The organism is Pseudomonas sp. GW456-L12, assembly GCF_059424045.1.
Genome location: NZ_JBWKZA010000005.1, coordinates 109,794 through 225,136, shown reverse-complemented (window position 1 = coordinate 225,136; position 115,343 = coordinate 109,794). Strand labels below are relative to the sequence as shown.

Annotated in this window: 102 protein-coding genes and 1 pseudogene (1 of these 103 only partly in view); 43 read left to right on the top strand and 60 right to left on the bottom strand. The window is 59.7% G+C overall.

The features are described from left to right. Both hflC and hflK read right to left on the bottom strand, forming a co-directional pair. On the bottom strand, positions 1–393 hold the beginning of the coding sequence (gene hflC / locus AC07Y9_RS08925) for a protease modulator HflC (protein WP_007927627.1). The gene continues 651 nt to the left of window position 1, outside the view; 393 of the gene's 1,044 nt are visible here — the first part of the coding sequence; it begins with the start codon at positions 391–393; its stop codon lies off the left edge, out of view. Next, complete coding sequence (hflK, locus tag AC07Y9_RS08920) at positions 390–2,357, bottom strand: protease modulator HflK (RefSeq protein WP_102690438.1); 1,968 nt, start codon at positions 2,355–2,357, stop codon at positions 390–392. Before hflK ends, hflC begins: the two co-directional genes overlap by 4 nt. 240 nt (positions 2,358–2,597) lie before the next feature. On the opposite strand from hflK, the gene AC07Y9_RS08915 reads away from it, so the two are divergent. The 7 genes from AC07Y9_RS08915 to lpdA all read left to right on the top strand — a co-directional run bounded on the left by AC07Y9_RS08915 (position 2,598) and on the right by lpdA (position 10,027). After that, a complete protein-coding gene (locus tag AC07Y9_RS08915) occupies positions 2,598–3,251 on the top strand; it encodes a CDP-alcohol phosphatidyltransferase family protein (protein ID WP_102678693.1) in 654 nt (217 codons plus the stop codon). A 10-nt stretch (positions 3,252–3,261) separates the two neighbouring features. After that, a complete protein-coding gene (locus tag AC07Y9_RS08910; protein WP_102678694.1) occupies positions 3,262–5,019 on the top strand; it encodes a bifunctional alpha/beta hydrolase/class I SAM-dependent methyltransferase in 1,758 nt (585 codons plus the stop codon). Further along, the gene (locus AC07Y9_RS08905) at positions 5,019–6,362 is read left to right on the top strand and encodes a phosphatase PAP2/dual specificity phosphatase family protein (RefSeq protein WP_102678779.1); all 1,344 of its coding nucleotides are present in this window, start codon (positions 5,019–5,021) and stop codon (positions 6,360–6,362) included. Before AC07Y9_RS08910 ends, AC07Y9_RS08905 begins: the two co-directional genes overlap by 1 nt. Next, a complete protein-coding gene (locus tag AC07Y9_RS08900; protein ID WP_102678695.1) occupies positions 6,352–6,807 on the top strand; it encodes a hypothetical protein in 456 nt (151 codons plus the stop codon). The genes AC07Y9_RS08905 and AC07Y9_RS08900 overlap by 11 nt, the downstream gene beginning before the upstream one ends. Positions 6,808–6,816: 9 nt before the next feature. Beyond that, a complete protein-coding gene (locus AC07Y9_RS08895) occupies positions 6,817–7,440 on the top strand; it encodes a lysophospholipid acyltransferase family protein (RefSeq protein WP_102678696.1) in 624 nt (207 codons plus the stop codon). A 1-nt stretch (position 7,441) separates the two neighbouring features. Then, positions 7,442–8,374: a phosphatidate cytidylyltransferase gene (locus tag AC07Y9_RS08890; protein ID WP_007927638.1), complete on the top strand. Its 933-nt coding sequence runs from the start codon at positions 7,442–7,444 to the stop codon at positions 8,372–8,374. Between the two features lie 252 nt (positions 8,375–8,626). Next, positions 8,627–10,027, top strand: a complete 1,401-nt coding sequence (lpdA, locus tag AC07Y9_RS08885; RefSeq protein ID WP_102678697.1) for a dihydrolipoyl dehydrogenase — start codon at positions 8,627–8,629, stop codon at positions 10,025–10,027. Positions 10,028–10,168: 141 nt separating this feature from the next. Here the strand turns inward: lpdA and AC07Y9_RS08880 are convergent, their stop codons facing one another. Beyond that, positions 10,169–10,642: an Lrp/AsnC family transcriptional regulator gene (locus AC07Y9_RS08880; RefSeq protein WP_009051665.1), complete on the bottom strand. Its 474-nt coding sequence runs from the start codon at positions 10,640–10,642 to the stop codon at positions 10,169–10,171. A gap of 146 nt (positions 10,643–10,788) precedes the next feature. On the opposite strand from AC07Y9_RS08880, the gene AC07Y9_RS08875 reads away from it, so the two are divergent. Continuing rightward, complete coding sequence (locus AC07Y9_RS08875) at positions 10,789–11,415, top strand: LysE family translocator (RefSeq protein WP_102678698.1); 627 nt, start codon at positions 10,789–10,791, stop codon at positions 11,413–11,415. A 290-nt stretch (positions 11,416–11,705) separates the two neighbouring features. On the opposite strand, the gene AC07Y9_RS08870 is transcribed toward AC07Y9_RS08875, so the two are convergent. From AC07Y9_RS08870 to AC07Y9_RS08850, 5 genes are read right to left on the bottom strand one after another with little or no spacing between them, the layout of a single operon-like run. Next, entirely contained in the window at positions 11,706–12,530 is an 825-nt protein-coding gene (locus AC07Y9_RS08870) for a class I SAM-dependent methyltransferase (protein WP_102678699.1), read from the bottom strand. Beyond that, positions 12,524–13,681 carry an acyltransferase family protein gene (locus tag AC07Y9_RS08865; protein ID WP_102678700.1) on the bottom strand — a complete coding sequence of 386 codons (1,158 nt, stop codon included), beginning with the start codon at positions 13,679–13,681 and terminating at the stop codon, positions 12,524–12,526. The genes AC07Y9_RS08870 and AC07Y9_RS08865 overlap by 7 nt, the downstream gene beginning before the upstream one ends. After that, positions 13,678–14,565 (bottom strand): class I SAM-dependent methyltransferase, encoded by an 888-nt coding sequence (locus tag AC07Y9_RS08860; protein ID WP_102678701.1) that lies wholly within the window; start codon positions 14,563–14,565, stop codon positions 13,678–13,680. The genes AC07Y9_RS08865 and AC07Y9_RS08860 overlap by 4 nt, the downstream gene beginning before the upstream one ends. Next, the gene (locus AC07Y9_RS08855) at positions 14,565–15,869 is read right to left on the bottom strand and encodes a glycosyltransferase (protein WP_102678702.1); all 1,305 of its coding nucleotides are present in this window, start codon (positions 15,867–15,869) and stop codon (positions 14,565–14,567) included. The genes AC07Y9_RS08860 and AC07Y9_RS08855 overlap by 1 nt, the downstream gene beginning before the upstream one ends. Beyond that, positions 15,869–17,476, bottom strand: a complete 1,608-nt coding sequence (locus tag AC07Y9_RS08850; protein WP_102678703.1) for a glycosyltransferase — start codon at positions 17,474–17,476, stop codon at positions 15,869–15,871. The genes AC07Y9_RS08855 and AC07Y9_RS08850 overlap by 1 nt, the downstream gene beginning before the upstream one ends. A 432-nt stretch (positions 17,477–17,908) precedes the next feature. Between AC07Y9_RS08850 and AC07Y9_RS08845 the strand changes: the two genes are divergently transcribed. From AC07Y9_RS08845 to AC07Y9_RS08810, 8 genes are read left to right on the top strand one after another with little or no spacing between them, the layout of a single operon-like run. Further along, positions 17,909–18,820, top strand: coding sequence for a GDP-mannose 4,6-dehydratase (locus AC07Y9_RS08845; RefSeq protein WP_102678704.1), 912 nt, complete (start codon positions 17,909–17,911; stop codon positions 18,818–18,820). Beyond that, positions 18,817–19,788: a GDP-mannose 4,6-dehydratase gene (gmd, locus tag AC07Y9_RS08840; protein ID WP_007924592.1), complete on the top strand. Its 972-nt coding sequence runs from the start codon at positions 18,817–18,819 to the stop codon at positions 19,786–19,788. The genes AC07Y9_RS08845 and gmd overlap by 4 nt, the downstream gene beginning before the upstream one ends. Positions 19,789–19,791: 3 nt before the next feature. Next, positions 19,792–21,234 (top strand): mannose-1-phosphate guanylyltransferase/mannose-6-phosphate isomerase, encoded by a 1,443-nt coding sequence (locus AC07Y9_RS08835; RefSeq protein ID WP_053263185.1) that lies wholly within the window; start codon positions 19,792–19,794, stop codon positions 21,232–21,234. Further along, positions 21,234–22,031 carry an ABC transporter permease gene (locus AC07Y9_RS08830; protein ID WP_102678705.1) on the top strand — a complete coding sequence of 266 codons (798 nt, stop codon included), beginning with the start codon at positions 21,234–21,236 and terminating at the stop codon, positions 22,029–22,031. The genes AC07Y9_RS08835 and AC07Y9_RS08830 overlap by 1 nt, the downstream gene beginning before the upstream one ends. After that, the gene (locus AC07Y9_RS08825; RefSeq protein ID WP_102678706.1) at positions 22,031–23,296 is read left to right on the top strand and encodes an ABC transporter ATP-binding protein; all 1,266 of its coding nucleotides are present in this window, start codon (positions 22,031–22,033) and stop codon (positions 23,294–23,296) included. The genes AC07Y9_RS08830 and AC07Y9_RS08825 overlap by 1 nt, the downstream gene beginning before the upstream one ends. Next, positions 23,293–24,666 carry a glycosyltransferase family 4 protein gene (locus AC07Y9_RS08820; RefSeq protein ID WP_102678707.1) on the top strand — a complete coding sequence of 458 codons (1,374 nt, stop codon included), beginning with the start codon at positions 23,293–23,295 and terminating at the stop codon, positions 24,664–24,666. The genes AC07Y9_RS08825 and AC07Y9_RS08820 overlap by 4 nt, the downstream gene beginning before the upstream one ends. Continuing rightward, the gene (locus tag AC07Y9_RS08815) at positions 24,650–25,780 is read left to right on the top strand and encodes a glycosyltransferase family 4 protein (RefSeq protein ID WP_102678780.1); all 1,131 of its coding nucleotides are present in this window, start codon (positions 24,650–24,652) and stop codon (positions 25,778–25,780) included. Before AC07Y9_RS08820 ends, AC07Y9_RS08815 begins: the two co-directional genes overlap by 17 nt. Further along, positions 25,781–26,911 carry a glycosyltransferase family 4 protein gene (locus AC07Y9_RS08810; RefSeq protein WP_102678708.1) on the top strand — a complete coding sequence of 377 codons (1,131 nt, stop codon included), beginning with the start codon at positions 25,781–25,783 and terminating at the stop codon, positions 26,909–26,911. Positions 26,912–27,001: 90 nt separating this feature from the next. Here the strand turns inward: AC07Y9_RS08810 and AC07Y9_RS08805 are convergent, their stop codons facing one another. From AC07Y9_RS08805 to AC07Y9_RS08735, 15 genes are all read right to left on the bottom strand, one after another. Continuing rightward, positions 27,002–27,889 (bottom strand): pyridoxamine 5'-phosphate oxidase family protein, encoded by an 888-nt coding sequence (locus AC07Y9_RS08805; RefSeq protein ID WP_102678709.1) that lies wholly within the window; start codon positions 27,887–27,889, stop codon positions 27,002–27,004. A 65-nt stretch (positions 27,890–27,954) separates the two neighbouring features. Next, complete coding sequence (locus AC07Y9_RS08800) at positions 27,955–28,578, bottom strand: glutathione S-transferase family protein (protein ID WP_102678710.1); 624 nt, start codon at positions 28,576–28,578, stop codon at positions 27,955–27,957. 130 nt (positions 28,579–28,708) lie between these two features. After that, positions 28,709–29,611, bottom strand: a complete 903-nt coding sequence (locus AC07Y9_RS08795) for a LysR family transcriptional regulator (RefSeq protein WP_102678711.1) — start codon at positions 29,609–29,611, stop codon at positions 28,709–28,711. 58 nt (positions 29,612–29,669) lie between these two features. Beyond that, positions 29,670–30,326, bottom strand: coding sequence for an HAD family hydrolase (locus tag AC07Y9_RS08790; protein WP_102678712.1), 657 nt, complete (start codon positions 30,324–30,326; stop codon positions 29,670–29,672). Beyond that, positions 30,323–31,525, bottom strand: coding sequence for an MFS transporter (locus AC07Y9_RS08785; protein ID WP_102678713.1), 1,203 nt, complete (start codon positions 31,523–31,525; stop codon positions 30,323–30,325). The genes AC07Y9_RS08790 and AC07Y9_RS08785 overlap by 4 nt, the downstream gene beginning before the upstream one ends. After that, complete coding sequence (locus AC07Y9_RS08780; RefSeq protein WP_102678714.1) at positions 31,518–32,423, bottom strand: ABC transporter substrate-binding protein; 906 nt, start codon at positions 32,421–32,423, stop codon at positions 31,518–31,520. The genes AC07Y9_RS08785 and AC07Y9_RS08780 overlap by 8 nt, the downstream gene beginning before the upstream one ends. Beyond that, a complete protein-coding gene (nudK, locus tag AC07Y9_RS08775; RefSeq protein ID WP_102678715.1) occupies positions 32,416–33,027 on the bottom strand; it encodes a GDP-mannose pyrophosphatase NudK in 612 nt (203 codons plus the stop codon). Before nudK ends, AC07Y9_RS08780 begins: the two co-directional genes overlap by 8 nt. A 4-nt stretch (positions 33,028–33,031) precedes the next feature. Beyond that, positions 33,032–33,943, bottom strand: a complete 912-nt coding sequence (mtnP, locus tag AC07Y9_RS08770; RefSeq protein WP_102678716.1) for an S-methyl-5'-thioadenosine phosphorylase — start codon at positions 33,941–33,943, stop codon at positions 33,032–33,034. Next, a complete protein-coding gene (locus AC07Y9_RS08765; protein WP_102678717.1) occupies positions 33,940–35,052 on the bottom strand; it encodes a fatty acid desaturase family protein in 1,113 nt (370 codons plus the stop codon). Before AC07Y9_RS08765 ends, mtnP begins: the two co-directional genes overlap by 4 nt. A gap of 2 nt (positions 35,053–35,054) precedes the next feature. Next, on the bottom strand, positions 35,055–35,753 hold the full coding sequence (locus AC07Y9_RS08760) for an HAD family hydrolase (RefSeq protein WP_102678718.1): 699 nt from the start codon (positions 35,751–35,753) through the stop codon (positions 35,055–35,057). After that, positions 35,750–37,120: an NAD(P)/FAD-dependent oxidoreductase gene (locus tag AC07Y9_RS08755; protein ID WP_092421483.1), complete on the bottom strand. Its 1,371-nt coding sequence runs from the start codon at positions 37,118–37,120 to the stop codon at positions 35,750–35,752. The genes AC07Y9_RS08760 and AC07Y9_RS08755 overlap by 4 nt, the downstream gene beginning before the upstream one ends. Continuing rightward, on the bottom strand, positions 37,101–38,207 hold the full coding sequence (locus AC07Y9_RS08750; RefSeq protein ID WP_102678719.1) for a DegT/DnrJ/EryC1/StrS family aminotransferase: 1,107 nt from the start codon (positions 38,205–38,207) through the stop codon (positions 37,101–37,103). Before AC07Y9_RS08750 ends, AC07Y9_RS08755 begins: the two co-directional genes overlap by 20 nt. After that, the gene (locus AC07Y9_RS08745) at positions 38,204–38,716 is read right to left on the bottom strand and encodes an NUDIX hydrolase (RefSeq protein ID WP_223265658.1); all 513 of its coding nucleotides are present in this window, start codon (positions 38,714–38,716) and stop codon (positions 38,204–38,206) included. The genes AC07Y9_RS08750 and AC07Y9_RS08745 overlap by 4 nt, the downstream gene beginning before the upstream one ends. Beyond that, entirely contained in the window at positions 38,716–39,825 is a 1,110-nt protein-coding gene (locus AC07Y9_RS08740; protein ID WP_087087343.1) for a DegT/DnrJ/EryC1/StrS family aminotransferase, read from the bottom strand. The genes AC07Y9_RS08745 and AC07Y9_RS08740 overlap by 1 nt, the downstream gene beginning before the upstream one ends. Then, a complete protein-coding gene (locus AC07Y9_RS08735; RefSeq protein WP_007924527.1) occupies positions 39,815–40,894 on the bottom strand; it encodes a Gfo/Idh/MocA family protein in 1,080 nt (359 codons plus the stop codon). Before AC07Y9_RS08735 ends, AC07Y9_RS08740 begins: the two co-directional genes overlap by 11 nt. A gap of 623 nt (positions 40,895–41,517) precedes the next feature. Here AC07Y9_RS08735 and AC07Y9_RS08730 point away from each other — a divergent pair. After that, on the top strand, positions 41,518–41,847 hold the full coding sequence (locus AC07Y9_RS08730; protein WP_256580859.1) for a fimbria/pilus outer membrane usher protein: 330 nt from the start codon (positions 41,518–41,520) through the stop codon (positions 41,845–41,847). A 95-nt stretch (positions 41,848–41,942) separates the two neighbouring features. Here AC07Y9_RS08730 and AC07Y9_RS08725 read toward each other — a convergent pair whose 3' ends face one another. After that, positions 41,943–42,377 (bottom strand): DUF1090 domain-containing protein, encoded by a 435-nt coding sequence (locus tag AC07Y9_RS08725; RefSeq protein ID WP_102678721.1) that lies wholly within the window; start codon positions 42,375–42,377, stop codon positions 41,943–41,945. Positions 42,378–43,053: 676 nt separating this feature from the next. Here AC07Y9_RS08725 and AC07Y9_RS08720 point away from each other — a divergent pair. From AC07Y9_RS08720 to AC07Y9_RS08705, 4 genes are all read left to right on the top strand, one after another. Then, complete coding sequence (locus tag AC07Y9_RS08720; protein WP_102678722.1) at positions 43,054–43,644, top strand: fimbrial protein; 591 nt, start codon at positions 43,054–43,056, stop codon at positions 43,642–43,644. Between the two features lie 71 nt (positions 43,645–43,715). Continuing rightward, the gene (locus AC07Y9_RS08715) at positions 43,716–44,435 is read left to right on the top strand and encodes a fimbrial biogenesis chaperone (RefSeq protein WP_102678723.1); all 720 of its coding nucleotides are present in this window, start codon (positions 43,716–43,718) and stop codon (positions 44,433–44,435) included. A gap of 92 nt (positions 44,436–44,527) precedes the next feature. Further along, positions 44,528–47,047: a fimbria/pilus outer membrane usher protein gene (locus tag AC07Y9_RS08710; RefSeq protein ID WP_102678781.1), complete on the top strand. Its 2,520-nt coding sequence runs from the start codon at positions 44,528–44,530 to the stop codon at positions 47,045–47,047. 1 nt (position 47,048) lies between these two features. Beyond that, the gene (locus tag AC07Y9_RS08705) at positions 47,049–48,047 is read left to right on the top strand and encodes a fimbrial protein (RefSeq protein ID WP_102678724.1); all 999 of its coding nucleotides are present in this window, start codon (positions 47,049–47,051) and stop codon (positions 48,045–48,047) included. Between the two features lie 50 nt (positions 48,048–48,097). Here AC07Y9_RS08705 and AC07Y9_RS08700 read toward each other — a convergent pair whose 3' ends face one another. The 4 genes and pseudogenes from AC07Y9_RS08700 to AC07Y9_RS08685 form a co-directional block, all read right to left on the bottom strand. Continuing rightward, the gene (locus tag AC07Y9_RS08700; RefSeq protein ID WP_102678725.1) at positions 48,098–48,940 is read right to left on the bottom strand and encodes an EAL domain-containing protein; all 843 of its coding nucleotides are present in this window, start codon (positions 48,938–48,940) and stop codon (positions 48,098–48,100) included. A gap of 119 nt (positions 48,941–49,059) precedes the next feature. Further along, positions 49,060–52,260 carry an ATP-binding protein gene (locus AC07Y9_RS08695; protein ID WP_173679752.1) on the bottom strand — a complete coding sequence of 1,067 codons (3,201 nt, stop codon included), beginning with the start codon at positions 52,258–52,260 and terminating at the stop codon, positions 49,060–49,062. Between the two features lie 7 nt (positions 52,261–52,267). Continuing rightward, positions 52,268–52,885 carry a response regulator gene (locus AC07Y9_RS08690; protein WP_102678726.1) on the bottom strand — a complete coding sequence of 206 codons (618 nt, stop codon included), beginning with the start codon at positions 52,883–52,885 and terminating at the stop codon, positions 52,268–52,270. Between the two features lie 221 nt (positions 52,886–53,106). Next, positions 53,107–53,333 (bottom strand): annotated as a pseudogene (locus AC07Y9_RS08685) (arginine deiminase family protein); the annotation flags it as partial. Between the two features lie 681 nt (positions 53,334–54,014). Between AC07Y9_RS08685 and AC07Y9_RS08680 the strand changes: the two are divergent. Beyond that, positions 54,015–54,890 carry a TIR domain-containing protein gene (locus AC07Y9_RS08680; protein WP_102678727.1) on the top strand — a complete coding sequence of 292 codons (876 nt, stop codon included), beginning with the start codon at positions 54,015–54,017 and terminating at the stop codon, positions 54,888–54,890. A 619-nt stretch (positions 54,891–55,509) separates the two neighbouring features. Here the strand turns inward: AC07Y9_RS08680 and AC07Y9_RS08675 are convergent. The 3 genes from AC07Y9_RS08675 to AC07Y9_RS08665 all read right to left on the bottom strand — a co-directional run bounded on the left by AC07Y9_RS08675 (position 55,510) and on the right by AC07Y9_RS08665 (position 64,143). Beyond that, the gene (locus AC07Y9_RS08675) at positions 55,510–56,949 is read right to left on the bottom strand and encodes a hypothetical protein (protein ID WP_102678729.1); all 1,440 of its coding nucleotides are present in this window, start codon (positions 56,947–56,949) and stop codon (positions 55,510–55,512) included. Next, a complete protein-coding gene (locus AC07Y9_RS08670; protein WP_102678730.1) occupies positions 56,949–61,982 on the bottom strand; it encodes an AAA domain-containing protein in 5,034 nt (1,677 codons plus the stop codon). Before AC07Y9_RS08670 ends, AC07Y9_RS08675 begins: the two co-directional genes overlap by 1 nt. A 493-nt stretch (positions 61,983–62,475) precedes the next feature. After that, positions 62,476–64,143, bottom strand: coding sequence for a hypothetical protein (locus tag AC07Y9_RS08665; RefSeq protein WP_102678731.1), 1,668 nt, complete (start codon positions 64,141–64,143; stop codon positions 62,476–62,478). Between the two features lie 360 nt (positions 64,144–64,503). Between AC07Y9_RS08665 and AC07Y9_RS08660 the strand changes: the two genes are divergently transcribed. From AC07Y9_RS08660 to AC07Y9_RS08635, 6 genes are all read left to right on the top strand, one after another. After that, positions 64,504–65,061, top strand: coding sequence for a hypothetical protein (locus AC07Y9_RS08660; RefSeq protein WP_102678732.1), 558 nt, complete (start codon positions 64,504–64,506; stop codon positions 65,059–65,061). Between the two features lie 311 nt (positions 65,062–65,372). Then, positions 65,373–65,648 (top strand): hypothetical protein, encoded by a 276-nt coding sequence (locus AC07Y9_RS08655; RefSeq protein WP_038574461.1) that lies wholly within the window; start codon positions 65,373–65,375, stop codon positions 65,646–65,648. After that, on the top strand, positions 65,641–65,991 hold the full coding sequence (locus tag AC07Y9_RS08650; RefSeq protein WP_102678733.1) for a helix-turn-helix domain-containing protein: 351 nt from the start codon (positions 65,641–65,643) through the stop codon (positions 65,989–65,991). The genes AC07Y9_RS08655 and AC07Y9_RS08650 overlap by 8 nt, the downstream gene beginning before the upstream one ends. Positions 65,992–66,000: 9 nt before the next feature. After that, complete coding sequence (locus AC07Y9_RS08645) at positions 66,001–67,017, top strand: ImmA/IrrE family metallo-endopeptidase (RefSeq protein ID WP_102678734.1); 1,017 nt, start codon at positions 66,001–66,003, stop codon at positions 67,015–67,017. Between the two features lie 206 nt (positions 67,018–67,223). After that, entirely contained in the window at positions 67,224–67,631 is a 408-nt protein-coding gene (locus AC07Y9_RS08640) for a C1 family peptidase (RefSeq protein ID WP_158245980.1), read from the top strand. Beyond that, complete coding sequence (locus AC07Y9_RS08635) at positions 67,628–68,467, top strand: thymidylate synthase family protein (RefSeq protein WP_102678736.1); 840 nt, start codon at positions 67,628–67,630, stop codon at positions 68,465–68,467. Before AC07Y9_RS08640 ends, AC07Y9_RS08635 begins: the two co-directional genes overlap by 4 nt. Here AC07Y9_RS08635 and AC07Y9_RS08630 read toward each other — a convergent pair. From AC07Y9_RS08630 to AC07Y9_RS08620, 3 genes are read right to left on the bottom strand one after another with little or no spacing between them, the layout of a single operon-like run. Further along, entirely contained in the window at positions 68,439–69,113 is a 675-nt protein-coding gene (locus AC07Y9_RS08630; protein WP_038574454.1) for a uracil-DNA glycosylase, read from the bottom strand. The genes AC07Y9_RS08635 and AC07Y9_RS08630 overlap by 29 nt on opposite strands. Beyond that, the gene (locus tag AC07Y9_RS08625) at positions 69,114–70,340 is read right to left on the bottom strand and encodes a nucleoside triphosphate pyrophosphohydrolase family protein (RefSeq protein ID WP_256580860.1); all 1,227 of its coding nucleotides are present in this window, start codon (positions 70,338–70,340) and stop codon (positions 69,114–69,116) included. Continuing rightward, entirely contained in the window at positions 70,252–70,644 is a 393-nt protein-coding gene (locus tag AC07Y9_RS08620) for a DUF4031 domain-containing protein (protein ID WP_080748231.1), read from the bottom strand. The genes AC07Y9_RS08625 and AC07Y9_RS08620 overlap by 89 nt, the downstream gene beginning before the upstream one ends. 41 nt (positions 70,645–70,685) lie before the next feature. Between AC07Y9_RS08620 and AC07Y9_RS08615 the strand changes: the two genes are divergently transcribed. After that, complete coding sequence (locus AC07Y9_RS08615; protein WP_158245981.1) at positions 70,686–71,024, top strand: helix-turn-helix domain-containing protein; 339 nt, start codon at positions 70,686–70,688, stop codon at positions 71,022–71,024. A 433-nt stretch (positions 71,025–71,457) separates the two neighbouring features. Here AC07Y9_RS08615 and AC07Y9_RS08610 read toward each other — a convergent pair whose 3' ends face one another. Both AC07Y9_RS08610 and AC07Y9_RS08605 read right to left on the bottom strand, forming a co-directional pair. Beyond that, positions 71,458–71,763, bottom strand: coding sequence for a hypothetical protein (locus tag AC07Y9_RS08610; RefSeq protein ID WP_102678737.1), 306 nt, complete (start codon positions 71,761–71,763; stop codon positions 71,458–71,460). Between the two features lie 72 nt (positions 71,764–71,835). After that, the gene (locus tag AC07Y9_RS08605) at positions 71,836–72,306 is read right to left on the bottom strand and encodes an antitoxin Xre/MbcA/ParS toxin-binding domain-containing protein (RefSeq protein WP_173679753.1); all 471 of its coding nucleotides are present in this window, start codon (positions 72,304–72,306) and stop codon (positions 71,836–71,838) included. Positions 72,307–72,716: 410 nt separating this feature from the next. Here AC07Y9_RS08605 and AC07Y9_RS08600 point away from each other — a divergent pair, with 410 nt between their 5' ends. From AC07Y9_RS08600 to AC07Y9_RS08590, 3 genes are read left to right on the top strand one after another with little or no spacing between them, the layout of a single operon-like run. Continuing rightward, positions 72,717–73,547 carry a TIGR04255 family protein gene (locus AC07Y9_RS08600; RefSeq protein WP_158245982.1) on the top strand — a complete coding sequence of 277 codons (831 nt, stop codon included), beginning with the start codon at positions 72,717–72,719 and terminating at the stop codon, positions 73,545–73,547. Beyond that, on the top strand, positions 73,544–74,173 hold the full coding sequence (locus tag AC07Y9_RS08595; RefSeq protein WP_102678739.1) for a hypothetical protein: 630 nt from the start codon (positions 73,544–73,546) through the stop codon (positions 74,171–74,173). The genes AC07Y9_RS08600 and AC07Y9_RS08595 overlap by 4 nt, the downstream gene beginning before the upstream one ends. A gap of 4 nt (positions 74,174–74,177) precedes the next feature. Further along, positions 74,178–74,654, top strand: coding sequence for a hypothetical protein (locus AC07Y9_RS08590; protein WP_102678740.1), 477 nt, complete (start codon positions 74,178–74,180; stop codon positions 74,652–74,654). 185 nt (positions 74,655–74,839) lie between these two features. Here the strand turns inward: AC07Y9_RS08590 and AC07Y9_RS08585 are convergent, their stop codons facing one another. Beyond that, on the bottom strand, positions 74,840–76,402 hold the full coding sequence (locus AC07Y9_RS08585) for a TnsD family Tn7-like transposition protein (RefSeq protein ID WP_102678741.1): 1,563 nt from the start codon (positions 76,400–76,402) through the stop codon (positions 74,840–74,842). Between the two features lie 717 nt (positions 76,403–77,119). On the opposite strand from AC07Y9_RS08585, the gene AC07Y9_RS08580 reads away from it, so the two are divergent. The 3 genes from AC07Y9_RS08580 to AC07Y9_RS08570 all read left to right on the top strand — a co-directional run bounded on the left by AC07Y9_RS08580 (position 77,120) and on the right by AC07Y9_RS08570 (position 81,377). Next, positions 77,120–78,073: a PDDEXK family nuclease gene (locus AC07Y9_RS08580; protein ID WP_102678742.1), complete on the top strand. Its 954-nt coding sequence runs from the start codon at positions 77,120–77,122 to the stop codon at positions 78,071–78,073. Between the two features lie 155 nt (positions 78,074–78,228). Then, positions 78,229–80,067, top strand: coding sequence for a TnsB C-terminal domain-containing protein (locus tag AC07Y9_RS08575; protein WP_256580861.1), 1,839 nt, complete (start codon positions 78,229–78,231; stop codon positions 80,065–80,067). Beyond that, the gene (locus tag AC07Y9_RS08570; RefSeq protein WP_102678744.1) at positions 80,064–81,377 is read left to right on the top strand and encodes an ATP-binding protein; all 1,314 of its coding nucleotides are present in this window, start codon (positions 80,064–80,066) and stop codon (positions 81,375–81,377) included. The genes AC07Y9_RS08575 and AC07Y9_RS08570 overlap by 4 nt, the downstream gene beginning before the upstream one ends. Here AC07Y9_RS08570 and AC07Y9_RS08565 read toward each other — a convergent pair. The 22 genes from AC07Y9_RS08565 to rpmH form a co-directional block, all read right to left on the bottom strand. After that, a complete protein-coding gene (locus AC07Y9_RS08565; protein ID WP_146021750.1) occupies positions 81,374–82,273 on the bottom strand; it encodes a TniQ family protein in 900 nt (299 codons plus the stop codon). The genes AC07Y9_RS08570 and AC07Y9_RS08565 overlap by 4 nt on opposite strands. Before the next feature lie 148 nt (positions 82,274–82,421). Further along, positions 82,422–84,254 (bottom strand): glutamine--fructose-6-phosphate transaminase (isomerizing), encoded by a 1,833-nt coding sequence (gene glmS / locus AC07Y9_RS08560; protein ID WP_102678745.1) that lies wholly within the window; start codon positions 84,252–84,254, stop codon positions 82,422–82,424. 10 nt (positions 84,255–84,264) lie between these two features. Further along, entirely contained in the window at positions 84,265–85,032 is a 768-nt protein-coding gene (locus AC07Y9_RS08555; protein ID WP_007924514.1) for a DeoR/GlpR family DNA-binding transcription regulator, read from the bottom strand. A gap of 200 nt (positions 85,033–85,232) precedes the next feature. Next, positions 85,233–86,600 (bottom strand): bifunctional UDP-N-acetylglucosamine diphosphorylase/glucosamine-1-phosphate N-acetyltransferase GlmU, encoded by a 1,368-nt coding sequence (glmU, locus tag AC07Y9_RS08550; RefSeq protein WP_037034405.1) that lies wholly within the window; start codon positions 86,598–86,600, stop codon positions 85,233–85,235. A gap of 112 nt (positions 86,601–86,712) precedes the next feature. Next, complete coding sequence (locus AC07Y9_RS08545; RefSeq protein ID WP_009041460.1) at positions 86,713–87,138, bottom strand: F0F1 ATP synthase subunit epsilon; 426 nt, start codon at positions 87,136–87,138, stop codon at positions 86,713–86,715. 45 nt (positions 87,139–87,183) lie between these two features. Next, complete coding sequence (gene atpD / locus AC07Y9_RS08540; protein ID WP_007924510.1) at positions 87,184–88,560, bottom strand: F0F1 ATP synthase subunit beta; 1,377 nt, start codon at positions 88,558–88,560, stop codon at positions 87,184–87,186. A 27-nt stretch (positions 88,561–88,587) separates the two neighbouring features. Then, positions 88,588–89,448, bottom strand: coding sequence for a F0F1 ATP synthase subunit gamma (gene atpG, locus AC07Y9_RS08535; RefSeq protein WP_007924507.1), 861 nt, complete (start codon positions 89,446–89,448; stop codon positions 88,588–88,590). A gap of 50 nt (positions 89,449–89,498) precedes the next feature. After that, a complete protein-coding gene (gene atpA / locus AC07Y9_RS08530; protein WP_007924506.1) occupies positions 89,499–91,043 on the bottom strand; it encodes a F0F1 ATP synthase subunit alpha in 1,545 nt (514 codons plus the stop codon). Between the two features lie 21 nt (positions 91,044–91,064). Next, positions 91,065–91,601 (bottom strand): F0F1 ATP synthase subunit delta, encoded by a 537-nt coding sequence (locus tag AC07Y9_RS08525; protein WP_007924505.1) that lies wholly within the window; start codon positions 91,599–91,601, stop codon positions 91,065–91,067. A gap of 12 nt (positions 91,602–91,613) precedes the next feature. Beyond that, on the bottom strand, positions 91,614–92,084 hold the full coding sequence (locus tag AC07Y9_RS08520; protein WP_007924504.1) for a F0F1 ATP synthase subunit B: 471 nt from the start codon (positions 92,082–92,084) through the stop codon (positions 91,614–91,616). A 57-nt stretch (positions 92,085–92,141) separates the two neighbouring features. Continuing rightward, complete coding sequence (gene atpE / locus AC07Y9_RS08515) at positions 92,142–92,399, bottom strand: F0F1 ATP synthase subunit C (protein WP_002555987.1); 258 nt, start codon at positions 92,397–92,399, stop codon at positions 92,142–92,144. 133 nt (positions 92,400–92,532) lie between these two features. Further along, positions 92,533–93,402: a F0F1 ATP synthase subunit A gene (atpB, locus tag AC07Y9_RS08510; RefSeq protein ID WP_025806879.1), complete on the bottom strand. Its 870-nt coding sequence runs from the start codon at positions 93,400–93,402 to the stop codon at positions 92,533–92,535. Positions 93,403–93,418: 16 nt separating this feature from the next. Continuing rightward, positions 93,419–93,826, bottom strand: a complete 408-nt coding sequence (locus tag AC07Y9_RS08505) for a F0F1 ATP synthase subunit I (protein WP_037004398.1) — start codon at positions 93,824–93,826, stop codon at positions 93,419–93,421. 148 nt (positions 93,827–93,974) lie between these two features. Continuing rightward, on the bottom strand, positions 93,975–94,847 hold the full coding sequence (locus tag AC07Y9_RS08500) for a ParB/RepB/Spo0J family partition protein (RefSeq protein WP_007924496.1): 873 nt from the start codon (positions 94,845–94,847) through the stop codon (positions 93,975–93,977). A 9-nt stretch (positions 94,848–94,856) separates the two neighbouring features. After that, positions 94,857–95,654 carry a ParA family protein gene (locus AC07Y9_RS08495; protein WP_007924494.1) on the bottom strand — a complete coding sequence of 266 codons (798 nt, stop codon included), beginning with the start codon at positions 95,652–95,654 and terminating at the stop codon, positions 94,857–94,859. 18 nt (positions 95,655–95,672) lie between these two features. Beyond that, entirely contained in the window at positions 95,673–96,317 is a 645-nt protein-coding gene (gene rsmG, locus AC07Y9_RS08490) for a 16S rRNA (guanine(527)-N(7))-methyltransferase RsmG (protein ID WP_007924492.1), read from the bottom strand. Next, positions 96,314–98,212: a tRNA uridine-5-carboxymethylaminomethyl(34) synthesis enzyme MnmG gene (mnmG, locus tag AC07Y9_RS08485; RefSeq protein WP_007924490.1), complete on the bottom strand. Its 1,899-nt coding sequence runs from the start codon at positions 98,210–98,212 to the stop codon at positions 96,314–96,316. The genes rsmG and mnmG overlap by 4 nt, the downstream gene beginning before the upstream one ends. Before the next feature lie 594 nt (positions 98,213–98,806). Continuing rightward, complete coding sequence (gene mnmE / locus AC07Y9_RS08480) at positions 98,807–100,177, bottom strand: tRNA uridine-5-carboxymethylaminomethyl(34) synthesis GTPase MnmE (protein ID WP_102678746.1); 1,371 nt, start codon at positions 100,175–100,177, stop codon at positions 98,807–98,809. Positions 100,178–100,268: 91 nt separating this feature from the next. Next, a complete protein-coding gene (yidC, locus tag AC07Y9_RS08475; RefSeq protein WP_007924476.1) occupies positions 100,269–101,951 on the bottom strand; it encodes a membrane protein insertase YidC in 1,683 nt (560 codons plus the stop codon). A gap of 2 nt (positions 101,952–101,953) precedes the next feature. Then, positions 101,954–102,199: a membrane protein insertion efficiency factor YidD gene (gene yidD / locus AC07Y9_RS08470; protein WP_010465488.1), complete on the bottom strand. Its 246-nt coding sequence runs from the start codon at positions 102,197–102,199 to the stop codon at positions 101,954–101,956. Next, on the bottom strand, positions 102,192–102,593 hold the full coding sequence (rnpA, locus tag AC07Y9_RS08465; RefSeq protein WP_009041465.1) for a ribonuclease P protein component: 402 nt from the start codon (positions 102,591–102,593) through the stop codon (positions 102,192–102,194). Before rnpA ends, yidD begins: the two co-directional genes overlap by 8 nt. A 16-nt stretch (positions 102,594–102,609) precedes the next feature. Next, entirely contained in the window at positions 102,610–102,744 is a 135-nt protein-coding gene (rpmH, locus tag AC07Y9_RS08460; protein WP_003213577.1) for a 50S ribosomal protein L34, read from the bottom strand. A gap of 567 nt (positions 102,745–103,311) precedes the next feature. Between rpmH and dnaA the strand changes: the two genes are divergently transcribed. From dnaA to gyrB, 4 genes are read left to right on the top strand one after another with little or no spacing between them, the layout of a single operon-like run. Beyond that, a complete protein-coding gene (gene dnaA / locus AC07Y9_RS08455; RefSeq protein ID WP_102678747.1) occupies positions 103,312–104,832 on the top strand; it encodes a chromosomal replication initiator protein DnaA in 1,521 nt (506 codons plus the stop codon). 38 nt (positions 104,833–104,870) lie between these two features. After that, entirely contained in the window at positions 104,871–105,974 is a 1,104-nt protein-coding gene (gene dnaN, locus AC07Y9_RS08450; protein ID WP_007924473.1) for a DNA polymerase III subunit beta, read from the top strand. Between the two features lie 20 nt (positions 105,975–105,994). Continuing rightward, positions 105,995–107,098: a DNA replication/repair protein RecF gene (recF, locus tag AC07Y9_RS08445; RefSeq protein WP_007924472.1), complete on the top strand. Its 1,104-nt coding sequence runs from the start codon at positions 105,995–105,997 to the stop codon at positions 107,096–107,098. A 4-nt stretch (positions 107,099–107,102) separates the two neighbouring features. Next, on the top strand, positions 107,103–109,520 hold the full coding sequence (gene gyrB, locus AC07Y9_RS08440) for a DNA topoisomerase (ATP-hydrolyzing) subunit B (RefSeq protein ID WP_007924471.1): 2,418 nt from the start codon (positions 107,103–107,105) through the stop codon (positions 109,518–109,520). Between the two features lie 77 nt (positions 109,521–109,597). On the opposite strand, the gene AC07Y9_RS08435 is transcribed toward gyrB, so the two are convergent. Further along, on the bottom strand, positions 109,598–110,314 hold the full coding sequence (locus AC07Y9_RS08435) for a response regulator transcription factor (protein ID WP_009041468.1): 717 nt from the start codon (positions 110,312–110,314) through the stop codon (positions 109,598–109,600). Positions 110,315–110,545: 231 nt separating this feature from the next. On the opposite strand from AC07Y9_RS08435, the gene AC07Y9_RS08430 reads away from it, so the two are divergent. The 4 genes from AC07Y9_RS08430 (at position 110,546) to AC07Y9_RS08415 (ending at position 115,318) form a co-directional block, all read left to right on the top strand. After that, a complete protein-coding gene (locus tag AC07Y9_RS08430) occupies positions 110,546–110,830 on the top strand; it encodes a hypothetical protein (protein WP_087087294.1) in 285 nt (94 codons plus the stop codon). 304 nt (positions 110,831–111,134) lie between these two features. Then, on the top strand, positions 111,135–111,824 hold the full coding sequence (gene aqpZ, locus AC07Y9_RS08425; RefSeq protein ID WP_007921032.1) for an aquaporin Z: 690 nt from the start codon (positions 111,135–111,137) through the stop codon (positions 111,822–111,824). Between the two features lie 179 nt (positions 111,825–112,003). Next, positions 112,004–112,990 carry a FecR family protein gene (locus AC07Y9_RS08420; protein ID WP_053263216.1) on the top strand — a complete coding sequence of 329 codons (987 nt, stop codon included), beginning with the start codon at positions 112,004–112,006 and terminating at the stop codon, positions 112,988–112,990. A 12-nt stretch (positions 112,991–113,002) separates the two neighbouring features. Beyond that, complete coding sequence (locus AC07Y9_RS08415) at positions 113,003–115,318, top strand: CHASE2 domain-containing protein (protein WP_102678785.1); 2,316 nt, start codon at positions 113,003–113,005, stop codon at positions 115,316–115,318. Positions 115,319–115,343: the final 25 nt, after the last annotated feature.

The window sequence follows — 115,343 nt, the reverse complement described above, 5'->3', positions numbered from 1 at the left end:
CCACGCCACATAGGCCTGGACGATGATGCGCAAACCGTCGCGGGTGCCGACATCCTGCAAACCGCTGGAAGTGGTGCGCAGGCGCAGGTCCACCGGGATCGCCGCCTCGAACGGTGCCGGCCAGCGCCAGCCGAGGCCCGGTTCCAGCAGCACCCGTGCCGGGTTGCCGAAACGGGTAATCACCGTGGCTTCGCCGGAGCGCACTTGCACCAGGCTTGCCGCGGCGACGGCGAACAACACCAGCAACAGCGCCCAGGCCATGCGCCGCCAGGGAAAGGGCCCCGCCTCTTCCGGCGCGCCGTGGTGGTGATGATGGTGTCCGTGGTGATGCCCGCCGTGACCGTGATCGTGGCCGGCGTGATCCTGATGATCGTGGGAATGGGACTGGCTCAATGGACGGCTCCTGGCTGAGCGGTGTTACCCGGTACCGAAGGCTCGGTCGGCAAAGTGAATGTACGCAGGTCGAGGGTCGGTGCGTTGGCGCCGCCCAGGCGATGATCGAGCACCAGCAACTTGGCGTTGCGCAGGCCCTGGCTCAGCTGGCTCAAATACTGCTCCAGCACGAATGCCTGGCCGGCGCTGGCATAGGCCTTTTGCTCGGCGCTGAACCGCAGGTCGGCCGCTTGCGCCGTGGCCTGCACTTCATGGGCCGTGGCCTGGGCCTGATCGCGGGCGATGCTGGCCTGCAATTGCGCCTGGTTGGTCTGCTCGCTGGCCGCGCCACGCTCGCGGGAGATCAGCGCCTGGGCACCGATCTGCGCGGCCTGGACGCCGTGATAAGCATTGGCGGCGCCGGCCGGCGGGTGAATGGCCTCGACCACGGTGGCGAGGATCTCCACCCCGCTGTCGAGTTTCTCCAGGTCGGCCTGCACCGCGCGGCCGATATCCTCGGCCAGGTTGGTACGGTCTTCGCCCAGCAGGCCGTCGAGGGTGCGCGAGGCGAAGTCGTGGACCAGGATGCGGCTGGCGGTGCTGCGGATCAGCATCGGAATGTCGGCGCTGTTGTAAGTCGCCGCCAGGGCCGCCTGATCGCTCAGGCCGATGCGATAGACGAAGCGCACGTCCATGTTGACGATCTGGAAGCTCTGCTTGTCGGCAGCGCCGCTGGCGATCACCTGGGACTTGTCGTTGACATGGCTGGCGTCCCACAAGCGGTTGGCCACCAGCGGTGGCGGCCCTTCGGCGGAGGCCGGTTCGATCACGCTGGGCGCTTCGCCGACGCTGGTGGCCAGCTCGTGCACCACGCCGTTCTCGACACTCAGCACCCGGCCCAGCGGCCAGGGCAGGCCCGCGTGCAAACCCGGGCCAAAGACCGCCACCGGCTTGCCGAAACGCTCGTAGATGCCCCGCCCCTGCAATGGCACTTCGTGCAGGCCAGTGAGCAGCCAGCCCACCCCGAGCACCACCAGCAGCACCGGCAGGAATGCACGGCGCATATAAGTGAAGGCCCAGATCTGCCGCAGGTCGATGCCGAAGCGGTTGTGCAATTCGTGCTGCAAGGCCAGCAAGGGTTGCGGCGGCCAGCGCAGCAGATCGGCGACCACGCTGTGGGCCAGCATGCGTGGCTCCAGTTGCGCGCGACGCGGGCTGAACAGCGAAAGCACCGCACGCAGCAGGAACTCCAGCGCCACCAGCGCCGGCAATACCCCGAGCAGCACGCCCAGGCGCACCGGCCAGAGCGCCGTGTCGCTGCTGAACAACAGGCACAGCGCCGCCAGCACCAGGCTGATGATCGCCACTCGCGCCAACTGCGCCAGCGCCGCGGCTTCCGGCCATTCGCCGGGGTGTTCCTGGCTCAGTTGACGCTCGAACACCAGCAAGCCGAAGGCCAGCAACAGCGCCAGCACCGCGCCGACATTGCCCGCCAGGCCCAGGGCTCCGGCGGGCAGGCCGAGGTTCCACGCCTGCTCGATCATCAACAGCACCAGCAAGGCCCAACCGCCCAACCACAAGGTCGGCGCGCCGATCTGCGCCAACAAACTGGACCAACGCCGGCTGATGCCCTCCAGCAGCCGCTCGTACCAGCCGTCGTCGGGTAGCGGTTCATCCGCAACCGGCTCCGGGCTCGGCGCCACCTCTGGCGCCCGCAACGCACCCGCGCGCCAGGCACTGACCCAGCCCGCCGCCTGCAGGCCGCCGACCAGCACCAGCAAGGCCGCGGCCAGATTGACCAGCAACGCCGGCCATAAGGATTGCGGGGCAAACAGGCCGACGAAAAACGCCAACACCAGCCCCACCCCAGCCAGCCCCGCCAGCCCGATGCCCCAACGCTTCAGACGGCGTTCGTGAAAGGCCGCCCGCTGAAACCTCGGCAAGGCTTCGACCCCCGCCCCTTCAGTCTCAAGATCGACTTGCATAGCACCCCAACGCTGGTCGTTAACCCATTCCGGCCTGTGGATAACTCTCCGGCAGGCCGCTGTATTTGTCATAAATCGTTACGATATAACGATAGTAGTGAAATTTTCGTCCCTTACCTATGCCTTTATTTGCCGTGGGCGCGTCACAAACCCAGGGAAAACCGCTGCTGTGCTGATGCCAGCCCGCGAGATCTGTGGCCATAATCCGTGGCCCACTTTGTGACAAGGAAACGTCCAGCCATGCTCTCCATCTACCAGCTCAAACCGCGCTTCCAGAACCTGCTGCGGCCATGGGTCCAGCGCCTGTACGAGAACGGCACCACGGCCAACCAGATCACGGTGCTGGCGGGAGTGATTTCGGTGCTGGTGGGCGCCCTGATCGCCAGCTTCGCCAGCCACCTCTGGCTGTTCATCCTGATCCCGCTGTGGATGATCCTGCGCATGGCGCTGAACGCCGTCGACGGCATGCTGGCCCGGGAATTCGGCCAGCAATCGCGCCTGGGCGCCTACCTCAACGAATTGTGCGACGTGATTGCCGACAGTGCGCTGATCCTGCCCTTCGCACTGATTGCCGGCGTCAGCCTGCCGCTGGTCCTGCTAGTGACGCTGCTGGCGCTGTTCAGCGAATACGCCGGCGTGCTGGGGCCGATGATCGGCGCCTCGCGCCGCTACGACGGGCCCATGGGCAAGAGCGACCGGGCGTTCGTGCTCGGCGTGCTGGCCACCGGCATCGCCCTGGGCTGGCTGAGCGCCGCCTGGATCAACGGCGTGCTGGCGCTGGTCGCCACGTTGTTGGTCTACACCTTGATCAACCGGGTTCGCCAAGGCCTGCTCGACGTACAACTGCAAGACACCCAACGACAAGAAGTGCAGCAAAACGCCCCCTCGGAATAAGGAAGTTGCCATGCGCGAAGCTCTCCACCAGACCTTCACCACCCACGACGGCGTCGAGCTGTTCTACCGCCACTGGCCGGCCACCGCCGCCCCCTCGGACGCCCCGCGCCAGGCGGTGCTGCTGTTCCACCGCGGCCATGAACACTCCGCGCGCATCGCCCACCTGGTGGACGAACTGGACCTGCCAGCCTTCGATTTCTTCGCCTGGGATGCCCGCGGCCATGGTCAGTCGCCCGGCGCCCGTGGCGACAGCCCGAGCTTCGCCACCAGCGTGCGCGACGTGCAGACCTTCTGCGATCACCTGCGGGCCAGCCACGGCATCGACGAAGAACACATGGCCGTGGTGGCCCAAAGCGTCGGCGCGGTGATTGCCGCCACCTGGGTCCACGACTACGCGCCGCGCATCCGCGCCCTGGTGCTGGCGTCGCCGGCGTTCAAGGTCAAGCTCTACGTGCCTTTCGCCCGCCCGGGCCTGGCGCTGATGCGGCGTTTTCGCGGCAACTTTTTCGTCAACAGCTACGTCAAGGCGCGCTTCCTCAGCCATGACCCGGCGCGCGTGGCCTCCTATGACAGCGACCCGCTGATCACCAAGGCGATCTCGGTGAACGTGCTGCTGGGCCTGTACGAAGCCGCCGAACGGGTGGTGGCCGATGCCCAGGCGATCCAGGTGCCGACCCAGTTGCTGATCTCCGGCGCCGACTTCGTCGTGCATCGGCGGCCCCAGGAACAGTTCTTCGAGCGCCTGGGCAGCCTGCACAAGGAAAAACACATTCTGCCGGGCTTCTTCCACGACACCCTCGGCGAGAAAGCCCGGGCCCCGGCCGTCGCCAGCGCCCGGCGCTTCATCCTGCAGAACTTCGCGCGACCGCTGAACCGCCCTGCCCTGCTCGACGCCGACCGCCTGGGCCTGACCTGCGCCGAGTCCGAGGCGCTGGCGGCGCCCCTGCCGCACAACTCCCTGCGTGACCTGTACTGGCGCATGACCCGCGCCAGCATGCGCCTGGGCAGCCAGCTCTCGACCGGGGTCAAGCTGGGTTTCGACACCGGTTTCGACTCCGGCAGCACCCTGGACTACGTCTACCGCAACCAAGCCACCGGCACCTCGGCCCTGGGCCGGATGATCGACCGCAACTACCTGGACTCCATCGGCTGGCGCGGCATTCGCCAACGCAAGCTGCATGTGGAAGAACTGCTGCGCCTGGCCATGGAAAAACTGCGCGCCGAGCAGCGCGAAGTGCGCATCGTCGACATCGCCGCCGGCCACGGGCGCTACATTCTCGAAGCCTTGCAGGGGGTCAGCCCGCTGCCGGAGTCGATCCTGCTGCGCGACTACAGCGACATCAACGTGCGCGACGGCAATGCGTTGATCGCCGAGAAAGGCCTGGGCGAGATTGCCCGCTTCGTCAAAGCCGACGCCTTCGACCGCGACGACCTCGCGGCCCTGGCGCCCAAACCGACGCTGGCGGTGGTCTCCGGCCTGTACGAGCTGTTCGCCGACAACCCGATGGTCAGCGATTCCCTGGCGGGCCTGGCCGCCGCCGTGGAGCCTGGCGGTTACCTGGTCTACACCGGGCAACCGTGGCACCCGCAGCTGGAGCTGATCGCCCGCGCCCTGACCAGCCACCGCGCGGGCCAGGCCTGGGTCATGCGTCGCCGGACCCAGGCCGAGATGGACCAACTGGTGGAAGCCGCGGGGTTCCGCCGGATCACCCTGCGCGTCGATCAGTGGGGCATTTTCAGCGTGTCGCTGGCGCAGCGGGTGCAATGATGACGGTCGCCGCGACATACACCCGCGAGCCCGGCCTGCTGAAACCCGCGGTGCTCTGGCTGTTGCTGCTGGCGCCGCTGTTTTTCGGCACCTACGGCTTCGCCACCTGGGTCACCGCGCAACGCGCCGAGGTCGGCAGCCTGGTGTTCGACTGGGAGCGGCAGATGCCGTTCTGGGCCTGGAGCATCGTGCCCTACTGGTCGATCGACCTGCTGTACGGCTTTTCCCTGCTGTTGCCCACCAGCCGCGAAGAGCTCAAGCGCCACGCCCTGCGACTGCTGACCGCGCAAGTCATCGCCGTCAGTTGCTTCCTGCTCTGGCCGCTGCGTTTCACCTTCCAGCGCCCGGAACTGGGTGGCCTGTTCGGTTGGCTGTTCGACGTGCTGGCCGGCTTCGACAAGCCGTTCAACCAGGCGCCGTCGCTGCATATCGCGCTGCTGGTGGTGCTATGGGTCTGCTACGCGCGGCATGTCCAGGGCGCCTGGCGCTGGCTGGTGCACGGCTGGTTCGCGCTGATCGGCGTGTCGGTGCTGACCACTTATCAACACCACTTTATCGACGTGCCCACAGGCGCCCTGGCCGGCTGGCTGTGCGTCTGGCTGTGGCCGCTGGACCGCCCAGGGATGCTGCACAACCTGCGCCTGGCCCGCGACCGCCAGCGCTGGCGCCTGGCGTCGTTCTATACCGTGGGCGCCGCGGCGCTTGCCATCCCGGCCTTGGCCTTTTCCGGTGCCTGGTTGTGGCTGTTGTGGCCGGCACTGGCTCTGCTGCTGGTGGCGCTGAACTATGGGCTGTTCGACGCCAAGGGTTTCCAGAAGGGCGCGGACGGCCGCCTGGGCAACGCCACGCGCTGGCTGCTGGCGCCTTATCTGGCGGCGGCCTGGATCAATTCCCGGCTGTGGACACGCCAGCATCCACAGCCCGACGAGGTTGTGGATAACGTCTGGCTGGGGCGCATCCCGACCCCGGGCGAGCTACAGGACAGCCCGTTCAGCGCGGTGCTCGACCTGTGTGCCGAACTGTCCGTGGACGGTCGCCACCTGGCCTATCGCTGCGTGCCGGTGCTCGACCTGACCGCCCCCACCACCGAGCAATGCCGCGAGGCCGCGCAAGCCATCGAAAGCCTGCGCGAGCACGCGCCGCTGCTGGTCTGCTGCGCCCTGGGTTACTCGCGCAGCGCCACTGCCGTGGCCGCCTGGCTGTTGTACACAGGCCGCGCCGTCAGCGTCGATGCGGCCATCGTGCAGATCCGTCGCGCGCGCCCGCAGATCGTCCTGCAACCCGCGCACCGCAAGGCCCTGGAGCCTTTATCCACAGCCCAGGGGAGCGCCCATGGCCACTGATATGGAACTGCATGCGGTGGCCAGCCTGTTGCGCCGCGGGCATTCGCTGGACCTGTTATCCACAGGCCTGAGCCTGCTTGGCGCCCTGCTCGGCCTCGGCCAGTGGCTGCTCGGCGTGTCCGCCCCCTGGGCCATCGTCCTGAGTGTTGCCCTGCTGGTGCTGGGCTTGCTGCAAAAGTACTGGGCGTTGCGGGTGGCCTTCGATGCCGAGCTGTTCCAGCGGGTGGCGGACAGCCCGCTGCCGCTGGCCGAACGCAGCGATGCCCTGGACCAGGCGCTGAGCGCCCTCGGCCTGCAACCGGCGAATGCCGGCGGCCGCCCGTGGCAACAACGCAGCCACGGCGCCCTCAACCTGTTGCGTCGCCAGGCCTGGCTGCTGGCGGCGCAAGTACTGCTGACACTGGGCTTCATCCTGGCCAGCCCCTGGCTGGCCATCGCCGGATAAGGAATTCTCATGCTCGAACCCCTGGTCGCCACCCTCATCACCTCCGCCGCCCGCACCATCACCGGGGCGCGCAGCCTGTGGCTCGGTTGCGGGCCGCAGGCGGTGCAACGCATCTACTTCGCCAACCACAGCAGCCACGGCGACTTCGTGCTGCTCTGGGCCTCGCTGCCGCCCGCGCTGCGCAAGGTGACGCGGCCGGTGGCCGGCGCCGATTACTGGCAGACCCGCCCGCTGCGCCGCTACCTCATCAACCGGGTGTTCAACGGCGTGCTGATCGACCGCGAGCGCAAGGAGCCTGTGGATAACCCCTTGCAGCCGATGCTCGACGCCCTAGCCAACGGCGATTCGCTGATCATCTTCCCCGAAGGCACGCGCAACCTGGAGGAGAAAGGCCTGCTGCCGTTCAAGAGCGGCCTCTACCACCTGGCGAAAAGTTACCCACAGGCCCAGGTGATTCCGGTGTGGATCGCCAACCTCAACCGCGTGATGCCCAAGGGCCGTTTCCTGCCCCTGCCGCTGTTATGCACCACCAGCTTCGGCGCGCCGCTGTCCCTCGAGGACGGCGAAAGCAAAGAGCACTTCCTCGAACGCAGCCGCGCAGCGCTGCTGGCCATGGCCCCGGAGCATTCTTGAGATGGATAGGCAAACCCTGATGTTGTTCGGCGGGATCGGCGCGGTACTGGTGCTGGCCTCGCTGATCGGTTTTCTGCTCAAGCTGCGCAGCCGTGGCGCGCCGAGCTCGGTGATCGACAACCTCAACGCGCGCATCAACGCCTGGTGGGTGATGGTGCTGGTGATCGGCATCGCCTTCTGGCTTGGCACCAGCGCAGTGATCCTGCTGTTCTACGCGGTGTCCTTCTACGCCCTGCGCGAGTTCCTGACCCTGATGCCGACCCGGCGCAGCGACTACCCGGCGCTGGTGGCGGCGTTTTACCTGGCCCTGCCGGTGCAATACCTGCTGATCTACTTCGACTGGTACGGGCTGTTCTCGATCTTCATCCCGGTCTATGTGTTCCTGCTACTGCCGATCCTCGCGTCCCTGGGCGGCGACAGCACGCACTTCCTGGAGCGCGCCTCCAAGGTCCAGTGGGGGCTGATGATCGCGGTGTTCTGCGTGTCGTTCGTCCCGGCGCTGCTGACCCTGGATATCGCCGGCTACGAAGGGCGCAACCTGCTGCTGATCGCCTACCTGGTGATCGTGGTGCAGATGTCAGACGTGCTGCAGTACGTCTGTGGAAAACTCTTCGGCAAACGCAAGATCGCCCCGCGGCTGTCGCCGTCCAAGACCGTGGAAGGTTTTGTCGGCGGCATCCTCCTCGCCTCGCTGATCGGCGGCGCGCTGTGGTGGATTACCCCCTTCACCATTTGGCAGTCGTTCCTGATCGCCCTGCTGATCAACCTGCTGGGCTTCGCCGGCGGCATCGTCATGTCGGCGATCAAGCGCGACCGCGGGGTGAAGGACTGGGGCCACATGATCGAAGGCCACGGCGGCATGCTCGACCGCCTGGACTCGGTGTGTTTCGCCGCGCCGATCTTCTTTCACCTCGTACGCTACTGGTGGACCTGAACCCCCCGCCTCCCTTCTTCTGTAGGCGCGAAGCTTGCTCGCGAAAAGATCGCCAACGATAACGCGTGCCGGTTGACGGCACGCCGCTTCGCGGCTTTCGCGAGCAAGCTTCGCTCCTACAAGGAAGACGCAATCGCCACGCAAGACGCGATCGCGTGCTTGACCGAGGTTGCTGTGCGCGCTCATATTACGGTCATAATTTTTTGCTCAACTACCTTTAAAGCCTTCTTTTCCGATTGCAGGAGAACAGCCATGAGCAGCTACGACGTCGTCATCCTCGGTGGTGGTCCCGGTGGCTACAACGCCGCCATTCGCGCCGGCCAGCTGGGCCTCAAGGCCGCCTGCGTCGAGGGCCGCGCCACCCTCGGCGGCACCTGCCTGAACGTCGGCTGCATGCCGTCCAAGGCCTTGCTGCACGCCTCAGAGCTGTATGACGCGGCCATGGGCAAGGAATTCGCCGAACTGGGCATCGAGGTCAAGCCCAGCCTCAACCTCGTCCAGATGATGAAGCAGAAGGACGACAGCGTGGCCGGCCTGACCAAGGGCATCGAGTTCCTGTTTCGCAAGAACAAGGTCGACTGGATCAAGGGCTGGGGCCATATCGACGGCCCGGGCCAGGTCACGGTGACCGACAGCGCCGGGGCCAAGACCCGGTTGCAGGCCAGGGACATCGTGATCGCCACCGGCTCCGAGCCGACACCGCTGCCCGGGGTGGAGATCGACAACCGGCGCATCCTCGACTCCACCGGGGCGCTGTCCCTCGGCGAGGTGCCCCGGCACCTGGTGGTGATCGGCGCCGGGGTGATCGGCCTGGAGCTGGGTTCGGTCTGGCGGCGCCTGGGGGCACAGGTGACGGTGGTCGAGTACCTGGACCGCATCTGCCCCGGTGTCGATGGCGAAGCCGGCAAAACCCTGCAACGGGCCCTGGCCAAGCAGGGAATCGCCTTCAGGCTCGGCACCAAGGTCAGCAGCGCCAGCACCTCGGAACACGGCGTGCAACTGAGCGTCGAACCGGCGGCGGGCGGCACGGCGGAGCTGCTGGAAGCCGACTATGTGCTGGTGGCCATCGGCCGCCGGCCCTACACCCAGGGCCTGGGCCTGGAGAACGTCGGCCTGAGCACCGACTCGCGCGGCATGCTCGCCAACCAGCGGCACCGCACCGCGGCCGCTGGCGTGTGGGTGATTGGCGACGTCACCTCAGGGCCGATGCTCGCCCACAAGGCCGAGGACGAGGCCATGGCCTGCATCGAGCAGATCGTCGGCAAGGCCGGCGAAGTGAATTACGACCTGATTCCCAGTGTGATCTACACCAAGCCCGAGCTGGCCAGCGTCGGCAAGACCGAAGAGCAGCTCAAGGCCGAGGGCCGGGCCTACAAGGCCGGCAAGTTCCCTTTCACGGCCAACAGCCGGGCCAAGATCAACCACGAGACCGAAGGTTTCGCCAAGGTCCTGGCGGACGCGCAGACCGATGAAATCCTCGGCGTGCATTTAGTAGGACCGAGCGTCAGCGAAATGATCGGTGAATACTGCGTGGCCATGGAGTTTTCCGCCTCGGCCGAAGACATCGCCCTGACCTGCCACCCGCACCCGACCCGCTCCGAGGCGTTGCGCCAGGCAGCGATGGATGTGGAAGGGATGGCGACGCAGATGTAGAGCCCGGTCCCGCCCCTGTAGCCGCTGCCGCAGGCTGCGATCGCGACCGAAGGGCGCGCAAGCTCTCAAGATCGCCGAAGGCCTTCGGCCTTATCGTCCGAACGCGGCCCGAGCCTTCGGCAGCGGCTACAGATGATCGCATCAGGCCGGCAAATGCCCCAGCGGCAGCGCGCCCGGGGTTTTCACCGTGTGGATCGCGAAGTTGCTGCGGATATCGCTGACGCCCGGCAGTTTCAGCAGGCTGCCGGTAAGAAAACGGTCATAGGCCCGCAGGTCCGGCACCACCACCTGCAGCAGGAAGTCCGACTCGCCGGACACCAGGAACGCCGAAAGCACCTCCGGCAGCGCCGTCACCGCCTTGTGGAAGGCTTCGGAATGCTCGTCGGTGTGCCGCTCGACCTTGACCCCGACGAACACCGTCAGCCCCAGGCCCACTTCATCGCGATCGAGGTTGGCCTGGTAGCCGCGAATCACCCCGGCTTCTTCCAGCATCCGTACCCGGCGCAGGCAGGGTGAAGGAGACAGGCCGATCTCCTCCGCCAGTTGCACGTTGCTCAGGCGGCCGTCGCGCTGCAGGGCGGCGAGAATCTTGCGGTCGTAGGCGTCCAGTTTCATTTTTGGCATTTTCCGATAGTCACTCCATGTCCAGGTGGAAGATTATGCCAATTTCCACCTCCTTGCTGGCTGACTACGCAAGCACCTGCCCTGCCCTTCGGCCCTAGACTCTACCTACCGAATCGACAACGAAAGGGGGTGGCAAGGTGGCGCAACTGTGGATGTTTTTCCTGGCATTGGCGGTGGTCTATCTGCTGCCCGGCCCCGACATGATCCTCCTGCTGCAAACCGGCGCCCGCCAGGGCAAGGGCCTGGCGCTGGCCACTGCGGTGGGCCTGGCGATTGCCCGGGGCTGTCATGTGGCACTGGCGGCATTGGGCCTGGCCGCCCTGTTCAAGGCCGCGCCCTGGACCTTCGAGGTGGTGCGCCTGGGCGGGGCCGCGTACCTGTTGTGGCTCGGCGTGCAGTGCCTGCGGGCCAACCTGCTGCCCAGCCTGCAGAATGGCGAGGCCGCGAGCGCCCTGCGCTGGCGCGAAGCGATCCGTCGCGGCCTGCTGACCAACCTGCTCAACCCCAAGGCGCTGCTGTTCTGCTCGGTGCTGCTGCCACAGTTCATCGACCCGCAGGCCGGCCCCGTGGCCGCGCAGTTCGCCAGCCTCGGTCTGCTGCTGGTATTGGTGGGGTTGCTGTTCGACAGCGCCTACGCCCTGGCCGGCGCCTGGATCGGCCGCTGGCTGGCGCACAACCGCGCCGCCCAGCGAGTCCAGCAATGGCTGTTCGGCAGCCTGCTGATCGGCTTCGCCGTGCGCCTGACTTTCGTGCAACAGGCCTGAAGCTCTGTAGCCGCTGCCGCAGGCTGCGATCGCGACCGAAGGGCGCGCAAGGTCGCAAGATCGCGGCCCGAGCCTTTGGCAGCGGCTACAAAAGACCGCGCCTGAGGTTATTGCGCAAACCCGCCCCTGCCGTTATTTGCATAGGCCCACCCTGGTCGATATTTGCGCAGATCCGCCCTTTGTAGCCGCTGCCGCAGGCTGCGATCGCGACCGAAGGGCGCGCAAGGTCGCAAGATCGCCGAAGGCCTGCGGCCTTATCGCAGCCTTCGGCAGCGGGTACAGGGGCCGGTTCAGGCCGGCTTGCGGGCAATGATGACCTGGCTCTTGGCGACCACGGAGTCCAGCGCGTGCTTGATCTGCACCCCGCGCGGCGAGTTGAGGATGGTCTGCCAGGTGTTCGCCCATTGGTCGAGCAACGGGTGGTCGGGGTTGCTGAATTCGACCTTGGCTTCCCAGAACAGCAGCATCCACATCGACCAGTAGAAGCCGTACTGGCTATGGCTGAGCACCTCCAACCCGGCGTCGCCGACCATCTGCTTGAACTGCTCTTCGCTGATGATGCGGATATGGTTGGGCTTCTGGAAATACTCCGGCGCGGCGATGTCCTTTTGCAGGTCCTCGGAGCTCGGGTGCGGCACGCTCAACAGGTACAGCGCGCCCGGCTGGCCGACCCGCACCAGCTCGCAGAGAAACTGCGCCGGATCGTCCACATGCTCGATGACCTCGGTGGACACCACCCGGCTGGCGGTGCCGTCGGCAATCGGCAGCGGGTTGCAGTCGGTGACATGGCATTCCACGCCACGGGCCGGGGTATCGCTCAGGCGCTGGCGCGTCGCCTCGACCTTGGCCGCGTCGATGTCGGCAATGATGATCTTCGCCCCGCGCATCGCGCAGTAATGCACGTTGCCGCCGTCACCACAGCCAACGTCCAGCAGGGTGTCCTCGGCCGTCACCGGAAAGCCGGTGAACAGCTCGCCGTTTTCCTGGTTGAACCAGCCGCTGAGCATGGCGTCCTGCAGGCCCAGCATGTACGGATCGACCTTGGCCGGCGGCGGTGCGTCGGGCGTCACGGCCGCAGGAGCGCTCGCCGTGAGTTTTTTCAGAAGGCTCAGCATGAAGTGACTCCAGTGGAAGGAACGGGAGAACGGGATGTGCCCAGGCGTTGCACCAGCTCGGCGCCCCGATTGCGCAGGGGCAACTCGATGACACGGTAGTTGAGTTCGCTGAGCAACAGCAGCAGGCCCAGGGCGCAGGCCAGCGCCAGCAGCGGCTGGTCGTTCAGCCCGGTCGTGCCCAGGGGCGCCAGGCGGAACCAGGCTTCGCGGGCCAGCAGAAACACCGGGATATGGATCAGGTAGATCCCGTAGGAACGACTGCCGATCCAGGCCAGCAGGCTTTTCAGCGGGCCACGAGGCAACAGGTAGTCGCGGTTATAGGAAGCGACCCACACCAACAGCGCGCAGAGCACGGCCAGGGCGCCCACCCGGTAAAAGGTGGCATGGAAACCATCGGTGGCCAGCCACCCCATGCCCAGGCCGCACAGGATCAGCAACAACGGGCCGAGCCCCGGATGCCGACCCAACCACTTCGGTTCCCAGTGCCGGTAGCTGGCGCGGGGCGTCCACAGCGCCAGCAACACGCCGAGGGCCATGGCGTCGGTGCGGATGACCATCAGCAGCGCCGAGCGCATGGTCAGGACCTGCACAACCACCAGCGCCAGCAACACCCAGACCAGGTACCTGCGACACAACAGCACCAGCAGCGGCAGCAACAGGTAGAACTGCTCCTCCAGCGACAGGCTCCAGTAGACGAAACTGGCGCCGTATTCGTAGTGGAAAAAGCTGTCGGCGAAACGGAAATTGGCGAATTGCAGCAGGCCGGCAACCGTGGCCCAGAGGTTGGCGTGCAGGCTGCCGAAGGCTCCCGAACGATTGAGGAACAGGCTCGCCAGCAACATCAGCAGCAGCCACAACCAGGCCGAGGGCAGCAGGCGGAAGGCGCGGCGAATCCAGAAGTCGCGGGTCCGTTGCCAGCACTGCGCGGCGCTGGTACAGGCGCGCAGCTGCGGGACCAGGTTGCGGGCGATGACAAAACCGGAGATGGCGAAGAACAGGTCCACGCCCCACCAGAACTGGCCGTAGGCGGCGACGCTGCCCAACCAGGCTTGCCCCTCGCGAAACAGATTGCCTTGCAGATGATGGAACACCACGCCCAGCACCGCGATGCCCCGCAGCAGCTCGATGTCCATGATCCGCTTGTCGTTCAAGACGGCTCAGCCACGGCGCCGGGCAGCGGCTTGCGGGCGATGATGACCTGGCTTTTCGGCATGAAGCCATCGAGCACCTGCTTGATCGCCAGCCCGTCGGGTTGCGCCAGCAGCTCCTCCCAGGTCCGCGCCCAGCCTTCCATCAGCGCCGGGTAAGGCGCCTGGATGCGGTCGCGCACGGCGCCCGGCGGCTCGCGTCCGGCGGCCCGTTCGCTGGCCCAGAAAAAGATCATGCCCATGACCCAGAAAAAGCCCGTGGCCTGCCGATGCTCGATGACCAGCCCGGCGTCCTCGATCATCTGGCCAAAGCCTTCGCGGGAAAACACCTGCACATGGTTCGGCGCGCGGTAGTAGCCGGGCGGCGCGATGCCCTTCTGCAAATGCTCGCCCACCGGGTCCGGAACGCTGATCAGGTACTGCGCGCCGGGACGGCCCATGCGCACCAGCTCGGCGAGAAACGGCGCGGGCTGTTCGATGTGCTCCAGCACTTCCATGCACACCACTTTGCTCGCGCAGCCCTGGGCCAGCGGCAACGGCAGGCTGTTGCTGACCAGCCCCAGGGCCGCTACGTCCGATTGCTCGGCGACTTGCCGGGCCAGGTCACGCACCTTGTCGAACTCGCTGTCGGTAAAAATCACCGAAGCGCCCTGGCGCATGGCGAACAGCGTCGCCACGCCCTCGCCGCAGCCGACATCGAGCAGGGTGTCGTCGGCGCTGATGGCAAAGCCCTTGAGCAGCTCGCCGGTTGCGGAACGGAACCAGCCATCGAGCATGGCGTCGCGCAAGCCGCAATCGCGGGGAGAAACCGCTGGCCTGGACGCTTCGGCCAGCAGCGGCGCAGGCAACGGCGCGCCCCTGCGCAAACGCCGCAAAAACGCCCGCATCACGCGGGAAGCCCGGGGGTGGCAGACGCCTTGCGCCGCTCCAGCACCTGCTGGAAGAACTCGCCCAGGCGCTGTTCGGCCGTAGCCTGGCTACAGAAGCGCCGCAGGCTTTCGATCGCATGGCTCGACATGCGCGCATAACGCTCGGGGTCCTGCAGGGCGACGTCGTAGCTGGCGCGATAGGCCGAGCACAGCGAGTCCCAGTTGGTGATGTAGCGCAGGGTCCGGTAGGCCGCCCGGGGATCGTGGGGCCAGGCGGTCAACTCGTCGGTGGAGTCGACGATGAAAGTGTTGTCGTGGTCGATGTAGTCGGCCATCGCGGTGTTGCACGGCGCCACCGCCGGCTTGCCGCAGGACATGAACTCCATCAGCGGCAGGCACTGCCCTTCGCCGAACGAGGAATTGACCACATAGCGGGTGGCCTCCACCAGCCGCTCGTAGTCCGGGTCGGACAAAAAGCCGTGGATCAGCACGATCCGGCACTGGTAGGACTGGTTCTTGTAGAGGTGGTGCAGCATGTCGGCCAGTGCGTTACCGATATCGTGGTGGGTCAGTTTCAGCACCAGAGTGGCGTCGGCACAGTCGCGAAAGGTGGTGCAGAACGCACTGATCATGTCCTGCCAGTTCTTGCGCCCGTCGTAGGGGTTGAACACCGAGGTGTAGACCACCCCGTCGAGCAGCAGCTGGCAGTCGCGGGCCGTGGCATCGAGCGCCAGCGGCATGTCTTCGCGCAGCATGCCAGGGCCGTAGGCACTCAGGTCCAGGGTCCGGCTGTCGAGCAGCAGCCCGTGCAGGTTGAGGGTCACCCGGGCCGCCCGTGGCTGCTTGCCCAATTGCTCGCCACGGCGGGCGAAGCGATCCCAGACCGGGGCCGGGATCGCGCATATCGGGTAGTCCTCGCCCATCACATCGCGCACCGCTCGCACGGTAAAGCTGGAGTGGGTGATCGCCGCGCCCGCGGTGCCCAGGACCAGCCGCCAGTCATGGCGCGGCTCGCCCTGCCAGCTTTCGGTGGGAATGGTGCTGAACTCCCAGGCGAACACCGGGATGGTCGGGCAAGCGTAATGGTTGGGCGTGCGATGGGGCGGCGAGAACGACAGGAAGATGCACGCCTCGCCTCGGCTCTGGCAGTCGAAATACAGGCGGTCCACCAGCTCGTCGGGGTTGCTGACCTCCAGCACCTGGCCCAGGCGTTCCAGCACCGGCCGGAACTCCTTGAGCACGAAGTAGTAGCTGTATTCGGGACGGCCCAGGTTCTGCTGGATGTTGCTCTTGTTGGTTTCCGAATGGATGAGGATCAGCATCAGGCGTTACCCGCCACGGCCAGGGAGGATGCGCCGTCGGCCTCGGTCAGCGGGGTCAGGGCGAAGAACTCCCGCAGGCGCCCCTGGACGCTGGCGAAGCTGCTGTACTCCTGCATGCGCCGGGCCGCGGCCAGGGACATCGACTGGTACCCCGCGGGGTTTTCCTTGGCCATGCGGTAACTGTCCTGGTAGGCGGTTTTCAACGAGCCCCAATCCGGGCGGTGGCGCAGGGTGCGAAACAGGATGCGCGAGTCCTGCGGCCAGATCGCCGGCTCCTGGCTGGACTTGACGACGAAGGCCACGTCCTCGTCGATGTAATCGAGCATGGCCGTGTGCAGCGGCGCGATCACCGGCTTGCCGCAGGCCATGAACTCCATCAGCGGCAGGCACAGGCCTTCGCACCGCGAGGCGTTGACGTAGAAACTGGCCGCGCCGTACAGCCTTGCGAATTGCTCGTCGTCCAGATAGCCGTGCATGGCCACCACCCGACAGCTGAACGGTGACAGCTGCGACAGCAGGGTCAGCATTTCGACGTAATAGGTCGACAGGTCGTTCTGGGTCATCTTCAACACCAGGGTGGCGTCTTCGGTGTCGCGCATTGCCCAGCAGAACGCGGTAATCAGTTGATGCCAATTCTTGCGACCGTCGTCTGGGTTGAACACGCTGACATAGACCACGCCATCGACCTGGAACTCCACCTGCCGGTCGGTGGCCGGGAGGACGGCCTGGGGGTGTTCCGGCTCAGGCGCGGGTACCGGCAGGACGACGGGCAGCGCTGCCGCGTGCTCCGGTCTCGATTTCGCCATCAGCGCCCGCAGGCGCTCGGGAACCCGGTCGCGCAACCCCTCGCGGTAGCATTCGCGAACATAGTGCTTGCTGATGAACAGCGGCCGGCGCCATTCGCCGCCGGCCAGCGCCCGATACCATTCGCGCAGATAGTGCTTGGCGATGAACAGCCGGCGCCTGACGGTCAGCGGTGGGGCTTCGACGATTTCGGCCTCGACGGGAGCGGGAGGCGGCGGCGCCTCATCCAGCACCGGCGCGACCAGGCCGTCGGCGGAAAGTCCCAGGGCCCGGCTGTCGATGATGCAGCCCTTGATCTGCAGGGTGGTGCCGGCGTTGACCGGCACATTGGGGTATTGCCCGCGGACGCCGTCGAAGCGCTCCCACAACGGGGTAGGCAGCACCAGCACCGGAAAATGCTCACCCAGCACCCGACGCACCGCACGGGCCGTATGGCTGGACAGGGTGATCACCCGGCCATGGCGGCCAAGGGTGCGGCTCCAGTCCTGGTGCGGGTCGTTATCCCAGTATTCGTGGGGGATCGAGTCGAACTCCCAGGCCACCACGCACAGGGTCGGGCAGTCCAGGTCGACCGGGGTTTTCTGGGGTGGGGTGAACGAAAGAAACAGGCAGTCTTCGCCCTTGAGCCGCAGCTCGTGATACAGCCGGTCGACCTCGGCCGGCGTCTGCACCACATGCACGCGCCCAAGGCTTTCCAACACCGGGCGATAGGCCTTGAGCACGAAGTAATAGCTGTATTCCGGACGCCCGAGGCTCTGGCTGATGGAGCCGTCGTTAACATCCGAATAAAGAATGAAATTCATGGCATCTCACGATGAAGCCGCCGTCCTGGCACCTTCACACAATGACGGTAGAGCCATGGCGCCACGCCTGTGTTGTGGGCGTGCATCCATCGTTCTCATGCCCGTCTACGTTCTTGTTCTATTGGTCAGTTTTGCATGGCTGCGAGACAGCCATTCTGATCGCTTTGGGGTCGAGACGAGGGGCATTCTAAACACATCCATTGAAGATTCGGGAACCTCCCGACAAGATTTTTCCTATGCTGGAAAACGAGAACTTACCGGTCACGGTAGGACCTGTTGAAATTCCAAAGCAATTGGCACAGATTGAGCGCCAAACAACTACAACAAGCTTCGTCAATAGAAAGGCCCGGGGGAAATAGCAGAGTTTTCGTATTTCTCACATGAATTATGTGTCCAAATATTGCCGAAGCCTCCGTCTAAAGAGGCTGCTGCTTGAAAAAGCGTCTGTTTGTAACGGGCCTGAATGGATTTGTGGGACGCCATCTGCGATCCCGCCTGGGCGCTGCCGATTCCGGCTGGGAACTGTTGCCCGCGCCGCCCTTTGACCTGACCCAACCGCAAAGCCTGCAAGACCTGTGGCCCGAGGTACCGGATGCGGTGATTCACCTGGCTGGCCAGACCTTTGTCCCCGAAGCCTTCCGCGATCCTGCCCGGACCTTGCAGATCAACCTGCTGGGCACCCTCAACCTGTTACAAGCGCTGAAAGCCCGCGGCTTCAGCGGCACCTTCCTGTACGTCAGCTCCGGTGACGTCTACGGCCAGGTCAGGGAAAACGACCTGCCCATCGACGAGCGCCAGCCCCCCTCCCCACGCAATCCTTATGCAGTGAGCAAGGTCTCGGCCGAACTCCTGTGCCTGCAGTGGGGCATGAGCGAAGGCTGGCCCGTGATGGTGGCCAGGCCGTTCAACCACATCGGTACCGGGCAGTTGAGCAGCTTCGCCGTCGCCAGCGCCGCGCGCCAGATCGCCCGGATCAAGCTCGGCCTGCAGGCTCCGAGGCTGGAAGTCGGCGATATCGACGTCACTCGCGACTTCCTCGATGTCGCTGACGTGGTGAACGCTTACCTCGCCCTGTTGCGCAGTGGCGTGCCGGGCCAGGTCTACAACATCTGTTCCGGCCAGGAGCACAGCATCCGCGGCCTGATCCAGCAGTTGGCGGACATCGCTCAGGTCGAAATGGAGCTGGTCCAGGACCCCGCCCGTCTGCGACGGACAGAACAGCGTCGTGTCTGTGGCAGTCACGCCAGGCTGCAAGCAGTCACCGGATGGACGCCCGAAACCACAATAAAACAATCCCTGCGGGCGATCCTGTCCGACTGGGAGTCACGGGTACTACAAGAATGACAAAAAGTGCACTGATCACAGGGATCACGGGGCAGGACGGCGCCTATCTGGCCAAGTTGCTGCTGGACAAGGGCTATCAGGTTCACGGGCTGGTGGCGCGACGCAGCAGCGACTCGCGCTGGCGCTTGCGTGAGATGGGCATCGAGGGCGAGATCCGCTACCTGGATGGCGACATGGCCGACGCCTGCTCCGTGCAACGGGCGGTGATCAAGGCGGCGCCCGACGAACTCTACAACCTGGCGGCGCAAAGCTTTGTCGCCGCCTCCTGGGACCAGCCGGTGACCACCGGTATCGTCGACGGGCTGGGCGTGACCCACCTGCTCGAGGCGATCCGCCAGTTCAGTCCGCACACCCGCTTTTACCAGGCGTCCACCAGCGAAATGTTCGGCCTGATCCAGGCCGAGCAGCAGGACGAAAATACCCCGTTCTACCCGCGCAGCCCCTACGGCGTGGCCAAGCTCTACGGGCACTGGATCACCGTGAACTACCGCGAGAGCTTCGGCCTGCACGCCAGCAGCGGCATCCTGTTCAACCACGAATCGCCCCTGCGCGGCATCGAGTTCGTGACCCGCAAGGTCACCGACGCCGCTGCCCGGATCAAACAGGGCAAGCAGCAGGAACTGCGCCTGGGCAACATCGACGCCAAGCGCGACTGGGGATTCGCCGGCGACTATGTCGAAGCCATGTGGCTGATGCTGCAACAGGGCAAGGCCGACGATTACGTGGTGGCCACCGGCGTCACCACTACCGTGCGCGAGATGTGCCAGATCGCCTTCGAACACGTCGGCCTGAACTACCGTGACTACGTGAAAATCGACCCGGCGTTCTTCCGCCCCGCGGAAGTCGACGTGCTGTTGGGCAACCCGGCCAAGGCCCAACGGGTGCTCGGCTGGAAACCCAAGACCCATCTGGAAACCCTGATCCGCATGATGATGGATGCGGACATGAAACGCGTCGCCAAGGAGTAAGGCATGCTGATTCCAGTGATTCTTTCCGGCGGTGCCGGGACCCGGTTGTGGCCGGTTTCGCGCGAAGGTCATCCCAAGCCATTCATGCTCCTGCCCGACGGCCAGAGCCTGCTGGGCAAGACCTACCGCCGCGCCGCCGGGTTGCTGGCCGGTAGCGGCGATATCGTCACGGTGACCAACCGCGACCACTTCTTTCAAAGCAAGGATCACTTCCTGGCCGCCAGGCTGGATCGGCATCACGGGCATTTCATCCTCGAACCCTCGGGCCGCAACACCGCTCCGGCCATCGCCGCCGCGGCCCTGGCCCTGCAGGCTCGGCACGGCGACCAAGTGACCATGGTGGTGATGCCGGCCGACCACCTGATCCGCAACGAAGAAGCCTTCAAAAGCGCGGTCGCCCACGCCGCGCAACTGGCTGAAACCGGGCACCTGGTCACCTTCGGCGTCACGCCGAACGCCCCGGAAACCGGCTTCGGTTATATCGAGTCAGGCGACGCCCTCGACGATAACGGTGCCGCCAGGGTGCTGCGCTTCGTGGAAAAACCCGACCTGAAGACTGCCCTGGGCTACCTGGAAAGCGGCCGGTTCCTGTGGAATTCGGGCCTGTTCTGTTTCACCGTCGCCACGCTGCTGGAGCAGTTGCAACAGCACGCCCCCGAGCTGCTGGAACAGGGCCGCGCCTGCCTGGCCGCAAGCACGCCGGTGGAGACCGGCAACATCATCCAGCATGAATTGTCCGCGGAGCATTTCGCCAGGATGCCGGACATCTCCATCGACTATGCGCTGATGGAAGTCTCGGACCAGGTCGCGGTCGTGCCCGCCCGGTTCGACTGGAGCGACATCGGCTCCTGGGGCGCGATCAGCGCCCTGGTCGATGCCGACGCCCAGGACAACCGCGCCACCGGCGAAGCCCTGTTCATCGACAGCCACGGCAACTTCGTGCAGAGCGAAGGCCGGATGATCGCCACGGTGGGCGTCGACAACCTGATCGTGGTCGAGACCGCCGACGCCATCCTGGTGGCCCACGCCGACCGCGCCCAGGACGTGCGCCAGGTGGCCAGGCAGCTCAAGGATCGCAACCACGAATCCTATCGCCTGCACCGCACGGTCAGTCGCCCCTGGGGCAGCTACACCGTGCTGGAGGAAGGCCCGGGCTTCAAGATCAAGCGCATTGTGGTCAAGCCGGGCGCGGCGCTGTCGCTGCAGATGCACCACCATCGCAACGAACACTGGGTGGTGGTCAAGGGCACGGCCATGGTCACCAACAACGGCGACGGCTCGCATCTGGTCAACAGCAACGAATCCACCTTCATCGCCGCCGGGCACAAGCACCGCTTGGCGAACCCGGGGGTGATCGACCTGGTCATCATCGAAGTGCAGAGCGGCGAATACCTGGGCGAGGACGACATCGTCCGTTTCGAAGACCAATACGGCAGGACAGCCTGATGCTGCTCAATCTGTACCGCTCGCTGCGCAGCTACCGGGGCTTCATCCTCGGCAGCGTGCAGCGCGAGTTCCAGGCGCGTTATCGCAACTCGCTGTTCGGCGCCTTGTGGACCGTGCTCAACCCGCTGTCGATGATCGTCGTCTACACGGTGATATTTTCCCAGGTGATGCGCGCCCGCTTGCCGGGCGTGGAGGATGGCCTGGCCTACAGCGTCTACCTCTGTGCCGGGCTGCTGACCTGGGGCCTGTTTTCCGAGCTGACCCTGCGCAGCCAGAGCATGTTCCTGGAAAACGCCAACCTGCTGAAGAAAATCAGCTTCCCGCGCATCTGCCTGCCGGTGATCGTGCTGCTCAACGCCGGCATCAACTTCGCGATCATCCTCGGCCTGTTCCTCGGTTTCCTGCTGATCACCGGGCGCCTGCCGGGCCTGGCGCTGCTGGCGCTGATCCCGCTGCTGCTGTTGCAGGTGCTGTTCTGCACCGGCCTGGGGATGATCCTCGGGGTGCTGAACGTGTTCTTTCGCGACGTCGGGCAGTTCTTTGGCATCTTCCTGCAGTTCTGGTTCTGGCTGACCCCCATCGTCTACCCCATCAGCATCCTGCCCGAGTCGATCCAGCGCCTGCTGGCGCTCAACCCGCTGACCGCGCTGATGCACAGCTACCAGAACCTGTTCCTGTACGACCAGTGGCCGCAATGGAGTTCGCTGACCCCGATGCTGGTGGTCAGCCTGCTGTTCTGTGGCATGGGGCTGCGGCTTTTCCGCCAGCGCGTCGGTGAAATGGTGGATGAGCTCTGATGGGACATATACGCGTCAGCGGCCTGGGCAAGGCCTATAAGCAGTACCCGAACCGCTGGAGCCGGCTGTTCGAATGGATGATTCCGTTTTCCAGGCCGCGCCATCACCTGCACTGGGTGCTGCAGGGCGTCGACTTCGAGATCGAGCCGGGCCAGGCCGTGGGCATAGTCGGGGTCAACGGCGCCGGCAAAAGCACCTTGCTGAAAATGATCACCGGCACCACCCAACCGACCTGCGGCGAGATCCATCTGCGGGGTCGGGTAGCGGCGTTGCTGGAGCTGGGCATGGGTTTCCACCCGGACTTCACCGGACGCCAGAACGCGGTCATGGCCGGCCAGCTGCTGGGCATGCAGGTCGAGGAAATCCAGGCCCTGATGGCGGAAATCGAAGCCTTCGCCGAAATCGGCGAGGCCATCGATCATCCGGTACGCACCTATTCGAGCGGCATGCAGATGCGCCTGGCGTTCAGCGTGGCCACGGCCCGGCGCCCGGACATCCTGATCGTCGACGAGGCGCTGTCGGTGGGCGACGCCTACTTCCAGCACAAGAGTTTCGAGCGCATCCGCAGCTTCCGCCGCGCCGGCACCACCCTGCTGATCGTGTCCCACGACCGCTCGGCGATCCAGTCGATCTGCGACACCGCGATCCTGCTCGAACAGGGCCGTGTGGCCATGCACGGCAAGCCGGAAGAGGTGATGGACTACTACAACGCCATGCTCGCCGAACGCGAAGGCCAGACGGTGCGCCAGGAAATGCTCGCCAACGGCCAGGTACGGACCATTTCCGGCACCGGCGAAGCCGCGATCCTCAGCGTGCACCTGCGCGACGAACGCGAGCGCTCGATCGAGATGGCCGAAGTCGGCCAGCCGGTGGTGCTGGAAGTACAGGTCGAGGTGCGCGAGGACATCGAACGGCTGGTGCTGGGCTTCATGATCAAGGACCGTCTCGGCCAGCCCATGTATGGCATCAACACCCATCGCCTGGACCAGGCCCTGACCGACTTGAGCGCCGGCGAAAAGGTCACCTTCCGCTTCGCCTTCACCATGGGCCTGGGCAAGGGCAACTACTCGGTGGCCCTGAGCCTGTCGCGGTTGGATTCGCACCTGGATCGCAACTTCGAATGGCGCGACTACGGCCTGGTCTTCCACGTCATCAATAACCGCCAGGAAGACTTCGTCGGCTGCTCCTGGTTGCAGGCGCGGACCAGCATTGTTCGCTCACCGTCGAAGTCCACTCAGTCAATGCCTCAGCGAGCGGCGCCATGACCCGACTGTTGATTGAATGCACCTATGTGTTCGAACACCCCGAGACCAACTCGGGTATCCAGCGCGTGGTGCGCAACGTCATCCGTGAACTGCCCGCGGCCGATGCCTCGGTGGAATGCATTCCGGTGGTCATGCTCAAGGACAAGCTCTACCGGGTATTGAGCCTCAAGCCATTGAAACCCGAGCGCTGGAACCTGATGGGGCTGCGGGTGCGCCTGGAACAGATGGCCAACGTCTTCTGGCTGCGTCACCGCACCCTGGAGCGACGCAAACCTTTCGATTCCTACCTTGCGCGCCGCTTGCTCTATGTGGCGTGCCGCCTGACCGCTCTGGTCTGCTTCAGCATTCCGTTGCGGCTGTGCAACCGGTTCCTCGACACCCGGGAAATCCCCCAGCGCTGTGTACCGCTGCAACATCAACCGGGCGATCAACTGGTGCTGCTGGACTCGTCCTGGCACGCCGATTTCTTTCCCCTGGCCGAACAGCTCAAGCGCGATGGCGTAGGTATCGTCTCGGTCGTCTATGACCTGATCCCCCTGACCCACCCGCAGTTCTGCGACGCCGGGCTGGTCCGGGTGTTCAACCACTGGTTCGACTGGATAGCGCGCACCGCCGACGGCTACATCGCCATTTCCGCGACCATACGCGACCAGGTTCGCGAAGAGATGCTCCGCCGGGTCGGGCACCAGCAGGTGGCACAGCGCTGGTTCGACTATTTCCACCTGGGCTCGGAACTGGATCAGTGCAGCAAAAACGCTCGGATCAACCCGGATCTGGCCCAGCTGTTCAAGGGCCAGGCAGCGGTATTCCTGATGGTCAGCACCATCGAACCACGTAAAAACCATGGTTTCCTGCTCGACGCCTTCGAGCGTGTCTGGGCCAGTGGGTCCCAGGCCCGCCTGTGTATCGCCGGGCGCATCGGCTGGAAGTGCGAGGCGCTGATCGAACGGATTCGCCGGCACCCGGAGTTGAACCGGCGCCTGTTCATGTTCAATTCACTGGACGACAACAGCCTGGAGTACGCCTATTCCAAGGCGACGGCGCTGGTGTTCCCCTCCTATGTCGAAGGGTTCGGCCTGCCCCTGGTGGAAGCCATGCAGCGCGGCCTGCCCGCCATGGGCAGCGACATCCCGGTATTTCGCGAAATCGGCGGCGAGTTCATGGCCTATTTCGACCTGAACGATCCACAGAGCCTGGCCGAGCTGGTCATCCAGCAGGAAACCAGCGGCGTGTTTCCCGCCGCCCGCCATGTCGATGACTGGCGCTGGCTGGGTTGGCGAGAAGCCAGTACCCAACTGGTCGAACGCATTGTGTTCCACAGGAACCACGCCCCCACGGTCATGGAGACGCACGATGCGGATAGCCCTTAACGCACGCATTCTCCAGTCGCCGCGCACCGGTATCGGCCATTACGTAGCGGAACTGGCCTCGGCCCTGGTCACCGAACAGGGACTTGAGCTGTCGCTGTTCCACGGCTGGGGCTGGAGCCCCGAACTGCCGGCGGCCGCCATGCCGGGTTACTCCCGACTGGCGCCTTGGCTGCGACAGATCCCCGGGGCCTACCAGGCCAGGCGCTGGCTGGAACAGCGACGTTTCGACCAGGGACAGCATGAGGCGATCGACCTTTACCACGAGCCCAGCCTGTGGCCGCTGGAGTTCGAAGGCCCGACCGTGATGACCCTGCATGACCTGACTCACCTGCATTACCCCTCGACTCAGCCACCGGCACGCTTGAAGGAAATCGAGCGGCGCCTTGGCGCGGGTGTGGAACAGGCGCGGCTGATCCTGACGGACTCGCAGTTCATCGCCGATGAAGCCCAGGATTATTTCGGCCTGCCACGCGATCGCTTTGTCGTGGCGCCCCTGGGCGTCGCCCCGCGCTTTCATCCTCGTGAGCATACCGAGCTGGAACACAGTCTCGCGGCCCGTGGCCTGCATCCTCAAGGCTACTTCCTGTGCGTCGGCACGCTGGAGCCACGCAAGAACCTGTCCCAGGCCCTGCAAGCCCACGAACTGCTGCCGCCAGCGCTGCGCCGACGTTATCCGTTGCTGATCGTCGGCATGGCGGGTTGGGAGCAAGGGCAGTTCAGCGACACCCTGCAAAAGGCCTTGGCCAGCGGCCATGTACGACTGCTGGGCTACCTGCCGGACGAACAGGTGGCACAGCTGGTGGCCGGAGCCAGGGCGCTGATCTTTCCATCGCTGTACGAAGGTTTCGGTCTTCCGGTCCTGGAAGCCATGGCCAGTGGCACACCGGTGGTCGTGACACGGCGTTCGGCGATGCCGGAAGTCGCGGGGGTGGCGGGCAATTATGTCGAGCCTGGCGATGTGCACGGCTTGAGCAGCACCCTGCTTCGCTTGATTGACGATGAGCCCCATTGGCAGGCATGCCGCGAAGCGGGTTTGCAACAAGCCGGGCTGTTTTCCTGGAGGCACTGCGCACAGATCACCGCGCGTACCTACCGTCAGGCTATAGGAGGCTGAATGCGTGTCCTACATTTCTTCAAAACCTATTTGCCTGACTCGGTCGGCGGTATCGAACAGGTCATCTTCCAGCTATGCGAAAGCGGCGCCCAACAGGGTATCGAAGGCCAGGTCCTGACCCTGAGCGCCGACCCGCAACCCGCGGTACTGAAGCTCGGTCAGCATGAGGTGCACCGGGCCAAGCTCGACATACAGTTCGCCTCCACCGGTTTCTCCTACAGCGTGTTCAAGCAGTTTCGCGAAATGGCCGCCGAAGCCGACGTGGTCAATTACCACTTCCCATGGCCGTTCATGGACCTGGTGCATTTCATGAGTGGCATGAACAAGCCCTGCGTGGCCACCTATCACTCCGACATCATCCGCCAGCGCCACCTGCTCAAGCTGTACCGGCCATTGATGAACCGCTTCCTGCACAGCGTCGACCGGATCGTCGCCGCGTCGCCGAACTACCTGCACACCAGCGATGTGCTGCAACAGTTCCCGGACAAGACCCGGGTCATCCCCTACGGCCTGAACAAGGCCGGTTATCCACCGCCCGATAGCGAACGCATGGCCCAGTGGCGCCAGCGCCTGGGCGAGCGTTTTTTCCTGTTCGTCGGGGTGATGCGTTACTACAAGGGCCTGCACATCCTGCTCGATGCCCTCAAGGACGTGGACTACCCGGTGGTGATCGTCGGCGCCGGCCCGCTGGAGGCCGAACTGCATGCCCAGGCCGCGGCGCTGGGCCTGCGCAACCTGCATTTCCTCGGCCGCCTGGGGGATGAAGACAAGGTGGCCCTGCTGCAACTGAGCTATGCCATCGTCTTCCCCTCGCACCTGCGCTCCGAGGCGTTCGGCATCTCGTTGCTCGAAGGCGCGATGTACGGCAAACCGATGATCTCCAGCGAGATCGGCACCGGCACCAGCTACATCAATATCCATGGCGAAACCGGCCTGGTGGTGCCGCCCAGCGATCCCCTGGCCTTCCGCGCCGCCATGCGCCAGCTCTGGGACAACCCGGAACAGGCCGCGCAGATGGGCCTCAAGGCCGAGGCCCGTTACCGGCAACTGTTCACCGCCGACCAGATGGGCCAAAGGTGGAACGAGCTGTACCAGGAGTTGCTGGAGGAAAAAGCCCTGTCCTACGCCTGATCCGTAGGAGCGCAAACGCGCGGGGCTGACCCCGATCCGTAGGAGCGAAGCTTGCTCGCGATGCAGGCACCGCGCGGGGTCAGGCTTGTCCTAAACCTGATCCGTCCAGCGCAAGGCCAGCGCCGCGGGCCGGCGCACCAGTTGCTCGACCTCGAAGCGCCACAGGCGCTCGGCGCCCGGGAAGGTGGCGATCTGCGGGTCGTCGAGCACGACTTCAGTGCGGCCGCTGAGCTGCAGCAGGTCGCCGCGGCTGAAGTCGATGAACAGCAGGCCGGCGCGGAGGTTGAGCAGCAGGTTGCCCAGGGTGTTGAAGTGCAGGTTGCCGGCGAAATCCGGAATGCTCAGGCGGTTGCCCTCGACCCGCACGAAACCGGCCGGGCCGCCGCGGTGGGACACATCGACCCAGAGCCGTCCCTCGAGCTCCACGTAACTGGCGACGAAAAACGTATCGGCGCCCCGGATCATCGCCCTCGCCGCTTCATCCAGCGCGTTCAGGCGCTGCACCGGCCGGTGCGCGGCCAGCGGCACCGACTCGAACTGTCGCAGCTGGATGTAGCGCGGGCAATTGCCGAAGGACTGCTCGACCCCCAGGGCAAAACCGCTGTCGTCCAGCTCGACGATCCGCCCATTGAGGCGGTTGCGCCGCCGGGTGTGCAGCTCGATGCCCAGCAGGCCGATGGCCGCGCCCGGCGTCAGCTGGGCGGGATCTTCGGCGGCGGGCAGGCTGTCGAGCCTTAGCCGCCCGGGGGTTGGCGAGTGGGCGAAACCGACAGCCCCTTCGAGCACGCTGGCCCAAGGGGTGCCCTGGTTATCCACAGCCCCGAGCAGCATGAACGGCAGCTGTTGATAAAACTGCCGGTGCTGGTCGGGCATCTCGCTGCGGATCACCTTGCGCCCGACGACGTCCATGCGCTCGGCAACGCCTGCCTGGGCTTGCAGGCGGGTTTCGCCTGCATGCCAGGGGGATTCGATGTTCATGATGGGGCTCCCCTGCGTCGATGACGCAGCAGTCAGCGGGCCCGGAGGGTGCCGGGCCGCCAGATTCAGGCGCTTTGCAGGCCCACCGCGGTACGCGGCATGCCGACGAAGCCAGGCAAGGCTTCGATGCGCGCCAGCCAGGCGCGGACCTGTGGATAATCCGCCAGCGACACATTGCCCTCGGGGGCGTGGGCGATGTAGCTGTAGCCGGCGATATCGGCGATGGTCGGTTCGCTGCCCGCCAGGTAAGGGCTCGCCGTCAATTCCTGCTCGACCACCTTGAGCAGCGCATGGGAGCGGGTGATGGCCTCCTCGGCGTTGCGCTGGGCGCCGAATACGGTGATCAGCCGCGCCACCGCCGGGCCAAACGCAATCGGCCCCGCCGCCGCCGACAACCAGCGCTGGACTCGTGCCGCGCCAACCGGATCGCTGGGCAACCAACGGCCCTGGCCGTACTTCTGCGCCAGGTACACCAGGATCGCGTTGGAGTCGGCCAGCACCACGCCCTGGTCGTCGATCACCGGTACCTGGCCAAAGGGGTTCAGCGCCAGGAAGTCCGCCTGCTTGTGCTCGCCTTTCGCCAGGTCGACGAAGACCAGCTCGAAAGGCAGCCCCAGCAGCGACAACATCAGTTCGACGCGATGGGCATGACCGGAACGGGGGAAGCTGTAGAGCTTGATGGCGTGCATGGCAGACTCCGCTGGGCAGGGGTGCGGCTCACAAGAGCGGCACTGACGGACGCCATCTTCCCTCTCGGGTCAAAACAACAGAATCACCAGAAAACACAATCCATCATTTCAGCCAACGCAATAATCCGCGCTACGGTTGCAACGCCGGGTGTCCGCGCAGCGCCTGCACCGCGAAATCGACGAAACTGCGCACCCGCGCCGGGGCCTTGCGCCCGCCCTGATACACCACATGGATCGGCAGCGGCGCCAGTTCGAACTCCGCCAGGACAATCTCCAGCTCGCCCGCCGCCACCTTGCCCGCGACCTGGTACGACAGCACCCGGGTCAGGCCCAGCCCCAGGCAGGCGGCACTGATCGCCGCCTGGTTGGCGGTGACCACCAGCCGCGGCTCCGGACGAATATTCAAGGGCGTTCCGTTATCGTCGAACAGCCAGCTTCTGGACTGGCCGATGGACGATGGCGCAATCACCGGCGCCTGGCGCAGTTCCTGGGGATGCCGTGGTCGGCCATGCCGCGCCAGAAAAGCCGGGGAAGCACAGATGACCCGCCGCACCTCGCCGACGCGCATCGCGTGCTGGCCGCTGTCGGGCAATTCGCCGATACGCACCGCGACGTCCATGCCTTCCTCGACCATGCTCACCACCCGATCGACCAGCAGGGCATTGATGCTGACCTCGGGAAAGCGTTCCAGGTAATCCACCATCAGCGGGGTCACGAACAGCTCGCCGAACAGCACCGGAGCGGTGATCGTCAGTTGTCCGCGCGGGAGGGCATGGATGCCGGCGGCCGAGGCCTCGGCGTCCTGCAACTCGGCGAGTATGCGCCGGCTGTCTTCCAGGTAACGCTGGCCGGCTTCCGTCAGCAGCACATTGCGCGTGGTGCGGGTCAGCAGCTGGGTGCCGATACGCTGCTCCAGCGCCGCCACCGCCCGGGTCACGCTGGGCGCGGACAGCCCCAGGCGCCGGGCCGCGGCAGCGAAGCCCTGCTCCTGGGCGACGCTGATGAACACCTGCATTTCCTGGAATCGGTCCATGACGGTCCTCGCAGTACGGCGCCCTGCCCCGGTACCGTCCCGCATGGACCGCCCGGGCTCAGGCAGGGACCTGGAGTCGCTGCCACAAGGCCTCATCGTTGAAGTCCCGGATGATACTCCGCGCACCCGCCTCGCGAAGCTGAGTTTCCTCCAGGCCCGAGAGCAGGCCAAAGGTGTGGATGCCCGCCGCTGCCGCGGAACGCACGCCGGCCAGCGAGTCCTCGAAGGCCAGCGCCTGATCGGCGCTCGCGTCCAGCAAGCGCAAAGCCGTCAGATAAGGCAGCGGGTCGGGCTTGCCGCGCGCCAGCTCACCGCCGATCACCAGTGCATCGAAACGCTCGGCAATCCCCAGGCCCTGGAGCATGGCTTCGGCGTTTTCCCTAGGCGCGTTGGTCACCACCGCCATGGGGATACCGGCCGCCTGGGCATAATCCAGGGTGCGCAGCACGCCAGGAACCGGAATGGTCTCGCGCAGCTGGGCGCGGAACATGGCCTCCTTCTGCGCCGCCAGCTCCGGGTATTGCGTCGCCGGTGCCTGGGGAAACAGGCCGGAGAAAATCATGTCGTCGGGAAAGCCCATCACATGGTCCTTGTAGTAATCCAGGCTCATGGATTTTCCCCAGCGCGCCAGCAACTGGTTGTAGGCGTTGAGGTGCAGGTCATCGGTGTCGATGAGGGTGCCGTCGAGATCGAACAACAAGGCAGAAAGCTTCAAGGGCGTGCTCCGGAAAAATGCAGACCGCGGGCGATCGGCAGCATGAGAAAGGGGTATACGATCAACAGGCTGAAAGCCGCTTCGACACCGATCTGCGAGGACAGCAAGCCCAGCAGGAAAGGCGCCAGCAGCAGCGCCACGCCCACCGCCTGCGAAGCCTGGGCGCTGATGGCCGAGCTGGCCTGGGGCGCGATGCGCATCGCCGAACCGAGGATCAGCGGGAAGAAATTGCCCAGGCAGGCGCCCAGGACAAAGATGAACAAGGCCGTCGGCAGCCGGGTCTGGCTGAAGTACAGCAGCACCAGGGTGGCGATGGCCCCGAGCATCACGCCGACCAGCAGCGCCAACGGGCTGATGCGGATCAACGCATAACGGCTGGCCAGGCGCCCGCACACCGTGCCGGCAAAATACAGGCTCATCAGCGTGGCCGCGGCCGAGGCGCTGACCTGGACATGCACGGCCAGGTATTCCGCGCCCCAGAAACCGACACCCCATTCCGCGGAAATACCCAGCAGCACCAAGGCCCACAGGCTCAGTTGCACCCGCCGGGTCATGAGGGTCTGCCCGCTCTCGCTGGCTTGATCGGTGGCGGCGAGTATTGCCGGGGCGTTCCAGGCACTCCGCGAGAGCAAGGTCACCAGCAGCGCGACGGCGGCGATGCAGCTTGGCACCAGGCGCCAGGACAGGCCCAGGCCGGTCATGCCACCCACCAGCAGGGCGCCGCCGAGCACGCACAACCCCGCGACGATGTGCGCCTCTACCAGCCTCGGCGCGGCCTGTTCGCGATAACGCTCGCCCAGGGCCGCCTGCCCCACCGCCAGTACAAATCCGCCCGACAGGCCCATCGCCCCGGCGGCGAGCAAGCTCAGCGACCAGTGTCCGGCAAGGGCGAACAGGCTGCTGGCAATAACCACCGAGAGGCAGGCAATGGTGCTCATGCTCGTCGAGCGCAGCCGTCGTTCCAGCCAGCGATAGGGCCAGCCGACCAGCGCCAGGCCGGCGGCATAGGCGGCGAAATGCAGGCCGGCCCAACCGAGGTCGAGGGCCAGGGTGTCGCGCAGGAACGGCATGATCGGCCCGAGCAACCCTTGCTGGGCGCCGAACAGCCCGAACAGCAGGTAAAGAAACCACGGGCGCGCCTCGCGGACCTGCTCCTGGCGGCTGAGCGCTTGACTGGAATCTCGCGCGGCTTCAGCCATGAGCCGTCTCCCGGCTAAACAGCGCCTGCCAATGCCGACAGCGCGCCGCCTTGTCGCGACTGGCCTGCAAGGCCGGCAGCGGTTGCAGTGCGCCGACCGGGTGAGCCTGGCCCGGCACGACCTTGCCATAACGCTGGCTGATCTGCGCCGCGGCCGGGGTGAGCATCCATTGCAGCGCCTGCTGCGCATAGGCGGCGTTGGGCGAGCCGGCCCGGCAGGCGAACACCTCGTCCTCATAACAGCGCGCATCCCCGGGCACGCACCAGCGCAGCTGCGGGTGCTGTTCGGCGGCGCGGGTGGCCGCGGTCGACACCGTCACCCCCAGCCAGGCCTGCCCCTGCACGACGGCCTCGATCGGCGCCGTGGAGGAGCCGCTGATCGCAGGGCCGTGCCCGGCCATCTGGGCCAGCAGCGCCCAGGCGGGTTCGCCGTAATGCTCGAGCAACGCGCTGAGGTGCAGGTAACCGGCACCGGAGCGCGCGGGATCGGGCAAGGCGATGCGCCCGGCCCATTCGGGGCCTGTCAGGTCCTGCCAGCGGGTCGGCACCGACAGGCCTTCGCGGGCCAGGACCTTGGGGTCGTAACAGAAGGCCGGGACAAAACCCGATGCCGCGAACCAGCGGCGATCCGGGGCCACCGCCGCCTCCGGCAGGCCGGAGAACTCGATGTCCGTCAGCGGCATCAGTTGCCAGGCCAGGGCCGGGTCGAGCAAGGCGGTGGCCGCCGTGCCCAGCAACAGGTCCCAGGCCCCGGCGCTGCCACCGTGCAGGCGCTCGATCAGCTCCGAGGTGGAACAACGGGTCAGGCGCACCGGCATGCCGATGTGCTGGCTGATGCCGGCGATGAATTCGGCCAGCTCGGCGTTTTCCATCGAGCTGATGGCGTTGAGTTCAGTCATCGGCGGCGACCTCCAGCAGCCGGTGCAGCTTGGCGTACTGCAGCAGCATGATGGTCTTGCCGTCGCAGATCTCGCCGCTGTCGATCATCGCCAGGGCCCGGTCGATCGGCAGCTCCAGCACTTCGATCTCTTCGCCCTCGTGTTCCAGGCCGCCGCCCTCGCTTTGCTTGTCTTCATCGAAATATTCGCCGACGAAAAAGTGCAGGCGCTCGGTGACCGAACCGGGGCTCATGAAGGCTTCGAACACCTTGCGCACCTCACGGATGCGATAGCCGGTTTCCTCCTCCGTCTCCTTGTGGATGCAGGTCCGCGCATCGTCCTTGTCCAGCAGCCCGGCGCAGGTTTCGATCAGCATGCCGTCGTGTTCGTTGACGAAGGCCGGGAAGCGAAACTGCCGGGTCAGCACCACCGTCTGCTTGGCCCTGCTGTACAGCAGGATGGTGGCGCCATTGCCGCGGTCGTAGGTTTCCCGGTCCAGGGTGCGCCAGACCCCGTCGCGGCCCTGGAAGTCGTAGGTGGTCTTGCGCAGCACGTACCAGTTGTCCGAAAGCACTTCGATCTGATGGATCCGCACCCGGTCCTTGGTGGAGATGGCCTGGTTCATCGCTTCATTCCTTGCTTGCAGAGAGATGAGTGGCATGGGGCGCAACGCTCAACAGACGCTCGACCATGCGCGGGTCCCGGTGCTCGGGCGCGGTCATCACCGCGGTGTCCAGGGCGCGGTCGCAACCGCAGGGGCAGGCACCGGCATGCCGGCCCAGACGCGTCACGGCTTCGGTCACCAAGCGCCGGGTCAGGTTGAAGGTGTCCGCCATGCGTTGCGCCACCAGGGTGGCGTTCACCGGCTCGTGGGATTCGTGCCAGCAGTCGAAATCGGTCGGAATGGCGATCATCGCGTAGCAAAGCTCGGCCTCGCGGGCCAGCTTGGCTTCGGGCATCGCGGTCATGCCGATCACCGTGCCACCCCACTGGCGGTACAGGTGGGACTCGGCGCGGGTGGAGAACTGCGGGCCTTCCATGACCACGTAGGTGCCGCCGTTGCGCGCCTGGATATCAGTGGCCTCGGCACTCTCGGCGAGCACGCCACGCATACGCGCGCAGGCCGGCTCGCCAAAGGGCACATGGCCGACCAGCCCGGGGCCGAAAAAGGTTTTTTCCCGCTGGATGGTGCGGTCGATGTACTGGTCGATCAGCACAAAGCTGCCGGGAGGCGCGTCGTGGGTCAGGCTGCCCACTGCGCTGACCGACAGCAATTGCGTGCAACCGACGCTGCGCAGCGCGGCGATGTTGGCCCGGGCATTGATCGAGGCCGGCGGAATCACATGCCCCACGCCATGCCGTTGGACAAAGGCCACGGGCACGCCATTGAGCGTGCCCAGGGTGAGCGGCGACGACGGCGTGCCGAAGGCGGTCGTGCATTCCACTTGCTGAATGTCCTGCAGGCCAGGCAGCTGTTGCAGGCCGCTGCCGCCGATGATGCCGATACGTTGAACGTGCTGGGTTGGAGTGGAATGGGTCACAGGCTACCTCTCGACTTCAGGGGGGACGGTTCGTGTTCGGTGCACACCAGGCGCTCATAGAGTTCGGACAGGGCCGTGGGCGCATTGCCGCGAGGCAACAGCAGCCCTTCGCTGGCGTTGCTGCTGTAGCGCGGTTCGTGGATTTTCAGGTGCCGGTCGATCGCCGGCAGGTAGTTCCAGCGCACGCCGGGGTACAGGGAATGCGCCAGGTGATAGGCGTCGGACGTCGGGGCGATGAATACCCGCACCAGCCAGCCGGAAACCCCGAAGTAATCGGTGGGCCGGCCCGCCAGGTATTCCAGCTCGCGGCGATTGCGCGCGGTGCCCTCGATGAACCAGCGGTGCTCGGTCAGCAGCGAGATCCAGGCAAACACCGGATAGGACGTCAGCAACGGCAGCAACCAGCCGAACAACACGCCTTTCCAGCCACCGAAGGCGTACAGCAACGCCGCCACCGCCGCCACGCTCAGGCACCGCACCAGGGTGGTCAGGCGTGAGTGGTTGAGCAGGCTGCTGCGCACCAGGGTGGTGAGATTGACCCAGGCCCCGCGGGGGGTCAGCGGGTACAGCAACAGCGCATAAAAACCACTGGGCGACAGACCCGCCACGTAGCCGCCGGCATGCACCCGGGCGCGGTTGGGATCGAGTTGCGGATGGTTGGGGTGGCGATGGTGTTCCAGGGTGTGGGTCTGGTGCCGGCTGCGCATGTCGCGCTTGAACATCGGGAACTGGTAGAACACGTTGCTCAGCCACCACTGCCAGGCATGGTGGCGACACAGGGCAAAGTGCACCGCGTTGTGTCCGAACTCCTGCAACGCGCGCATGCGCCCGCCGCTCCACAGCAGCACGGCCAGCCAGGCCAGCGGCGACGAGTAGATCGACGCCGCCTGCACCGCGGCGACTATATCCAGCCACGTCCAGATAAAAGGCAACGGCGCGAACCAGGTATCCAGCGGGCGGTAGTACTGCTCCCGCCGCCCCTCCAGGCGCGGTATCAGCTTGAGCAGGCGCAGCACCCGCTGCGCATCGCGGTAATAGAACGCCACCAGCGCGCGCAACAGCAGCGAAGCAGCGATCAGGCCCAACAGGACAATGTGCTCGGTGTCCATGATCAGGCCCCCTCGTGAACGACGGCGCGCCGCTCGTCACTGGCGTAATGGCCCAGCAGTTCGCCCAACCCACCGAAGACCGGGGCGTCGGCCTGCCGCAGGCGGTTGAGGTCCTGATGACCGGTGCTGACCAGCAGCGGCTGCCAGCCGACGGCCCGCGCCACGTCGTAGTCGTGCAGGGTGTCACCGATGAACAGGGTGCGCCCGGCCGGTGTGCCGAGCTTTTCCTGCAGCATCAGGGCCTCGGCGGTCTTGCTGGTGGCCTGGTTATGGCTCAGCCCCACGACATGCTCGAAATGCCCGAGCAGGCCCTTGGCTTCCAGGGTCTTGCGCAGCACGTCGCAATGCGAGGCGGACACGATGGAGACGCCGATACCGGCATTGCGCGCTGCCTCCAGCACCTCGAATACCCCAGCGTGCAGCGGGCACTGCGCGACATTCGTATCGAAATGCTCCAGGTAGTGCTCGACAATTCGCGCGAAGGGCGTGCGCTGCAGGTCGAACCCCAGGGAGGCGTAGAAATCGGCAATCGGAAAGTCGAACAGCGCACGGTAGCGCACGGCATCGATGGGCGGCACCGCATAGCGCTCGCCACAGCGATTGACCGCGCTGACCGCCAGGGCGATGTCGTCGATCAGGGTGCCGTTCCAGTCGAAGACCAGGTGTTCGATCCCCGAGAAGTGCAGTCGATCATCGATCATGGTCGGGTTTTCTCCGCAAGAAGGGCGTTGAGGGCGATACGCGAGGCGATCGCCGGTGTGTAGAGCTTGCTGGGCTCCATCACCAGGTTGGTCACGCCAATCTGGGTTTCCAGGGCCCGCCGATTGTTCGCCGAGACCTGGCCCAGGCCGGCGCCGTACCAATGATGGAAACGCGTGCGCCAACTGCGCTGGCCTACGGTTTCGGGAAAGCGGAAGTCTTCGGTGGTGGCCATGCTCCAGGCGCCATCGACCACTTCGCACAGGCGGCCCTGCAATTGGCGAAAGCCCTGGCCGCCCTGCAATACCTGGTCGATGTGGCGGTCGATGCAATCGGCCTCCAGCGCGCCGATGGTCATGCCCTGGCTGTACAGCGGGTTCATGCTGCTCAGGGCATCGCCGACCACCAGCAGCCCGGCCGGCCAGTGCTCGACCCGATCGAAGTGCGTGCGGCGACTGCCGGGCATCTTGAAGGTGTAGACCGGCGACAGCGGCTCGGCGTCGCGGATCACCTCATGGATATCCGGCACCGGCAGCGCCGCCAGCGCCTGTAGGAACTCCTGCGGATCGTTGCCGGGAAAGTGACCGAACCAGCCACCGGTGGTGACCATCCAGCGGTCGCCTTCGATCGGGCTGATCACCCCCATGGAACGCTGCAGCGGCGCCTTGGGCAGCACCAGCAGGACCTGCCATTGCTCGGCATAGGCCGGAAGGCGCCGGTAGATGCGCGACGCATAACCCAGCTCGGTCTTGACCACGCTGGTCTCGACCTCGCCGAAGCCGGCCTCTTTCAGCCACGTCGGCAAGCGCGTGCCACGCCCGCTGGCGTCGACCAGCAGGTCGCAGCGCAGCGTCCGCTCGCCGTGGCCATCGTCAACGGTCACCGCCTCGACCCGCCGGGAAGGATCGACCCCGGTGAACTCGATCTGCGTGACCCGGGTGCTCGACAGCACCTCGACGTTCAGCACGCCGAGCAGGGCCCGGCGCAGTTGGTTGTCGATCAGGCGCCGGCTGCAGTAATGGGCATAAATGCCACTGCGGTAACGGTTTTTCCAACGCCCTCCCTGGTACCACTTCACGTCGTGACCCAGGTCGGCCACTTGCGCACCGCCCTGCTCCAGAGCGCTCAGGGTGCCGGGGAAGATGCCTTCGATGATCTGCTTGCCGCGCAGCAGCAACAGGTGAACGTGGTGCTCCTGGGGCAGGCTCTGGCGCGGCCCGGTTTCGTCGAAGAAATCGCTCTTCTCGATCACCGTGACCCGCTGGAAACGCCGGGCCAGGACCGCGGCCGTCAGGCAGCCCGTCACGCTGCCGCCGATGACCACGGCATGGCGACCGCCCGTGGCGGTATCAGGCTGGGGAGTAGTCATTGAGCACCTTTGCAATGTAGGCCAGGTCGTCGCCCGCCAGGCCCGGGTGCAGCGGCACCGTGGTCAGCGAACGCAGCAACCGGGCGGCGTTGGGGCAATCGCGGCGGTACTGCGCCAGCAGCGGCAACTGGTACAGCGGCTGGTTGTCGTACTTGCCAATGTCCGAAGGGATGCCGTGACGCTGCTGGTAGTGCACCAGTTCACGTCCGTCGTGCCCCACCGCCTGCAACAGCAAGGCATAGGCGTTGGCCTCTCCACCGGGGGTCAGCGGCAGTTCGCGGATCGCCGGGTTGTCCAGTTGCTCCAGCAGCTGCCGGCGGTTGGCCTGGCGCTGGTGCAAGCGGCTTTCCAGCTGCCGCGAACGCGCCAGCCCGAGGGCGGCCTGCAGGCCGCCGAGCTTGAGGTTGATGCCCAGGGTTTCGCCGGTGAGGTTGCCGAACCGGGTGTAGGCGCGGATACGGCTGGCGCGCTCGTCGTCATCAGTCATGACGAAACCGCCCTCACCGGTGGACATGAATTTGCAGTCGTGGGTGCTGAAGCAGCTGATGTCGCCATGCTGCGCCAGCCAGCTGCCGTTCAGGCGCGTCAGGTGCGCATGGGCCAGGTCCTGGATCAGCGGGATGCCGGCCTGGCGCGTGGTGGCCCAGGTGGTATGCGAGGCAACCGGGTACCCCCACATCGGCACCTCGATCACCGCGCAGGTCCGCGGGCCGATGCAGCGTTGCAGGTCATCCGGGTCGAGCCCGAAGTTGTCCGGCGCCACATCGCAGAACACCGGGACCAGGCCCAGGGACAGGATCGGCAGGACGGTGCAGATCGGGCACGTGGGCGCGACTATCACTTCGTCCCCCGGCTGGAACCGCACGCCGGCCAGCGCCGCGGTGACCGAAGCGGCCCCCGACGACACGGCGATCACATGACGCACGCCGTACAACACGGCAAGCGCGGTCTCGTAGTCCTCGACGATCTGCGAGGTGCCGGTCAGCCCTGTCGCCAGGGCGCGTTGCAGCTCGGGCACATCGTCGGCGGTATCGTGGCCGCACTTGTCCGCGATGACCCGGGCCTGTTGAGCAAGGGCCTGGTTCATGGCGCCACCTTCCGGCCGACCATGTCCCACACCTCGGCATCGGCGAACACCCGGTCCACCATGCGCCGGAAGTTGGGGAACATCTTCAGCTCGGCGGTTTCCTGCCGGCTGAAGAAGCGCGCGTTTTCCACCTCGCGCTCCGGCGGGCAAGCCCGCAGGTCGGTGGCGGTGAGGTAGATCAGGTCCAGGTGGTAATGCGGCCCGCGCTTGTCATCGATGAATTCGCAGAGGATCCGGTAAGGCTGGTGCAACACAGTGACATCGGTCTCGGCATCGGCCAGTTCCAGGTCACGCTCGCCCAGCAGGGCGGCGTGAATCCCGGTTTCTTCGTAGATCTCGCGCAGCACCGCCACATCAGGGGTTTCCCCCTGTTCTATGTGGCCGCCCGGATACAGCCAGACCCCCAGCTTGCGGTGGTGCAGCAGGAGCATCTTGCGGTCGGGGTTCAACACGAACGCCGAGGCCGTGAAATGCCGGTCCAGGGTCGAACGATCAAGAACGTCCGTCATCATGCGGCCCCGTACTGGTTGATCCGTTCGGCCATGTAGTCCAGTTCGGCGCGGGTGATGTCCGGATGGACCGGGATGGTGGTCATGCTGGCCAGCAGCGCCTCGGCGTTGGGGCAGTCGTTGCGGTACTGGGCCAGCGCCGGGAACTCGTAGAGTGCCTTGCAGCCGTAGCGCTTGATGTCCGACGGGATGCCCGCCTCGTCCAGGTAATCGATGAAGGCCCGGTTGTCGGCGAAATGCAGCTCCAGGTTGAGGAAGTAGTAGTTGGTCCGTCCGCCCTCGATGATGACCTTTTCCCGCACCTTGCTGTGGTCGAGCTGCTGCAGGAAGTAGGTGGCATTGGCGCGGCGCTGCTCGATCTGCGCGGCCAGCGAGTCCAGGCGGTTGGCGCCCAGGGCGGCAGGCAGCGCGGCCAGCTTGTAGTTGAGGCCGAAGTCCTTGCCGTTGAGGTTGCCGAAGCGGCTGTAGTCGCGGCAACGCTGGGCCAGTTGGTCGTCGTCGGTGAGGATGAATCCGCCCTCGCCGGTGGCCAGCGGCTTGCGTTCGTGGGTGCTGAAGCACGACAGGTCGCCGTAGGCCGACAGCGGCCGGCCATTGAGGGTGCTGCCATGGGAATGCGCCAGGTCGAGGATCAGCTTGATCCCCAGCTCGCGGGTCAGGCCTTGCAGCTCATCGACTTCGGTGGGGTAGCCCCACATCGGAATATCGATGATCGCCCGGGTCCGCGGGGTGATGCGGGCCTTGATCGATTCCGGGTCGGCGCCGAAACCGTGACGGCGGGTGTCGACGAAGATCGGGTTGGCGCCCGCGGCGATGATCGGATAGATGGTGCACAGCGGGCAGCTCGGCGTCAGCAGGACGTCGTCGCCGGGACCGACGCCGGCGGCGTAGATCGCCACGCTCAGGGCCGCGCCACCCGAGGAGACCGCGATCGCATGCCGCGCCTCGAACCAGGCTGCCAGCTTGACCTCGTATTCGCCCACCACATCGCTGGTGCCGGACAGCGGCCGTTCCAGGGTGTTCTGCAAGGTCAACAGATCGTCGGCGTACACCGGACGGTATTTGTCGGAAACGGAGATGCGGGCGGCGCTGGAGAGATTAGAGGACATTGGTCTGGGCTCCGAGAAAGGCTGGGGACTTGGCGGCATGGGTGGAGTGGAGGGCAAGCACGGGGGCGACATCGGCGCGGGCGCTGTCGGCATGACAGATCTGCTCGATCACCCGGAAGGTCGGCAGCAGGCTCTCGAAGCTGGCCTCGTAAGGCGTACGGTTGCGCACCGCGTCGAAGAACTTCTCCAGTTCGCCGAAATAACCGCTGCGCTCATAACCCGAATCCAGCGGCCCTGGCTGCCACGCGCCGCGCCAGCGCTTGGCGGTGCCGGTTGCCCCGGTGCCATGCACCGGTTCGTGCAGGGTGATGTTCCACAGGTTGTTGAGCTCGACCATCATCGAATTGGAGCTGACGATCTTCATGTCGAATTCGAAGTACGGGAACATCGTCCCGCTCAGCAGGCTGACCGTCGCGCCGGAGCTGAAACCGAGCTCCAGGCTCACCAGCAGCGAGTCCTCGTGGCGCTGGACCCGGGATTCGATATCGCGCAATTCGCCGCCGCCGAAGGTCACGCCAAGGTCGATGGTGTGAATCGCCTGGGCCAGCAGGAACGAACGCAGCGTGGAATCCAGCCCCCACAGCGGCGCGGTGGGTTTGCTCGCATAGTGGTTGAGCTGGATGTGCACGACCTTGCCGAACTGCTCGGTGCGCGTCATATCGCGCAGCTGGCGCATGGGCTTGGCATATTTGAAGTTCATGCCCACACCGGTGACGACCTGGGCCTGGCGCGCCGCGCCGATCAGGTATTCGAGCTCGGCGAGGGTGAAGCACGGCGGCTTCTCGACGAAGACATGCACGCCCTTGGCCATTGCCTTGATCGCCAGGTCCCGGTGCGCCTGGGGCGGACACGCCATGACCACCGCATCCAGCGCAGCGGTATCGAGCATCTCATCGAAGTCGTCGGTGATCGCGACCTCGGAAATGAAACGGTGAATCTGTCCGGCGCGGGTCAGGTCGCTGTCGCACACGGCGACGATGCGAATATCCGGCATTTGCAGAAGCGTGGGCAGCAGGTTTTCTTGCATCTGCGCGCCGAGGCCGACGATGCCAACTCTGAGTACAGTCATAACCATCTCCATCCTGGAAAAGTGGGTACTGCGTCATAAAAAGGTTGGACGAACGACTACACGGGATCCGCCTCGGGTCACCTGCGGGGTGAGCCGATCCGGTCCGACATTCGCTTCAATCGAGGCAGGATTGCCTCAGAACAACGGATCACCTTTACAGAGTCCGTTCGGGCTGTTGCCCAGGGTCACCCGGGTGGAACACTCGGATGTTTCTCGCCACACGCCGACACCCGGCTGATGCCGAGGAGTCATAGAAGCGCGATGGGCAGAAGGGATAGCGCCGCGAAGGCAATAGGAAGGAGGGGAACCAGGTCGAATCGAACGCCGGTGGCAATGAGCAACCTGGCCGAAAACCTGGATCGAAGAATTGTGGCTTCGTTTAAAAACGGAACAACGACCGAAATGCCGATACGCATGCATGGCTGAATCATCCTTGAAGCGCTGTTTCTATCCCTTGTTATGCAGGGGCTCCGGTTCCGTGAGCCCTTGCTTTGCACACACCTCATCAATGTGTGGCTTGGATGTATAGATCAGGCTTTTTAGGAGCGCAAATCAGTTGCTATATCGTTTCATCATATTGTTTTGAATAATCCGGACATAAGGCAACGGGCCATATAGGCCCGTTGTCAAAGCGCCGACCGGGCCGAAAAATCAGCGGCGGCACACGGATCATGCTCGACACCGACGGTGTTGCCGGGGTGCCGCTGCAAAATGGTGAAACCCGCACCAACGCCATGGGGGTGGCGGTACTGCCTACCTTCAACAGCTATTACCGAACCGATGTCCAGATCGACCTCAATCGCCTGCCCGATGACATGGACGCGAGCAAGTCGGTCACCGAAACCACCTTGACTGAAGGCGCCATTGGTTATCGCAAACCCACCGTGATTCAGGGCAAAAAGGCACTGGTTAGCCAAGAGCGGGACGATTGCCGGCTTCGCTCTCTTCGTTGACAGCCCTCAGGGTCATCCTAGCCCGTCGGTTACGACTCCCTGATGATGTTGGCTTGCAAACTCAGCGTGTTGACTTCAGATACCAAACAAGCCCCTCAACTATCACCCGGCATCGCTTGTGCCTCTCGCAGTTCGGTCGCTATTTCATTCAAGTCATCCTGCTTTTCCTGCAGTTTCCTTCGAACCTCGGCAATCTTTTTGGGGCTGCCCGTAGCTTGAGCTTCGCGTAGTTTGATCTGGGCTTCTCGCACGTCGTCCTGTTTATCGTGCAGTTTGCTTTCGAGTTTCACTACTCTCTTCTCCACACTCGTGATCTGACTGACGTAGCTGTGGTCGACACAATAGGCGTTTGTTCTACTCAGTGCCCTTTTCAGTCCTGCCACGCGGTTGGTATTGCCGTACTTCTCCGCTTGCAGGATCTGATATTCAATGGCAGCACGTTTATGTGCGCAATCAGCAGAGGCCGGAGTAGAGAATACTGCCCCCAAGATGAGTACTAACGGAAATACAGAGGTTGTCAGATTTTTCATAATTGAAGTCCTTAACTAAAACTCAAAAAATAGGGAAATTGTCCCACCTTCCGTTTATTTGGTGCGCTCAGGTATACCTACAGATCCGCCTCCACCCAAGCTGTCTCAGCCAGGAGCGGCGCGGCTTTGACGCAGATGCTGGAGCACTACCAACAGCTCAAAATCATGACCTTAGAGTCTTCGGTGAGGGAAATCGGCAATGATCGCGATCGAACAGGTTTGGGTTGTTCTGTCGACTGGAACATCACACGGGCCTCTTTCTGCAAAAGCCGTTCAGGGTTGATGAGTCAATGTAGTAATCAACTAAACTCGAACACTACATTAAGCTTTTCTCGGCCACAGCGAGCGCCCGTCAGCTGTTTGTTAATAGGGGTACCGTCCGAAGGATGCCAGTTCCACGCACACGCTTAAACAAGTGTCCTTCATGTTTCCCTCGCCCCACAGCCCCTGAAATATATCACTGCTCCTTTTGAACAATTATTGGAACCGCAAGCGCAGAGAAGCTTAACGACACTGTTTATCATCAAGAATTCCCACTACCTATCCAATTCAAGATACAACTCGCCGCCTTCCAAGACATTTCTTGTTAATCCTGCTCATCTCGCCTCTTAGAATTTCCCGGCGCTGAAACATTGCGTCATTGCCTGATATAAACCTGCACGGAAGTTCTGTCTCCATGAAAGCAATCAAGTTCCTGATGTTCGCCTCCGCCGCCTGCGTACTGAGCAGCAATGCTATGGCCGCCGACGGCACTATCAACTTCACCGGCGAGATCACCGCCGCATCCTGCGTGGCCTCAGCGGGTGCCGGCTCCTCCGTTGGCGGTACCAAGGGCCAGCAGATCGTCGATGTGAACCTGGGCAAGGTCAGCATGGACACACTGGCTGGTTCGAGCGAATCGGGCCTCGCCGCCGGCACCTCGATCAACCTGAACCTGGATTGCGGCAACACCGCCGCCGGCCTGACCACCGTCAAGTTCGGCTTCGACCCGATGTCCGGCTCGGGCGTCGATCCGAAGAACAACAGCCTGCTGAAAATTACCGGCACCGCCACCGGTGTGGGGATCGGCATGTATGACGAGAACAGCAAGCTGATCAACCTGTCGGCGAACGAAGCCTATAGCGCGCCACTGACCGTCGCCGGCGAAGGCGCAGAAGCCAAATACTCCGCCGCTCTAAACATGCGTGCCTCCTACGTCGCCAACGGCGACGTGCTTATGCCGGGCACCGCCAACGGCACCCTGCCGTTCACTCTTACTTACGAGTAAGCCGCTGCAGTGGGGGCGCATCACGCCCCCGCGTTTTTCTATTCGTTCCTCTGACTTTTTCCGAGCCAGCAATGAAACCTGGATTCCTTTTCCGCCTCTGCACGCTGCTGACGCTGTCCATGATCGCTGGGACCTGCCTGGCCGGCATCCAGGTCGGCGGTACTCGCATCATCTTTCCCGCCAGCGACCATGAGGCGTCCATGCAGGTCAGTAACCTGGGTACCGAGGACATCATGATCCAGTCGTGGATAGAAGCCGAACCGGGCCGTGCTGAGATAGATGTGCCCTTCGCCGTTACGCCTTCACTGGCGCGACTGGGCCACCGCAAACAACAGACGCTGCGCATTTTTTACCAAGGCAAGGGCCTCGCGCAGGATCGTGAATCGGTGGTCTGGTTGAGCATTCAGGAGATCCCGCAGATCTCCGAAGCCAGCAACAACCTGCAGGTCGCGTTCCGGCAGCGGCTCAAGTTGTTCTACCGACCCAACGGCCTTCCCGGTAGCGCAGACGAGGCAGCGAACCAACTGAAGTGGAACCTGCTCAAGACTGACGGTGCGCCGATGGTGTTGGCCACCAACGATTCCGCCTTCCACGTCTCGCTGGCCCAGGTCCGCGTCATTGCCGGCGAGAAGGAATACCCAGTTGAGTCCGCCATGGTCGGCCCGCGGGACACTCGCAGAATGATTATCAAGGGACTTCCCGCCGGCTTCAGTGGCGCTGCAAAGATTCGCTGGGAGTCGATCAACGACTACGGCGCCCTGAACAGGCACGACGCTCCACTCCAGTTCTGACGCCCTCTCCACGCTCACCTCCGTACAACTCTTGCGCACGCTGAGTTCTCAGCTCGCGTTCCTATGCGCACAGGAAAGTGCTGTTCATGAACATGAATGAATACAAGAAGAGGCCTGAAAAGAAGCGAACCTGGAAGTGTTCGAGTACCGGAATTCCTCTCCTCACCGCGGCCAGCCTGCTGGGCGCTACTTCGGTATCCGCCGCGCAATTCAACCCCATGTTCCTGCAGAACAAGGGCGCCGATATCGATCTGCGCTACTTCGAACAGAACAATGGTGTTGTTCCAGGCAAGTACAGCGTAGACCTGTACCTGAACCAGCGTTTGGAACGTCGTGAGGAAATCAGCTTTCGCGCCGACGACGAGGGTGGCTCCAACGACGCTCAGCCGGTCCTGAGCCTGAGCCTGCTGCGCGAAATCGGCGTGGACGTCGAGCGCCTTAAGCGCGAAGGCATTGTTTCGTCCGACAGTGCGGACAACGACCCGGTGATCCTGCTGCGCATCGAGGGTGCGTCCATAGAAATGGACGCCTCCCGACTCGCGCTGTACGTAAGCGTGCCACAAGCGTACATAAAGCGCCGTTCGCGCGGCTACGTCGATCCCTCCCTGTGGGACGACGGCGTGACTGCCGCTTTCACTAACTACCAGCTGAACTTCAACCGCAACCGCGGCGATGGCTTCAAGAGCGACTATGCCTACCTGGGCCTGCGCAACGGCTTCAACATTGGCCAGTGGCGCTTTCGCAACGACTCGTCGATCAGCCAGAGCACCGGTCTGTCGCGTCACTTCTCCAGCAACCGGACCTACCTGGAGCATGACGTCACCGTGCTGAAAGGACGCTTCGCTATCGGTCAGCTCTACACCAACGGAGATATCTTCGATAGCAGTCGCTTCCGGGGTCTGCAGTTGGCGTCGGACATCGGCATGTTGCCGGATAACGAATCTGGCTACGCACCGATGGTGCGCGGTATCGCGGAAACCAATGCCACGGTAGAAGTTCGCCAGAACGGCTACGTCATCTACTCGACGACCGTGTCGCCCGGCGCCTTCGAGATCCGCGATATCTATCCCAGTGGTTCCAATGGCGATCTGGAAATCACGATCATCGAATCGGATGGCCGTGAGCGCAAGTTCACCCAGGCCTATTCCTACCTGCCGGTGATGGTGCGTCGCGGGACCTTCCAGTACAACCTGTCACTGGGTCGCTACGACAACGAAGGGAAGAAAAATCCAAGCCTTTGGCAGGGCACGGCGGTCTACGGAGCCAGCGACAACCTCACCACCTACGGCGGCCTGCTCGGGGCCGACGGATACAACGCCGTCAACCTGGGTCTGGGCCTTAACACGCCGGTAGGCGGTATGTCGCTGGACGTGACCAACAGCGATTCGCGCCCGGACCATGGCAAGGCCAGCACTGGGCAGAGTGCGCGGTTCCTCTACTCCAAGACGCTCAACAGCACTAACACGACTTTCACCATGGTCGGATACCGCTATTCCACTTCCGGCTATCGCACACTCAGCGAGCACATTCAGGAAATGACCGAGGTCGATCGCCAGAGCTTCATCAGCGTCAGGCCCAAGAACCGCCTCGACCTGAGCATCAACCAGACCGTGTACAACAACGACTCGGTGTTTCTTAGCCTCGGTGAAACCACCTACTGGAACCGCAGCGGCAATACCCGCCGTATTCAGTTGGGCTACAGCGGCAATATTGGCGAGGTCAGCTACAACATTTCCGCGTCACGCACCCAGAGCGCCGGGCGTTCGAAAGGCTCGGACAACCAAGTGGCGCTTTCGGCGAGCATTCCGTTCGGCTCCCGCTCGCTCTCGCAGCGCGTGTACAGCAGCTACACGACCGCAGGCAAAGGTGACGACAACCTGCTGGCGGGAGTCTCCGGCTACCTGAACGATGCCAGCACCCTGTCCTACTCGGCACAGGCCGGCCAGGCCGGCAGCGATCGCTCGGGAAGCGTAGGCCTGGGCTGGGATGCGCCCTCGGTCAAGCTCGCCGGCAACTATGCGAAATCCGGTTCATCCCGCCACCTGGACCTGACAGCTACCGGCTCAGTGGTCGCCCACAGCGGAGGGATCACCTTCGGTCAGCCCGTGGGCGAAACCTTCGCCCTGGTCGAGGTACCAGGCGTCAAAGGTGCCAGTCTGGAAGGCGCAACGGCGCGCACCAATGGCGCCGGCTACACCATCGAAGGCTACGTGCAGCCTTACCGCTACAACGACCTCAGCCTCAACACCCAGACCCTGGGAACGGACGTGGATGTCAGCGAGACCTCGACGCGGGTCGTGCCCCGCCGGGGTGCCGTGGTCAAGGCGCGCTTCGACGCCTCCTCCGGACGACGCGTGCAATTCGACCTACTGCAGGCCAATGGCACGCGGATTCCCTTTGGCGCGCAGCTGTTCGACGGACAGAAACTGCTAGCCGTGGTGGACAACCAGTCCCGAGCGCTGGTGTTCGGCGTTACCGAGAAAGGCCAGTTGCAGGTGCGCTGGGCGGGGGGCAGTTGCAGCCTTCCCTATACATTACCTGAGCGCGATGCGTCCCTGGTGTACGACCAGGTGAACGCGGCATGCGTCGCTCAGCCGGCAACGGAGTCCTGAAATGAAAATGAAGCTTCTAGCCCTGGCGGCGACCTGCGCCGTGCTGGGTTCAAACTTGGCACAGGCGGCCAATCCGGGTGGGTGCAGATGGGGTCCGAATAGCAACGGTGTTGGCGACCAGAAAAGATACTTCACGATGACTGCACCGAGCCAGTTGGACCTGCAGAGCGTGGCTATCGGCGGTGTCATGGCTAGTCCACGTAAGACGATCATCCATAACGAAATGTTGCAAATAAAATGCCCTTATCCGGCCGTACAGGCCTACCGGGGCGAATATTACGTTTCCGGCGCTGAACTGGCGGACGGGTTCACCGATGTGTACAAGACCGGCATTCCTGGTGTCGGCGTGCGTTTCATGAGTAGCATCAGCGGCACCGTTGGCAGCCTGCCGCGGATCGACACCTATATGAACAGCGACAACATGTACATCAACGTGATCAGTGACGTGCAGCTCGAATTCATCCGTACCGCGCGGGACGTCGCCCAGGGTATGGCGTCGATGAACTTCACCATCGAACAGGACATTAACGGCTGGAGTGCGGCGCAGATTAAGGTCGGAGGCAGCACCAATCTGGAAACCCGCAGCTACTTCTCCGGCTGCGCAGGCGTCGAGAAGCTCACTATTCCCCTCGGGAAGGTTTCCATCGGGGAAATCGGCAAACAGCAGAAGCAGTTCAATCTCGACGTGCTATGTTCCGGGCTGCCAGCGGGCACAAAGATTCCTGTACGAGTCTATTTCGAAGGTAGCTCCGATGGACCGGGGCGCCTGAACCTTGATGCAGGGGGAGCGAAAGGCGTGGAGATCGCACTTAAAGATGGCAAAGGCGCCCCGCTGCCTTTCTCCAAGGGCAGCGCCCTTGCCATGGACTGGATCAACAGCCAACCCGGCGGCGAGCTTTATCGCCTGTCCGTCAGTGCTGGCTATGCCCATAAGAACGTACAGACCGTTGAAGCCGGTCAGGCGAACGGGACGCTGAACTACATTATCGATTACGACTGATCCAAGTGGGAGGCGGTGGGGCCGGGGTTGAAAATCCCGGCCTTTTCGTTTCAGAAGGGTTGGTGCGACCGCTTCAACCATGTGCCCAGCGAATCTACCGGCATGGGCTCAGCGCAGAGATAACCTTGGCCAAAACAGGCACCCAATTGCATCAGTAGCGAACGCTGCGACTGGGTCTCGATTCCTTCCACAATCAATTGCATCCCCAAGTCCTCAGCCAGGAACAGCGCATGCCGAACGATAGCTCGCGCGCGCGGCGAACTTTCTAGCTGGGCCGTGAATTCCCTCGCCAGCTTGATCTCATCGAATGGCAGTTGGTTGAGACGCCACAGCGAGGAGTAACCCGTGCCGAAATCATCCATCGACAGGCGTACACCAAGTTCCTTCAGGCACACAAGGCGCTGCTGAACAGCGGGCGAGACGCTGGTGAATGCATCCTCGGTAATTTCCAGTGTCACCGACGACAACGGCAGCGGATGCTGCTGCAGTCGTGCAGCCAACTGATCGACCAGCGAATCGCTGGCAAGCTGATGCAGACTGAGGTTGAAAGCGAAACTCAGTTCGCGACCTTGCCGATGTAGTTCGACCTGACAGGCCAGGCCCTGTGCTAGAAGACTACTCAGTAGTTCATCGAGCAACTGCTCACGGGTCATCAGGTAGATGAACGCTGCCGGAGTCATGAGGCCGCGCTGGGAATGCCAGCGTGCGAGGACTTCCACACCCTGCACCGCCTGGCTCTGCAGGTCGAACTTGGGCTGCACGTAAGCCTGGAACTCGCCGCGTCGCAGTCCCCTGCGGATATCGATGGCATCAGGCTCCTGTGCCGCAGCAGCGAGCCGGGGAGAACGTCGGCTTTCGCCGTCGGAAAACTGGGTGGAGAGTGCGATGGACATGTTGGGAACCCTGGTTCAAATCACCCGCAAAGCCTATGCGAATGACCTTTCCCACCCTCAAAGACGCATCTGCAAAGTGACTGAGACGGTTCTCGATTAGAGCCAAGAATCTTCTGGGGTCACGCCATCTGTAGGGACCGGTCGATCTGCTCCAGGGCATTGAGCAGCACTTGGGCCGCCTCGTTCAGCTCCTGGGTGAGCCCGTCGACGCACAGTTCCTCGACCTCGACACACCGCTCCAGCAGCGCCTGGTGATTGAGCAAGTAGGCTGTGCCCTTGAGCTTGTGGGCAATGCTCCGCAGCGCGGGCACATCTCCGTCGTCCAGCGCTTGGCGCAGCGCAGCGCTTTCACCCTGGTTGCTCGCCACTACCTGGCCAACCATCGAGGCGCGGATGTCATGGGTCCAAGACGGCCCGTCGGGTGCGTGGATCTGCTCGGCGCCAAACTTGGGAATCAGGCGGTTGAGTATCACCAGGTTGGTCGGTTTCACCAGCGCATGATCCATTCCCGCATCGTGGCATTGCCCCAGACTCTCACGTTGCGCATCCGCCGTGAGACCGATGATCAGGCAGGGCCTGGTGCCTTGCAGACCTTCCAAGCGACGGATCGCCCGGGTCATTTCCAGCCCGTCCATTTCCGGCATGTTGCAGTCTGTGATGACGATGTCGACCGCATGCTCGTTCCACAGGGAGAGTCCCTCCAAGCCGTTGCAGGCGGTCAACGTGCGATGCCCCAGGTAACCGATCTGCTGGACAAGCAGATACTGGCTCGGCAGGTGGTCCTCGACGACCAGGACCGTCAGCGGTTCATCGATCTTCATCGTATTGCCCGAACTTTCGGGCAATACGATGGAGTCGACCTTCACTCGTTCCAGGGAGACTGCGAAGCTCATTCGCGTACCGCTGCCCTCCTCGCTCTCCACTTCCAGACCGCTGCCCATCAGCACGCACAGAGACTGGCTGATCGCAAGGCCCAGACCCGCGCCGGCATTAGGATTACCCACTGCGCCATCGACGACGTAGAAGGGCTTGAACAGCTGATCCAGCTGCGCGGCGGGAATGCCTGCACCACTGTCGGTCACGCTGATTCGCAAGCTCAATGTCGCATCCCCGGCCTCAACTACCGAACAGCTCAGGTCGACGCCGCCATGCTCGGTGAATTTGATCGCGTTACTTAACAGATTGGAAACAATCTGCTTGACCTTCACCGCGTCCACCCAGACCAGCTCGGTAGCCCGCGCGTCTATATCCAGGGTCAGCCGTAACTGCTTCTGCCTTGCCAGCCCCGAGAACACATTACCCACACACTCCAGCAACTCGCTGATGCGCGCCGGCTCAGGTATCAGCGTCAGATTTCCCGACTCGATGCGGGAAATGTCCAGGATATCGCCGATCAAGGCGAGCAGGCCGATGGCCGACTCGTAGGCGATATGCACCGACTGCCGATTCAGTTCGGTTTCGCTGCGGCGTGTCAGCACCAGCTCCAACATACCGATGATGGCGTTGAGCGGGGTGCGGATTTCGTGGCTCATGGTGGCAAGAAACACTGTCTTGGCGCGGTTCGCACCGTCCGCCGACTCCTTCGCCTGCTGCAGCTCATCAAGCAGCAACTGGCGTTGTTCCAGCTCCGAGCGTTTGCATTGAATACGTCGACGCTGGACGACTATCAGCACACCGGCGACCAACAGCAACACGCCGAGCAGCCCCACGGAACGCCAGATTAAGGACGCGACGCCCTCCCAGTACTTGTCGTCGTTGGCCGAGTTGGCCCGCCAACGGCCGGCGAGCCGCAGGTACTCGCGTGGGGTGATCTCCAGCAGCGCCTCGTTCAGGATGGCAACCAGCTGCCCCTGGTCCTTCGCCGCGCTGAACACGATCCGCACAACTAGGCCGTTGAAGATTCCGCCGACCTTCAAGCTACTCTCGTACTTGTAGGACAGGTAGTAACGCCCCAGGTTGGCAGGGGCCAGGACTATGTCGGCATCGCCATCGCGCACCAGATTGAAGGCCTCGCCCATGGTCTCGGTTTTCCTGAACACCAGGTTCGGATACAGGGCGCTAAACTGACGGGGATCGAGGTAGCCGTTGGCGACCACTACCGTTGCGCGAGTCTGTGCATCGAGCGTCATCGGCTGCGCATCCTGGCGCTGCACAAACAGGTAGGGGGCCGTGACCAGCGCGCTGGTATGCAGGTAAGGCCGATCGAGAAAGGCTGTTTCAGGGAGGATGCTCAAGCTCGCCGCACCTCGGTCGAGCAAGGCACCGGCCTTGCTCAACGAGCTGACGCGATCGATCTCGAAGTGCAGTCCGGTCTTGCGCCGAATGATGTCCAGCACGTCCGAAGCTATGCCGCTGAAGCGTCCTCGATTGTTGAAAAATGCGTAGGGGGCAATGTCCTCGCTGACTGCCAGGCGCACGGTACCGGCGTTCTCAAGCCACGCTCTCTGATCTGCACTGAGACGGCTGCGGAAGTCATCGGGCCAGCACTCTTCGGTATCGCCCCAGATGTACTGCGCATCGATCTTCTGGCATCGGTTCAGCCCCCCCAGAGCACGCCTGAGTATGCCTTCAAGCACCCGATTGCCTGGCATCAGGCCGAAACCGACCTGAACCTCGGGCAACTTAACGCTCTGGTTGACCACCAGCTGGTTGCTGAACAGCTGGCTTGAGAGGAAGTGGGTGGAAAGCTCGTCGCCGAGAAACACGTCATTCTCGCCGGTCAGCACCGACGCCATCGCCTGCAACGCTGACGGGTAGCGCTGAAACCGGCCGTCACCACCGGCACTGCGAAAAAGCTCCAGCATCATGCCGTTTGCGACGGCGATGCGCGTCTGGCCATCAGTCGTACTGTATTCGCGGAGGTCTCCACTTTCTGAGAACAGCGACAGCTCGGTCAGGGCATAGGCCGGGCTCAGGACCAGACCGTAGTTAGAGGCCATCAGCGGATTGATGTTGCTGACCATGTCAATGCGCCCATCGCGCAATGCGTCATACATGGCCTCGCGAGTCTGGAACGAGTGCACATGAATCGGCGTACCCAGTTCCCGCTGTAAGGCCACAATGTAATCAGCCAGGAGGCCTTCCAAGCGCTGGCCCCCGACAAAGATCCGCAGCGGTGGAAGCGGATCCTTCAGAACACCAACCATCAGGGAGGGTTTCTGCGCCAGCCACTGCTGTTCGGATACGGACAGCGTTACCTTCAGATCTTCGAGCGATTGCCGGGCGAACGGCAGCAGTTCGTACTCTTGCGCCATGCCGCTGCGCCAGCAAAATAGCAGGATTAGCACCGTCAGGCAGCGCAGCAGGCACGAATGGCTCATTGTCGGCTCAGACCAACTCGTGCCGGCGCGCGATATCGGCCAGCTCGATCACTGAGACCACCCCCAGCTTGGTCTGAATATTCACCTTGTGCCCGCTGACAGTCTTACGGCTAAGGCTCAGCCGGGCAGCGATCTCGCTGTTGGAAAAACCCTCGGCCAACAGCTTGAGTACCTGCAGTTCGCGATCAGTGAGGTCTTCCAAGTCCCCCGTCGACTCCGGCTTGCCGAGCAGCGTCATACAGTCCTTCGGGAAGAACACATAGCCCTCGGCAACCGTTTCGATTGCCTTGATCAGCTTGCTGATCGATTCGCTTTTACTGACGAAGCCACTGGCGCCGGCATGCAGGCAGCGTACTGCGTAGTTCTCCTTTGCCTGGGAGGTGAACACTAGCACGCGGGTATCGAGCTTCTCGCGGGTGATGCGCTTGAGCACGGTGAGGCCGTCAAGTTTCTCCAGGCCGATATCGAGGATGACCACGTCTGGTGCCAACGTCTGGATCATGCGCAACGCATCCACGCCATCGGCTGTCTCGCCAACGGCCTCGAAGCCGATAGATACAAGGGCCTGGCGGATTGCCTGGCAGACTAAGGGGTGATCATCGACGATTAGGGCTTTCATACTCATACAACCACCGGAGTCAAAAAGGCTTGAACACTTTGAAAAGTGGCAACAGCAATCTGGATGCGTCTCAACGTTGCGCTTACCGGTATGGTCTATCGGATTCGTTTTGACTGGGCGGCTTCTCCTGTTGCGCGGCTGGATGATTCTGCCGCCCGAACGCCCCGGTTAGCGTCAAGACAGGTCCGGATATACCTCCAGACACTTCTTGAGTTTTGAGTCAGGCGCAAGAAATTGTGAGTCTCCAAGACCTCCACTTCCCGCTTGCGCATCTTGGTGACGAAGTCGAAGTGATCGTGCTAGGCCTGACTCACCCTGATCACATCGTCGAACAGCAGTTCGTTGTAGTTGCTGGGCGTAGGCCGCTGGTGGGATAGGGCTGGCGGAAACGCCACCACCTTGTGCAATTTGCCGGTTTCGGAAGGGTGCCTAACTTGGTTATTTCCGTACTGATGGATACTTCCAATATTCCTCGCGATAGTCGAACTCCTCTTAAGAAATCAAGGTTTTCAAGTATTAAACTCGGTATTTTGGAAAAGCGACATGACATGCATCAAAGACGAATTGAGCCTTTTGCCCGCGTAGACAGTCGGCCTATGGCCAGGACGGTGAGAGGATCAAATGGACAGCATCCAGGCCATCCCATATGCGCAGTGATTTTACGTAGGTCCATCGAGCTTCAGCTGGACCTGGAAAGGCTCTCGAACAACTCGACGGTCAGATTTCTCCAATTCAAATGGAGATTTCGCTCGATGTACGAATGCAAGGATTCGTCAGGTTGATTCGTACAATCATGAGGACATGTAGCCACCCTGACGCCTACCGGTGAGCAAGGTAAGGACTCGCCAATGCCTGCAGAGGAGCAAATCCTCCTCTGCGACAGTTTTTATTGTCTAAAACCAACCATTGATCTTAAACAATTAAGTCAGTCTCGTCGGCTAGCGTAGATTGGCGTCTGTAGGCTGCCACTTTGAGTTTTAAAGTCAGTCTCGCGAGGCCGCCAACGTGGGCTTGCGCCTCGCAAAAATAATTAAGTCAGTCTCGCTTGAAGAAAAGGCGTCCGAGGGACCAGAGGCTGAACAGACATTTCAAAATCAGCAATAATCGCCTACCGCTACCAAGGAATGCGTAGACCATGGCACGAAAAACCACCTCTGTTACACCTCCGCAGCCGAAGCTGAGACTGACATCTCAAGAGATCGATCGTGGCCTAGTTCGGCTATCTGAACGAATTGCAGAGCTTCGCGCTTTTGACCTCAATACCGTCCGGGATGGGAATACACCCGAGCTGAAGGCTTTGGAGGTTGCCATCAAGGATAGTCTGACCAGATGCTTCGGGGAGGACACCAGCGCCTATCGCACCTACGCTGCCGCGACTGACCTCACGTATTACCCGATGATGATCACTAGCGGACAGCGGATCGATTACCACTCGCCAATTCAACGCCGGGTGCTGAACTCTATTGCTTTGCTGGAGCAAGCACAGAAAAGCTTGAAGGAGGACTTGGCAGATCTCCCAGTATCGGAGGGTGTCGAGACCGCCTCGGCCCATGAAATTAAAGCTGTGCATTCAGATCGAGTATTTGTGGTTCACGGCCATGACGAGGGAGCTAGAGAGTCGGTGGCTCGATTCCTTGAGAAACTCGGTCTTGAGCCCATCATTCTCCACGAACAGGCAAATCGTGGTCGGACCGTAATCGAAAAAATTGAAGGGCATCGAGACGTAGGATTTGCAGTGGTGCTGCTCACACCTGACGACCAAGGCTGCGTGAAGGGCGGACAATTGGAGCCTCGTGCCAGGCAGAACGTCCTGTTGGAGCTTGGCTATTTCCTAGGCTACCTAGGTCGTGACAGGGTCTGTGCACTGAAGCGTGGTCAAGTCGAAATTCCAAGCGACTTCGCAGGCGTGGTTTGGACTTCGATGAACGATGAGGGCTGGAAGCAAGCCCTGAGTCGGGAGCTCCAGGACGCTGGGTACGAAATTGATTGGAATAAGGTGATGCGCAGCTAGGCAGGCCGGGTTAACGCCCTGGCCTAAGCCTTGCTGACAAAGGTGGCCATGGCGTGTAGCCTATGGTGGTTGGCTCCGAGACTTCGTTGGCAAATTGCCTCCCCTTGGAGACGCGTGAGAGCCCGCCCCGAAAGCGGGCTTTTTCGTATCTGCCAGCAGAAGTACCGATCAGGCGATCCCAAACTTCCGGCATACAGCTTCTTCCTCGACCCGAGCGCGCCTTGTCCCCAGGCACAACTCATTGAGCTCTGCCATTCTTTGAGTGTTTCGGCGACTTTGGCCTCCAGAGCTTCTATTGACACACCGTGCCCAAGTACGAATTTCTCCGAGAGCGCTGAAGTCTCCTTCAACAGCCGCCCAGCCTCATCCGAGATGGATTCCAGCTTTCTGTGAAGACCAACGTAGGCAGCGTCGTCATCCAGGGCTTTCTTGCTATCTGTGTTGGAAGCCATGCACCAACCAGTTGCGGTCCTTTAGCAAGAACTGGAATCGCACCAGCACGTCTTGCGGAAGGTGTTCACTTTTGGACAGCTGTGAAATGCTGCTTCCGAAACTTTTGTTCTGCGCGTCGACTACAAGGAGGTTGCCTTCCTCCTCCCCCATCTGCGGTATGGCTTGCTCAGGCGGCGGGGCGTTCGAAGCTACCGAGGTAACGCTGCGTATTACCTGTGACGTACTCGCTCATCGTGCGATTTATCAGGTTTTCAATATTAAGGATCTTGGCAGCATCCTCCGTGATGAATCCGAATGGAATAGGCACCGGAGACAACGTCGGTAAAACCAAGTGGTAAATCACGACCGCGCATTTTCCGTGAATGACCATCGCCTCAAGTGGCGCCAGTTGCTCTGACTCAACAAAGCCGCACAGAAGCAGTCTGGCATTGTTGCAGTCGCCTTTTGCGCGCTTGATCGCCGGCCAATCATCGCTGGCAGAAACTGGGATCAAAATCTTAGCGTCGAAAACCGGTTTTCCATCACTCCCGCCTCCCTTGCTTTTTGTTTTTGAGAGATCAGAAAATGCACTGCAAAGCTGAGCATGCCTGGCCGAGCGTCCCCAGAGTTCATGTGAGGCCGGAGCCAGCCAGGAGAGGCTAATCGGGGCGGCTTGCGGTTCACTCTGAAGCGCTTTCTGATATTTGCGCAGCACTGAAAAAACTCTATCCCAGTTTTGCTGCAACTGAAGAGATCCAAAAAGTCGCAGTCCGGAAGATTCTCTAACCCGCGCAACGGCACTGGCGCTGTGGTACAGGGCAGAAAGGTCCATACCGTTTGAAGACACAAAGTCGTAGGCATCCGAATCTCCCAGGATGTCTGCGAGCTGAAGAACCTGATCGAGGTTTGCTCTACCCAGCATGCGGCTCAACTGCTCCGTACGCTGACGCATGTAGATCTCGTTTTCGCGCAGACCTTCCTTCGCGACAAAGCGTACCTGCCGAGAGTCAGCATCAATGCTTACACGCTCTTCTATCTTCTCCCAGCCATCCCTTACTTTTTGAACGCCTGCGACCTTGTAGAGCTCTGGCGGCCCCGCATCCTGCGTTTGTCCACCCAGGTGACCAGCGCGATAAATGTCGTAAATCTGACGCATGAACGCACCGACGGCCTTCGCACCGGACTCGGAAAGCGTATCGCTTGGCGCCTGCAACTCCAGGCAACGTTTGGAGTCGGCATCTCCAAGGCTTTTTCCAAGGCAAGTAAACGCCAGAAGCTCAAACACGAACATCTGCTCGCGCTCTTCCTTGCGCTTCACAATCGGTGACTCATGTTTGCCGGCAAACAAGCCACGGCCTTTATCGGTCAGCTCTATTCGTCCATCAGGGCGCGTTTTAAGCTCCCCCGTTTGTAGAAACGGTGTAATTGCAAAACTGAGCTCTTGAGCCGTAAACCCGAAATAATTGGCGATTTCAGCTGGCAGCAGCGCCGAAATCTTGAGCAGTCTCAGAAGAAATTCCGGTACGACTGGCAGCCCCCCCTTGTCCACAAGGGTGTACTCAATACGAAACTGTTGCGCAGGCACCGCGACGTCCAGCTCGAATAGAACAACTGGGTTAAGCTCCATCAGACAACCCTCCTGGCCCGCGTCACTGGTTTGATGCAGTAGTTGATCGTATCCTGTTTCGTCTGGATAAAGCTGGCTACATGACCCAATGGAAGCCTCGCGTTCCTGCCGCTCCACATGCTCAAACTGCCTACGATGACCAACCGCTCCATCGCGCGTGACATCGCGACGTTGATACGATTCGGGGTCGCCAAAAAGCCAGGTGATTGATCCGCTTTGGCCCGAGTCAGGGAGACGATGATGATGTTGTTTTCTTTACCCTGATAACTGTCGACGGTCTCGATTTTTACCAGCTTGCGGAACTCCTCCGACCAGATTTTCTCGGCGAATCTCTTTCTCACTAGTTTTCGCTGATCGAGATACATACAGATGACCCCGATTGGAGGCTCTTGCGACTCGGCCATCTCCATAGCCATGCCCGCGCAAAATTCGGTGTCCTCTGCGATTTCTTCCAGCAGCCGTATGATCGCATCCGCTTCAGCATTGTTAGACAGGCTCAGCGTGCCGCTGTCGTAAGCTTTCTTGCCTAACTCGCTGGTGTCGATCCAAGTGACCACATGGGACAGGCACTCAGGAACCTTTTGTGAAAAATAGGCAGGACTTGGTCTGTAGCCGTTCTCAAGGTCGATGTCATAGAAGATCTCGTTAACCAGATCGCCAATCGCTGGAAGCATTCGATATTGCGTATTAAGCGTCGCCCGAGCGGCACGCCCATACTGGGATTGGAACACTCGCTCAAAGTCGCTGCGCATAACCTGCTGGAATTCAGCTGAGCTGGTGGTAACGCCCAGGGAACGGGCAATGGCTGCCTTATGTTCTTCCTCATAAGTAGGACGTAGCTGGTTGTGGTCGCCGACCAGCAGAACCCGAGAGCCGACCTGCATGGCGATCGCTAACTCACTCGGCGCCGATCGAGCAGCCTCGTCGATGATGACCCAATCAAAATGAGTTTCTGCAAGCTTGAGATGTTGCAGTCCGATACCCACGCAGGTGCCGCAAACCAATGTCCTGGACCGCATCAGGAACTCATCATAATTGGCCCTGTTGCTCGATAAACGCTCAACGTACTCATGAGAAAGTTGGATCAGGTCAAGGCAGTGCTTGAATTCCGGAGGCCGCACTCCATGAACCGTCTGGACGTGATCATAGATGCGCTCCAGCAATTCTTGGGGTCTGCTTTCGCCCTCACCCAGCTCGCCAAGAAACAAGCTGGCATTTAGATTCAGCTCGCCCATCAGAGAAGACTTCAGCGCTTGCAAAGCCACTCGTTCTGCTCCGTCTCCCTGAGCGCGCAAAATTTCCTCGTCCAGCTTTTTCAATGATCGGACCAAGTGAAACACTCGCTGATTCACATCGACCATCGTCTGGACAAAAGGCTTACTCAAACCCAGCGACGAAGCCATGAAACCCACGCGCTCCTTAAGTTCAGCGCTAAACCCATTTCTCTGGCGGTCGACGATATTGCGGGAATAAACGTCCAGTAGCTCCTCGGAGACAACCTGGTCACGGTTACTGAAGCGCACAACGTTCAGCTCGGTGTCCAGTCGACGGCAGTGCGCGCGGATCCGTTCTGCTGCAGTATTGACAGCTTCATGAGACTGGCTGACAAGGAGGATATTTCGCACCCCGACCTTGCTGATCAGATAATGGATGAAGGCCGCGATAAACTCTGTCTTACCTGTCCCCGGAGGTCCCTGCAAAAGGCCCACTGGGCCTGTAGTGATAAGCTGTGTAAATGCGGCGCGCTGGGCCTCATTCAGTCCGATGACCGTGCCACTAGCTGTGGTGCGTTCGTATACTGCAAAGTCCGCATCGGTGGGCTCTTCAGCATACCCCCTTGGTGCCAGCTTGCATTTTTCGTCGAAGTAATCCATCAAATCTGGCAGCACTGACTGCCGGTTCAAAATCCGCTCCATCGCACCACGACGACGCGTCATTGATGTCTTGTTTTGCCGGCTTTGGAGGAACAATTGAGAGTCAGCCTGCACGCGTTTCGAACGATTGGAGGCAAGCACGTAGACTGCATCACGCACGCTCATGCTTAGGTTGATCTCACCGATATCAATATCCTTCTCCCCGTCTCTGAGGATCAGTCGGATGTTGTCTCCCGCCTCAAACCCCTCAAGGGCCTTCGCATCTATGGCGTAGGGAATCAAAAGTCCTACGCCATCCTTGTGGAAGTGTGGTTCTTCGGAAACACGGAATGAGGGCTGGGCCTCAAGTTCAGTAGAGGTGATGGTTTTCCATATTTGACTGACAGGGAAACTCCGCACTTTCACAGCTTCTAGCTGCGCCTCATCTATGGCCAGTCCGTTATCCTCGTCCTCACCGGTAATCGAGTTCGCAACGCGTTCACCGTCTTCAATCGCCGCTTGCTTACGCACTTCCGCGTCATGCACCTGTGCGGCGAGGCTTAAAAATGCCTCGTCTTTGGCCAGAAGCTTGGTCAGCTCATAAACATTGACGCTGGTACCACCCGAAACACTGAACCGCGCTTCTATGTGATGGTTTGCCTGACGCGCCAAATAGGCGGGAACCCGCATCTCCTGAACGGCCCTGAACGCATTTACAAACTGCTTGGAAGCGGGATTGAACTCAGTCAGTAACTGCCCGCCAACACCTGCGAACGTTACCTCCAGGGCTTTGGTGGGGGCTCTTTGGTCGGGCTTCACGACAACAGATACTTTCCCGTTGTCAGGCAGAATTTCAAATGCCTCGCCACTTCTGTTTCGTAGGACGACAGAGACGGTTTCAATCGTTTTTGCAGGAGTGAAAGCGGCTTCTAGAGCATCCTTGAAGCGCTCCAGGGAAAGAAAGCCGGACTCCGTGTCCATCTCGTGCGCGACAGCCGCTCTCAGGGCGGGAATATCCTTCTGCGAAGGCGCTTCCCAGTCCATGTCCAGGAGCTCAAACACCATTCGCATTACAGCAAAGTTGTCTCGCTCTGCTGGGGTGCAGTTTTCCAATACGGGGCTGTAGCGGGTGTTGATCGGTGACGCGCCTGAAGCCGAGAAATCCGGACAGTCGAGCAGGTAGACCTGAGTCTTTTCGGGAGCGGAACCGACATTGACTTTGACGTTGTGTGGATGCAGATCGCCGTGGCTCAATTGCTGGCCATGCAACCCGTCAACTGCCTCGATGAGCCCATGGGCGACGACAATACGGGTTTCAATCGACAACCCCTTCAGCTCATCCCAGTGCTCGCCATCGACATGCTCCTGAGCCAGAAATGGGTTACCGCTGCGATCGTAACCAAAGTGTTCAATTTTTGGCAGAAAGGCGAAACCGCTGCCTTTCAGCTGCTCCAGGACTTCAAAGAAAGCCATCAACATCGGCCCTTGACCATCCTTGGGGTCCCGGGCATTGATCGACGGCCATGATTTCACGACCAGGGGGCCGGATCGATAAATCAATTTCTCAGCCGTGTCGGCGATAGGGTCATCGTCCTCCCGGTAAGCGGAGCTCAGCCGTAGATCGGTAGAAAAAACGTCCAGCCGCCGGTTATCAAACTCAAAACTGGCAGAGTTGTCCGGCGTGGACTCGCTCAATGCCTGCTGAAATGCGCTGGCGTGATCGAATCGCTCCTTTGGATCATTCCGCAACGCTTGTACAAGTACCTTGGCAGGCCAATCTTCTGACGACTCAACCTGAGCTTGAACACCTGCAACGTAGGTGACGTCGAGCTTCAGAGGCATTGGACGGGCCTGAAGCAGATGCCAGCCCATCAGCCCGAGCGCGAAGACATCACGACGAAATGGCGTACTGCCTTCCATCGCAGTGTCCTGGTCTTCAGGGAGCGCGATAGCACCAATGCTCAGCAAGGTACGCAAATCGCCAAGAGTACCGACAGGCTGGTAATAGGCGCTGATGAAGTTGGAAAGAGCGATCGATGACGATGGAGAGAACCACACACTGTGGTCACCCAAATCACGGTGAGCAATGTTGAATCCGTGCAGTCCGGCAAATTGGGCCAGCAGGATCTTAAAAAGCTGGACGCGCTCAAGCACAGTCATCCGCTCCACAAAGCGGTTGATGAACTCGTTTAGGCGGTAATGCCCGTCCGGCATTTCAAGCAATTCTGCATATTGCTCGGTGACACTGTCTGGGCTGGCATTACGCTTAGGACGAGCACAACGATGCATCAACTCCTGATCGCGCAGGCGGAGGTGGACCATGACATCCCTCTCGCGCGAGAGGATTCGGTACCGTCCGTCAGCTGTTCGAGCACGGGTGTCATCGAGCTTCGAAAAGTCCCAGAGCCGGACCATCGCATGGTCATCCTTGTTATGGATATTGACCGCGTCGTACTCTCGGTAGACTTCTGTAGGGTGTGTGAACACCGCTTGAGACTGCGCACGGTAGTCATCGACAACAAGCTCTTTGGGCTTAACCGTGCCTTCATTGATGATGTCATCGAAGAAGCCGAAATGCTCATTCAAGCCAATATTCGAGCGCGCGTTGAATCGGTCTTTAAACCGCTTAGGGTCGGCCATTTCCAGAAAGTCATCCAGCAGCATGACATGCTGCATCTCGACCTCAGGAAGATTCAGGGTGCATTTACCGGTGAGCACAATGCAGAAGTCGATCCAGGGCTCTTTCCCATTAGGCAGTTGAGACTTTAGGCCCTTGATTCGTTTCCTCAGCTCAAAGGTTTTCCGACGGGTTTTGTCTACCGGCGAGACTTCTGTTTCCTTCCCGTCTTGGTGCCATTTACCGCCGTGGTTGGTGATCTCGCCGCGCCAGTGCTTAAGCTCGACAACAAGAACGAGGCTATGGGTGACGATGACAAGATCGAACTCCCCATCTGAGCCCCGCGAGTTCGCAAAACGAAAGCCGGCGTAGCCGCGCCAAGGCCATACGCCATTGCCTGCCTCAGGTTTCTTCAATTGTTTCAGAACGTCAAACGACTTCCCTTTCGTGGAGCCTGACCCAGGTTCCGGAGGAAGCTCTTTGGGCCCGAATGCTTTGGCCATCTTGTCGATAGCGTCGATCTCAAAAGAAAGGAGACCGCCTTCCCAGTAGCGTACGTCCATGTGATCCCCGCAACATTTTTACAATGGAGTCAATCTGCCATACGCTAAGCGAAATGGTGGCGTATAGAAATGTAATATCGGGGGATTTAGCGATTTTGGACCCATTTTCTTTTGAGATCCGCCCAACCCATAGTTTTGGCTTTCTAGGACTCCCTTCGACTCAACCCGCGCTCAAGCTCGGCATCTTGCCGATGACGACGGCTAACTGCGCTACGATCCATTCACTCCCACTGACGGGCTAGGCGATCGCTACATCCGGCAACTGGTCGCGCTAGGACCAAACTTCTGCTTTTGGCCTTCTTTCGCTTTTAGCCGCAGTTTGCTTTGGGTCGAGGCCAACCAGTCATGGAGATCATGTGCAGTGGTCAAGTCCATGCAATTACGCAGCTGCCACAACATGAAGCCGATTGCTTGGCAGATTTCACCGAACCTCTCAGATCTTTTCTGACTGTCTGTTAGCTGCGTTCATTTTCTTTCCGAGTAGCCAAATAAGCTAAAGGTTTGATTGGGGGTTCAAGACCACGGTACTGTATGCTGGTGGGCTCATAGGTGGAGGGGCCGATGCCTCTACAGAGGGCGCTTTCAACCTTGCCTTGGCTTTGTCGGCCTTACTCTGCTCGCGTTTCCGGGCCTCTTCAAATTCCTGCATCGGATGCGTCACGAAATGCTGGCGGTATGTTTTGAGAAGTCCTTGATCATTGCTGCTCATGGCCTGGCCAAGCACGTAGTCGGCATCACGCAGTTGAATGTCCAATTTTGGATTTTTTGCCTGTGCAGTTTTCACCATCGCAATCGCGTTATCGGAAAGCTTGCCGCTCGTCCACAGTTCGAACCTTTGGCGGATGCTAGCCCACTCGGAGTGCGTTTTAACAAATCCCCTGATCACGGGGATACGTTTATCAAGCCATTTCTCCACTTCGGCATCATCCAAAGTGCTGAAGGGGTGTATCCCTTTGCACTCGATGAAAACAACTTCATGGCTCGGACGGTAGGCCAGCACGTCGATCTCCGCTTCCGCTCCGATACTGTCCTTGACGATCCGGTTCATCTCCTGGGGATATCCCAAAAAGGTGGATCGCGCGATCTGGGCTACCGCGAATTCGAAAAGGCTGCCGCGTAGCGTCGAAGCTGCGCCTTCGATTCGGGACAAATCGTTGAAAATTTTGTCCAGCGCTTCAGGGGTTTGTGTGAGCTTCGCTGTGTCGGTCAGGACCGCACAAAGATTCTTCAATGCTAATGCCACATCGCGGCCAAAAAGGCTCTCGGTTGTCGCCGGAATGATGCCCTGCTCCTTGAGAAGGGCGAAAGCCTCAGAGTGGTAGCTTTCGGCGACAAAAATCTGAAGGCATTTGCTCACCTTCCTGAGACTGCGCAGCGTGACGCATTTGTTGACGAACCCTGCCAGATGGGCAGCGGTTACCCACCCGTTTAGGGCAAGGTCGCAAACGAAGAAACCTGGTTTGAGAGTTGTGTTGACGTACTCTCGCATGGGGAATAAGTAGGAGGGTCCGGCCAGGTCCCAATTGAACGTCCCGACCTTGGGTAACGCCTCTGAGCCCTCATCCTCGCGGGTTTCAACGGAATCGTAGCTCACCATCCCTAAGTTGCGGGCCCAATCCTTCACCGCCAACAGGGTTACCTTTTCTGCGATGAGACGACCCTTCATCTTTGCCCACGTGGAGGTCACTTCGAGCATCTGGTGGTGATCGCATCGCACCACACAGGATTCGCCCCCTGGAAGCGCCACCTCCTTTACAAGAGTCGCTTTCACCAGTCGCTCCAGCAGAGTTTCTGCTGAAATGTGTTTCTTTTGAGCAACAGGTGCACCACAGGCAATAAGAAAATGCCGGCGGGGCATCACGTTGCCTCGAAGCGCGAGAGCCTGTAATGCCGCAAAATAGGCACTCCGAGTTTTTTTCAGAGCCTCCATCAAATTATCGAAGAAAAACGGAGACCCATAGTCCTCTTGGAGATAGCAGAAGCGTGCCCGATGGGGAAAGATGATGTGGTTGAGACGGGTCATACCAGCGCCCCCACGTTCGACCCGCTTTCTCGCCGCTTCGGGGTTGAGGCCGTACTTGGTCTCAAGGAGCTTGGACAAATCACTGCTCAGCAAGGGGCCTGTTTGCTTCAACAGGTCGATGAGCGCATTGTCAGCCATGTTCGTTCTCGAAGGATGTCACACAGCGCTATTTATACTCCTTGTAAACAAGGGTCAACGCTTCCTTTCGGCGTCTGTTCTTGGGCATAGGAAAAATGGGCCTTTCAGAGCGCATTGCTCCGTTTTTTGGTAAAAATGTCACAAAGCCTTTTTCAGCCCCGCGTGCCGCCTTTGCCTTCAGTCGCGAGGAAACAAGGACTGCGAGTGATCTCCATGGCCTGACCAAGGATGAGTGCGAAGCTATCTTAATCCTTGGGCTTCGTAGCCAAGACCGTACGGGTATGCCATCGATGATTACTATCTTGACCAGTTCCACCAAGCAGGCGAAGACTCCCACACCCCAGAATCTCGGAGCTGATTATGGATGAGCATCGCGAAACACCTGTTCGACTGGATTACTTCCGTTTGGTTAAGCGCCTGAATGAGCATCTGACCAACCTCGGCGACGAGCGAATCGATGAGGAGATTCAAGAAGCTTGGGCAGGTTACTTCCAGGAAATGGCCATCACGCAGGATGAAATTGACATCATCGGACCTTGGTATGGCAGGCACTACACGGTCAGCCTCTCGATCCCGACTTTGCGCCGTTATGTAGAGCATCTTCGAGCGCACTCTTTTTTGCCGGATCAACGGCTTGTAGATCAGGTTGAAAGTGATGCAACCGCAATCCTTGAGGCGTGTGCATCAATGGGGCTGGATGGCCACAGGCTCTCTGACGCACTCTTTCAGGCTGCCGCGTTGGTTCACCACGCTGCCTACCGTGCAAACTATCCAAACATCGATTCAGCTTCTATCCGGCAGGAAATCGAGAGCCGCGCACGGCTCGCGGATTACTTCTCACGTGACATTTTGAACGAAGCTCAAAATGGAGTCGGGGCCGCAGCCAAGCTAGGCAAGGCTCTTTTTCCACGACACTGAAATCCGATCCCGGCACAGCGGTTGTGTTCCAGAACAAGGGGGTTCCATGAGTACGACCCGTGATCCAAGCAAGGCCCTACTAGTGATTGATGATCCCGACCAAGGCGAGTGGGGCGCTCATCAGTCCGTTGTCAGGAATCGCGTTGGGGTCCTTTCCCACGCGCTAGCCGACTGATTCCGACTAGCCCGCGCTCCTCACCCTTACCTCAATAAAGCCGGCCTAGTCTAGGACCCAGTACAAGCCTATTGCCATCAGCCACATCTTGTGGTTGTATTTATGTACAGCCATTGTTCGATTTTCCGACACTATAATGACCTTACTTCAAAGCAAAATTGAAGATCTGTTAGGTGCGTTCTGGGATGAACGAGAGATCGTCATTGCCAGCGATCCCACGTCTATCGATGACATGGGAGCACCGATGGACTCATTAACCGCTTGTGAAGCGATGATCGATATCGACGTGCTCGTAGGCAAGAAAATCCCTGTAGAGGTGGTCATTCGCAATGGGGGCTATGAGTCGCGCGATCAATTCATTCAGCAAGTCACTGAGGGGGTACTCACGTACCTAACGAAGGAAGATGAGTGAAACTGACAACAATGAAGAACGTCTCCAAATTGCGGAGCGGCTGCGATCTGCTCGCGAGTATCTAGGGCTTTCCCAAGCTGAAATTGCTCAGCTCGTTGGACTTACCCGCACAGCCATTACCGGAATCGAGTCCGGCACTCGCAAGGTTGAAGTGACAGAGCTGAAACGCCTGTCGAGCATCTACCATCGGTCCGTGGAGTATTTGCTGACCGGGTGCGAACCCGCGTACTCCGGTCCCGAACAATTCGCTTTCCTGGCCAGGGCAGTCAAAGGCCTGACTCAGAAGGATGTGGATGAAGTCGCTCGGTTTGCTGACTTCTTGAGGGCTTCGAAAGCTAATTAGGGGATAGGGATGCTCTCCGCAACTCAAATCAAATCTGTTGTTACACGCGCCGCTGAAGTCGTCAGAGACTCCGGCGCGAAGCGCCGAATCGACGAGGATGGGTACACGCGCGTCGATCCATTTCGGATTGCTCAAGCGGCCGGGGTGGTCGTGATGCTACGACCACTGGAAAAGCTTTGGGGCGCATTTATCAGCGAAGGCCAACCAGGAATTCTGGTAAATGCTGAGCGTCCAGCAGGCGTTATCCAAATGACTTGCGCACATGAGCTTGGGCACTTCGTTCTGGATCACGGCACCACAACAGACGAACAGCTGGACTACACCAACACTGCCGCTCAGAAAGAACTGGAAGCTGATTGGTTCGCCTACAGTTTGGTGGCACCGCGCTGGGCCGTCGCGAAAATCATGAAACGAAAAGGTTGGGCGGTGACCGATCTTGCGCACCCCTTCAACCTCTATCAGCTTTCCCTGAGGCTAGGAATCAGCTACACCGCAACCGCATGGTCACTTCAAAGGCTGAAGCTGTGTGACCGTTCGTTTGTTGAAGAGGTGCTGCGAATTCAGCCAGCGGCAATCAAGAAAGCACTGCTTCGCAAACCACTGGTCAATTCGCAGCGAGACGTCTGGCTTCTCGATGAAGCTGATCGAGACCTTGTTCTCGAACCCCGTGTTGATGACCAGATGTTGGTGCGACTAAAAGACCACTCGGGTGCTGGCTACGTCTGGGACACGAAAGAGGCAGCCTCGGAAGGTTTCACCATCGAACCGGTATTACTGCCTCCAGGCAACGCCGCAGATGCCGACGCGCTCATTGCAGGTGGTGAGCACTATTTGGACTACCTGATCTCACCATCTCAGAGTCTGCCAACTGGTCGTTCAGAGCTTCAGCTCGACGAGCGCAAACCATGGGACCGGTCATCGGATCCGCTTAACAGCTTCGAAACCCAGACCCAATTCGAGGATTTGGCAAGCGGACTTTCTTCCGTAGCCAAGCAGGCTTTGCTTCAAGGAACCGGCCAATCGTGATCCAACCGCGCGTAACGATACCGATGAATTCCAGGGACCAGGGAAACAGGGGGTCATGCGTCGCGTTTTCGCTCGCAGGGATCAAGGGTAACCTCTCGAACCACTTGCTCAGTCCCGAATACGCTTATTTGGCTACCGTGCATCAGAGTCCTACATGGACGCCCAACGCTGGATTGGATGTCCGAATCGCTATTGCGGCTACCAGAATGGGATTGCCAGAAGATCATCACTTCCCATACCAGCAGAGCGAACCGGGGCTGCCATTACCGGTACTTCCCACCGGCTTCCCTCTCCACGGCCCTGATCTGGCACTAGCAGCACTCGACCTGAACAAAATCAAGCAATGGCTGGGTCTTGGCAGACCGGTAGGGGTGCTGGTTTCGACAACCCAATCCTTCATGTGCCCTATCGATGGTGTGGTGGCCTTCGAAACGAATGTCTTCCCAGGCCGACATGCAGTGGTGATCGTGGGTTACGGTCACGATCAATCGGGGACGGAGCATTATCTGATCTGCAATAGTTGGGGAGTTGCTTGGGGAGTGAATGGACACGCATGGGTGCCAAACTCTTACCTAACCGCCCATGCATCATGTATCTACGGAGCTGATAAATGACGGAAGTATTCCAGAGGTCGAGAGTAGTACAAGCATGGCTGGCTGGCATCCGCTACCTGGAAAGCCAAAAGAAGCATGATGCCACCAATATCATCCTGGAAATTACCTCGCCCCAAGCTGCAACCAGCGAGGACCGTCAGGTAGTCAACGCCGTCAGTCATGCCCTCCAACAGCGGAAGGCAAAACGGACTGTGATGACGGCTGCTGGGACAATCTTCCCCCAGACGATCTATAAGCGTTATGGGCGTCCAGATTGGTACGCGCACTACAAGTCGATCATGGCGCGCGGCATGGCACCGAACACCTGGGGCACCTATGCATTGCGTATGATCGAGCGCAAGGATGAAAGCGGTACGACGTTTAATCCGCTCGACAAAATCATCGAAAAACTGATTGCTATTCGTACCAAATATTTGAATAAGTACGTGGCCGCTTATGAGCTAGGCGTTTGCGATCTAGCCGTAGATCTTGCAGACGACTTAAACGGCCTCGGATTTGATCTCCCGACCTATGATCCGAGCATCGATCGGCACAAGTACTACGGTTCCGCCTGCCTCAGCCACGTGACCTTCAAACTGATGCACGGAAAGATTGATCTGACTGCGATCTACAGGTCGCACCACTACGCTGAGAGGGCATTGGGCAACCTTATTGGGCTTGCCCAGTTGCAGCAATATGTCGCAACGGAGGCGGGATACGAGACAGGGACGCTGACGTGCATTTCCACCTACGCCAAGCTCGATGATGGATTGGGTGGCATCCGTGCGGCAAGCAATCTGCTTGAAACGTTCCCGATCGATGAGACGCTTATAAAAGAGACGGCTGCAGTGATCTAGCCCCCAAAAGGTCTTCCGGAATGCTATAGATCTGCTTCATTCCGTTGCGGAAGTCTTTCACGCCACCGTAGCTTGGATGCCGGACCGTTAGGACCTCGACTCCAAAAGCGGTTGCATAGCTTGCGGCATCCTGGCCGATTGCAACAATCCTGCGCACCTTGAGCCATTTGATCAGCGCATTGTTGAGATCGTTAACCAGCGCGAGTTCCTTGGCTTTGAAGCGTCGATTCGTCAGGGGGTTGTCCGTTTCGTGCGGATGGAAGGGAAACACGTTCCAAAGTAGAGGCGGCTTCTCGATCACCTTCAAGACCCCCCAAATCTCGGCGGCCGTACGCTCAGCGATTACAGGCCCTCTAGTGGCTTGTCGTGAAGAACAACCCGGATAAACCTTAGCCATCTCCGCTAAGTGAAACTCATCCGTCAGCGCTAAGCCGGTCCTACGCCCACCTCGGTAACCAAGATCTCGTCCCATCCAGATGGTGTCGACACCGATATCTTCAGCAGCGCTGAGGTATGTGCGCAGGTTCGTACGCCGGTATGAAGCCGCATCTGTCCGATCATGCACTGGGCACGTGTCGGCATATGGGTTGAATACATCTTCCAGGCTCAAACTGGCGAGGGCTTTCACGAAAGAGGTGGGGGTCATTTACACACAGTTCTTATCGGCAAGAGAGTGGAAGGTCAGCTGGTGATTAGTCATGTCGACGACAACAGATCCTGACCGCACGGAACGAAGCTCTCGAAACACCTCGAATCCCTTCAGAATGGCCAGCTCCCACTGCCACAACGGGCATTTGTGAACCTCATACCCTTCCACCATGGAATGGATCTGCTTGAGCAGGCCGTACTCAAGCTCCCCCTCTTTGATCCCTTTGTAGAATTTTCGGCGCTTGGCATGGTTGAAAATCCAGGTGGCAATCCCTTCCTCGATAATCATCGCCCGAGCACCATCCTCATTCTCATCGATGATCGGGTTCGATTTTCGCTTGAGCTTGAGCAAACCACGCAGGACCGGCGACCATCCGAGGTACGCCATGTAGGCAAGATGAAAGACATCGTGGAAACGATAGTCGTCGGGCTCGTTGCTATTATCTGTCAAACGGTCACCGATGAAGACACCGTTCAACTGCTGCACGACAGATGGCCCGTTGCGACCTGGTAGCTCGATGAAGTCCATTTTGAGTGTCCTGGGCAAGCGCTCATAGCGAGGAAACTCAGACTCTGGATCGAAGAAAGAAGTGAACTCACGCTCGTCGCCAGGCCACCGGCTCTTGGTCTTTTCAAGGTTGTATCGCGCGACATCTTCAAGATATAGATCGAAACTCGCGCAACTGAGTGCCAACTCCGCCAACAGACCACCAAGGTGATCCCTTAGTGTTGGGGTCGGCCCCGCCCGTAATTGAGCGTCAGGCATATTACAGAAAATACCGGCCGCATGAGCCAGAGCACCGAGTTGGCCACCTCTAAGCGCTGAACCTTCCTCCTGCCGACGCGAATTGATCAGAGCATCGATGTGCCTGAAGTTCACGGTTGCGATAACTGGAGACGCGCTCTCTTTGAATCGCTGCCTCAAAACCTTCAGGCAGCTTTCTCCGATTTCATCCGGAGTGAACTGCAGAATGGAATTGGCCCTGATCAGATACCACAGTGCATCGCCAAGCTCTTCAGCCGCGACCTCACTTTGAGTTTCTTCAAGCCGGTCTCGCTCGGCCTTCTTCACCGATGAAAGCAGTCCTCCCACCTCGCCGAAAAAGCCGAAGCGTAAAACCTGCAGCGCTTTGGGGTCATTCTTGAAGCGGGAGCTGTTGCTGGCCTTGAGGGCGTATTCCGGCAGCGATAGTGGTCGCTCCTGCTGTCTGGCAATAGGTGCCATCTATTCCTCCTGAATCGAACAGCGACTGCTGTTGCATCCTCTGCGCTTGCAACTGGGCCCGCATCTGCTTGCAGCACCCAATGATTTTCCTGCGATCTGCGTGTAAGGCTCCCAGTTGCATAGCCCGCGCCTTAACCGAGAGCGTGACATCGTAATGTGGATAAAAACTCTTGCTCTGGAACCACTTACGCTGGAGGCCTAATCGAGCCGCAAAGCTGTGGAGCTCGTCAAGCGAATCTGCTACCAGATGGCACCACACACGGCCTTTCCAGCGGATATCTTCAGAATCGACGTAGACCGCCATGGCTAGTTTCTCTGTGCATAATGTGCAAATATTATGCACATATGACAGAAAAACTCAATGCAGCATCCGCCGCCAATCTCGCAAAAATCATCCGAGAAGCGCGTATTTCTCGCGGCTTAACCCTTGAAATTCTTGGGTCAAAATGCGGAGTTCATCATTCTCAGCTTTCCCGCTTTGAGCAGGGAAAAATGGTGCGCGTGAGCAAGAATCTCAAATTAATTTGCACATTTCTGCACATAGATATTTCCCCAAACAAAAATGATGCCGAACAAATGCAGTCGCTGTTCTCCCGCATCGAAAGACTGATCACGTCCTCTCAAAGCACCGAACGCGCAATCGAAAGCCTGGTTTCAGCACTGGAAGAGCTCACCTTCGGATAGGTCGATCAGGATACGATAGACATGCTGGCCGCTGAGTCGGATGAATTGACTCTAGTAGCGATGACGATAGCGATATTGAAGCCTATGCATTCGGCGCACGGGTGGCCACGCATTCCTACGACCAGATGAACTCCAACACCGACCCCTTCGTCGAGTTCTAACTGTCGGATACAGGTCGACCCAGAGGTGGCGGTTCAAACGGAAGAGCACTGCCACCAGCAGTCAAAGCGAGCGTGCCTGCGATAGCTATGGTCGAAGCATCTGTCATAATTTCAGGATTCGGGCAAACGCTTGTGTGGCATGAGAGAACGCATCGTGACCCAGGTCATCAATGGGTCCGCTCCCTCTTGATTAGTGCGTTCTGAACAAGAACCTGTAATCGAATTGGACTGCTATTTTCTTCTGCGGAAACGGCCGTTGTGGCCACGCTGCATCAACCTCTGTCCTTGAAGAAATCATTCTTCGTAATCAAACCGAAATCGTCATCCGGCATTCCGCCATCATCGTCGAAGAGCCCTTGAGTACGCCGCTCTTGCTTAAGGCCGGCAACAGCTTGGAAAAAGCAGCCTTCACACAGGTGTATCTCGTACCGTTCACCGTCATGCTTCGTTCCATAGCCCCAATGTGCCTGCAACGCTGCAAATTGAAGCCCACCGTTGTGTACCTTGGTGGTGAGTCGACAGACATCGCAAACAACGTCTCTGACACCATCAATTTCGACCTTACCGATAACTTTCATCTCCTATCTCCTCACGCCAGCGAGCGTATGAAAGCAGCCCCGAGTGACCGTATCGCGTGGAGGGGCACGCCGCTATTGGTAAACACCCAAGCGAGCGCGCTCCAGGTAGTCCACCACAACCTTGAAACCCACCGAGGTATTGAGCATCTCGAAAGGAACAATCCCTGACAGATGCTTACATGACCGTCCCAGCCAATTCTCGGCGAGCGTTTGAGAGCCGAAGACCATCACTGCAAACTCAAGCCCCTGGGCGTATTGGAGCGCTACAGCGCTCTGCTGGGGATTCAATCGGACTTCGTTCTGGGGATTACTCAGCCGTTGGATGGTCCGAGCGGACTTCCCCATGATTCGCTCCAGGAGCTTGTGAGCTTTGAACAGGCTTGATGAGCGGACCATAGCCTGAACATCACTGAGGGCAAAACCAGCTTGGACAAGGCGCAGGATGTCCAGATGACTCAAGCTTCCTGTCTCAGCATGGGTCAACTGGAACGTCGGCGGTTGAGCTGCGGTCCCTGTTTGAGGTCTCAAGATTGAAGAACTCATTGGACTGACCTCCCAATGCTCTGGATGCCAGATGAAATCAGTTTCTCTCTCATAGTACGAGAATGGTGCTCAGCCGGCAGCGCTCATCGCTTTCGCAACCTTAGCTTTGAAGATTCCCTGATTGAAACCAAATCTCTCGAAATGACGACTCAAACTAGGGGGTTGCCATAGCCATGTTGAGCAGCTAGGCTCTGGCCAACGGCCCCCACAGGGTGGCCGTTGGCCAGAGCCTGAAGGGAAAACTTACATCTTGAGTTTCGTCGGATCTGCCACACTATAGACGAGGAAGTCAGCCAAATGGAAATCGGCGCGCAGCAAGGTTTAACGCTTTGCCCACATCCTTCTCGATTGCCTCTGGCCAGCGTTCCACATTGCTTGGAATTCGGAGCTTCCCACCCATGAGTACAGGCATGTTCAAGCCGGTTCACGGTGCGCACGCCGTGGTTGAAACCGTGTTTTTCTTCGAGTTTGCAGCTCCGATTCTGTCGGACGAGACAATCGAGGAACACCTGCCGGCCGCCTATGCCGATATCCTTGCTCGCGTTGATAAGACAGGTTCGATTGAGGTGAGCTTCGATGCAGCTACTCGTCTTTCGAGTCAGCGCGAGATCTTCACGTACACGTTTTCCAACGGGGGTGATGAAGAATCCGAGGCACCTGAATGGGCTGTGCGCATTACCGATGGGATTCAGATTTCCATTCATTGCACTGCCTACACCCGGTGGGATGCCGTGTCGAAACAGACCTTCCAATTCCTGGATAAGCTGGCAAAGCACGCCCACGCCGCACTTGATTTAAAGTCATTGGGCTTCAAGGTTGTAGATCAATTCCGGTATGAGCCGTCTGAAGGTCCTTATGACCTACGCCTGCTCTGCAACCCGAGCAGCAGCTACCTGTCCCGCAAAAACTTTGAGTCCGGTGACCGCTGGCACAACAATTCCGGCTGGTTCTGGGGGCACCCCAATGGGAAACAGATCCTGAATCACCTGAATGTGAATTCATCAGCCGTGGCGGTTCAATACAAAGCTCCCCACACCTACGTGACCATCGATCATGTCCAAGTACTCCGACGAGAGGAAGACGGGGATGCGTTGCTCAGTTCGGTTGACGCAGACCAGTTCTCTCGCGTGGTTCATGAGTTCTTTGAACCGCTTCACGATCAGAACAAGCTGGTGATCAACGACCTGTTGACTGAGGAGGCTTGCCGTCGTCTCAGCCTAGTCTTAGGAGGGAAGCAATGAACGCGACGATGCTCAGCAATCCGTTTGCGAACGCTCAAGAAACCACTACTGGCGATGGTAAATGGCTGCCGCCTATAAAGGAAAAGGGTAAGAGCAAAATCATCTACGTGAAGGCCGGCACAGTTCAAAGAACTGTCAAAAGCACGGATTGTTTTTCCGGCTCGTACACTTGGAGCTCGCGAATATTCGTGGCTGGAAGCCACGTGCAGGGAACGCTGCGCGGACAAGCGAGAGCTACTCAGTTCCCGCTTTACGACTTCCGCCCGGCTCTGACCCTCAAAAACAGTCTTTTATCGAAGATTCGCGGCCTACTCGACTTGGAACCAGGATGGGATGGCTATACCGCGAAAGTCCCTGACGGCGCGGCTATCGATGAGGCCGAGCAATTTTCGAGCAATGTGCTGCCATCCGATGAGTTTCAATTACCCACGGTGACGGCAGCAGCAGATGGCGAGGTTAACTTCTCCTGGAAGAATGCTCTCGGCTATATTGATTTGGGCTTCTACGGTGACGGAAGCTACTCCTACTACGCCAAGACAGCAGTAGGCCAGGAGTTCATGAGTGATGGATCTTCTCTTACTGAGCACCTTCCAGAGCAGGTTTTGAAGATTATCCGGAGAAACTGAGTTCATGGATGTGCCACCACTGTCCGACGACGAGAGCTTGGTCAGAGCATTCTTTTGCCCAGAACAGCACGATGGCCAGGTATTCCTGGCCACTGCTGTGAGCCTCGATGACCTGAAGGACCGAGGGTTCAGTGTTGATCGCCCAACGCTGACACCGCTGTCTGTGCTGACGCATCGAGTAGATAACCAGCGTGCAAAAAATCCTGAAAAGCGGGAGTTTCCCAAGTACTCGCAGCTTTTCTATTCCAAGCTCAAAGAAGACAGGAACGCTGAAGGGCAACACTACTTCGAGATCCAGCCATCACCCGTCTCAGAGTCGGTGGACATGCCGGGCAATCCTGGCCACGCGTCGATCTACAGTGCTGACAAAAACCTGGGTAATGGCGGCCTTCGTAAGGTCAGGACAGCCCTGATTGAGCACTTGAACAACGTCGTGGAGCTTGAGAACATCCCCTACATTCGCGATGCAGCGCCGAAGTGATCAGCAGCTTCAAATAGTGAGTTAATCCCACCTCGGCTCACTGGATAGCTCAAGTTCACTACCTCACTCACAAACATCCGAGCAACTCCGGCAGCACTGCCTATCAACATGATCTCCCTATCGCCCCCAATGCTCACGTCCTCATGGTCTACGTGGATCACGGTGGCAGTGCGATCAGTAAGGCCCTATCGTTTGGACAGCAGTTTCATGTAGGCCCGAGTCCGCGGATATCGATCTCGACGTTCCAGACGCTGTGCAAGTCGTGGGAGCAAGGAAAAAATCTGCGACTGCTTGAGACACAGATTCTGATCCGATCCGAATCGCCGAATAATCTCAGCTTCCAACTCACGTTGCAGTCCATCGTCCCTGCTCTCCCAATCGACTCGCGGATTAGGGTTTCTAGCAGGTTTGGGCATTTGACTAGCCTGCGCATTCAACCACTCTCTGTCGTTACGATGCAGCCAGGTGTAAAGCGATTGGCATTCGCGGCGAAGCTCAGTGAGAGAATGCGATGGAAACCGCAACTGAAGCTCGGCCCATCGTAAGCGATGATCAGCCTGATCGAGAGCCATCCGTCGAGCCTCCCAGGACACTTGAACGCCACGCTCCGCGCGGAGCAGCTTGTTCACCGTGGATATGGTGAGTTGAAACTCCCGGCAAATGTCATCCTTTGCCGTTCCTTCAGCAAGTCGGCTCAGTAAAAGTGCCCTGAGTTCAGGCTTGAGTCGCTTCGGCCGAGGGTGGCCCTTTCTGTTTGCCGGTGATACTGAAACGCCAGGTACTGGGGGTGACACCGGCAGTGCCGAAAGCGCTTTCCGCTGAGCACAAGCGACATCGTGGCATACCGCAAAGGACGAAACCTTGCCGAATAGCCAGGTAATCATCATCAGGTGTTTGAGTGGATGAATGTGCCGGCGTGGTGACCGCACCATTTGACTGATGAAGCTGGTGCCGGCGGTCTCAGTGGATGGTAGCCCACCATATGGACGAAACCTTCGCAAAGGGCTGATATGCGTCAACAGGCTCTGTGCCGCGCTTTCTGTTGGTAGCCACTTGCGGTAGAGCTGGGCGACCACCACTGGATCAAAGTGCTTGGCCAAGCCTAGAGACCCCAACTCGCGGCACGCCGAGGCCAGTTGAGCGAGGCGCTCCCGTTCCAAGGAGGTGATCACGCCATAATCCGAATCGCGTAATGTGCCAGCCCAGGGCATCGTCCAAGTGAATCGCCCACACCAACGGCGATTTTGGCTGCATTCGCAAAGCACTTCACTGTGCTCAGGGCATACCACCACCCCCGGGTACTGATGGGACAGATGCCAATACGAGACCCCGTACGAGGCCACGTCCCGAGCTATGCAGGAGCGGCACGCTCTGAGAGGATGATCCGCACCGAATCCCCCACAAACGAGGCCGAGTTGATACTTCAGCGCCCCGAGTAATGGGCTTCTGATTTGAGCAAGCGCCCCAGCGACTGAACTATCCGACTGGAAAGGTGAGAAGAACGGAAAAATCGTGTGGTGCTCGATAATGGAGATAGCTTCTCCCCAGCGGCCAGAGGTGTTCAGCTCGAAAGCATCCAGACCACAAGGCAAGTCATGCTTGATGCTTCGCTCCGAGAGACTGAACAGCTGCTCGGTAGTCGCGGTTGGGCGGAGATGGCCCGACAGGAAATGCAGGCGACTGCAAAGACTGAAGAAGGTCTCTCCCGGTAGCCAAGCGGGGTAAGCACATAAACAGGAGGCTTCCATGGGCACCTCTCCATGCGAGCGCGTGCTCGGGGAAGCAAAAACGTGCTGTGGATAACTTATTTTAGCTCGACAGTAGTTGTGGATAGTCTGTTTGGAATTATCAGACAGCGCAGATATTCTGCAATACCATAGCGATGTGGATAACTTTTAAGTTATCCAACGGAAAATAATTGAAACCTTTTGCACACATTACCCCGAGAAACTTTCTCTATATCAAGCAGCTATTGAAGGGACCGGAATCTTGTGTGCGCTATTCAAAAAACTTTTATGGTTGTCAATTCCGCTTTCATAGCGTTACCATGCGCGATAATCGCTATAGCCTTAACTGCGAATCGATCTAAAAATACTTGGATAGCGGCGTAAGCTTACTTTCCAAACTTTGCTAGATCCCTAGAGCAACGAGTTTGGCTGCTTAGTAAGATAGCCCAGTTTAGAAATAATGAGGTAGGAAGTATGAAGCATTCTGGTTAGCTTTTTGGAGAGCCAGAATAGACAAAGGCCTGAGTTTTACCCCAAGCCCCTGTGTCAAGATTCGCGCCCTGACACAGTTATTGTCTATCCGCATGCGCGGGGCGTCAAGCCCTGCCGGTTCTCCTCGTCCCTAGAAACGTAAATCCGGGTGTTCCTATAGCACTTGGTCGTATGCATACGCCACTCGTATGCATGTACTCAGCATGGCCACCCTTGGAAGAATAAGTGGCATGGGTATGGACAATAATGATTTCTGAAAAAACGCTAAAGCGAATCAAAGAACGCCAGGGAAATTTTCGATGGGGGGATGATTATGTTCCCGCCATTTTTGCCGTTCCGGGTGAAGCCCCGAAAACCTCAAGAATCTGCCGCCTGAACAGCCGCAAGCTTGGCCGCACACTTCACCTGCTCTCCATTCCTGAACGGGTCTTCACACAACTGGCGTTGTTCAACCCAGCTGTCTTTGAAATCCATGAACAGAAAATGCTTCAACCGCTGCCACATGTCCACCCACTGCACGGCCACCCGCTAGCCACCGGTTTGAGCCTCAGCCCACTGGTTGGCACGCTCGCCGCAGCACAGGAAATTGGGATGAACCATGCCAAGGTGGTGGTCGAGTCATCCAATGGCGAACGACAATGGTCCGCCTATCCATACCTTGGGGACCTGCTCCTCTACCTTAGCGGGCCTGATTCAGCACCCTATGCTCTCAACTGGAACATCAAGCTTTCCAAGTACGATTTCATGGAAAAACGGCGCTCCAAATTGAAATCCTTGGAGGCGCGAAGGAAAGATAGGGAACTTGCTGATTTACGGCTCCGCCTCGAAGAAACATATTATTCAAGTGCTGGTATCAAAACAGTAAATCTCTCGCTCGACGATATAGATCCTATTGTCGCGGCCAACCTGGATCAGATCTTCGGCTTACATGATCGCCCTCTAAACCTCGACGCTCAATTGCTAGAGGATTTTAGCGCTCAATTGAGAGAGGATTTTGATACAGGTCGCCCTTTAGCGCCTGCTGCGATCGCGTATGGCAATAAGTGGGGTCATCGAGATCAATTCATTGCACGGATATATCAAGACATTTGGAATCGAGTGCTGCCAGTGGATCTGTTTCAATATATACAAATTGACCAACCACTTGGACAGGCTCGGTGCGAGGTCATTGACCACTATCGCGGTTTCTTCTCTCTATGATGGCGGGATCTCGGCTCACCGCGCCAGAGGGCTGCGGTGAGCTTGTCAAAGGACATGACTACTACTTTCTCATCAGCGATGGGAGCTGTAACCGTGTCCGCATGGTTGAGTTCGACGAAAAAGGGTCCTCTGCCAAGCTGCTCACGATGACCCGCATGCGCTTCGAAGCGGCACTAGAAGACGGTGAGATCGTGGAGATAGGCAGCCACGATCATCCGCCATGGCTGGCAGCTGCCGCAGGTATCGAAACCAAATGGCGTGAAAGCCGACGCGTTAGCGCGAAACTGTCGTATGAGGAAATGGTTGATCAGCGCCTCATGAGTATCGCTGAACTGATCCCCAAAAGGGCGGAAATATTGGCTTCAGAGGACCCTGAGGCAATCATCAATGCTCACGCCAGAACTGCAAAGCCAAGGCAGCATCCTGCACGAATAAGACTGTTGTTCTTCACATATCTGGTGTTCGGGCAGACTAAATGGGCGTTGTTGCCCCGCTTTGACCGGTGCGGAAAGACGGACAGGAGTGAGAACAACCATAAAAAAATGGGTCGCCCTTCAGGCTACGGTCAGAATCATGGGCATCCCGTAACACCTGACATGAAAGTGAAGATTCTGGATGGCTTCTTGAACCATAAACGGGTAGACAAAACCAGAGACGACATCTACGGAGATTCACTGAGAAAGACTTTTGGTTGCCGTATTCGTGAAGGGTCAACGGGAAAAGAGTTTTACCATCCCAAAGGTGAGCCTTTTCCAAGCTTCACTCAATTCTGGTATTGGGTCAAAAAACAAACAGAGCCGGCAGCACTTGCAATAGAAATGAAAGGACCAAGCGCTGCCCGTACAAAATCTGGCGACGTCGGAACTTTTGCGCAGATGATTGGCAACCTAAACCAGCGGCTAGAGTTTGACGGCTATTATCCGAGCGAAAAAATATCGGGAATCATCGAGGGGGCGCCGTTGGATTCATTTTGCGTGGTACGCGGCGCGTGCGAACTATCAGGAGCAGTTGTAGCAGTAGGATTTGCGAGAGGCAGAGAAAGCCTGGAAGCGTATCGAATGGCGTTATTCTGTTTAGCCGTTGGCAAAGTCAAATTCTGCGAGCTTTTTGGTATTTCTATAAAGCCGGAAGAATGGCCCTGTGAAGGACTTTCAAGCCAGATGATCTTCGACAGGGGCCCCGCAGTACACATGAATGTTTCCGATGCCAAGGATTGGCTAGGCCGTTTGGAAGTTACACCTACGCACTCTGGTCAATCAAAAGCTACAGTTGAATCCTCACACCCGAGGGACAAAAAGCTGGACGATGAGGCGGTGTACGTTCATAGCGGTCTCAATCTCGTTGAGATGGCTCGTAGAGAGATCCGGAGAGTAGTAAAGGACAACGAGAACTCCGATGCAAGCGATCGGATGGATGGAGATATGTGGCTGGAAGGTTTCTCACCAACCCCGCTGAACGTTTGGAAATATCACGATGCTTTAGGCCGCAACCATGGCATCAAAATGTCCTTCGACCAAGCTGTCAGGGAATTCTTAACGCTCATGCCTGCGGTAATAAAGCAACGAGGAGTATATTTCTTCGGGCGAAAATATAACTCAAAAGAGTTAACTGATACCGGAATATTTGACCGTGTTGGCCCCGGTAGAGTGATTCAAGTTACAGCATACAGCATGACAATGTGCGTACGTCACATATGGATCGAGGTTGAAGGCAGGCTCTACGAGCTCAGTTTCGTTTACACCGCAAGCACAAGAGCTGGCAGCGGAGATATTTCCCTGGAAGACCTTCAGTTCATTAACCAATCACGGCTCCAAGCTCAAGCAAAACGCCGGAACGAAAAGGTCGCCATCGATCAGCACCATTATCAAGAATTTGAAAAAGATACAGGCAAGTCGTGGCATGCCGGTGTGAGAAAGCTGGGACGACCTGCAAAGAGTGCTGTAGCGCAGCGAGACTTGGATGATCAAAGACGACTGATGGGTGATAAATCATGATCGAAATAATGCGAACAAGATTCGACGGTCTGATTGACATTGAGCACATTCGAAGAAAGGTAACGACCCATCCAGAACCCGTCGGCGACATCGATCATCTGCCTCCTATGTTAGCCGCGCACTTCCTAGAAATGACGCTACGGCAGATTTTTCTACCAAATCAATTCAGTCTTGAACTGATTGCAGAGTTGGTAGGGAAAGCAGCGGCACACTCGGCGCTGCGTTCAACAACGGAACAAACATTTGTCAAAGGAATGTACTACCCAACTCCAGCCGAAACGTTTCCAATCTGCCTGACTGGCTTAGCCGGTGTAGGTAAATCGGCGACCATCGAAGCGCTACTTCGTGTAATGCCCGGCCCTACTGAGTTCCAGATCGATCATTGCATGGCCCCCCTAACAGCAGAGTCTCACTGGTACGCCAGCGCTAAGGGTAAGTCATCTGGTAAGCAACTCCTCACTGATTTTCTCGGCATTGAGGCGACGACCCGTGAGAACGCAGCAAGCCTCAAATTCAGAGCACAGCAGCAAGCAAACAAGCGCGGTATCTCACTGGCGGTGCTTGAGGAAATGCAGCATTTGACGCCAGGGAAAGGTGTAGCCCTAACAACCGACTTCCTGCTAACTATGTCCGGCCTCGGCTTGCCTATGGTATATGTATCGAACTTCAGCCTGGGACATAAGCTGCTAAAGCGTAATCAGGAAGACACCCAGCGCTTGGTAGCACAACCAAGAATCATGTGGCCGGACGCTCCAGAGTCAAAAAACTGGGCTGATTTCATAGATGCATGTATCGCTGCGAGTGACGGCCGTACTCGGGCCGATCGCTCAGATTTTTCCCATGAGATCTATCGTGGTAGCTATGGGCTTAAACGTGCAGCCATCCACCTTATTGTACAAGCATATATTCAAGCTCGCTCGGCCAATCGCACGTGGATTGAATTGGGAGATGTCCATAAAGCCTATGTCTCAAGTACGTATTATGCATACAGAATCGACGTTGAGGAGTTGGAACGCATCGCAATTAAACAGAAAACCAAGCGAGACGACCTTCTTTGCCCATTCGGATCACCCACTCGGTCGAATGTGGTGCAGTTCGTAAGGAAAGAACGTGATAACCGTGTCGCTCAGGCTGCTTTCAAAGGTGCGCTTACAGCGGAGGAGCGTGAAACGCACAAAAGCTTGAAGCTGGATACCGACATGAAGGCTGCGCCCGCCAAGCGGCCCAAGCGCAAGCCATTAGGGAAACCGACGAATGATGATTTGGGGAACGGTTTCAGCGAATTCTTCGATGATAAGAAGGATGATTAATACCTTGAACGATCCGTGTGCCTGACTCGCATAAGATCATCAACGCTCCGGACTAACATCCCTTTACTACGCACGCTATCGATCAAACCTGCGAAGCTGCCGTGCACAACTGCTATTGTGTGTATCATATATTCGCTGTACATAAAATCAGGACGATAATTCGTTCCTGTATCTGAAATTCTTCTAGAGACATCTAGCTTCCAATAAATAGAGCTCAAATATTCTTTAGAAATCTTCCCAGAATTGCACATTGCTGTGGCCTCATCTGCAAGATGCGCTAGGACACATTTAAGGTCAACGGCGAATTCCGACTCACCGATCTCCGCGAAAATTCTCGCAAATACAATACTTTCTTCGTCATGATTTTTCTCCGATTCATACTGATGAAAATAGCGCCCCTTACACCCTCTCCATATAAGTTCGTGCCCATATCCTAAGCTGTGACGACTGATATCAACACCACAAACAGGGCATTTCCTAAGTAATACGGTGTTGTGCTTTGCACATACTTTTACGTATCTGTGATCTCGTCTCCAGTACGGAAAGCCGAGGAAATCAATGTCCTCTTTAATACAGTCGATGCAAATCCCGGCCTGCTGACTCTCCGTTTCAAATCTAGTAGAGCATCTAGGATACTTGCTTCGGGTATAGCTGTTCTGGCCGGCATCCGGGAAAACTGCTACTTGCGAGTAACTTGTGTGATCGTGGAGCAATCGATTGAATCCGTAGGTATCAGACCTTCCAAGTACAGCAGCGATAAACCCGATGGATTCTCCTCGCATGTAGTACCTGGAGATTTTCTTGAACTCAATCGACTCCGGTGAGCGTGAATCGACAAAGAAATGCCTTTCCAGAAAGGAACGTAGAGACTCTTGCGGTTGGATGGTCAGCAGCAAGGGGGGCGCACCAAGGGGGGTCAAAGCACGAGATAGGCGAGGGACGTCACGTCGCTCGGAGCCCTTAGAGGCTCCAAGCGAGACTGACTTATTTATTCCGAGACTGACTTATTTGTTTAAGATCACCATGCGGCCGACTGTGGATAACTCACTCCACCGTGACGGACTTGGCCAGGTTGCGCGGCTGGTCGACGTCAGTGCCCTTGAGCACCGCCACGTAATACGACAGCAGCTGCAGCGGGATGGTGTAGAGGATCGGCGACAGGATGTCGTGGATATGCGGCATGTGGATAACATGCGTGCCCTCGCCGTTGGTCATGCCGGCCTGCTCGTCGGCAAAGACGATCAGCTCGCCGCCACGGGCGCGGACTTCCTGCAGGTTGGACTTGAGCTTCTCCAGCAACTCGTTGTTCGGCGCCACGGTGACCACCGGCATGTCGTTATCCACAAGGGCCAACGGACCGTGCTTGAGCTCACCGGCCGGGTAGGCTTCGGCGTGGATGTAGGAGATTTCCTTGAGCTTGAGTGCCCCTTCCATCGCCACCGGGAACTGTGCGCCACGACCGAGGAACAGGGTGTGGTGCTTCTCGGCGAACAGCTCGGCGATTTTTTCCACCGTGCTGTCCATCGCCAGGGCTTCGCCCAGGCGGGTCGGCAAGCGCCGCAGTTCTTCCACCAGGGTGGCTTCGACGCCTTCGCCCAGGGTGCCGCGGACCTGACCCAGGGACAGGGTCAGCAACAGCAGGCCAACCAGCTGGGTGGTAAAGGCTTTGGTCGATGCCACGCCGATTTCACGACCGGCCTGGGTCAGCAGGGTCAGGTCGGACTCACGCACCAGCGAGCTGATACCGACGTTGCAGATCGCCAGGCTGGCGAGGAAACCCAGCTCCTTGGCATTACGCAGCGCGGCCAGGGTGTCGGCGGTTTCGCCGGACTGGGAAATGGTCACGAACAGGGTATCCGGCTGCACCACCACCTTGCGGTAGCGGAACTCGCTGGCCACTTCGACCTGGCACGGAATCCCGGCCAGTTCTTCCAGCCAGTAACGGGCAACCATGCCGGCGTGATAGCTGGTGCCGCAGGCGACGATCTGCACGTTGCGCACCTTGGCGAACAGCTCGGCGGCCTGTGGGCCGAAAGCCTGGACCAGCACCTGGTTCGGGCTCAGGCGGCCTTCGAGGGTGCGTTGCACCACGGCTGGCTGCTCGTGGATTTCCTTGAGCATGAAGTGGCGGAACTCGCCTTTCTCGGCGGCCTCGGCGCCATCACGGTATTGCACGGCTTCACGCTCGACCGCTTTGCCGTCGACATCCCAGATCTGCACGCTGTCGCGGCGAATCTCGGCGATATCGCCCTCTTCCAGGTACATGAAGCGGTCGGTTACCTGACGCAGGGCCAGTTGGTCGGAAGCCAGGAAGTTTTCCCCCAGGCCCAGGCCGATCACCAATGGGCTGCCACTGCGGGCGGCAACCAGGCGGTCCGGCTGGCTGGCGCTGATCACGGCCAGGCCATAGGCGCCATGCAGTTCCTTGACGGTGGCTTTCAGGGCCACGGTCAGGTCGCCCAGGTCCTTGAGTTTGTACTCCAGCAGGTGGGCGATGACTTCGGTGTCGGTGTCCGAGGTGAACACGTAGCCCAGGCCCTTGAGTTGCTCGCGCAGGACTTCATGGTTCTCGATGATGCCGTTGTGCACCACCGCCAGGTCGCCGGAGAAATGCGGGTGGGCGTTACGCTCGCATGGCGCGCCATGAGTGGCCCAGCGAGTGTGGGCGATGCCCAGGCGACCGACCAGAGGCTCGCCGGCCAGGGCCTGTTCCAGCTCGCTGACCTTGCCCGGACGACGCATGCGCTCGAGCTTGCCATCGTTGGTCAGGACCGCCACCCCGGCGCTGTCGTAGCCGCGGTATTCGAGACGCTTGAGGCCTTCGAGCAGGATGGCCGTGATATTCCGTTCAGCAACGGCGCCAACAATTCCACACATGGTTTCTCTCCTAGATGACTGCCGCGCAAATCAGCGTGATGCCGCGGGCTTGAATCTGGTCGCGGGCCTCTGCAGGCAGGCGATCATCGGTAATAAGGGTATGGACGCTGCTCCAGGGCAGCTCCAGGTTGGGAATCTTGCGGCCGATCTTGTCGGCCTCGACCATCACCACGACTTCCCGCGCCACCTCGGCCATCACCCGACTCAGGCCGAGCAACTCGTTGAAGGTGGTGGTCCCGCGCACCAGGTCGATGCCGTCGGCACCGATAAACAGCTGGTCGAAATCGTAGGAACGCAATACCTGCTCGGCGACCTGCCCCTGGAACGACTCGGAGTGAGGGTCCCAGGTACCGCCGGTCATCAACAGCACCGGCTCGTGCTCCAGTTCGCTCAGGGCATTGGCCACATGCAGCGAGTTGGTCATGACCACCAGGCCTGGCTGCTGACCGAGTTCGGGAATCATGGCCGCGGTGGTACTGCCACTGTCGATGATGATGCGGGCGTGTTCGCGAATCCGCGCAACCGCCGCGCGGGCGATGGCTTGTTTGTACCGGGACACCGGCTGGCCGATATCGCCAACCAGTTCCTGCGGCATGGTGATCGCGCCGCCGTAGCGCCGCAGCAACAAGCCGTTGCTCTCCAGAGCCGCCAGGTCCTTGCGGATCGTAACTTCCGAAGTTTCGAAGCGTTTAGCCAGCTCATCCACGCTCACCTCGCCCTGTTCATTGAGCAAGGCCAGAATGTTGTGACGGCGCTGGGGCGTATTGCGTTTCGACATGAGCACTTAAGTTTCGATTCGAAAGATAACGGAAGCAATCAAAACCTATTGCCGGAAATTCGTCAAGCCAGCGCAAGAAAAAAATCTGTGGATAAAAGCATCGCGGGCAAGCCTCGCTCCTACAGATATCACTGTCTGTAGGAGCGAGGCTTGCCCGCGAAAGCAATCTCGAGAGTACCGGCCACTGCGTTGTGGATAACTCAGCTCTTCTTGATTTTCACCGGGCGTTTCCAGCCATCGATATTCTTCTGCCGGGCACGGGCCACGGCCAGCTGGGCTTTTTCCACAGTCTGGTTGATGGTAGAACCGGCCGCCGTGGTCGCGCCATCCTGGATATCCACAGGTGCCACCAACGAGTTGTTGGAACCGATGAAGACGTCTTCGCCCAGCACTGTCCGATGTTTGTTGGCGCCATCGTAGTTGCAGGTAATGGTGCCGGCGCCGATGTTGCTGCGTGCACCGATCTCAGCATCTCCCAGGTAGGCCAGGTGCCCGGCCTTGGCGCCCTCGCCCATGCGTGCGTTCTTCAACTCGACAAAGTTACCCACATGGGCACGGGCTTCGAGAACAGTACCTTGGCGCAGGCGGGCGAACGGACCGGCATCGCTGCCTTCACCCAGTACCGCACCTTCGATATGGCTGTTGGCCTTGATCACCACGCCCTTGCGCAGGGTGCTGTCCTTGATCACGCAGTTCGGGCCGATCACCACGTCGTCCTCGATGACCACGCGGCCTTCGAGAATCACGTTGATGTCGATCAGCACGTCGCGGCCCACCGTCACTTCACCGCGCACATCGAAACGTGCCGGATCGCGCAGGGTCACGCCCTGAGCCATCAGGCGCCGACCTTCGCGCAACTGATAATGACGCTCCAGTTCGGACAGCTGCTTGCGATCGTTGGCGCCCTGCACTTCCATCGGATCGTGAGGTTGCTCGGTGGCCACCAACAAACCATCGCTGACCGCCATCTCGATCACGTCAGTCAGGTAATACTCGCCCTGGGCGTTGTTATTCGACAGACGACTCATCCAGTCGGCAAGGCGATTGGCCGGCACCGCAAGGATGCCAGTGTTGCCTTCGGTGATTGCGCGTTGCGCTTCGCTGGCGTCCTTGTGCTCGACGATGGCTGCGACCCTGCCGTCGGCATCGCGAACGATCCGGCCATAACCGGTCGGGTCGTCCAGCTCCACGGTCAGCAATCCCATTTGCCCGGGAACAACGTGCTTGAGCAAGCGCTGCAGGGTTTCGACTTCGATCAGCGGCACGTCACCGTAGAGAATCAGCACGGTATCGGCGGTAATGAACGGCACCGCCTGGGCGGTGGCGTGACCGGTACCCAGCTGCTTGTCCTGCAGCACGAAATTCAAGTCGTCCGCCGCCAGGCGCTCACGCACCGCATCGGCACCGTGACCGATGACGACATGGATACGCTGTGGATCGAGTTGCCGGGCGCTGTGGATAACATGACCAAGCATGGAGTTGCCCGCCACCGGGTGCAGCACTTTCGGCAACGAGGAACGCATGCGGGTGCCTTGACCGGCAGCGAGAATAACGATTTCGAGAGACATGACTGGCTACCAATCCTGGGGGTCAGCGGTTGCGACCATGAGGTGAATTGCAAAAAAGAAAAAGGGTAGCCGAGGCTACCCTTTTTAATCAATCACGCGGAAATCCCGCGGCTTAGCCGCCGAACTTCTTGCGGATCTGCTGGACGGTGCGCAGCTGGGCTGCGGCCTCGGCCAGACGTGCAGCAGCAGAACCGTAGTCGAAATCTGCGCCTTTTTCATTCAGGGCCTTCTCAGCAGCCTTGACGGCTTCCTGAGCGGAGGCTTCGTCCAGGTCGGCAGCACGCTGCACGGTGTCGGCAAGAACCTTGACCATGTTCGGCTGAACCTCGAGGAAACCACCGGAGATGTAGAACACCTCGGCTTCCCCGCCCTGCTTGATCAAGCGGATCGGACCTGGTTTCAGATTAGTGATCAGCGGAGCGTGACCCAGGGCGATACCAAGATCCCCGAGCTCGCCGTGTGCGATCACCATCTCGACCAGACCGGAGAAGATTTCCCCTTCCGCGCTGACGATATCGCAATGGACTGTCATAGCCATCTGCTTGCCTCAACCTAAATTAGCGCCCGTTGCCGGGCGCCGGGATTACAGTTTCTTGGCTTTCTCGATCGCTTCTTCGATGCCGCCGACCATGTAGAACGCTTGTTCTGGCAGGTGGTCGTAGTCACCGTTGAGGATGCCTTTGAAGCCAGCGATGGTGTCTTTCAGGGAAACGTATTTGCCTGGAGAACCAGTGAAGACTTCAGCCACGAAGAACGGCTGCGACAGGAAGCGCTGGATCTTACGAGCGCGGGATACCAGTTGCTTGTCGGCTTCGGACAGTTCGTCCATACCCAGGATCGCAATGATGTCCTTCAGCTCTTTGTAGCGCTGCAGCACGTACTGAACACCGCGAGCGGTTTCATAGTGCTCGTTGCCGATCACGTTCGGGTCCAGCTGACGGGAAGTCGAGTCCAGTGGATCTACCGCTGGGTAGATACCCAGGGAAGCGATGTCACGGGACAGTACGACGGTGGCGTCCAAGTGGGCGAAGGTGGTCGCTGGCGACGGGTCGGTCAAGTCGTCCGCTGGTACGTATACCGCTTGGATCGAGGTGATCGAGCCTTGCTTGGTCGAAGTGATACGTTCTTGCAGAACGCCCATCTCTTCAGCCAGGGTCGGCTGGTAACCTACTGCGGAAGGCATACGGCCCAGCAGTGCGGATACTTCGGTACCGGCCAGGGTGTAACGATAGATGTTGTCGACGAACAGCAGAACGTCGTTACCTTCGTCACGGAACTTCTCGGCCATGGTCAGGCCGGTCAGAGCTACGCGCAGACGGTTTCCCGGCGGCTCGTTCATCTGGCCGTATACCAGTGCCACTTTGTCCAGAACGTTGGAATCCTTCATCTCGTGGTAGAAGTCGTTACCCTCACGAGTACGCTCACCCACACCGGCGAACACGGAATAACCGCTGTGCTCGATGGCGATGTTACGGATCAGTTCCATCATGTTTACGGTCTTGCCCACACCGGCACCACCGAACAGACCGACTTTACCGCCCTTGGCGAACGGGCAAACCAGGTCGATAACCTTGATGCCGGTTTCCAGGAGGTCGTTGCCACCAGCTTGTTCAGCGAAGGACGGCGCAGGACGGTGAATGCCCCAACGCTCTTCTTCGCCGATCGGGCCAGCTTCGTCGATCGGGTTGCCCAGTACGTCCATGATCCGGCCCAGGGTCGCTTTACCGACCGGTACGGAGATGGCTGCGCCAGTGTTGTTGACGTCCAGACCGCGCTTCAAGCCCTCGGTGGAGCCCATCGCAATGGTACGTACCACGCCGTCGCCCAGCTGCTGCTGAACTTCCAGAGTGGTTTCGGCGCCTTGAACCTTCAAGGCGTCGTAGATGCTCGGTACGCTGTCGCGTGGAAATTCCACGTCGATAACGGCGCCGATGATTTGAACGATACGTCCGCTACTCATAGCTGGATCCTCTGAATATTTGAACCGTTAAACCGCGGCAGCGCCGCCGACGATTTCCGAGATCTCTTGGGTGATCGCAGCCTGACGCGCCTTGTTGTAGATCAGCTGCAAATCGCTGATCAAATCACCGGCGTTGTCGGTAGCGTTCTTCATCGCGATCATCCGCGCAGCTTGTTCAGCCGCGTTGTTCTCGACCACCGCCTGGTAGACCTGCGACTCCACGTAGCGAACCATCAAGCCGTCAAGCAGCTCTTTGGCGTCCGGTTCGTAGAGATAGTCCCAGTGGTGCTTGAGTTCTTGATCCGGGGTTGCCACCAGCGGAATCAACTGCTCCACCGTAGGCTGTTGCGTCATGGTGTTGATGAACTTGTTGGACACCACGGACAGGCGGTCAATCCGGCCGTCCAGGTAGGCATCCAGCATCACCTTGACGCTGCCGATCAGGTCATTGATCGACGGCTCTTCACCCAGGTGGCTGATTGCAGCGACGACGTTACCGCCGAAGTTACGGAAGAAAGCCGCACCTTTGCTGCCTACCACGCACAGATCGATCTCGACGCCATTTTCGCGGTTTACCGCCATGTCCTTGACCAAAGCCTTGAACAGGTTGGTATTCAAACCACCGCACAGACCACGGTCACTGCTCACCACGATATAACCGACGCGCTTGATTGCGCGGTCGATCATGAACGGGTGGCGATATTCCGGGTTGGCGTTGGCCAGATGACCAATAACCTGGCGGATGCGCTCCGCGTAAGGACGGCTAGCAGCCATGCGCATTTGTGCCTTGCGCATTTTGCTGACCGCCACTTTTTCCATGGCGCTGGTAATCTTTTGCGTGCTTTTGATGCTCGCAATCTTACTGCGAATCTCTTTTGCGCCTGCCATGTAACACCTATCAGGTTAGCAAGCGGGAGCCTCGCGGCCCCCGCTGCGGCTTACCAGGTTTGGGTGGCCTTGAACTTCTCGATACCGGCTTTCAGGCCAGCGTCGATTTCGTCATTGAAGTCACCCTTCACGTTGATCTTCGCCATCAAATCGGCGTGATCGCGGTTGAAGTAAGCAATCAGCGCTTGTTCGAAGCTACCGATCTTGGCGATTTCGACGTCAGTCAGGAACCCACGTTCAGCGGCATACAGCGACAGCGACATGTCAGCGATGGACATAGGCGCGTATTGCTTCTGCTTCATCAGCTCGGTAACGCGCTGACCGTGTTCAAGTTGCTTACGGGTCGCTTCGTCCAGGTCAGAAGCGAACTGGGCGAATGCCGCCAGTTCACGGTACTGAGCCAGAGCGGTACGGATACCACCGGACAGCTTCTTGATGATCTTGGTCTGAGCGGCACCACCTACACGGGATACCGAAACACCGGCGTTCACTGCCGGGCGGATGCCGGAGTTGAACATGGCCGATTCCAGGAAGATCTGACCGTCGGTGATGGAAATCACGTTGGTCGGAACGAACGCGGAAACGTCGCCAGCCTGGGTTTCGATGATCGGCAGTGCGGTCAGGGAACCGGTCTTGCCAGTTACCGCGCCGTTGGTGAACTTCTCTACGTACTCTTCCGAAACGCGGGATGCGCGCTCCAGCAGACGGGAGTGGAGATAGAACACGTCGCCTGGGTAAGCTTCACGGCCTGGTGGACGGCGCAGCAGCAGGGAAATCTGGCGGTAAGCCACTGCTTGCTTGGACAGATCGTCATAAACGATCAGCGCGTCTTCACCGCGGTCGCGGAAGAATTCGCCCATGGTGCAACCGGAGTACGGTGCCAGGAATTGCAGGGCAGCGGATTCGGAAGCACTGGCAGCCACGATGATGGTGTTGGCCAGAGCGCCGTTTTCTTCCAGCTTGCGAACAACGTTGGCGATGGTCGATTGTTTCTGACCGATAGCCACGTATACGCAGAAGATGCCGCTGTCTTTCTGGTTGATGATCGCGTCGATCGCCAGAGCGGTCTTACCGATCTGACGGTCACCGATGATCAGCTCACGCTGGCCACGGCCGACAGGGATCATGGCATCGACAGCCTTGTAGCCAGTCTGTACAGGCTGGTCTACCGACTTACGCCAGATCACGCCTGGAGCAACTTTCTCGACCGCGTCGGTCTCGGTGTTGTTCAGCGGACCTTTGCCGTCAACTGGGTTACCCAGTGCGTCGACTACGCGACCCAGCAGTTCCTTACCAACCGGAACTTCGAGGATGCGGCCGGTGCACTTGGCGCTCATGCCTTCAGCCAGAGTCGTGTATGCGCCCAGTACAACGGCACCTACGGAGTCTTGCTCGAGGTTGAGTGCCATACCGTAGACACCGCCCGGAAACTCGATCATCTCGCCGTACATGACGTCGGCCAGACCGTGAATCCGCACGATACCGTCAGAAACGCTGACGACAGTGCCTTCGTTACGGGCTTGGGAGGTCACATCGAGCTTTTCGATGCGGCCCTTGATAATTTCACTTATTTCGGAAGGATTGAGTTGCTGCATTGCTCTGCTGCCCCTTCAAACTCAAGATTTCAATGCTTCGGCAAGTTTCGCGATTTTGCCGCGAATCGAGCCATCGATAACCAGGTCGCCGGCGCGGATGACGACACCACCAATCAGGGCAGCGTCCTCCGCAACTTGCAGGCGCACTTCCCGGTCGAGTCGTGCACTGAGAACCTTGGCGAGTTTGTCTTGCTGTTCTTGGTTCAACGCAAAAGCACTGGTGACTTCCACATCTACCGACTTCTCTTGCTCGGCCTTGTACAGGTCGAACAGGGCGGCGATCTCCGGCAGAAGCAGGAGACGGTCGTTTTCGGCAACGACGTGGATGAAATTCTGTGCCTTGGCATCGAACTTGTCGCCGCACACGTCGATAAACGTGGCGGCCTTGTCTGCGCTCGTCAGTCGCGGGGCCTTGAGCACGCGCCGCATGGTGTCGTCTTGCGACACCGCTGCAGCCAGGCCGAGCATGGCTGACCAAGAGGCCAGCTGCTGGTGGGCCTGAGCGTGCTCGAAGGCCGCCTTAGCGTAAGGTCGGGCCAACGTGGTCAGTTCTGCCATGATCACCCTCGCTTAAATTTCAGCAGCCAGTTTGTTAACCAGCTCCGCGTGCGCGTTTTGATCGATTGTGGCACCCAGGATCTTCTCGGCGCCGCCAACGGCCAGCACACCCAGTTGGGCACGCAGCGCGTCTTTGACACTGTTCAGTTCCTGCTCGATCTCGGCCTGAGCCTGAACCTTCACACGGTCAGCGTCGACACGGGCTTTTTCAACAGCCTCTTCGACGATCTGGTTACCGCGTTTCTTGGCTTGCTCAATGATTTCGGCTGCCTGAGCTTTTGCTTCGCGCAGTTGCTGACCCGCTTTCTCTTGGGCCAGTTCCAGGTCGCGAGCTGCTCGGCTGGCAGCGTCCAGTCCATCCGCGATCTTCTTCTGACGTTCGTGCAAAGCCGCGATGACCGGAGGCCACACGAACTTCATGCAAAACAGTACAAAAATGAAGAACGCAACGGACTGGCCAATCAGGGTTGCATTAATGTTCACGCCAACACCTCGCTCGTTCGTTGTCCATCACACCAATCAACTCGAAAATTCGAGTGATTAGCCAGCGAGTTGACCAACGAAGGGGTTCGCGAAGGTGAAGAACAGAGCGATACCAACGCCGATCATGGTCACGGCGTCGAGCAGGCCGGCAACGATGAACATTTTAACTTGCAGCATTGGAACCATTTCTGGCTGACGCGCAGCGCCTTCCAGGAACTTGCCGCCCAACAGGCCGAAACCAATTGCAGTACCCAGTGCGCCCAGGCCGATCAACAGTGCAACAGCGATAGCGGTTAGACCAACTACAGTTTCCATCTTTCCTCCCGACTTTTACGTCGTATGGTTTAGGTTTTTTAGATTAAAGCGGTAAAACAAATCGTTTCATCGTGCCCTAGACGGGCCCCCTCCCGTTTGACCGGGAGGGACATCAGACTGGTCGAGACCGGTCTTAATGGTTCTCTTCGTGCGCCATCGACAGGTAGACGATGGTCAGCATCATGAAGATAAACGCTTGCAGGGTGATGATCAGGATGTGGAACACAGCCCACGCCCATTGCAGCACCACGCCCAGGCCGCTGAGCCAGAGCAGGCCGCTGCCGAACATCACGGCGATCAGGATGAACACCAGTTCGCCAGCGTACATGTTGCCGAACAGACGAAGTGCCAGAGAGATTGGCTTGGCGATCAGCGTCACGAATTCAAGCAGGAAGTTCACCGGAATCAGCAGCGCCTGAATAAAGATATTCTTGCTGCCGAACGGATGCAGGGTCAGTTCGCCGATGAAACCGCCGATGCCCTTGATCTTGATGCTGTAGAAAATGATCAGTGCGAACACCGAGAAGGCCATGGCCAGCGTGGCGTTCGGGTCGGTAGTCGACACGGCACGGAAAGGAATGTGCGCATCGCCGGAGATCAGGATGGCCAGTTGAGGAATCCAGTCGACCGGGATCAGGTCGATGGCGTTCATCAGGAACACCCAGACGAAGATGGTCAGTGCCAGCGGTGCAATCACTGGGCTACGGCCATGGAAGCTGTCTTTCACGCTGCCATCGACGAACTGGACCAATACTTCAACGAAGTTCTGCAAAGCACCTGGCTGACCGGAAGTTGCCTTCTTGGCCGCCATGCGGAAAAGAAGAACGAAGATCAGACCCAACGCCACAGACCAGCCGAGGGTATCGACGTGGAATGCCCAAAAGCCCATTTCTTTGGCTTCTGCTGCGGTGTGGGCAAAGCCCCAGCCGCCATTAGGTAGCTGACCGAAGGTCAGGTTCTGCAAGTGGTGCTGGATATAGCCCGAAGCGGTTGTTTCTGCCATGGTTGCCTCAAACGCCCTAAGGTCTCGAAAGTCTTGTTCTCATAAGCAGGGGAGCGAACCAGCTGACCAGTTGGGTCAGCACGAAGACGCCGAATACAGCTAGCGGCGCCAATGGCTTCACACCTGCGAACGTCAATGCAAAGAGCACTGCCGTCAAAATCAGTTTGCCCGCCTCGCCGGCATAAAAAGACCGGACGATGGCTTGAGCTGCTCGGGCGCCGGAAAACCGAAATGCCCTATGAGCGAAATACACATTGGGGAGCAAGGCTATCAGTCCCCCACAAAGGCCTGAGTATCCGGCTACGACTCCATGCCAATGCCAGAGCGCCAAGGCGGCCAGCAATAAAACGACCAACTGAGCCAATAAAACCGGGAAAACCGCCAAGCGATGGAACGGCAAGCGGTTTGGCGTGCGGGTTTCCATCACTCTTGCTCCTCATGGGTCGGCTGCCAGAATTCAATAACTTGGCATAATTTGTGCCGACAAAATGCGCGCAGAGTATAGGGGCGGTTCAGCCCCTATTCAACTGCCGGGTAGTGATTTCCGACTGCACGCTACATGAGGAAATGTTTCAGCGGATGTGTGCAAGGACGCCTTGAAGCTCATCGAGGGAGTTATACCCGATCACCAACTGACCTTTCCCTTTCTTTCCGTGACGAATCTGCACCGCAGAGCCTAGGCGCTCGGCCAGGCGTTGCTCCAGGCGCGCGATATCCGGGTCGGGTTTTACAGGTTCGGCAGGCTGCTGTTTGCCACTCAACCACTGGCGAACCAGGGCTTCGGTCTGGCGTACGGTGAGGCCACGTGCGACAACGTGTCGCGCCCCTTCAACCTGTTGATTTTCCGGCAAACCCAGCAAGGCACGGGCATGACCCATTTCCAGGTCGCCGTGGGACAGCATGGTCTTGATCACTTCAGGCAAAGCGATCAGGCGCAGCAAGTTGGCTACAGTGACGCGGGACTTACCCACAGCCTCGGCAACCTGCTGCTGAGTCAGCTGGAATTCCTGCTGCAGGCGCTGCAGGGCAACCGCTTCCTCGATGGGATTGAGATCTTCGCGCTGGATATTCTCGATCAGCGCCATGGCGATGGCGGTTTCGTCGGGCACATCGCGGACCATCGCCGGAATGGTTTCCTGACCCGCCTGCTGGCTGGCGCGCCAGCGGCGCTCGCCGGCGATGATTTCAAAACGGCCGGAACCGATCGGACGCACCACGATTGGCTGCATCACGCCCTGAGTCTTGATCGAGCTCGCCAATTCTTCCAGCGCCTGAGGGTCCATGTCCCGGCGCGGCTGATACTTGCCGCGCTGGATCAAGTCCAGGGGCAAATGTTGCAGCTCACGCACATCGGCTTGAACCGCTTGTTCTTCCAGCGAGCTGACAGTCGGACCACTCAACAGTGCATCCAGTCCACGTCCGAGACCTCGTTTCTTGACGGCCATGGGGATTCCTTAAGTTGGCTGGGCAGCGGCTGCGCGTGAATTTTTCCGTTGCCGACGAACCATCTCGCCAGCAAGGGCCAGATAGGCGATGGCACCGCGGGACTGTTTGTCGTAGACCAACGCCGGCATGCCATAACTGGGGGCTTCAGCCAGACGGATGTTGCGTGGGATCACTGTGTCGTACAGCTGATCGCCGAAGTGTTCCTTGAGTTGCGCGGAAACATCGTTCATCAGGCTCAGCCGCGGGTCATACATGGTCCGCAGCAAGCCTTCGACCTTGAGGTTCGGATTGAGCAATTCGGAGATGCGCTTGATGTTATCCACAAGGTCGCTCAGCCCTTCGAGAGCGAAGTACTCGCACTGCATGGGGATAATGACCCCATCGGCGGCAACCAGGGCGTTGAGCGTGAGCATCGACAGCGACGGCGGGCAGTCGATCAAAATGTAATCGTAGTTTTCCCGGATCGGCGCCAAGGCACTGCGCAGACGGCTTTCCTTCATCTGCATTTCCAGCAGAACCACTTCCGCGGCAGTCAGGTCACGGTTCGCCGGCAGCAGTTGATAACCACCGTGCTCGGAGTAATGCATGGCCTGGGCTAGATCGCACTCGCCGATCAGCAGGTCGTAGACCGAATTTTCCAGGCCGTGTTTATCCACACCGCTACCCATGGTGGCGTTGCCCTGTGGATCGAGATCGATCAACAGCACCCGGCGCTTGGTAGCAACCAGCGATGCTGCGAGGTTGATGCAGGTGGTGGTCTTGCCCACGCCACCTTTCTGGTTCGCTATCGCGAATACCTTAGCCATTCTTGCTTGTGTTCCCAATCATGCCGTGCGGCGCAGTATCAGCAGATGGCGTTGGCCTTGGCAACCGGGTACGGCCAGGGCGTGTTCGCTATCGAGGTGGAAGTCCGCCGGCAATGCTACCAGCTCATCGGCGGGATGAACGCCCTTCATTGCCAGCCAACGTGTATCGCGGTCGCCGAGGTGGCGAGTCCAGTTGGTGAAGTTCTCCATGCTGCTGAATGCCCGGGAAATGATCCCGTTGAATGGCTGCTGCGGCTGGAAAGCTTCGACACGACTGTGGATAACTTGCAGGTTATCCAACTTCAGTTCCAGTTTGACCTGGGTCAGGAAGCGGGTTTTCTTGCCATTGCTGTCCAGACAGGTCACTTGCGAATCCGGAAACAGGATAGCCAATGGAATGCCCGGCATCCCGCCGCCGCTGCCAACGTCCAGCCAGCGGCCGTTTTCGATGAACGACATCACGCTCAGGCTATCGAGCAGATGACGCGAGACCATTTCATCCGGATCGCGTACTGCGGTCAGGTTGTAAGCCTTGTTCCATTTGATCAGCAGGGCCAGATAACCCAGCAGTAACTCGTGCTGGGCTTCTGTCAGGTTGACACCGAGTTGGCGAGCACCTGTGGATAACTCTTCTGCATGTTGCGAGGTGACCTGCGAACTCAAGCGCTTTGCTCCAACTGACGGCCCGCGCCGCGTTTTTTCAAGTGAATCATCAACAGCGAAATCGCTGCCGGGGTCACGCCCGGAATCCGCGAAGCCTGGCCCAGGGTTTCAGGACGCGTGGCGCCGAGCTTGCTCTGGATCTCTTTCGAGAGACCGGAAATGTTGCTGTAGTCGATATCCACAGGCAGCTTGGTGTCTTCGCTGGCCCGCAGACGAGCGATTTCGTCCTGCTGGCGATCGATGTAGCCGGCGTACTTGGTCTTGATCTCGACTTGCTCGGCGACCTGTGGATCTTCTGCGCCCTGCCCGGTCACTTCGACCAGGCCAGCGTAGTCGATTTCCGGACGGCTCAACAGATTCAGCAAGTTGTACTCATGGGTCAGCGGTGTGCCGAACTTTTCGGCGATCGCATCACCCTGCTCGGTACCCGGACGAACCCAAGTGCTTTTCAGGCGCTGCTCTTCCAGGGCTATACCTTCGCGTTTTTTGCAGAACGCGGCCCAACGGACATCGTCCACCAGGCCCAGTTCCCGACCTTTTTCGGTCAGGCGCAGGTCGGCATTGTCTTCGCGTAGGATCAGGCGGTATTCGGCACGGGATGTGAACATCCGATACGGCTCCTGGGTTCCCAGGGTAATCAGGTCGTCGACCAACACACCGATATAGGCTTCATCGCGGCGCGGGCACCAGCTGTCTTTGCCCTGCGCGCGCAATGCGGCGTTGGCACCGGCGAGCAAACCCTGGGCGCCGGCTTCTTCGTAACCGGTGGTGCCGTTGATCTGGCCGGCAAAGAACAGGCCGCCGATCACTTTGGTTTCCAGGCTGTACTTCAAGTCGCGCGGATCGAAGTAGTCGTACTCGATGGCATAGCCGGGACGCACGATGTGCGCGTTTTCCATGCCGCGGATCGATTGCACGATCTGCAACTGCACATCGAACGGCAGGCTTGTGGATATCCCGTTCGGGTACAGCTCGTGAGTGGTCAGGCCTTCCGGCTCGATAAAGACCTGATGGCTTTCCTTGTCGGCAAAGCGATGGATCTTGTCTTCGATCGACGGGCAGTAGCGCGGGCCAATGCCCTCGATCGAGCCGGCATCGGAATACATCGGCGAACGGTCGAGGTTTGCAGCGATGATTTCGTGAGTCCGCGCATTGGTATGAGTAATCCAGCAACTGACCTGCCGCGGATGCTGTTCCTTGTTGCCCAGGAAAGACATGACCGGGATTGGCGTATCACCCGGTTGCTCGGTCATCACCGAGAAATCCACAGACCGGCCATCGATGCGCGGTGGCGTACCGGTTTTCAGGCGGCCCACACGCAGAGGCAATTCGCGCAGACGGCGAGCCAGAGCGATCGACGGCGGATCACCGGCACGACCGCCGGAATAATTCTGCAAACCGATGTGGATAAGTCCGCCGAGGAAGGTACCGGTGGTCAACACCACGGATTCGGCGAAGAAACGCAGGCCCATTTGGGTCACTACTCCGCGGACCTGGTCCTGTTCGACGATCAGGTCATCCGCTGCCTGTTGAAATATCCACAGGTTCGGCTGGTTTTCCAGGATTTCGCGGACAGCAGCCTTGTACAGAATACGGTCGGCCTGGGCGCGGGTAGCACGCACGGCTGGGCCTTTACGGCTGTTCAACACCCGAAACTGAATACCACCTTTATCGGTAGCCATGGCCATCGCGCCGCCGAGGGCGTCGATTTCTTTGACCAGATGACTTTTACCGATCCCGCCAATCGCGGGATTGCAGCTCATTGCTCCGAGGGTTTCCACGTTGTGCGTCAGCAACAGGGTTTTTGCCCCCATGCGTGCTGATGCAAGTGCTGCCTCGGTACCGGCATGACCGCCGCCGATGACGATCACTTCAAAACGGGAAGGGAAATCCACCACGCACCTCGTGCCTGCTTATATGGGTAAAAAAGGATGGGTTCTTGGGATAACGGACAAGTATAGGGTCTTCGCCCTTCCTAAAGAACCCTTTGCACAAAATTTAACCAGCTGTGGATGACTCACGGACAATAGAAATTAAAAAGAAAGAAATTTATTAAATCTTTGTTTTTATGTTTATTCTTAGGCACCGACCTATCTGTGGATAGATTCATACAGCCCTTTGTTTTCAATGTGTACAGAGATTCAAAAGTCTGTGGTTAGGTAGCAACGAGGCCCTTGGATAACCGGTGTAAGCCTGTGGATTAAAGTGATGCTTATCCACAGAGCGGGTTTTCCTCAGTTTTGACGCCCTGTTATCAACTGAGCCTAAGGGCAGTTATTCACAGGGCTTAATCCACAGAAAAAGGCTCGTACGAGCAAACGGCGCCCACGAGAAATCCTCCGGAGCGCTCGATGGCGCCCGGCAAACTCGGAAATAATGGAAAGTACGAGGGATTGTGGAGCGGGTTTGCCCGTGATTCCGGCGGAACACCGCCATGAGCATCACGAGCAACCAAGCCGTCGAACGGCTGCTCCTATAGGGAGATGGGGTTACTTACCGATGCAGAAGCTGGAGAAGATCCGGCCCAGCAGGTCGTCCGAGCTGAAAGCGCCGGTAATTTCTCCCAGGGATTGCTGGGCTTGGCGCAGATCTTCAGCCAGCAGCTCGCCGGCGCCGGCCAGGGTCAGTTGCAAACGGCCATGTTCAAGTGCGTCGCTGGCGTGGTGCAGGGCTTCCAGGTGACGTCTGCGTGCACTGAAGCTGCTTTCGGAAGTCTGTTCGTAACCCATGCAGGCCTTGAGGTGCTCACGTAGCAGTTCCAGGCCCTCGCCGCCGGCCTTGGCACTGAGGCTGATAGTCACGTGGCCATCGTCGCTGACCTCCAAGGCGATCGCTTCGCTGGTCAGGTCGGCCTTGTTGCGGATCAGCGTGACTTTCGCCGGATCCGGCCGCTGTTCCAGGAACTCCGGCCACAAGGCAAAGGGGTCCAGCGCTTCCGGGGCCGTGGCGTCGACCACCAGCAATACGCGGTCGGCCTCGCCAATGGCCTTGAGGGCACGTTCCACACCGATCTTTTCCACCTGGTCCTCGGTATCGCGCAGCCCTGCGGTATCCACAACGTGCAACGGCATGCCGTCGATGTGGATATGTTCACGCAGCACATCCCGGGTGGTACCGGCGATCTCGGTCACAATCGCCGCTTCGCGTCCGGCCAGGGCATTGAGCAGGCTGGACTTGCCAGCGTTGGGCCGGCCAGCGATGACCACGGTCATGCCGTCACGCAGCAAGGCGCCCTGCCCGGCTTCGCGGACCACGGTGGATAACTCGTCGCGTACCGCGTCGAGCATCTGCAGGACATGGCCATCGGCCAGGAAGTCGATTTCTTCCTCGGGAAAATCAATGGCCGCCTCGACGTAGATACGCAGCGCGATCAATTGCTCGGTCAGGTTATGCACACGCTTGGAGAATGCCCCCTGCAAAGAGCGCAAGGCATTGCGCGCGGCCTGTGCGGAACTGGCTTCGATCAGGTCGGCGATGGCTTCGGCCTGGGCCAGGTCGAGCTTGTCGTTGAGGAACGCGCGCTCGCTGAATTCCCCCGGCCGGGCCAGGCGGCATCCCAGCTGCAGGCAACGCTGCAGCAACATATCCAGGACGATCGGGCCGCCGTGGCCCTGAAGTTCCAGCACGTCTTCGCCGGTAAAGGAGTTCGGCCCCGGGAAATACAAGGCGATCCCCTCATCCAGGACCTCGTCCCGATCGCTGAAAAACGGCCCGTAATGGGCGTAACGCGGTTTCAGCTCGCGGCCGCTGATGGCCTTGGCGGCGACATTGGCCAGCGGTCCGGAAATACGCACGATGCCCACACCACCGCGCCCCTGGGCGGTGGCTACGGCTGCGATGGTTTCACGAGGGACATTCATAACCCGCTCCAGACATAAAGAGGCAGACAAAAGTGACAGATAGCAAAACGCCCCACTAGGGGGCGTTTTGAGTGGTTATCCACAGAGTAGGTCAGGCAGCTGCTTTCTTGGTAGCCGCTTCGATCTTACGTGTGATGTACCACTGTTGGGCGATCGACAGGCAGTTGTTCACCACCCAGTACAGCACCAGGCCCGCCGGGAACCACAGGAAGAAGAAGGTGAAGATGATTGGCATCATTTTCATCACCTTGGCCTGCATCGGATCCGGAGGAGTCGGGTTCAGTTGCTGCTGGATGAACATGGTGGCGCCCATGATGATCGGCAGGATGAAGAACGGATCCTTGATCGACAGGTCGGTAATCCACAGCATGAACGGTGCCTGGCGCATTTCCACGCTTTCCAGGAGTACCCAGTACAAGGACAGGAACACCGGCATCTGCACGAGGATTGGCAAGCAACCACCCAGCGGATTGATCTTCTCTTTCTTGTACAGCTCCATCATGGCTTGCGACATTTTCTGCCGGTCGTCGCCATGTTGCTCTTTCAGAGCCGCCAGTTTCGGCGCCACTGCACGCATGCGCGCCATGGATTTGTAGCTGGCCGCCGACAGTGGGAAGAAGATCCCCTTGATCAGCATGGTCAGGAAGATGATCGACCAGCCCCAGTTACCCACAATGCTGTGGATATGTTGCAGCAGCCAGAAGATCGGCTGGGCAATGAACCACAGAATGCCGTAGTCGACAGTCAGTTCCAGGCCTGGGGACAACTCTTTCAGCACGGCCTGGCTTTTCGGACCGGCGTACAGAGTGGCAGTGGTTTCAGCCTTGGCACCTGGTGCAACGGTCAGCGCCGGGCCGGTGAAACCGATGATGTAGTTGCCTTGGTTGTCTTTGCGGGTCTGCACCACGTTGCTTTCGTTCTTCGCCGGGATCCAGGCGGTCACGAAGTAGTGTTGCAGCCAGGCAACCCAGCCACCTTGCACGGTTTCTTTCAGCGAGCCCTTGTCGATATCTTTCATCGACACTTTTTTGTACGGCTCGGAACTTGTCCACAGGGCGGCGCCCAGGTAAGTCGCGGTACCGGTGGCGGTGCTGGAAGAAGGATCGGAGCTGGCGTCGCGTTTGAGCTGGGCAAACAGGTTGCCAGTCCAGGCCTTGTCGCTGGTGTTGTCGATCAGATAGGTGACTTTCAGATCGTACAGACCGCGGGTAAAGGTGAAACGCTTGATGTAGTTGACGCCGGCGTCGCTGAATTTCAGGTCGACATTCAGCTGGTTCTGGCCGTCAGCCAGTTGATAAGTCTTTTTTTCGGCCGAGTAAACCGGGCGTCCGGCAGGACGGGCATCCGGGCCGTTGGTACCGGTCAGGCCGCTTTGCGCCAGATAAGTGCGTTCGCCACCGTTATCGAACAGCTGGAACGGAATTTCCGGATGGTCCTGGCGACGTGGATACAGCGGCAGCTTCAGCTGGGCGATATCACCACCTTGAGGATCGATAGCCAGATCGAGCACATCCGTTTTTACCTGGATGAGGTCTTTGCTTGCCGCTACCGGAGTTTCGGTAGGGGTGCTGGTATCGGTATTCGCGCTGGGTACATCGGCACTGGCGGAAGCATTGTTACCAACAGGCGTATCCGGTAGAGCCGGGGTGGCGGTGTTGGCAGCAACATTCTGAGTCGGCAGGGCAGCCTGGCCATAATCCTGGTTCCACTTAAGAACCATGACGTAGGACACGATTGCCAGGGCGACGATCAGGATCGTGCGTTTAATATCCATGATTACTCGGCCATCGAAGAAGAACGGGAGGTAGGGATAGGTGGAACCGGGTCATAACCACCGGGATTCCACGGATGACAGCGACCTAAACGACGAAAGGTCAGCCAGCCACCGCGCAGAAGGCCATGATTTTCGATGGCTTCATACGCGTAGCAGGAACAGCTGGGGTAGAAACGACAGTGACTGGCCATCAGAGGACTAATGGCATAGCGATAAAACTGGATCGGAACGAGTGCCAGTTTACGCATTCGGGCTGTCTACCCCTACAGTTTCGGGTTTGGCTGCTGGTGCCGGCTTGTTACGGGCCAGACGCTTCCAGAGCTTGTCGAAATGCTGAATCAATTCGGGGTTTTCTACATCGCCCAAACCTTTGCGCGCGACGATAACGATGTCCCAGCCGACCAGAGCATCCTGGTGCAGGCGAAACGATTCGCGCATCAGACGTTTGAGGCGATTGCGCTCAACGGAGAGCTTGACGCTCTTTTTTCCGATAACCAGCCCCAGACGGGGATGATCCAGATCGTTGTTGCGCGCAAGGAGCAGGAGATTTTTCCCCGGAACCTTGCCGGTAGGGGAGTCAAAGACTGCCTTGAAATGCCGGGGGGTAAGCAGACGCTTTTCCCGACTGAAGTCCTGACTCACCTCCAGTGCCGGAGTATCAAACTGCCAGACGCGCACGACCTTTGGCGCGACGACGCGACAGGACGGCACGACCGTTCTTGGTAGCCATGCGAGCACGGAAACCGTGGGTACGAGCGCGTTTGATAGTGCTTGGTTGGAAAGTACGTTTCATTGTCGTGTTACCTGGTTCGTCCACAACGGGCCGGAATGGCCCCCGTTTTAAGAGATCGGCGATTCTAGAGAAAGCAAGCCTCTAGGTCAATTTCCAACCAGCTTTTCCTTTGTCTGGGTATGTCCACATCGAAGACTGAAGAACCCGGTCAGCCAGATATAAAAATAAAGAAGGGAATTATTTAAAGCTTTTCTGTAAAGCTTATAAAGGCTAGGGATGCAGCTATCTGTGGATAACTACATTCAGCCCTTATAGACCGTGGTGTACAGAGAATGACAACACTGTCGAGAAACGGTGCTCTGCCTGTGCTGCGCTATCGGAAAAGCTGTGTGTGGAAAGGTGAGTTATCCACAAGCAGGTTATCCACCGATTTTCGCCCCCAGTTGTGCAATGCCCTCAGGTATGGTTATCCACAGAGCTTATGCACATACCATTGGTCGTGTTTTTTCGGGATAAAGCGTTGATTCATAGTGCCCTGTGATCAACCTACATGTGGATAAGTGTGCGTCTGGTCGCTACAATGGCGGCTTGTTTTTGCCTCACCGGCTTTCAACTTAGGGGATATCCGTGTCAGTGGAACTTTGGCAGCAGTGCGTGGAGCTTCTGCGTGATGAGCTGCCTGCCCAGCAATTCAACACTTGGATCCGTCCGCTACAGGTCGAAGCCGAAGGCGACGAGTTGCGTGTATACGCACCGAATCGTTTTGTTCTCGATTGGGTCAACGAAAAGTACCTGGGCCGCGTGCTCGAGCTGCTGGATGAGCATGGCAATGGCATGGCGCCGGCGCTTTCCTTATTAATAGGCAGCAAACGCAGTTCCGCTCCTCGTGCGGCACCCAATGCTCCGCTGGCCGCCGCGGTTGCCTCTCAGGTTCAGCAGGCAGCAGCTGCCACCCCAGTCGCTGCGCCGGCTCCGGCCGCACCGACCAAACCGGCGACCCAGAAAGCCGCCGAAGTCAGCGAAGAACCCTCTCGTGACAGCTTCGACCCGATGGCGGGGGCCAGCTCGCAGCAGGCTCCAGTACGCGCCGAACAGCGCACCGTTCAGGTGGAAGGTGCGCTCAAGCACACCAGTTACCTGAACCGCACCTTCACCTTCGAAAACTTCGTGGAAGGCAAGTCCAACCAGCTGGCCCGCGCCGCGGCCTGGCAGGTAGCCGACAACCCCAAGCATGGTTACAACCCGCTCTTCCTTTATGGGGGCGTAGGTTTGGGTAAGACCCACTTGATGCATGCTGTGGGTAACCACCTATTAAAGAAGAACCCGAATGCCAAGGTCGTGTACCTGCATTCCGAGCGCTTCGTGGCGGACATGGTCAAGGCGTTGCAACTCAACGCGATCAACGAATTCAAGCGTTTCTACCGTTCGGTGGATGCGTTGCTGATCGACGATATCCAGTTCTTCGCCCGTAAGGAGCGTTCCCAGGAAGAGTTTTTCCACACCTTCAACGCCCTGCTCGAAGGCGGCCAACAGGTGATTCTCACCAGTGACCGCTATCCGAAGGAGATCGAAGGCCTGGAAGAACGCCTGAAATCTCGCTTCGGCTGGGGCTTGACGGTGGCGGTAGAGCCTCCGGAGCTGGAAACCCGCGTTGCGATCCTGATGAAGAAAGCCGACCAGGCCAAAGTCGAACTGCCTCACGATGCGGCGTTCTTCATTGCCCAGCGGATTCGCTCCAACGTGCGTGAGCTGGAGGGTGCGCTCAAGCGTGTCATCGCCCACTCGCACTTCATGGGGCGCGATATCACCATCGAGTTGATTCGCGAATCGCTGAAAGACTTGCTGGCCCTGCAGGACAAGCTGGTCTCTGTGGATAACATTCAGCGCACTGTCGCCGAGTACTACAAGATCAAGATCTCCGATCTGCTGTCCAAGCGTCGCTCGCGTTCTGTCGCGCGCCCGCGCCAGGTAGCCATGGCCTTGTCCAAGGAACTGACCAACCACAGCCTGCCGGAAATCGGCGATGTGTTCGGCGGCCGCGATCACACCACGGTCTTGCACGCATGCCGCAAGATCAATGAACTTAAGGAATCCGACGCGGACATCCGCGAGGACTACAAGAACCTGCTGCGTACTCTGACCACTTGATGACTCCAGCGCAGCTTATTAAGGCAAGGGACTAGACCATGCATTTCACCATTCAACGCGAAGCCCTGTTGAAACCCCTGCAACTGGTCGCCGGCGTCGTCGAACGTCGTCAGACCTTGCCGGTACTTTCCAACGTGCTGTTGGTTGTCGAAGGCCAGCAACTGTCGCTGACCGGTACCGACCTGGAAGTCGAGCTGGTCGGTCGCGTGCAGTTGGAAGAGCCGGCCGAGCCAGGCGAAATCACTGTCCCGGCGCGTAAGCTGATGGACATCTGCAAGAGCCTGCCGAACGATGCGCTGATCGACATCAAGGTCGACGAGCAGAAGCTGGTGGTCAAGGCTGGCCGTAGCCGCTTTACCCTGTCCACCTTGCCGGCCAACGACTTCCCGACCGTGGAAGAAGGCCCGGGCTCGCTGACCTGCCAGCTGGAGCAGAGCAAGCTGCGTCGCCTGATCGAGCGCACCAGCTTCGCCATGGCCCAACAGGACGTGCGTTATTACCTCAACGGTATGTTGCTGGAGGTCTCCGCCGGCATCATCCGCGCCGTGGCCACCGACGGTCACCGCCTGGCCATGTGCTCGATGCAGGCCGATATCGGTCAGCCGGATCGCCACCAGGTGATCGTGCCGCGCAAAGGTATCCTGGAACTGGCCCGCCTGCTCACCGAGCCGGATGGCATTGTCAGCATCGTGCTGGGTCAGCACCACATTCGTGCTACTACCGGCGAGTTCACCTTCACCTCCAAGCTGGTCGACGGCAAGTTCCCGGACTATGAGCGTGTGCTGCCTAAGGGCGGTGACAAGCTGGTACTGGGCGACCGTCAGGCGCTGCGTGAGGCCTTCAGCCGTACCGCGATTCTGTCCAACGAGAAGTACCGCGGTATCCGTCTGCAACTGGCCAACGGTCAGCTGAAAATCCAGGCGAACAACCCGGAGCAGGAAGAGGCGGAAGAAGAAGTAGGCGTGGAATACAACGGCGGCTCGCTGGAGATCGGCTTCAACGTGAGCTACCTGCTCGACGTGTTGGGCGTGATGACCACCGAACAGGTACGCCTGATCCTGTCCGATTCCAACAGCAGTGCGCTGGTGCAGGAATCCGACAACGACGACTCGGCCTACGTTGTCATGCCGATGCGCCTGTAATCATGCTCAGCAGAAGCTAGATGTCCCTCAGTCGCGTCTCGGTCACCGCGGTGCGCAATCTGCACCCGGTGACCTTCTCCCCCTCTCCCCGCATCAACCTCCTCTACGGCGCCAACGGCAGTGGCAAAACCAGCGTGCTGGAAGCCATCCACTTGCTGGGGCTTGCTCGCTCGTTTCGCAGTGCCCGTTTATTGCCGGTGATCCAGTACGAGCAACTCGCTTGTACGGTGTTCGGCCAGGTCGAGCTGGCAGAAGGCGGGCATAGCAGCCTGGGGATATCTCGCGACCGGCAGGGCGAATTCCAGATCCGTATCGACGGGCAGAACGCCCGCAGCGCGGCACAGCTGGCGGAGATCCTGCCCCTGCAGTTGATCAACCCGGACAGTTTCCGCCTGCTGGAAGGTGCTCCGAAAATCAGGCGCCAGTTCCTTGATTGGGGCGTGTTCCACGTGGAACCCCGCTTTATGTCAACCTGGCAGCGCTTGCAGAAGGCCCTGCGGCAGCGGAACTCATGGCTGCGGCATGGTACACTTGACGCCGCTTCGCAAGCAGCCTGGGACAGGGAACTGTGTCAGGCCAGCGCTGAAATTGATGAATACCGCCGCGCTTATATCAAAGCCTTGAAACCAGTCTTTGAGCGGACCTTGAGCGAGCTGGTAGAGCTCGAGGGCTTAACGCTTAGCTATTACCGTGGTTGGGATAAAGAGCGAGAGCTCAGTGCAGTGCTCGCGACATCCCTCCATCGTGATCAGCAAATGGGTCATACCCAGGCCGGCCCCCAACGTGCTGATTTGCGTCTCAGATTGGGCGCACACAACGCTGCGGACATCTTGTCCCGCGGTCAGCAGAAGTTGGTGGTCTGTGCCTTGCGGATCGCCCAGGGGCACCTGGTTAGCCAGGCCCGGCGCGGTCAATGTATTTATCTGGTGGATGACTTGCCGTCCGAACTGGACGAGCAGCATCGCCGCGCACTTTGTCGCTTGTTGGAAGACTTACGCTGCCAGGTGTTCATCACCTGTGTAGACCACGAATTATTGAGGGAAGGCTGGCAGACGGAAACGCCAGTTGCCCTGTTCCACGTGGAACAGGGCCGTATCACCCAGACCCACGACCATCGGGAGTGAAGGCATGAGCGAAGAAAACACGTACGACTCGAGCAGCATTAAAGTGCTGAAAGGTTTGGATGCCGTACGCAAACGTCCCGGTATGTACATTGGTGACACCGACGATGGCAGCGGTCTGCACCATATGGTGTTCGAGGTGGTCGATAACTCGATCGACGAAGCTCTGGCCGGCCATTGCGACGACATCAGCATCATCATCCACCCGGACGAATCCATTACCGTGCGCGACAACGGTCGCGGCATCCCGGTAGACGTGCATAAAGAAGAAGGCGTTTCCGCAGCCGAGGTCATCATGACCGTACTGCACGCCGGCGGTAAGTTCGACGATAACTCCTACAAAGTATCCGGCGGTCTGCACGGTGTGGGTGTGTCGGTAGTGAACGCCCTGTCCGAAGAACTGGTCCTGACCGTTCGCCGCAGTGGCAAGATCTGGGAACAGACCTACGTTCACGGTGTGCCTCAGGCGCCTATGGCTATCGTCGGTGACAGCGAAACCACCGGTACCCAGATTCACTTCAAGGCTTCCAGCGAGACCTTCAAGAACATCCACTTCAGCTGGGACATCCTGGCCAAGCGGATTCGTGAACTGTCCTTCCTCAACTCCGGTGTCGGTATCGTTCTGAAGGACGAGCGCAGCGGCAAGGAAGAACTGTTCAAGTACGAAGGCGGCTTGCGTGCGTTCGTTGAATACCTGAACACCAACAAGACTGCGGTCAACCAGGTGTTCCACTTCAATGTGCAGCGTGAAGACGGCATCGGCGTGGAAATCGCCCTGCAGTGGAACGACAGCTTCAACGAGAACCTGCAGTGCTTCACCAACAACATTCCGCAGCGCGACGGCGGCACCCACTTGGTGGGCTTCCGTTCGGCGCTGACGCGTAACTTGAACAACTACATCGAGCAGGAAGGCCTGGCGAAGAAGCACAAGGTCGCCACCACCGGTGACGATGCCCGCGAAGGCCTGACCGCGATCATTTCGGTCAAGGTGCCGGATCCGAAGTTCAGCTCCCAGACCAAAGACAAGCTGGTGTCCTCCGAAGTGAAGACCGCGGTCGAACAGGAAATGGGCAAGTACTTCTCCGACTTCCTGCTGGAAAACCCGAACGAAGCCAAGCTGGTGGTCGGCAAGATGCTCGACGCCGCCCGTGCCCGTGAAGCGGCGCGTAAAGCCCGTGAGATGACCCGTCGTAAAGGCGCGCTGGATATCGCCGGCCTGCCGGGCAAACTGGCGGACTGCCAGGAAAAAGACCCTGCCCTTTCCGAACTCTACCTGGTGGAAGGTGACTCTGCTGGCGGCTCCGCCAAGCAGGGACGCAACCGTAAGACCCAGGCGATCCTGCCGCTCAAGGGCAAGATCCTCAACGTCGAGAAAGCGCGCTTCGACAAGATGATTTCCTCGCAAGAGGTCGGCACCTTGATCACTGCACTCGGTTGCGGCATCGGCCGCGAAGAGTACAACATCGACAAGCTGCGTTATCACAACATCATCATCATGACCGACGCCGACGTCGACGGTTCGCACATCCGTACCCTGCTGCTGACCTTCTTCTTCCGTCAGTTGCCGGAGCTGATCGAGCGTGGCTACATCTACATCGCTCAACCGCCGCTGTACAAGGTCAAGAAAGGCAAGCAAGAGCAATACATCAAAGACGACGACGCCATGGAAGAGTACATGACGCAGTCGGCCCTGGAAGATGCGAGCCTGCACCTGAACGAAGAAGCACCGGGTATTTCCGGCGAGGCGCTGGAGCGCCTGGTGAACGACTTCCGCATGGTCATGAAGACCCTCAAGCGTCTGTCGCGCCTGTACCCTCAAGAGCTGACCGAGCACTTCATCTACCTGCCGGCCGTGAGCCTGGAGCAACTCTCCGATCACGCGGCGATGCAGGATTGGCTGGCCCAGTATGAAGTCCGCCTGCGCACCGTCGAGAAGTCCGGCCTGGTCTACAAGGCCAGCCTGCGTGAAGACCGTGAACGTAATGTCTGGCTGCCAGAGGTCGAACTGATCTCCCACGGCCTGTCGAACTACGTCACCTTCAACCGCGATTTCTTCGGCAGCAATGACTACAAGACCGTCGTCACCCTCGGCGCTCAGCTGAGCTCCCTGCTGGACGAAGGCGCTTATATTCAGCGCGGCGAGCGTAAGAAGGCGGTGACCGAGTTCAAGGAAGCCCTGGACTGGCTGATGACCGAAAGCACCAAGCGCCATACCATCCAGCGATACAAAGGTCTGGGTGAGATGAACCCGGATCAGCTGTGGGAAACCACCATGGACCCAAGCGTGCGCCGCATGCTCAAGGTCACCATCGAAGACGCCATCGGCGCCGACCAGATCTTCAACACCCTGATGGGTGATGCGGTCGAGCCTCGTCGTGACTTCATCGAAAGCAACGCCCTGGCGGTATCCAACCTGGACTTCTGATCCGGGTTGCATCGCCGAAATGAAAAAGGCCAACGCTCAGCGTTGGCCTTTTTTATTGCCTGGTTAAAAGGAGTGCCCTACTCGGCCGCTGAAACACTTTCCAGGCGATAGCCATAGCCATAGATGGTCAGCAACTGCCAGCCACGATCCGCGGTTAACCCCAGCTTGTTGCGCAAGCGGTAGATGTGAGTGTCCAGGGGACGGGAGGAGACGATTTCCTCGTGGGTCCAGAAACGTTCGTAGAGGTATTCCCGGGATAACGGCCGACCCAGGTTGGCGAACAGGCAGCGGGCCAGGCGGTACTCGCGTTCGGTGAGGCTGATCGGGTTGCCGGCACGGGTCACGGTCAGCTCGGCGTCATCGAAGGCCAGGTCGTTGAAGGTTTGCACCTCGACGGCTGCCGATCGCTGCAAGCCGTGACGCCGCAGGACGGCGGTTACCCGTGCCTTGAGTTCGTTGGGGCGGAAAGGTTTGCTCACATAGTCGTCGGCACCGGTGTTCAGGGCCTGGACGATATCGCTCTCGGCATCGCGGCTGGTTAGCATGATGGCCGCCGGTGGCGCCTCCATGTGTTCACGGGTCCAGCGCAGCAACGACAGTCCGCTGAGGTCCGGCAGCTGCCAGTCGAGAATCAGCAGGTCGAAGGTTTCGCGCCGCAGCTGCCGCAGCAGATCCTCGCCACGCTCGAAGCTGTGCAGCGTCCATGGCTGTTCCCCGGGGCCGGGGATCTGTCGCAGTGTCTGTTCCACCCGCGCCAGTTCGGCGGGCTCGTCATCCAGTATTGCGACACGCATGCGGGGCAGTTCCTTTTATCGCGAGAGAATGCTGATGGCTTTATTTGAGGCCTTACCTGGCGCTGAGTTTAGGCTGATCAGACGAATCTGAACAATTGTGGCGAATTGCTCTGGTTCATACCTTTGCTCGGTACGCTGATGTCATATAGCCGGTAGCCGACAGGAGCACTGTCCATCCGGCCTGCATTCATTGCAGAACGATACCGGCTCGAACGTGCAAGGAAAAGGACTATGGGGAACATCCTGGGGAAGGGGCGGTTGCTCTACGCAGGCATTGCGCGGGCAGCGGACCTGGCTCGATTTATCACACTGATGCTCGCGGCTTGCCTGAGCCTGGGTTCGACCGCGGAGCAGCCTACGCTGCCGTCTTCGGACTATGCCTTGCCGGTGCAGCGCTATTTCAGCCCATCCGTAACCACTATCGGGTTCAGCGATTCCCAGGGATTCGCCCCGATCAGCGCGCCACAGATGACCCAGCCTATGGTCTATCAGGAGCAGCAGCGTTGGGTGTTCTAGATCAGACAATTCTGAACAAATATTGCAAACCGGCCCGGCCTCCACACCATGCCGGTAAATTCGTAGTCGCTGAGTGGCACACAGGGGCATTCGGAAGTGCTCCGACACAGGGAGTGTCAACCGCCGGATTGGCGGGCGTCAGACCGAGGCTTGGCCTCGATTTGCAGTACAGGGGAATACAGGGAGTGCCTCCTCAGGACGTAATGCTTCGACACAGGGATGTGTCATCCCTCCTCTCCCGCGCGGCCCCACGGCGCCGCCAGCCAACAAACAACTCCTCATTTTTTATCTGTGAAGGCCTCTGATGAAGACATTCGGCGCTGAGTTTTTCGGTACGTTCTGGTTGGTCCTGGGCGGGTGCGGGAGCGCCGTGCTGGCGGCCGGCGTTCCGCAGTTCGGGATCGGTTATCTGGGGGTAGCCCTGGCCTTTGGCCTGAGCGTCCTGACCATGGCTTATGCATTGGGTCCGATTTCCGGGGCTCACCTCAACCCCGCGGTCTCGGTCGGCCTGTGGTTGAGTGGGCGTTTCCCGGGTAGCCGGCTGCTGCCTTATATCGTCGCCCAGGTTCTCGGTGGACTCGCCGCGGGTGGCGTGCTGTTCCTGATCGCTTCCGGCAAGGTCGGTTTCGACGCGTCGGCGGGCTTCGCGGCCAATGGCTATGGTGAGCACTCGCCTGGTGGCTACTCGATGTTTGCTGCGCTGTTGACCGAAGTTGTGCTCACGGCGATGTTCCTCCTGATCATCCTGGGTGCCACCGCCAAGCGTGCTCCAGCCGGTTTTGCCCCGATTGCCATTGGCCTGACGCTGACCCTGATCCACCTGATCAGCATTCCGGTCACCAATACCTCGGTCAACCCGGCCCGCAGCACCGCGGTAGCTTTCTTCGCCGGTGAGTGGGCAGTGTCCCAGCTGTGGCTGTTCTGGGTAGCACCTCTGTTGGGCGCAGGGCTGGGAGCCCTGGCCTATCGGTTGATCTCCATCGAGCGGGACTGACCTGTGCGGCCGGATGCGCCGATTCGCATCCGGCCGGCATGGAGCCAAACAGCGCAGCCGCTCATCCCGTAAGGGAATGACCCTGGCCGGCCTTGGTTCGAGAGGTATGGTCAGAACGCTAACAATGCAGTTCTAATGGCACGGACTTCAGAAGAGCGCGACTACGGACCTATGAACCCATGACCTCCTTGCACATCCGCCACCGGGCCATGCTCGTGTCGTTTCTTCTCGGTAGCGCACTGGCCTTTTCCACGGTGCAGGCTGCCGTTGCAGCACCCAAGCGCCCTCCCTATATCGATGAAAACCAGCAATGCCGTGGCCAGCCGTTGCCGGCGACGGTCGAGCACCTCACGGGCGAAGCCTGGAAGCTGGATGCCAAGGGCAACCAGGTGCCCCTGGAAGAAGGCATGAGCGTCGATGAACTCGAAGGGGTGAAGACCTCGCCTTCGGCATTCGTCAGCCTGTCCCTGGGCGATGGTTCGCTGGTGGTACTGCCCTCCAGTTCCCAGATCACCCTGCACCTGAACGAAGAACATGCGATCCCCCAGGTCGCGCTCGAGCAGGGGCAGATCGAATCCTATGTCATCAAGCGCCCGAGCGATTACGACCGTTTCCAGATCGTCACGCCGATCGGCGTGCTGGGCGTACGCGGCACGCACTTCCGGGTGCGTAACGACGATCAGCTGTCGCTGGTGGAAGTGCTCAACGGCCAGGTAGCGGTCAACCGCGAAGACGACGAAGCGCCGAAAAAGACCAAGGGCAAGAAACGCCCTGTGGATAAACCGGTCGGACCGGTTCCCGGTGAAGTCCAGGTCATGGCTCGCCAAGGTTTGCGCATCCAGAAAGAAGGCCCGTTGAAGCCGGTCGATCTGTTGCCCGCACCGCAGCTGATGGGCCAGGCGGGCCAGACGGGCGATCTGCCGGTCTGGCAGCTGATCATGAAGCCCTTGCCGGGCGCCAAGCGTTACCGGGCCCAGGTGGCGACTGACAAAAGTTTCCTCAATATCAAGCAGGAACAGTTCTCCAGCACGCCGGAAGTCAACTTCAGCGGCCTGGAAGCGTTTTTTTATCATGTCCGCCTTTCTGCTTTCGATGAGCACGGACTCGAAGGAGAGACGGGCGTCTATGACATCTTCTATTACCCCAGGACCACGCGTGTTCAGTAAGTGCGCGGCGGTTTGTCGGTGAGGCGCTGGCGCCGACCCGAGGGCCGGGAGCCGACGCAAGCCCAGCGACTGTTTGGCGGTCTGGTGCGGGAATGGGCATGGGTCAGCCTGATCCTGCTGCCCTTGACCGCCCTGCTGTCGTTGAGCCACGGGCTGGCGCTGAATAACCTGCTGTATGACAACCTGCGGCGGCTCAGCCCGCTGCCGGTCGATTCGCGGCTGCTGCTGATCACCATCGACGACTACAGCCTGCAGCAGCTGGGCCAGTGGCCCTGGCCGCGCACCCTGCACGCCGACCTGCTGGATCGGCTGACGGCGGCCAAGGTCCAGGGTGTGTTGTTCGACGTGATCTTCAGCGAACCCGACAGCGTTCCCGAAAACGATCAACGACTGGCCCAGGCGGTCTGCCGCGAGGGCAAGGTATTCCTGCCCCTGCTGCGCGAGAGCGTGGCCCGCTACGGCCAGCCGCTGGGCGAGATCGAACCGGTGCCGGCGTTGAGTCAGTGCGCCAAGGCGGTCGGCCATATCAATGCCGAGGCCGACGCCGATGGCACGGTTCGCAGCGTCTATCTGCGCGAAGGCCCACCGCAGGCACCGAAGGCGCAACTGGCCTGGCTGCTTTATCAACAAGCATACCCGGGCACTGCCCTGTCGATGCCCGGTTCGGACACCGCGCAGATCGCCCAGGGCTGGCTGCGCAGCAACCCAGTACGCATCCCCTTCATCAGTCCCCATGCCGGTTTCCCCAGTGTTCCCTATGTCAGCGTATTGCGCGGCGAAGTCCCGCCGGAGCTGTTGCGCGACAAGCTGATCCTGATCGGCACCACCGCGCCCGGCCTGGGTGACCGCTATGTCACCCCGCAGTCGGCCAGTGTCGGCACCACCCCAGGTATCGAGATCCAGGCCAACCTGCTCAATGGCTTGTTGCAGCAGCGCACCATTGTCGCCCTCGGGCAATGGCCGGTCGCGGCGCTGTCGGTGCTGCTGGTGGCGGCCTTGCTGGGATTGCTGCTGGTGCGGCCGCGGCATGCGTTATGGCTGACCCTGGCCTGCATGGCGGCTGCCCTGCTCGGTTCGGCCGGGCTGCTGCGCCTGGGGCTGTGGTGGCCGCCGGTGGCCAGCCTGTTGGGGATGCTACTGGCGTACCTGATCTGGAACTGGCGCCGCCTGAGCGTGATCTTGGCCTACTTCGGCTGGGAGCTGGCGCGCCTGGACAGCGAGCCTAAGGTGCTGCCCGAACGCCGACGCACCCAGGCTCCCGCAGGGGATGTGCTGCAGGGGCAGATCGTGGCGTTGGAACAGGCCTTGAGTCGCACCCGCGACACCCGCCGCTTCATTGCCGATGGCCTGGAATACCTGCCGGTGGCCACCCTGATCAGCGATCCAGACGGTCGCGTGCTGCTGGCCAACCGCAATGCTCGCGAAGTGTTCGGCAACGCGCTGATCGGCGAGGACCTGGTCCAGCAGTTGGCCGACCTGGGTTATCCCGGTTTGCAGGACGAGCAACGCCCTGCCCTGTCGCAACTGCAGCCTGTGGAATTTCGCGATATCGAGCAGCGCAGCCTGCGCGTGGACCTGGCACCCCTGCTGCCGATCGACAGCGATACGCCGATCGGCTGGCTGCTGAGCCTCACTGACCTGAGCCTGGAACGGGACGCCGAACAGCAGCGGGCAACCCTGTTGCGCTTCCTGTCCCATGACCTGCGCGCGCCTCATTCGGCGATCCTGGCCTTGCTCGATGTACAGCGGCACCAGGGCTCGGGCGACACGCGGATCTACAGTCAGATCGAACTCCAGGTGCGTCGCGCCCTGGGGCTCACCGAAGCCTTCGTGCAACTGGCGAAGGCCGAGTCCGAGGCCTATCAGTTCCAGCCGAGCATGTTCGCCATGCTGGTGCTGGATGCGTTCGACCAGGCCATGACCATCGCCCAGCTGAAAAACATCCAGCTGGTGCATGACCTCGACGATGATGCCGAAGGCATGGTGCTGGCCGATCAGTCCCTGCTGACCCGGGCCTTGTTCAACCTGCTGGAAAACGCCATCAAGTACAGCCCGTCGGGCTCGACTGTCCGGGTGCAAGTCGCGTGTACGGAAGGCTGGCTGACCTGCGATATCACCGACCAGGGCAAAGGCATTGCGGCCGATGAACTGCCGCAGCTGTTCGTGCAGTATCAGCGCTTCGCCTCGGCCCAAGGCAGCGAAGGCCTGGGGCTGGGGTTGTCGATGGTCAAGGCGGTGGTCGACCGGCATGAAGGGCGGATTGTCTGCCGTAGCGTGGTCGGCGAGGGGACGACCTTCAGCCTGCAATTACCTCTGCTCACGGACTGAATATCGATAGGCGAAAAAAAACCGG

Coding starts and splice junctions, on each gene's coding strand:
- AC07Y9_RS08435 (WP_009041468.1), bottom strand. CDS start 110,314: ATGCGTGTCGCAATACTGGATGACGAGCCCGCCGAACTGGCGCGGGTG.
- AC07Y9_RS08800 (WP_102678710.1), bottom strand. CDS start 28,578: ATGCACGCCATCAAGCTCTACAGCTTCCCCCGTTCCGGTCATGCCCAT.
- AC07Y9_RS08825 (WP_102678706.1), top strand. CDS start 22,031: ATGGGACATATACGCGTCAGCGGCCTGGGCAAGGCCTATAAGCAGTAC.
- AC07Y9_RS08570 (WP_102678744.1), top strand. CDS start 80,064: ATGATCGAAATAATGCGAACAAGATTCGACGGTCTGATTGACATTGAG.
- atpB (WP_025806879.1), bottom strand. CDS start 93,402: ATGGCAGAAACAACCGCTTCGGGCTATATCCAGCACCACTTGCAGAAC.
- AC07Y9_RS08695 (WP_173679752.1), bottom strand. CDS start 52,260: ATGAGCCATTCGTGCCTGCTGCGCTGCCTGACGGTGCTAATCCTGCTA.
- AC07Y9_RS08705 (WP_102678724.1), top strand. CDS start 47,049: ATGAAAATGAAGCTTCTAGCCCTGGCGGCGACCTGCGCCGTGCTGGGT.
- AC07Y9_RS08725 (WP_102678721.1), bottom strand. CDS start 42,377: ATGAAAAATCTGACAACCTCTGTATTTCCGTTAGTACTCATCTTGGGG.
- AC07Y9_RS08430 (WP_087087294.1), top strand. CDS start 110,546: ATGGGGAACATCCTGGGGAAGGGGCGGTTGCTCTACGCAGGCATTGCG.
- AC07Y9_RS08495 (WP_007924494.1), bottom strand. CDS start 95,654: ATGGCTAAGGTATTCGCGATAGCGAACCAGAAAGGTGGCGTGGGCAAG.
- AC07Y9_RS08860 (WP_102678701.1), bottom strand. CDS start 14,565: ATGCGGGCGTTTTTGCGGCGTTTGCGCAGGGGCGCGCCGTTGCCTGCG.
- AC07Y9_RS08610 (WP_102678737.1), bottom strand. CDS start 71,763: ATGAAAGTTATCGGTAAGGTCGAAATTGATGGTGTCAGAGACGTTGTT.
- AC07Y9_RS08595 (WP_102678739.1), top strand. CDS start 73,544: ATGAACGCGACGATGCTCAGCAATCCGTTTGCGAACGCTCAAGAAACC.
- AC07Y9_RS08715 (WP_102678723.1), top strand. CDS start 43,716: ATGAAACCTGGATTCCTTTTCCGCCTCTGCACGCTGCTGACGCTGTCC.
- AC07Y9_RS08780 (WP_102678714.1), bottom strand. CDS start 32,423: ATGACTGAACTCAACGCCATCAGCTCGATGGAAAACGCCGAGCTGGCC.
- AC07Y9_RS08700 (WP_102678725.1), bottom strand. CDS start 48,940: ATGTCCATCGCACTCTCCACCCAGTTTTCCGACGGCGAAAGCCGACGT.
- AC07Y9_RS08870 (WP_102678699.1), bottom strand. CDS start 12,530: ATGCTGAGCCTTCTGAAAAAACTCACGGCGAGCGCTCCTGCGGCCGTG.
- AC07Y9_RS08605 (WP_173679753.1), bottom strand. CDS start 72,306: ATGAGTTCTTCAATCTTGAGACCTCAAACAGGGACCGCAGCTCAACCG.
- dnaN (WP_007924473.1), top strand. CDS start 104,871: ATGCATTTCACCATTCAACGCGAAGCCCTGTTGAAACCCCTGCAACTG.
- yidD (WP_010465488.1), bottom strand. CDS start 102,199: ATGCGTAAACTGGCACTCGTTCCGATCCAGTTTTATCGCTATGCCATT.
- AC07Y9_RS08630 (WP_038574454.1), bottom strand. CDS start 69,113: ATGACCCCCACCTCTTTCGTGAAAGCCCTCGCCAGTTTGAGCCTGGAA.
- yidC (WP_007924476.1), bottom strand. CDS start 101,951: ATGGATATTAAACGCACGATCCTGATCGTCGCCCTGGCAATCGTGTCC.
- AC07Y9_RS08420 (WP_053263216.1), top strand. CDS start 112,004: ATGACCTCCTTGCACATCCGCCACCGGGCCATGCTCGTGTCGTTTCTT.
- recF (WP_007924472.1), top strand. CDS start 105,995: ATGTCCCTCAGTCGCGTCTCGGTCACCGCGGTGCGCAATCTGCACCCG.
- atpG (WP_007924507.1), bottom strand. CDS start 89,448: ATGGCAGGCGCAAAAGAGATTCGCAGTAAGATTGCGAGCATCAAAAGC.
- AC07Y9_RS08640 (WP_158245980.1), top strand. CDS start 67,224: ATGGGATTGCCAGAAGATCATCACTTCCCATACCAGCAGAGCGAACCG.
- AC07Y9_RS08760 (WP_102678718.1), bottom strand. CDS start 35,753: ATGATCGATGATCGACTGCACTTCTCGGGGATCGAACACCTGGTCTTC.
- AC07Y9_RS08625 (WP_256580860.1), bottom strand. CDS start 70,340: ATGGCACCTATTGCCAGACAGCAGGAGCGACCACTATCGCTGCCGGAA.
- AC07Y9_RS08635 (WP_102678736.1), top strand. CDS start 67,628: ATGACGGAAGTATTCCAGAGGTCGAGAGTAGTACAAGCATGGCTGGCT.
- AC07Y9_RS08880 (WP_009051665.1), bottom strand. CDS start 10,642: ATGAAACTGGACGCCTACGACCGCAAGATTCTCGCCGCCCTGCAGCGC.
- nudK (WP_102678715.1), bottom strand. CDS start 33,027: ATGAACCAGGCCATCTCCACCAAGGACCGGGTGCGGATCCATCAGATC.
- AC07Y9_RS08890 (WP_007927638.1), top strand. CDS start 7,442: ATGGATAGGCAAACCCTGATGTTGTTCGGCGGGATCGGCGCGGTACTG.
- AC07Y9_RS08710 (WP_102678781.1), top strand. CDS start 44,528: ATGAATGAATACAAGAAGAGGCCTGAAAAGAAGCGAACCTGGAAGTGT.
- glmS (WP_102678745.1), bottom strand. CDS start 84,254: ATGTGTGGAATTGTTGGCGCCGTTGCTGAACGGAATATCACGGCCATC.
- AC07Y9_RS08785 (WP_102678713.1), bottom strand. CDS start 31,525: ATGGCTGAAGCCGCGCGAGATTCCAGTCAAGCGCTCAGCCGCCAGGAG.
- AC07Y9_RS08575 (WP_256580861.1), top strand. CDS start 78,229: ATGCGCTTCGAAGCGGCACTAGAAGACGGTGAGATCGTGGAGATAGGC.
- AC07Y9_RS08615 (WP_158245981.1), top strand. CDS start 70,686: ATGACAGAAAAACTCAATGCAGCATCCGCCGCCAATCTCGCAAAAATC.
- AC07Y9_RS08500 (WP_007924496.1), bottom strand. CDS start 94,847: ATGGCCGTCAAGAAACGAGGTCTCGGACGTGGACTGGATGCACTGTTG.
- AC07Y9_RS08810 (WP_102678708.1), top strand. CDS start 25,781: ATGCGTGTCCTACATTTCTTCAAAACCTATTTGCCTGACTCGGTCGGC.
- AC07Y9_RS08820 (WP_102678707.1), top strand. CDS start 23,293: ATGACCCGACTGTTGATTGAATGCACCTATGTGTTCGAACACCCCGAG.
- AC07Y9_RS08750 (WP_102678719.1), bottom strand. CDS start 38,207: ATGAACCAGGCCCTTGCTCAACAGGCCCGGGTCATCGCGGACAAGTGC.
- AC07Y9_RS08755 (WP_092421483.1), bottom strand. CDS start 37,120: ATGACTACTCCCCAGCCTGATACCGCCACGGGCGGTCGCCATGCCGTG.
- gyrB (WP_007924471.1), top strand. CDS start 107,103: ATGAGCGAAGAAAACACGTACGACTCGAGCAGCATTAAAGTGCTGAAA.
- gmd (WP_007924592.1), top strand. CDS start 18,817: ATGACAAAAAGTGCACTGATCACAGGGATCACGGGGCAGGACGGCGCC.
- AC07Y9_RS08910 (WP_102678694.1), top strand. CDS start 3,262: ATGCGCGAAGCTCTCCACCAGACCTTCACCACCCACGACGGCGTCGAG.
- AC07Y9_RS08835 (WP_053263185.1), top strand. CDS start 19,792: ATGCTGATTCCAGTGATTCTTTCCGGCGGTGCCGGGACCCGGTTGTGG.
- AC07Y9_RS08580 (WP_102678742.1), top strand. CDS start 77,120: ATGATTTCTGAAAAAACGCTAAAGCGAATCAAAGAACGCCAGGGAAAT.
- AC07Y9_RS08545 (WP_009041460.1), bottom strand. CDS start 87,138: ATGGCTATGACAGTCCATTGCGATATCGTCAGCGCGGAAGGGGAAATC.
- AC07Y9_RS08830 (WP_102678705.1), top strand. CDS start 21,234: ATGCTGCTCAATCTGTACCGCTCGCTGCGCAGCTACCGGGGCTTCATC.
- AC07Y9_RS08850 (WP_102678703.1), bottom strand. CDS start 17,476: ATGAATTTCATTCTTTATTCGGATGTTAACGACGGCTCCATCAGCCAG.
- AC07Y9_RS08805 (WP_102678709.1), bottom strand. CDS start 27,889: ATGAACATCGAATCCCCCTGGCATGCAGGCGAAACCCGCCTGCAAGCC.
- rpmH (WP_003213577.1), bottom strand. CDS start 102,744: ATGAAACGTACTTTCCAACCAAGCACTATCAAACGCGCTCGTACCCAC.
- AC07Y9_RS08555 (WP_007924514.1), bottom strand. CDS start 85,032: ATGTCGAAACGCAATACGCCCCAGCGCCGTCACAACATTCTGGCCTTG.
- atpE (WP_002555987.1), bottom strand. CDS start 92,399: ATGGAAACTGTAGTTGGTCTAACCGCTATCGCTGTTGCACTGTTGATC.
- AC07Y9_RS08620 (WP_080748231.1), bottom strand. CDS start 70,644: ATGGCGGTCTACGTCGATTCTGAAGATATCCGCTGGAAAGGCCGTGTG.
- AC07Y9_RS08815 (WP_102678780.1), top strand. CDS start 24,650: ATGCGGATAGCCCTTAACGCACGCATTCTCCAGTCGCCGCGCACCGGT.
- atpA (WP_007924506.1), bottom strand. CDS start 91,043: ATGCAGCAACTCAATCCTTCCGAAATAAGTGAAATTATCAAGGGCCGC.
- lpdA (WP_102678697.1), top strand. CDS start 8,627: ATGAGCAGCTACGACGTCGTCATCCTCGGTGGTGGTCCCGGTGGCTAC.
- AC07Y9_RS08740 (WP_087087343.1), bottom strand. CDS start 39,825: ATGTCCTCTAATCTCTCCAGCGCCGCCCGCATCTCCGTTTCCGACAAA.
- AC07Y9_RS08765 (WP_102678717.1), bottom strand. CDS start 35,052: ATGGACACCGAGCACATTGTCCTGTTGGGCCTGATCGCTGCTTCGCTG.
- mnmE (WP_102678746.1), bottom strand. CDS start 100,177: ATGAATGTCCCTCGTGAAACCATCGCAGCCGTAGCCACCGCCCAGGGG.
- hflK (WP_102690438.1), bottom strand. CDS start 2,357: ATGCAAGTCGATCTTGAGACTGAAGGGGCGGGGGTCGAAGCCTTGCCG.
- aqpZ (WP_007921032.1), top strand. CDS start 111,135: ATGAAGACATTCGGCGCTGAGTTTTTCGGTACGTTCTGGTTGGTCCTG.
- AC07Y9_RS08680 (WP_102678727.1), top strand. CDS start 54,015: ATGGCACGAAAAACCACCTCTGTTACACCTCCGCAGCCGAAGCTGAGA.
- AC07Y9_RS08525 (WP_007924505.1), bottom strand. CDS start 91,601: ATGGCAGAACTGACCACGTTGGCCCGACCTTACGCTAAGGCGGCCTTC.
- AC07Y9_RS08905 (WP_102678779.1), top strand. CDS start 5,019: ATGACGGTCGCCGCGACATACACCCGCGAGCCCGGCCTGCTGAAACCC.
- AC07Y9_RS08590 (WP_102678740.1), top strand. CDS start 74,178: ATGGATGTGCCACCACTGTCCGACGACGAGAGCTTGGTCAGAGCATTC.
- AC07Y9_RS08505 (WP_037004398.1), bottom strand. CDS start 93,826: ATGGAAACCCGCACGCCAAACCGCTTGCCGTTCCATCGCTTGGCGGTT.
- AC07Y9_RS08670 (WP_102678730.1), bottom strand. CDS start 61,982: ATGGACGTACGCTACTGGGAAGGCGGTCTCCTTTCTTTTGAGATCGAC.
- AC07Y9_RS08915 (WP_102678693.1), top strand. CDS start 2,598: ATGCTCTCCATCTACCAGCTCAAACCGCGCTTCCAGAACCTGCTGCGG.
- AC07Y9_RS08600 (WP_158245982.1), top strand. CDS start 72,717: ATGTTCAAGCCGGTTCACGGTGCGCACGCCGTGGTTGAAACCGTGTTT.
- AC07Y9_RS08895 (WP_102678696.1), top strand. CDS start 6,817: ATGCTCGAACCCCTGGTCGCCACCCTCATCACCTCCGCCGCCCGCACC.
- AC07Y9_RS08645 (WP_102678734.1), top strand. CDS start 66,001: ATGCTCTCCGCAACTCAAATCAAATCTGTTGTTACACGCGCCGCTGAA.
- atpD (WP_007924510.1), bottom strand. CDS start 88,560: ATGAGTAGCGGACGTATCGTTCAAATCATCGGCGCCGTTATCGACGTG.
- AC07Y9_RS08735 (WP_007924527.1), bottom strand. CDS start 40,894: ATGACTGTACTCAGAGTTGGCATCGTCGGCCTCGGCGCGCAGATGCAA.
- AC07Y9_RS08585 (WP_102678741.1), bottom strand. CDS start 76,402: ATGGAAGCCTCCTGTTTATGTGCTTACCCCGCTTGGCTACCGGGAGAG.
- AC07Y9_RS08675 (WP_102678729.1), bottom strand. CDS start 56,949: ATGGAGCTTAACCCAGTTGTTCTATTCGAGCTGGACGTCGCGGTGCCT.
- AC07Y9_RS08745 (WP_223265658.1), bottom strand. CDS start 38,716: ATGACGGACGTTCTTGATCGTTCGACCCTGGACCGGCATTTCACGGCC.
- glmU (WP_037034405.1), bottom strand. CDS start 86,600: ATGTCTCTCGAAATCGTTATTCTCGCTGCCGGTCAAGGCACCCGCATG.
- AC07Y9_RS08660 (WP_102678732.1), top strand. CDS start 64,504: ATGGATGAGCATCGCGAAACACCTGTTCGACTGGATTACTTCCGTTTG.
- AC07Y9_RS08650 (WP_102678733.1), top strand. CDS start 65,641: ATGAGTGAAACTGACAACAATGAAGAACGTCTCCAAATTGCGGAGCGG.
- AC07Y9_RS08655 (WP_038574461.1), top strand. CDS start 65,373: ATGACCTTACTTCAAAGCAAAATTGAAGATCTGTTAGGTGCGTTCTGG.
- AC07Y9_RS08855 (WP_102678702.1), bottom strand. CDS start 15,869: ATGCTGATCCTCATCCATTCGGAAACCAACAAGAGCAACATCCAGCAG.
- AC07Y9_RS08900 (WP_102678695.1), top strand. CDS start 6,352: ATGGCCACTGATATGGAACTGCATGCGGTGGCCAGCCTGTTGCGCCGC.
- AC07Y9_RS08720 (WP_102678722.1), top strand. CDS start 43,054: ATGAAAGCAATCAAGTTCCTGATGTTCGCCTCCGCCGCCTGCGTACTG.
- AC07Y9_RS08665 (WP_102678731.1), bottom strand. CDS start 64,143: ATGGCTGACAATGCGCTCATCGACCTGTTGAAGCAAACAGGCCCCTTG.
- AC07Y9_RS08795 (WP_102678711.1), bottom strand. CDS start 29,611: ATGGACCGATTCCAGGAAATGCAGGTGTTCATCAGCGTCGCCCAGGAG.
- AC07Y9_RS08690 (WP_102678726.1), bottom strand. CDS start 52,885: ATGAGTATGAAAGCCCTAATCGTCGATGATCACCCCTTAGTCTGCCAG.